This window comes from Pantoea sp. NPDC088449 (assembly GCF_044753225.1).
Lineage (GTDB): Bacteria > Pseudomonadota > Gammaproteobacteria > Enterobacterales > Enterobacteriaceae > Pantoea > Pantoea floridensis.
In genome coordinates, this window is sequence record NZ_JBIVMT010000001.1 from 631,237 (window position 1) to 745,196 (window position 113,960).

Consider the following 113,960-nt stretch of genomic DNA (forward strand, 5'->3'; position numbering starts at 1 on the left):
GGATGGTGAAGATCTCACGCTGGTATCGCTGGCAGTGGATGGCAATCCGTGGCCGCATTACCGCCAGGAAGAGGGCGCGTTGTTCATTAGCCAGCTGCCGGACAATTTTACGCTGACCATCATTAATGACATCCACCCGGATAAAAATACCGCGCTGGAAGGGTTATACCAGTCCGGCGAGGCGCTTTGCACGCAGTGTGAAGCGGAAGGTTTCCGCCATATTACCTGGTATCTTGACCGCCCGGATGTGCTGGCGCGTTTCACCACCACCATTATTGCGGATGCCGCACGCTATCCTTATTTGCTGTCAAACGGCAATAAGCTGGAGAGCGGACGCCATGAAGATGGCCGCCATTGGGTGAAGTGGCAGGATCCTTTCCCGAAACCCTGCTACCTGTTTGCGCTGGTGGCCGGAGATTTTGACGTACTACGCGACAGTTTTACCACCCGTTCGGGCCGCGATGTGGCGCTGGAAATCTTTGTCGACCGCGGCAATCTCGATCGCGCCGACTGGGCGATGACGTCACTGAAAGCCAGCATGAAGTGGGATGAAGAGCGCTTCAATCTTGAGTACGACCTCGACATCTTTATGATCGTCGCGGTGGATTTCTTCAACATGGGTGCGATGGAGAATAAAGGCCTCAACGTCTTTAACTCTAAATACGTGCTGGCAAAAGCCGAAACGGCCACCGACAAAGATTATCTCGGTATTGAAGCGGTTATCGGTCACGAATATTTCCATAACTGGACCGGTAACCGCGTGACCTGCCGCGACTGGTTCCAGCTCAGCCTGAAAGAAGGGCTAACGGTGTTCCGCGATCAGGAGTTCAGTTCAGACCTGGGTTCACGCGCGGTTAATCGTATCGATAACGTGCGTGTGATGCGCGGCGCACAGTTTGCGGAAGATGCCAGCCCGATGGCGCATCCGATCCGTCCGGATCAGGTGATCGAGATGAACAACTTCTACACCTTAACGGTGTACGAGAAAGGTTCGGAAGTGATCCGCATGATGCACACTCTGCTGGGCGAAGAGAATTTCCAGAAAGGGATGCAGCTGTACTTCGAACGCCATGATGGTAGCGCTGCAACCTGTGATGATTTCGTGCAGGCGATGGAAGATGCGTCGAATGTCGATCTGTCTCAGTTCCGTCGCTGGTACAGCCAGGCGGGTACGCCGATCCTGACGGTGCGCGATGACTACAATCCTGAGCTGGAGCAATACACGCTGCACGTCACGCAACGTACGCCAGCCACCGCCGAGCAGAAAGAGAAGCTGCCGCTGCACATTCCGCTGGATATCGAGCTGTATGATAATGAAGGCAAGGTGATCCCGCTGCAGCACAACGGTCATCCGGTGCATCATGTGCTGAATGTTACCGAAGAGTTCCAGACTTTCATCTTCGACAAAGTCTATTTCCAGCCGGTGCCCTCACTGCTGCGCGAATTCTCCGCGCCGGTGAAACTTGACTATAAATGGAGCGACGCGCAGCTCACCTTCCTGATGCGTCACGCACGCAACGATTTTGCCCGCTGGGATGCGGCGCAAAGCCTGCTGGCAACCTACATTCGCCTGAACGTCGCGCGTCATCAGCAGGGCCAGCCGCTGTCGCTGCCGCTGCATGTCGCCGATGCATTCCGTGCGGTGCTGCTGGATGAGCAGGGCGATCCGGCGCTGAAAGCGTTGATTCTTTCGCTGCCGTCTGAGAATGAAATTGCGGAACTGTTTGATGTCATCGATCCCCTGGCCATTGCTGCGGTGCGCGATGCGCTGGTGCGTACGCTCGCCACTGAGTTAAATGACGAGTTCTTTGCGCTCTATCTGGCCAACCAAAGCAGCGAATATAAAATTGAGCATGCAGAAATTGGCAAGCGCACGTTGAAAAATGTCTGCCTCGGTTATCTGGCCTTTGCCGATGCTGCCCAAGCGGACAAATTGGTGCAGGCGCAATATCAGCAGGCGAACAACATGACCGACGCGTTAGCAGCGCTGGCCGCGGCAGTTGCAGCAAATCTGCCATGCCGCGATACGCTGCTGGCCGCTTACGACGAGCGCTGGCATCAGGATGGTTTGGTGATGGACAAATGGTTTGTGCTGCAAGCCACCAGCCCGGCGGCGGACGTGCTGAGCAAGGTGCGCGAACTGCTGCATCACCGCTCGTTCACCATGGGCAACCCGAACCGTATTCGTTCGCTGATTGGTGCATTTGCTTCCGCTAATCCGGCGGCATTCCACGCCAAAGATGGCAGCGGTTATCAGTTCCTGGTGGAGATGTTGACCGATCTCAATACGCGCAATCCGCAAGTTGCTGCGCGCATGATCGAGCCATTGATTCGTCTGAAACGTTACGATGCCGATCGTCAGGCGCTGATGCGTAAGGCGCTGGAAACGTTGAAAGGGCTGGATAAACTGTCGGGGGATTTGTACGAGAAGATCACGAAGGCATTGAACGCTTAATCATAGTGGTCGCCATGAATGGCGACCCTACGCGGATTTTACCGGGTGCGCATTTATGCGCACCTTTTTCAACTCTGCTGCGCAAACTTCAGCGGCTGCTCCGATGAACCCCGTTTCATCACGCGATCCAGCACTTCGGCTTCAAGTTCCGCCAGACGCGCAGAGCCGCGACGGCGCGGACGCGGCAAGTCGACGATCAAATCCAGACCAATCTTTCCTTCTTCAATCAGCAAAACGCGATCGGCGATGGCGACGGCTTCGCTGACATCGTGCGTCACCAGCAGCACGGTAAAGTTATGCTGCTGCCACAAGGACTCAATCAAGCCCTGCATTTCAATACGCGTTAACGCATCCAGCGCCCCCAGCGGCTCATCAAGCAGCAGCAAACCGGGACGATGAATCAACGCACGCGCCAGCGCCACGCGCTGTTTCTGGCCACCGGACAATGCTGCCGGCCACTCGTTAGCACGATCGGCAAGGCCAACGGCCTCCAGCGCTTCCAGGGCGGCGGCTCGCCATTCGCGACCTTTTAGCCCGAGCCCAACGTTATCAATCACCTTTTTCCACGGCAGCAGACGTGAATCCTGGAACATCAAACGCGTATCTTCACGTGCTTGCGATAACGGCGCGTTGCCCGCCAGCAGCGCACCGCGCGTAGTCGATTCCAGGCCAGCTAATAGGCGCAGCAGGGTACTTTTACCGCAGCCGCTGCGACCCACCACCGCGACAAATTGCCCGGACGGAATATGCAGATCAATATTGTTCAGGATGGTGCGATCGCCATATTGCTTGCTGACACCATTCACACCAACCGGCGTACCGCGATTCAAACGCGCCGGATTTAGGGTTGCGTTGCTCATGCGTTCTCCTTTAATTGGTAAGCCGGATGCCAGCGCAGCCACACGCGCTCAAGCAGTTGTGCCGCGACGTCGGCCAATTTGCCGAGCAGGGCATAGAGAATGATGGCTACCACCACCACGTCGGTTTGCAGGAATTCGCGGGCATTCATCGCCAGATAACCGATGCCGGAGTTGGCTGAAATGGTTTCGGCCACAATCAGCGTCAACCACATCAGGCCAAGAGCAAAACGAACGCCAACCATAATAGAAGGTAGCGCACCCGGCAGAATGACCTGAATGAACAGGCTCCAGCCGGATAAACCATAGCTACGCGCCATCTCCACCAGGCCACGGTCAATATTACGAATACCGTGATACGTGTTCAGGTAAATTGGAAACAGGGTGCCGAGCGCCACGAGAAAAATTTTGGCGGATTCGTCGATGCCGAACCACAAAATGACCAGCGGGATCAGCGCCAGATGCGGCACGTTACGCAGCATCTGTACGGAAGTATCCAACAGGCGTTCACCCACACGTGATGTACCGGTGATTAATCCCAGAATCAAACCAATGGAACCGCCGATGGCAAAACCAATGGCGGCGCGCCAGCTGCTGATGGCCAGGTTCTGCCACAGCTCACCGCTCACCGTCAGTTTCCAGAAGGTGATGAGGATATTTTCCGGCGACGGCAGAATACGCGTCGACAGCCAACCCACCTGCGATGCCAATTGCCACAACGCGATCAGCACCACCGGTAACACCCAAGGCAGCACGGCGTTACCCAGCTGTTTTTTTACGTTTGCCATCCTCGGCTCCTTTAGCTCTGCGACACTTTTTGCGGCGTGAAATCATGGGCTACCGCTTCGCCGTGCGCCTGCATCACTCGCGGCTGTGGCACTTGCGGAATCACCAGATCGAGGTGCGGGAACAGTAACTCACCCACGCGATAAGCTTCTTCCAGATGCGGATAGCCAGAGAGAATAAAGGTTTCGATGCCGAGATCGCTGTACTCCTGCATGCGCGCCGCCACGGTTGGGCCATCGCCCACCAGCGCCGTGCCTGCGCCGCCACGAACCAGGCCAACACCGGCCCACAGATTCGGGCTGATCTCCAGCTTATCGCGCCGGCCACCGTGAAGTGCGGCCATGCGCTGCTGTCCAACCGAATCGGTACGCGCAAATGCGGCTTGCGCTTTGGCAATGGTGGCATCGTCGAGATGGGCGATGAGGCGGTCCGCTGCTTGCCAGGCTTCTTCATTGGTTTCACGCACAATCACATGCAGGCGAATGCCGAAGCGGACGGTGCGTCCCTGCGCGGCGGCTTTGGCACGCACTTGTTCAATCTTCTCCTTTACTAACGCCGGCGGCTCGCCCCAGGTGAGATAAACATCCACCTGCTCGGCGGCCAGATCCTGTGCCGCATCCGACGATCCGCCAAACCACAGCGGCGGACGCGGTTGCTGCACCGGCTTAAACATCAGGCGCGCACCGCGCACTTTGACGTGCTTGCCATCGTAATCGACGGTTTCACCTTCCGAGACGCGACGCCAGACGCGAGTAAATTCGGCAGACTCTTCATAGCGTTCACGGTGATCGAGAAACACGCCATCGCCAGCAAGCTCTTCCGGATCGCCGCCGGTCACCAGATTAAACAGCGCACGGCCATTCGACAGCCGATCGAGCGTGGCCGCCTGACGCGCCGCCTGAGTCGGCGAAATCACCCCCGGGCGCAGCGCCACCAGGAAACGCAGACGCTGGGTGACCGGGATTAATGAAGCCGCCACCAGCCAGGCATCTTCACAGGAGCGGCCGGTGGGAATCAGCACCCCGCCGAAGCCGAGACGATCTGCCGCCTGGGCAATCTGTTGCAGGTAACCATGATCAACCGGGCGCGCGCCTTCCGCGGTGCCAAGATAGTGACCATCGCCGTGAGTCGGGAGAAACCAAAATACGGATACGCTCATGATTAATTTCCTTTCGGCTGGGCAGATTGTGGCTGCCAGATGCGGTCAGCGATATTCACTTTCACCGGCATCAGATGATTGGCATAAAACAGATCGGCCGTTTGCTGTTGGGCCTGCGCGGTATGGGCGCTGACCGGCGTAATAGTGGTAGGCGGACGATGGTCGAGATAGCTGGCAATGACCGGTTTCGGCAAGCCCATCGCCTGTGCCAGTAAATCAATACTTTGGTCGCGTTGGCTGCGGGTTAATGCATCGGCATTGCTGAAGGTATTCAACACGTGCTGTACGAATGCCCCGTTCGCCTCGGTGTATTTGCGCGTCGCTAAATAGAAGGAGCCGGTTTGATTGAGTTTGCTGCCGTCAACCAGCACGCGTACGTTGCCTTGCAGCAGGGCAGCCGAGTAGTAGGGATCCCAAATCGCCCAGGCATCCACGTCACCTTGCTGGAACGCGGCGCGCGCGTCGGCGGGAGTCAGATAGGTTGGCTGAATGTCTTTAAAACTCAGCCCAGCTTGCTCAAGTGCGCGCAACAGCAGGTTGTGCGAGCTGGAGCCTTTCTGGAATGCCACTTTGCGGCCTTTGAGGTCGGCTACGCTGTGAATCGGGCTGTCCTTTGGCACCAGAATCACTTCTGCCTGCGGTTTAGGCGGCTCGGAACCGACGTAAAGTAGATCCGCACCGGCGGCCTGCGCAAACAGCGGTGGAATATCGCCGGTACTGCCTAAATCAATACTGTCGACGTTGAGCGCTTCCAGCATCTGCGGGCCAGCCGGGAATTCCACCCATTTAATTTGCGTGTGTGGAAAACGCTGCTCCAGTAGCTTATGGCTTTTCGCTAATACCATGCTCACTGAACCTTTCTGATAACCGATGCGCAGTTGCTCGGGAGCATCAGCGGCGTGTGCAGTAATGCTTAAAGAGAGCAGAGCGACCATCGCTGGCATCAGCCAGCCCGTTACTATCCGTTTCATAACGCTTCCTTTATACCGCTTGTGCATAGGGTTGGTGGCGACGATGCAGCGCGTGCCAGAACGTATCTAACGCTTCATCTATACGTTGTGACAGCAGCGGATCTAACTGTGGTTGACGATCGTAATGGGTAATCTGCACATCCGTTGCAAATACGCCGTGCAGAACTTCCTGCGCCTTGAGCGCGTTGAGCACCGGCTTAAGCGCGTAATCAACCGCGAGCAAATGGGAAGCGCTGCCGCCGCTGGCCAGTGGCAGCACCACTTTATGCTCCAGCGCGCGCTCAGGTAGCAAGTCGAGCAGCGTTTTCAGCGCCCCTGAAAATGATGCTTTATAAATAGGTGTGGCGACGATTAAGCCGTCCGCCAGCGCTAAATCGGCTTTTAGAGCAGCTAATGCTGGAGAATCAAAACGCGCGTAGAGCAAATCTTCAGGCTGAAAGTTGTGAATATTCCACGGGATCACCTCAACACCGCGTGCTTCCAGCGCGTGCTGGCAGAGGCTTAGCAGCGCAGTAGAGCGTGAAGGGAAGCGAGGGCTGCCCGCCAGCGTAATAACCCGCATGGTCACTCCTTATAACTGAAAGTTATTGATTATCTGATATTCAGAACTGATAGGTTCAATACTGTCAGAGCAGGGGGGATGGCTTAAATGATTTATCCGGCAATCAAAAGGTGGAAAATGCAAAAAGAATAAGAGGGGATAAAACAATTCAGTTTTCAGCGCATACGCATTTACGATTAGTCTTAAAAACCGCCGTTGAGTCCATTAGCATTGATTACAAACCATGATTTAAAAACCGTTTTACCGTTACGCTTAACCCTGAACTGCACGTCGGATGTAATTGTAACTGCGGTTACGTTTGGTCAAATTTGTCCTGTATTGGACAGCGAAATAGATTCAATAGCAAATGTGGCTGAGCAACGTTAAAAAACAGTGTTAAATCAATTGAAGAACGCGTTTTTAAACGATGCTTTTATCTTCCAGGCAAAAAAGTGTCGCAAAGGCTATCTCTTTATTTTTTATTGAGTAAACCTTCGTAAGATTTTCCGTGAAAAAATGTGTGTCATTATTCGCTGAGATGACACAAAGCTTAAGGGTGGTAATGTTTTTTTACGAAATCAAAGCGAAGTGTTTAGAGGGGGTAATGTATCTGCATTGATTTATTTTTCTTAATTATGATTGGTCCTGTGATTTAAAATAACAATCTGCTTAACTGAGAGCGAAATCAAAACTCTTGCCGTTTATATTGCGTTTAAATAATTGGCGTAATGTTTTATGCCGTGATGTTGGCAGCTTAAGACTTGCTTTTTTCTATCTACTCCAGGAAAGGTTTATGGCTAAAATCCTATTATCCATCATTATCCCTACCTACAACGTAGAGAATTATATTGTCGAGTGTGTGGATTCGTTATTGAAGCAAAAGGGTGCGTCCAGTGAGATCATTATTGTTAATGATGGTTCTACCGATGGCACGCTGGCTTTGGTGGAGCAGCACTATGGGCATCTACCGCAGGTAAAAATTATTACCACATGTAATGGCGGAGCCGGTAAAGCGCGTGATATCGGGTTAGATGCAGCACTCGGAGAATTTGTATTCTTCTGTGATCCCGATGATATCGTCGCCGACGGTTTCCTGGCTGAACTGCAGCAGGTTTATCAGGCACATCCGGAAATTGACCTGTTCTGCTTTAGCTCACAGATGTTTGAAGATGGACACCGTGAGCGCATCCGGCCCAAAGTGCGCCACGAGGTTTTTGGTCTGCAGCCGCCGCAAAAAGTCCTCTCAAGCCTGCTGCGTAATGGCTCGTACACTTCCGCAGCGTGGAACTATGCGCTGAAAAAGAGTGTGGCAACCCAGTATGATTTACGCTTTGTCGACCGCGTCCACGAAGATCACAAATACACGCTGTCTGCATTTGTCCGCGCTCGTCATGCATGGGTGAGTAAGCATGTTTATTACTACCAGCGGGTGCGAAACGGCTCATTAACTAACAGCCGCAAGAGTGAAGAGTACTTCCTGCAGCGCTATAACGCCTTTATGCACGCTTTTAGTACGCTCAAGCATGCACTTGATACATCGCCGGCCAGCAAAGCGCTGGAGAAAGACTATCTCATGCACTCTTTCCGGTTGATGATTTATCTCTCGCTTTATAACGGTACGCCTGTACCTGAATATGTTATTAATGCCATTCGCTTTATGGGTGGGCAGCATGAGCCAGCAAATATTAAAGAGTGGTTGTTAATCAATCGGCCGCAAATATTTATCATGCTGCAAAATTTAAAAGTGACGAAAGAGTTGAAACGCGCCGCCTGATTCGTGATTATTCCATCAGTAACAAATAATGGTAGAAGCAGAAAGTGAATAGCGTTAATTGCATCTGTATGTAAAAAAGATCGTCACTTCTGCAAACTCTGTTACAGATGATGTTTGCCTCATATGCAGGCCACTTTTTATAATAAAAAGGTGGCCTGTTTTTTAGGATAACCGAAATAAGCGATTTACGGCTTGTAAACTAAGATTAGTTACTCGCCTCAGCACCACTGATAAATTTAAGATTAAGTCTGGTAGGCAGCTATGTTGTTCTGTGTCAGTCTTGGTTTTTCAGCTAATTTTTAGACGCCGCCATACTTATGTCAATAAAACGTAACGCGATTGCCAACTATGTTGGTCAGATTTACCTGACGCTATCGGGTATTCTGGTTGTACCGCTCTATATTCAACATTTGGGCATGGAGGCTTACGGTTTAGTCGGATTTTTTTCGATTTTATTAACCTGGCTTCAGCTATTAGACGCCGGTGTTTCAACCACCTTAATGCGGGAAGCGGCGCGTTATCGCGCTAATCAAGCCGAATTCATTTGGTTCCCTCCGCTGTTTGCCGCGCTGTCAAAATTCTTCCTGCTCTCAACGCTTGTACTGGTGGTCATTGGCTGGCTAGCAACACCGTGGATTGCACACAACTGGCTGGACGCACAGCACCTGCCTTCAGGTGATGTGGTTACTGCGGTTGCAATTATGGTGATTACTGCCGCGATACGCTGGCGGACCAGTCCTTATCGCAGCGTCATTGTCGGCTTTGAACATCAGGTGTGGCTGAATGGTGTCAACCTGATCATCGTGACATTGCGTACCTTTGGCGCAGTGCTGGTGATTCAATTATTCTCCAACCCGGTGTTGAGCTTCTTTATATGGCAGCTGCTGGTCTCGATTGCCGAGGCGGCATGTCTTATCTACAAGTGCCTCCAATTGGTGCCGGCATCCGCGCGTAAAGAGAAACGTTCAGACCTTAAAGAGGTGTTAAAACCTTTTATTCGTTTTGCACTGAGCGCCGCTTATGCCAGCGCAGTGTGGACGTTTATTTCGCAGATAGATCGCCTGGTTTTATCGAAAACCCTGCCGTTGAGTGAATACGGATCCTTTACCGTGGTCGCTACCGCGGCAACCGGCATTATTCTGTTGAGCAGCCCGATCATGCAGGCCATTGTGCCGCGTATGACGGGCATGAAAACCAAAAAAGAGGGCGATTCACAATCGCTAATCCTCTATCGCTACACCACGCAGGCGGTGTCCATCTTTATGGCGCCGCTTAGCATTACGATTGCCTGCTTCTCCGCCCCTCTGCTTTGGGCCTGGACGCAGAATACTCAGGTTGTCACTGAGATGTCGTTTGTTCTCAGCTTGTATGCGATAGGGAGCGGCGTGCAGGCGATTTGCGGTCTGCTTTATCATCTGCAATACGTTAATGGCAACCTTAAGCTGCATATCAAAGGTTTCTCCTGTTTTGCCATTGTGCTGGTGCCGCTGAATATCTGGGCGGCCATTCACTATGGGGCGCACGGCACGGGTTGGCTCTGGCTGGGTCAGAACGTCTTTTATCTGTTTGGCTGGGCGTGGCTGGTACATCGTCGCTTTGCACCGGGTATCCATTTCACCTGGTTGACGCGCGATGTGTTGCTGATTTGGCTGGTGGCGGGCGTTATCGCCGGCCTGGCAACCCTGCTACCGATTGCCTGGGACCAAAACCGCTGGCTCAATTTGCTGTGGCTGGGACTGATTGGCATGGTCAACCTTGCCGTATGCTGTCTGCTTCATAGTTTGGTCATCAAGCGTTTGCCGCGACCGTTTAATAAAGGCTTTAACGTTGAGGAAAGAGAATGATCGCACGGAATCACGCTGCATCCGCTGCAACCATCACGGTTATTGTCCCTAACTGGAACTGCGCACCCTGGCTGACGGAAGCGATGGCGTCACTGCTTGGACAATCCTCGCCACCCGAGCAGATCATCGTCATCGATGACGGTTCAACCGATAACAGTGTTGAACTGCTGCGCGCTATGGCCGCCAAACATCCTGAAATCGTTCTGCTGCAAGCAGAGCGCGGGGGAGTAAGCGCCGCACGTAATCGCGGGCTGGAGATCGCTAGCGGTGACTTCATCTACTTTATGGATGCGGATGATTTCGTTGGCAACACGCTGTTCGCCGATTTCCGTAACGCCCTCGTGCAACATCCAGAGATGGAGATGTTCTGCTTTGGTGCCAAAATGTTCACTGATCTACCCGTTGAGCAGCGCGATTATCAGCTGTTTCATCAGCGCCGTATTAGCGGCGCCTTCGCGGGTGGCAGCGCAACGCTGCGCAAAATGATTGCCAACCAGTCGGCACATCGCGTGCTGTGGAGCAGCATCGTTTCACGCGCTCTGATTAAGCGTGTGGGCGTGCAGTTTCTGCCAATTCAGAACCATGAAGATGCGCCTTATATGTTTGCACTCTATATGCAGGCGAACACGGTGGTGCTCTCCAGTGAAAGCTATTACTTCAAACGCTTTATGGTCACGTCTTTGTCGCAGCGCAAAGCGACCTTTTCCTGGGTGGAGAATTACTTCATTGCGCGCGGCAACAGCGAGAGCTTTATGCAGCAGTGGGGCTTGCCCGCAGATGAGTCACTCCTTGATCGTTACTACGAACCGGTGATGTATGGCTGTCTGATTGAAATGCGCAAAAATAACATTGAGGTTCCGCAGGCGTGGCGCGTCACGATTGATCAGCTGATCCGCAAGGTGACGGGTGAAAGCAGGCGCATGAAATTGCAGTGGTATTACCCAACGTTGTACAACGGTTTGAAAGCCAGCCGCAGTTTGCTGGCGCGCTATACCGGCAAGCGCTGATTTCGATCAACTCTCCGTCTCTCAATAGAATTTACTTTTGCGCCAGAGCACCTTACCATTCTGGCGCACAAATTCCCGTGCACCCCGACTTCCCTGGTTCCCGTCATTGAGGAGAGTGCATGTTATATCCTATCGTCCGGCCGGCGCTGTTTAAGCTTGATCCTGAGCGAGCGCACGAACTCACCTTTCAGCAGCTGCGGTTTATCAGCGGTACGCCGCTTGAAGGGCTGATTCGCCAGTCGCTGCCATCACGTCCGGTTACCTGCATGGGATTGACGTTCCCGAATGCGCTCGGCTTAGCCGCCGGTCTCGACAAGAATGCCGAATGCATTGATGCCTTCGGCGCCATGGGCTTTGGTTTTGTCGAAGTCGGTACGGTGACACCCCTGGCGCAGCCAGGTAACGATAAGCCACGCATGTTCCGCCTGGTTGCCGCCGAGGGGATTATTAATCGCATGGGCTTTAATAATCACGGTGTTGATCATCTGATTGAGAACGTTAAAAAGTCGCGCTTTAAAGGCGTTCTTGGGATTAATATTGGCAAGAATAAAGACACGCCGGTAGAGAAGGGCAAAGACGATTATCTCATCTGCATGGAAAAGGTGTATGCCCATGCTGGTTATATCGCCATCAATATTTCCTCGCCAAACACCCCAGGATTACGCACGTTGCAATATGGCGAAGCGCTGGACGATCTTCTTTCTGCTATCAAATTAAAACAAAAAGAGCTGCAAGAACGCCATCTTAAATATGTGCCGGTGGCAGTAAAGATCGCGCCGGATCTTTCAGAAGAAGAATTGATTCAGGTTGCCGACAGTTTAGTGCGCCATGAAATTGATGGCGTGATTGCCACCAATACGACGCTCGATCGCTCGCTGGTGACTGGTCTGAAATATGCTGAGGAGATGGGAGGATTAAGTGGTCGTCCGGTCCAGTCGCGCAGCACTGAAGTGATTCGCCGCTTGTCGCAAGAGCTTCAGGGCCGCTTACCTATTATTGGCGTCGGCGGTATTGATTCCCTGGTTGCAGCACGCGAGAAAATCGCCGCAGGTGCAACGTTGGTGCAGATATACTCCGGATTCATTTATAAAGGCCCGGGTTTAATTAAAGATATCGTGACTCACCTCTAAGACATTTCCCACTTTACTGCGCCGAGGGGTTTATTTATCCCTTCGGCTCGTTTATATTTTGTCCTGCTGGTGTATTTTTCAGCCTTTTCTCAGATTTACTTTTTCTAATTTAGCGCTATTTAGCGCAGCGAAAAACTACAGGGCAGATCATGAAAATCAAACCTGATGACAACTGGCGTTGGTATTTTGACGCAGAGCATGACCGTATGATGCTGGATTTAGCCGATGGCATGTTATTTCGCTCGCGCTTCTCACGCAAAATGCTTACGCCCGATGCGTTTAATGTCAGCGGTTTCTGCGTTGATGACGCCGCGCTCTATTTTACCTTTGAAGAGCGTTGCCGTCAGAGTGGATTAAAAGGCGATCAGCGTGCTGAATTAGTATTAAATGCGCTGGTGGCGAGCCGTTTTCTTAAACCCTTAATGCCGAAAAGCTGGCATTTTACCAATCATGCGCACAGCTGGCAGCCTGCTGCGGGCGAAATGGTTGCTGTAACCCTGGCGGATAGCGGTGAACAGGCGCAGTTATTTGTGGTTGAAAGCGGTGAGAATGCGGCGCTGTGCTTATTAGCGCAAAACGCGTTAACCGTGGCAGGGAAGGGCATGCAGCTAGGTGATGCGATTAAGATCATGAACGATCGTTTGCGTCCGCAGCAGCATGAACAAACCGCCCACTTTGCGCGGGCGGTTTAATTACTTCAGGCCAGTTCGATATCGCCAGCGGGAATACAGCTGCAGCTTAGAATGGTGCCATCGGCACGCACCGCGCTTTTCTTTAACGCCTTCACTTCACCTGCAACCAGTGTGACTTTGCAGCTGCCGCAAATACCGGCGCGGCAAGAGTAGGGAATACGAAATCCCTGCATCTCCAATTGTTCCAGCAACACCTGCTGATTATCACCGTTAAAGGCAGTGCCCTGATAATCAATAGTGACTGCGCGGTGGCTAGTGGTGGTTGGCGCCAGCGTCTCAACCACGGCGCCTGAGCCGTAAGCACGTGGCGACTGTTGCTGCAGAATCGTGACCGTATCGCCCACGCGAATAATGCCGCTATTCATCGCAATCAAATTCAGGCCGAAATCAATATCCCCGCTGCCATCCTGCGCGCTACGAAAACCTTGCAACGTGGTGAGCGGTTCGCCATCAGGATGTTTGCGTCCGCTTTCGGTACCCACGGTGGTGAACACGCAGCGACTGCACGGCTTGGGCATCTCAAAGACGATCTCGCCAATTTGCAGGCGTTTCCAGCTGTCCTCTTCCCATGCCGCCGCGCCACTGACCACCAAATTGGGGCGGAACTGCTCAACGCGCACGCTGGCCGGGCAGCGCTGTTGCAGATCCTGCAGCGACGCCATATTCACCAATAGGAAGGGAAAACCGTCGGCAAAACTCAGCGGCACATGATCAAATCGCTTCACTCGACGCGTGGGTTCTACACCGGTCCAGCGCAGCTGCACCGGACGCGGGAAGAACGCACTTAACCAGCTATTTATCTCGTCGGGCGCGATACGCGCGGTGAAATGGTTGCCCCACACTTCGGTTGGCGCCTGCTCAGGAGTGAAGTCGGCAAAGCGGATCAGCGCTTGTGTTCCATCGGGTGCCTGAAGAAACAGGCCGTCCGGCAGCAGCGCAGGCGTGAAGCGCACCATTTCTGGATATTGACGCGCGGTCACAAAGGTTCCATCCGGTTCAGTCACCATGAAGATGCGATCAAAGGCCAGACCGCTCTCCAGCACCTGCGCATGCGACAACTGCAGGCCGCGCATTGATTTAACGGGATGAATAAAAAGGCGAGATAACGTGATCATAGCGTTCCCGGTAAAGGTATTCGGCAAAAAGAAGCTAACTTTATGACATAGCACGCTGATTCGCTATAATGCGCAGCAATTTAAGCAAGAGTAAAAAGTGACGATATGAATTCTCTGTTTGCCAGTACGGCGCGTGGGCTCGAAGAGCTGTTGAAAAGTGAGCTGGACGCGCTGGGTGCGCAGGATTTGCAGGTGGTGCAGGGCGGCGTCCACTTTCAGGCCGACGACCGCGTAATGTACCAAAGCCTGCTGTGGAGCCGTTTGGCTTCGCGCATTTTGCTGCCGCTGGGAGAATTTGGCGTCTGGAGCGATCTCGATCTCTACGTGGGTGCGCAAAGTATTCCGTGGACCGACATGTTCGATAGCAACACCAGTTTTGCCATCCATTTTAGCGGTACCAACGAGGTGATCCGCAATAGCCAGTTTGGCGCGCTGCGCATTAAAGATGCCATCGTCGATAGCTTTACGCGTCAGGGGCTGGAACGTCCAAGCGTCGACCGTGAACAGCCGGGCATTCGTATCAATGCGTGGCTGAATAAAGATCGCGTCAGTATCGCCCTAGATCTAAGCGGTGATTCACTGCATCAGCGTGGCTACCGCCAGCAAACGGGCGCCGCCCCGCTGAAAGAAACGTTAGCCGCGGCAATCGTAATGCGTTCCGGCTGGCAGAGCAGCACGCCACTGGTCGATCCGATGTGTGGCTCCGGCACGCTGCTGCTGGAAGCAGCGCTGATCGCCTGCGATCGTGCGCCAGGCTTACTGCGTACCCATTGGGGCTTTCATCGCTGGAAAAAACACAATCAGGTGATATGGCAAGACGTTCACGCTGCAGCAAAAGAGCGTGCTCGCGTGGGAACCGCTGCCGCGACGGCCCGTTTCTTTGGTTATGACAACGACAGCCGCGTGCTGGAGTCCGCACGTGCCAATGCCCGTCGTGCAGGCGTGTTCGAGCTGTTCACCTTCACGCAGCAGGACGTGATCAAGCTGAAAAATCCGCTGGCCGGGCAGGACATTACCGGTACGGTATTGAGCAACCCGCCATACGGTGAGCGTCTGGAAAGTGAACCGGCGCTGATCGCGCTGCATAGCCAGCTTGGCCGCATCATGAAGCAGAATTTTGGCGGCTGGAATCTGTCCTTATTCAGCGCATCGCCCGAGCTATTAAGCTGCCTGCAACTGCGCGCCGATCGCCAGTTCAAAGCCAAAAATGGTCCGCTGGAGTGTGTGCAGAAAAATTATCAGCTGGCCGCAACCAGTGGCGAAGGCAGCGCGCAGATTGCCGAAGATTTTGCTAATCGTCTGCGTAAGAACCTGAAGAAGCTGGAAAAGTGGGCGCGTCAGTCGAATATCGACTGCTACCGTCTGTATGATGCCGATCTGCCCGAGTACAACGTGGCGGTCGATCGCTACGCCGATTGGGTGGTGATTCAGGAATACGCGCCGCCGAAAACCGTAGATGCGAACAAAGCGCGTCAGCGTTTATTCGATGTCATCAGCGCCACGCTGAGCGTGCTGGAGATTCCGGCCAATCGTCTGGTGATGAAAACGCGCGAGCGTCAGAAAGGCAAAAGTCAGTATCAAAAGCTGGGCGAGAAGGGCGATTTCTTCGAAGTGCAGGAATTTGATGCGCGCCTGCTGGTTAATCTCACCGATTATCTGGATACTGGCCTGTTCCTCGATCACCGTATTGCGCGCCAGATGCTGGGTAAAATGAGCGCAGGCAAAGATTTCCTTAACCTGTTTGCTTATACCGGCACCGCCAGCGTACACGCCGGCCTGGGCGGGGCGAAAACCACCACCACGGTGGATATGTCGCGCACCTATCTGGAGTGGGCTGAGCGCAACCTGCGTCTGAACGGGTTGACCGGACGTCAGCACCGGCTGATGCACGCAGATTGTCTAAGCTGGCTGCGTGAGAGTGATGAGCAGTTCGATTTAATATTTATCGATCCGCCGACGTTTTCTAACTCTAAGCGCATGGAAGATGATTTCGACGTGCAGCGCGACCATATGATGCTGATGCAGAATCTGAAACGTCTGCTGCGTCGCGGTGGCACCATTATGTTCTCTAACAATAAACGCGGCTTCAAAATGGATCTCGACGGTTTATCTCGTCTGGGTCTGCAGGCGCAGGAAATTACCCAAAAAACGCTGTCGCAGGATTTCGCGCGCAACCGTCAAATTCACAACTGCTGGCTGGTTAGCCACGCCGGTAAGGAATAAGTTTTATGTCACTGATCAGTATCCATGGCGCTTACCTCTCATTCAGCGATGCGCCGCTGTTGGATAACACCGAGCTGCATATCGAAGAAGGCGAACGCGTCTGTCTGGTAGGTCGTAACGGCGCCGGTAAATCGACGCTGATGAAAATTATCAACGGCGAACAGCCGCTGGATGACGGCCGCATCATTTATGAGCAGGATTTGGTGGTGGCGCGTCTGCAACAGGATCCGCCGCGTAATATTACCGGTTCTGTTTACGACTTCGTCGCCGAAGGCGTGGCCGAGCAGGCTGAACATCTCAAGGCTTATCACGCTATTTCGCATCTGGTGATGGAAGATCCAAGCGAGAAGAATCTTAACGAAATGGGCCGCCTGCAAACCATTCTCGATCATCAGAACCTGTGGCAGCTGGATAGCCGCATCAATGATGTGTTACAGCAGATTGGTCTTGATGCCGATACCGAGTTGTCTTCGCTCTCAGGCGGCTGGCTTCGTAAAGCAGCACTCGGTCGTGCGTTGGTGAGCAACCCGCGCGTACTGATGCTTGACGAACCGACTAACCACCTTGATATCGAAACCATCGACTGGCTGGAGACTTTTTTAAAGACTTTCACCGGTAGCATTGTCTTTATCTCGCATGACCGTTCGTTTATCCGCAACATGGCGACGCGTATTGTCGATCTCGATCGCGGCAAGCTGGTTTCATGGCCGGGCAATTACGATCTGTTCCTGACCGGCAAAGAAGAAGCGCTGCGCGTGGAAGAGATGCAGAACGCCGAGTTTGATCGCAAATTGGCGCAGGAAGAAGTATGGATCCGCCAGGGCATCAAAGCGCGTCGTACGCGTAACGAAGGCCGCGTGCGCGCCCTGAAAGCGCTGCGTAACGAGCGTTCGGCGCGCCGTGAAGTGATGGGCAAAGCCAACATGCAAGTCGGCGAAGCAGCCCGTTCAGGCAAAATCGTATTCGAGATGGAAGATGTCAATTACAGCGTGGGTGGCAAAATCCTGGTAAAAGACTTCTCTACTCAGGTACAGCGCGGCGACAAAATCGCCCTGATTGGCCCGAACGGCTGCGGTAAAACCACCTTGCTGCGCCTGATGCTGGATCAGTTGAAGGCCGATAGCGGCCGCGTGCACTGTGGCACCAAGTTGGAAATTGCTTACTTCGACCAGCACCGTGCTGAGCTGGATCCGGATCGTACCGTCATGGATAACCTCGCTGAAGGTAAGCAGGAAGTGATGGTTAACGGTAAACCGCGTCACGTGCTTGGCTATCTGCAAGACTTCCTGTTCCATCCGAAACGCGCCATGACGCCGGTGCGTGCGTTGTCCGGTGGTGAGCGTAACCGTCTGCTGCTGGCGCGTCTGTTCCTGAAGCCAAGCAACCTGCTGATCCTCGATGAACCGACCAACGACCTCGACGTCGAAACGCTGGAACTGCTGGAAGAGCTGGTGGATGGTTATCAGGGCACCGTGATGCTGGTGAGCCACGATCGTCAATTCGTTGACAACACCGTAACTGAGTGCTGGATTTTTGAGGGCAACGGCGAGATCGGCACCTTTGTAGGTGGCTATCACGATGCGCAACAGCAGCGCGCTGCCTACAAACAGCTAAAATCCGCGCCAGCAAAATCAGCCCCGGCGGCCAAATCGGTAGAGAAAAATGATGCCGCCAAACGTCCCGCCAGCAAGCTAAGCTATAACCTGGCACGGGAACTGGAACAGCTGCCGCAAAAGCTGGAACAGCTGGAAACACGCATCGGTGAGCTGCAAGCCAAAATGAGTCACCCGGACTTCTTCAGCCAGCCACATGATAAAACCCAACCGGTGCTGGATGCGTTAGCGCAGACAGAACAGGAACTGGAAGTGGCGTTTGAGCGTTGGGAAGAGCTGGAAGCGCTGAAGAACGGCGCATAATTGGAAGGAGTCAGCATGTGTGCAGCGGATCAGGCGCATCAGTGGAGTCTCTGTCCACAGTGTGATTTAACAGTAAAGCTGCCCGCAGTACCGGTAGGCAGCCGTGCGCGTTGCCCGCGTTGCCATACAACGCTGTTGGCCAACTGGCAGGAGCCGCGCAGACGACCTACCGGTTACGCCATCTCAGCGTTATTTATGCTGGTGCTGGCCAATCTGTTTCCTTTCATCAATATGCACGTGGCGGGATTAAGCAGCCAGATATCGCTGCTTGAAATCCCGCAGGTGATGGAACGCGAAGATTATCGCAGCCTGGCAACGCTGTTTCTGCTGTTTGTACAGGGAATTCCTGCCTTCTGCATGATCACCATTATCCTGCTGGTGAATAACGTACGCATGCCGCATAACCTGCGACTTGGCCTTGCGCGTATTTTGTTCCAGCTGCGTAGCTGGGGCATGGCTGAAATTTTTATGGCAGGCGTGCTGGTCAGCTTCGTTAAGCTGATGGCGTATGGCGAGATCGGCCTTGGCAGCAGTTTCTGGCCATGGTGTTTGTTCTGCGTGCTGCATTTGCGTGCGTTTCAATGTGTCGATCGCCGTTGGGTTTGGCAGCGCATCGATCCTATGCCGCCGTTGTCAACGTTGCCGCAGGCCGGTATTAGCGGCCTGAAGCAAGGTTTGCGCAGCTGTCCATGCTGTACTGCCATTTTGCCTGCTGACCAACTTGCTTGCCCACGTTGTGGGGTTAAAGCGCATGCGCGCCGCAAGCACAGTTTGCAATGGACGTTGGCGCTGCTCATCACCTCGGTGATGCTTTACATTCCCTCCAATATTATGCCGATCATGGTGACCGAAACGCTCGGCTCGCAATATCCCTCGAACATTATGGCCGGGGTAATTTTGTTGTGGAGCGATGGATCCTGGCCGGTAGCGCTGGTGATCTTTATCGCCAGTATTATGGTGCCGTCGCTGAAAATGCTAGCGATTGCCTGGCTGTGCTGGCATGGCAGCGGACGAGGCGGGCGTGACGATGAAAAAATGCACCTGGTTTATGAGGTGGTTGAATTTGTTGGCCGCTGGTCAATGATTGATGTGTTTGTAATCGCCGTTCTCTCTGCGCTGGTGCGCATGGGAAGGCTGATGAGTGTGTATCCTGCGCCGGGCGCGCTGCTGTTTGCTATGGTGGTGATTCTCACCATGTTTGCAGCAATGACCTTTGATCCGCGCCTGCTTTGGGATCGACAACGGGAAACTGAACGTAAGGAGCCGCGTCTTGACGGACAACCATCACGAGACTGCTAAAGTCGACCAGATTAAACGCTGGTCACCAGTCTGGATTGTACCCATCGTTACGCTGTTAATCGGCGGATGGATTCTATTTTATCACTTCAGTCATCAAGGCCCGGAAGTGACGCTGATTACCGAGAATGCTGAAGGTATTGAGGCCGGCAAAACCACGATTAAAAGCCGCAGCGTTAATGTTGGCGTGGTGGAGAGCGCGGTGCTCACCGACGATCTGCATCACGTAGAAATCAAAGCGCGACTTAACTCCGGCATGGAAAAACTGCTGCAAGGTGACAGCGCATTTTGGGTGGTGAAGCCGCAGATTGGACGTGAAGGCGTTACCGGTCTCGGCACGCTACTCTCTGGCGCCTATATTGAGCTGCAGCCGGGTTCCAAAGGTGATAAACCTGAACGCTACCAGCTGCTGGATGCGCCACCTTTAGCACCGCCGGATGCCAAAGGCATTCGCGTGACGCTTGACAGTAAAAAAGCCGGTCAGCTTAATGCGGGCGATCCGGTGCTGTTCCGCGGCTATCGCGTCGGCTCGGTAGAGACCAGTAACTTTGATACCGATAAACGCATGATGACCTATCAGCTGTTTATTGCTGCGCCATACGATCGACTGATCACCACCAATGTCCGTTTCTGGAAAGATAGTGGTATTGCGGTGGATATGTCCGCGTCCGGTATGCGAGTGGAAATGGGATCGCTCACCACGCTGTTTAGCGGGGGCGTTAGCTTTGACGTGCCGGACGGCGCTGAATTGGGTCGAGCTGCGGAGAACAAAGCGGAATATCATCTGTTCGACGATCAACGCAGTATTCAGGATTCGCTGTATACCAGTCATACCGATTTCCTGCTGTTCTTCACCGATTCGATTCGCGGTTTGCAGGTGGGAGCACCGGTTGAGTTCCGCGGTATTCGCCTGGGTACGGTGTCGCAGGTACCGTATATGATTCCTGGCGTTAACCAGGCGCTGAATAATGACTACCGTGTGCCGGTGCTGATTCGTATTGAGCCGGATCGCTTTGTTAATCGTCTGGGTGGCGATTTCAATCTCGAGCAGCATCTGCAGGAAGGCAAAAAACGCGGCCTGCGTGCCACGCTGAAAACCGGCAATCTTTTGTCAGGTGCACTGTTCGTCGATCTTGATTTCTACGACAATGCCCCAGCCTATAAAGGGCCAAATGCTGTCGCAGGTTTAGAAGTGATCCCAACCGTTAGCGGTGGTCTGGCGCAGATTCAGCAGAAACTGATGGCGGCACTGGATAAGATTAACGGCTTGCCACTCAATCCTCTGCTTAACGAAGCGACCGGGACGTTGAAAGAGAGCCAGCGCACACTGCAGCAGTTGCAGAAAACGTTGGATAACCTCAATCAAATCACGGCCAATCCAGCGATGAAGACGCTGCCGGCAGATATGCAGCAAACCTTGCGTGAACTCAACCGCAGCATGAAGGGGCTGCAGCCGGGATCGCCAGCCTATAGCAAGCTGGTGGGCGATATGCAGCGACTCGATCAGGTACTGCGTGAGTTGCAGCCGGTATTGAAAACGCTGAACACTAAAAGCAACGCGCTAGTGTTTGAAGCCAAACCGGGCCAGGATCCACAGCCAAAGAGGGCGAAACAGTGAAAAAAGGGCTGATTATCGGTGCGCTGCTGCTGCTGGCAGGCTGCAGCAGCACCATTGAAAATACCTATTATCAGCTGCCTGCGGGCAGCGATGTGGCGCGCGTTGACAGTGCATCGTCTGGCAATCAACCGATGATTTGGGTTGAGCAGGTGACAGTGCCGGATTACATGGCGGGCAACGGTCTGGTTTACCAGACGAGCGATGTAAAGTACGTGATCGCGGCCAATAACCTGTGGGCTAGCCCGCTCGATCAGCAGCTCCAGCAAACGTTGATTAGCAATCTCAGCAAAGCGCTGCCTGGCCGCCTGGTTGCCGGTTCGCCTTTGGGCGAAACGCACGATACGCTCTCAGTTAACGTTACTGGATTTCAGGGGCGTTATGATGGACAAGTCGTCGTCAGTGGTGAGTGGCTGCTGCAGCATCAAGGACGTCTAATCAAACATGGCTTTAATCTGGCACTGCCACAAGCTGAAGATGGCTATGACGCATTGGTGCGTACTCTGGCTATGGGTTGGCAGCAAACGGCGCAACAAATCGCCAATAGTATCGTTTCGCTAAATTAAGATTTGTTCGATACTTATGATAAGTCCTTGATTTGCTGCAGTGTGATCGCAGTCAAATCAGGGGCTTTTTTTATTGCTGAATCAGCCAGATATACAATTAACTGACAATTTTACATGTCGATTTGACGTCAAAAACATGACATTGGCGTGAATTTTGCGCATTGACCTTTCTTCTGCGTCGGGTTAGAACATTACTGTGGTTGAACATTATATCGCCACTCTTTCTTTCCACCCAGATTCCACCAGACCTAAAATGAGGGAAACGAGGCATGAAGAGACAGAAGAGAGACCGCCTGGAACGAGCACATTCTCGCGGCTATCAAGCGGGTATTACGGGCCGCTCAAAAGAGCTATGCCCCCATCAAACGATCGATGCGCGGTCTCACTGGTTGGGAGGTTGGCGTCAAGCCATGGAGGACAGGTCGGCAGTGACCTAACATTGTCGAATGTCTATCGTTAAAGAAGAAACCTCCGCTACGCGCGGAGGTTTTCGTTTGGAGGATTAGAAAGCGGAGGTATCTTTGAACAGACCCACTTTCAAATCTGTCGCGGAATAGATCAAATTTCCGTCGACGAAGACTTCCCCATCTGCCACACCCATTACCAGCTTGCGATTGATAACGCGCTTGAAGTGAATTTTGTAAGTCACTTTTTTGGCGGTTGGCAGGACTTGTCCGGTGAATTTTACTTCACCCACGCCTAATGCGCGTCCTTTACCTTCTGCACCCAGCCAGCCAAGGTAAAAGCCTACCAGCTGCCACATGGCATCAAGGCCCAGGCAGCCTGGCATTACCGGATCACCGATGAAGTGGCAATCAAAGAACCACAGGTCAGGGCGGATATCCAGTTCGGCTTCGACAAAACCTTTGTCGAATTTGCCGCCGTCCTCGGTCATTTTAACCACGCGGTCCATCATCAACATGTTGTTAGATGGAAGCGGCGGTCCATTTTCGCCAAACAGTTCGCCGCGACCCGAGGCAACCAGGTCTTCTTTACTATAGGATTCGCGTTTATCTACCATGTTCTCAATATGCCTTCTTTTAGTGAAGCCCGAATATTAGCGAACAGTTGTACGCTGAGCAATGTAATCAGCTGTGGTTAAACCAGTTGAGCCAACGTAATGGCCACGGACGCAGGCGTGCTTCCTGCTGATTCAGCTGTGTAATGCGCTCCTGAATCGCGCTAAGCAGCGACTCTCCACTTTCACTCTGCCAGGCAATGCCAGTCAGCAGTGGCAGTGCTTCATCCACGCTTTCAATCGCCCAGAGATGGAATTGGCCCGCCTTAACTGCCTCTACCACTTCCTGGTTTAGACTAAGGTGGCGAGCGTTACTGGCTGGGAAAATCACGCCTTGTTTGCCCGTCAGCTCACGTGAGTGACAGATGTGGAAGAAGCCTTCAATTTTTTCGTTGAGGCCACCAACCGGTTGTACATTACCAAACTGATCGACTGAGCCGGTCACCGCAATTTGCTGATTGACCGGCTGATTGGCCAGCGCACTGATTAATGCGCACAGCTCGGCAAGCGATGCGCTATCGCCATCTACTTCTGAATAAGATTGCTCAAACACCAGCGATGCGGAGAAGGGCAGTTGCTGCTCAAGTTCCAGTTCAGCGATCAGATAGGCTTGCATAATCATCATGCCTTTCGCATGGATGTTGCCGCCCAGTTCAGCTTTGCGTTCCACATCAGTGAATTCACCATCGCCAGGATGAACCACACAGGTAATGCGTGACGGTTCGCCCCATGGACGTGGATGGCCAGGAAACTCAACAACCGAAAGACCATTAATTTGCCCAACGACTTCGCCTTCGGTTTCAATCATGATCTGATTGAGCAGAATCTCATCGCGCATGCGATCGGCAAGGAAGCTCTCACGCCACTGGCGTGCTTCAAGCGCGTCTTTTAACGCTTCGCCGTTCAGGCTCTCGCCGTGCAGTGCGGCTTCCTGCAGCTGGCGACGCAGCCAGCGCGGGCACAACGGCAAGGTGTCTTGATCGCCTGTCATACGGGCTGCTTCCGTAATTAACACCGGCCAGAAATCGGCTTCAGGCGATGCTAAATTCGCTTGTTCGGCTTGAGTTAACGTCCATTGGCACCACGACGTCATGTCCTCTTCGTCCAGCACCTGCAGGCTCTCTTCAAACTCGCTATAAAGTGCCATCTCATGCACTTCAACATCCAGTTCCTGGAAAGCGGCCAGCGCATCACGATCGCCGCACAAGATCAGGCGCAGCTGCAACGGGAGTGGCGGGATCGCCACCGGTAACGGTTGCCGCTCATCCTGCGAATACCAATCGAAGCGGCCTTGTTCAATACACTTACGCAGGCGCAACCACAGCAGCGGCTGGGCCAGCAAGGTGTTGACGGCAAGGATTAACGTGCCGCCATTCGCGCGGTGCAACAAGCCGGGTTCAGGTTGAACACGATCTTTATACTGACGCACACAGCCAAACAGCTGCTCAGATTCAATCCAGTCGGCGAAATGTACGCCGCCCTGGCTGGTGAACGGACGATTGATATCGCTGGGAGCAAGTAAGCTGACGGTATCGCCCATAACATGGTAGTCACCACCGTACAGCGAGAGCTCTTCAGGCTGAAAACGTTGTGCCGCATCCGCGATGCAAGCAAGATAGTCGCTGTTTTCCTGACTGCGCAGCAACAGCAGTGGAAAACCCAGCGTTTGATGATGCAAATGCGCCAGCGCATTCAGCAGACGCGGCTGAACCGCGGCAAGACTATCGCAATCTTCCAGTGAGACGTTTGAGAAAATGGATTGGTAGCGGTCGCTATCCGGCTGCAGGGCTTGCCACGTAATTTGAGTGCTGGTCAAAATATTCGCATTAGTCTGATTTAGGAAAAGCGCGATTATACAGGAATCGACCTGGTTAATCACGGCGGAGTTCCGGGCCGGATTGTGACGGATACAACATGTTTTTCCTTGCTGCATCCAGGAAAAAAGCTGTTATTCTTAGTTTGTTACGTGATCACGATGAGATTCCGATGAAATACCAGCAACTCGAAAATCTTGAAAGTGGATGGAAGTGGAAATACCTGGTGAAAAAGCATCGGGAGGGTGAATTGATCACTCGTCATCTTGAATTAAGTGCTGCGCAAGCCGCGGTCGATATGCTGCTGGGAATGGAGAATAGCCCGGTTGAGGTTAATGAGTGGATCGCCCAGCATATTCACCCCGATTTGGAGAATCGTCTCAAGCAGACGATCCGTGCACGCCGCAAACGTCACTTTAATGCCGAGCATCAGCACACGCGTAAAAAATCGATCGACCTGGAATATTTGGTATGGCAACGTCTGGCGGGATTAGCGCAGCGTCGCAGTAGTACGCTTTCAGAAACGATTGTGCAATTAATTGAAGATGCTGAACGCAAAGAAGAGTATGCCAGCCAGATGTCGACGTTGAAGCAGGATTTGCAGGCGATTCTGGGAAAAGGCGGATCGGACAGCGAATAAAAAAGCTTTCGATATCGCAAAATTGCAGCATAAAAAAACCCCGCCGAAGCGGGGTTTTTATTGCGCGATAACTTAAGCCTGTGGCTGAGTTACAACGTCTTTGATACCTTTCACGTCGATTTCAACGCGACGGTCTGGCGCCAGGCAGTCGATCAGGGCATTGCGGCCTTTCACGCTGTCACAGGTGTTGCCAGTAACTGGGTTAGATTTGCCCATACCACGTGCAGAGATCTTGTTAGACGGGATACCTTTTGATACCAGGTAATCGACTACAGACTGAGCGCGTTTCTCAGACAGTTTCTGGTTGTACTGCTCTGAACCGATGCGATCGGTGAAGCCCAGTACGACAACAGAACCGTCTTTCGGATCCATTGAGCTCAGCTGGCTGTACAGCTGATCCAGAGCCTGCTGGCCTTCTGGCTTCAGGGTTGCTTTGTTGAAGGTGAACAGCACGTCAGACTTCAGGGTGAAACGCTTGGTTTCAACAACTGGAGCTGGAGCTGGAGCCGGAGCTACAACTGGTGCTGCATCTTCATCCTGACCGAAGCGGTAAGAAACGCCGACGCTCAGCATGCTGTTGTCAGGACGCGCACCAACGGTACCTGCGTCACCGATGTTGTTAACCCACTGGTAGTCCAGGCGAGTCGCCCAGTTTTTGGTCAGTGCGTATTCAACACCAACAGCAGCCAGCGGAGAAACGCCGGTGTCGTGATCGCTGTGACGAACGCCATCGGTGCTCTGAGTAGAGTCTGCACGCCATACCATGCCACCCAGACGGGTGTACACGTCGAAATCTTCAGTGATTGGGTAGCTCAATTTAGCAGCCAGCTGAACGCCTTGTGCTTTGAACGCGCCATTGGTCACGTTACCTTTGTTAGGCATACGGCCCAACCAGTCGTAACCCAGCTCGAAGCCCAGGTACGGGTTAGCTTGGTAACCTGCGAATGCACCAGCTCCCAGCTGAGATTCGTGGGTTGGACCGTCGTTGTTCTCGTAACCGTTACCGTAGTAACCAGTATCGTGATACTGAGACCAGCCCAGTTTAGCACCGGTGTACCAGGTGTTATCTTTAGGAGCGGCCTGCGCTACGGTAGCGAAGCCAGCCAGTGCCACTGCAATTGCGATAGCTGTCTTTTTCATTTTTGCGCCTCGTTATCATCCAAATAGGCAATGAGCAAAAAGGTTGCTCTTTGTGTTAATCCTTCGCCGGGTCTAAACGCTCGCTTTTGACTCTACCGAAAAAACGGAGGTTATTGAGCACCCTGGCGAGCTAAAGTCTACAACGAGATTGGAAAGTTACAAGTATGATGTGAGGTCGAGCAGTAAAAAAACAGGGATTTATACACACATTTTAACAAATGACGTGGCAAAATCTTCGGTACTGAAATGAAAAAAAGCAGCTAAGCCATTGTCATAGCTGGCGGGAAAAGAATCAGTGGCTTAGCTTCAACTTCTGCAAAAAAAATGCTGAGAAAATTCCTGGATTTACTTAATGAAACAAATCTGACGGAATTTTTGCTGCTTTAGGTTGTCTGGAATGAGCATATTGATGCCCCTGCGGACGCAAAATGAGCCCAAGAGCATCACCTTCTGCAGCTGCTTTTTCCAATTCTACACGCTCTTCATCACTTAATTCGTACGGAATCCAGGCTAATACCACGCTATAATTGCCCGTGCGCAGCGCTTTAACCATACTTTCTACCGTATTGAATCGCTCAGATTCAGTAATATGCATACTCTTTTCTAACGGTAATCCTGACTGTTGCATCCAGCTACGATTCGGCTTTTGCGCAGGAGTTAGCCATAGCTGCCAACGTGATTGCTCACTCAACTGTTTTAGTACCGGTAGAAGCATGAGTTGCATCATTCCAGGTTGTTCGCTGGATCGCAGTTCAGTGATTCCACCCAGCGAAGGCTGCGCTAAGCTTGAAGAAGCAAAACGATGAGAACGATCAGCAGGGCCAGAGAAATGAGTACGCATATTTTAATCACTCAGTAATGAACTGTATGAATATACAGTAATGGCTTCCTGGATAAAGATCAACCTCATTTTCTGATAATGCCTCGCAATTTCTGCACAAGATCCCTCGCTTCTGCTTTTATTCATTGAACAGCTAAATCGTTTTTTTTATCTTCTAAGCAAATGAATCTGAGAGCTTTTCTAGGAAATTTCCCGTGCATGGACTGAAATGAGGGGGCGTTATGAAAAGAAATAATCCGGTTGTTGAGCAATCTAAAGCGCAGTTAGCAGCATTAGGTAAAATTGAGTCCCGTACGCAATTTGGTGGTTATGCGCTGACCGTTGAGAAGGTGGTTTTCGCCTATATCAATGAGGATGCACTCTATTTACGTGCCAGTGAGGCACTCCATCACTATAACGCGAAGCGTTCTCTGGAACCGCTGGTCTATCGTAAGCGCGGGATGCCGGTAACACTGAGCTATTTCAAAGTCGATAAGCTGCTTTGGCAAGACCCAGAACAATTACTGCAATTGTCGGCAAGCTCTCTACGTGCCGCTCAGGATGAAGCCGCGAGCAAATTAGTCTCATTGCGCTTGAAAGATTTGCCCAATCTTAGCCTGCGGTTGGAGTTGATGCTGCATAAAGTCGGTATCAGTTCGGTAAGGCTTCTGTGTGAAATAGGGTCACGCCAAAGCTGGCTGAAGTTAAGGGCGGTGAATAAGCATATTGGCTTGAAAACGCTACTGGCATTAGAGGGCGCGATTTCAGGACACCATGAAGCGGCATTGCCAAGCGCAATCAGGGAGGAACTTTATGCTTGGTATCTAAAAACGCTCCGCCAACATGCGGCGGCGGAGCATCTGCAACCTTAGTGGTTGATAAGTGAACGGCGCAGACGTGCAATCTCTGGCAGCAGTGCGATCAACAAACCTAATTGTTGGACGACTAATGGTGCACGTCCATCTGAGCTGGTCTTCAACTCGCCTAAGCGCTGCATCAGGGCCTGCTGCATGTCTGTGGCCTGTGAATCTGTGACGCGTTCTACCTGCAGCACATCTTCAATAAAGCAGACCGCGTCATCCAGTAAGGTAAGCAATGTTCTATCCGCCAAACGATCTCGATGTGCTCCAAGCGCCGAAATATAACTCAGGAAGGAGTGATTCAGGCACAGCAGTCGAAATGCGTTTTCACGGAGCGGTTGCTGAAGCTTAAGTTCGCTACTGATGTTTGATACCACCGATGCAAGTTCTGCATCAGCATTGTGGGCATCACGGCGCGCCACGCGATAAGCCAGACGATTGTCCTTACCCTGGTGATATTGCTCCATTATCGCATCAAGATAACGGCAGTTCGCATCCAATGTCCGATCGGCCACCGCAGTAATTTTGCGGAAACGCCAATCCGGCCATACAAAGGCCACGGCTAGCCAGGCTAAACCACAGCCGAGTAAAGTATCCACCACGCGTGGCAATGCCACTTCAAATCCTTCACCCAGCAAATTAAAACAGAGCAGGACCAGCAAGGTTATAAATAGAGTGGCTTGCGCGTATTGAATCTGTCGAAAGGCGAAGAAGAGAACACCACTCAACACAATCAATACCAGCTGACCCTCAATGGAGGGGACCAGCCACAACACGGGAAGGCCGATGGCAATACCTGCTAGCGTGCCGCCAATACGTAGGGCAAGCCGTCTGCGAGTGGCATGGTAATTGGGCTGGCAGACGAACAGGCTGGTAAGCAAAATCCAGTAACCACGCTCTACGCCGGTGATTTGAATAAATGCATAACCAACACAAAGTACCAGTGACATTCGCACCGCGTGGCGAAACAGCGCGGAGTGGGGGCTGAGATGACGGCTTAAACGTAAGCGAATATCCGCCCAGCCGCTAAGACCTTCGCGTGAGAGATGGTTATCGCTCTGAATTGCGGGCTCAGTAAGCAGTTGTTCCGATTCAATGGATGCCAGCTGCGCATCAATGGCGCGCAAATTACGCAGCAGCCAAAACAACGCGCGAATATGGGGATCCAGTGGCTCATTTTGCTGCAGACGCTGCAGAGCGGTTTCCAGTCGCTGGAAGGCCCGTTCAAAGTGGCTGTCATGATGCCAGGATTGACGCAGTAAAATCGTCTCCGCCAGTTTTCGGCACGCCTGCGCCTGCATATTCATCAGTCGCTGGAAGCGGAACAGCACTTCGTTATAGCGCCAGTTATCACGCAGCAGGTGATATTGCAGATGTGAAGAGCTGGCCCGTTCATGGATATCCTGAGCGACAAAATAGTAGTGCAGGCTTCGACGTGTACTACGCGACCCACGATCGCCTCGTAGCCGGCTTTGAATAGTCGTTTTCGTGAGATTGAGCTGCGCGACTAATTGGCTGTTCACCATTGCCGTAGCGACAAGCGTGGCATCATCCTGTTCGCCGCCGTCGGGATCGAACAAGTTTGCTTTGGCTTCGAGATAGCGTGCCAGTTGGGAAAAGCTTCCCGCCAGTTGTTCCTGTACTGGACGCACCGGAAACATCAAATGACCGATAAACGTCAGTAAGTTATACCAGAGGGCGCCAATCAGTAGCAGCGAAGGTTGCAGCCACCACTGCGGAAACAGTCCTATACCGAGCATGGTATAGACTGCAATCAGCAGTGCGCCGAAGGCGATAGTGGCGTAGCGTTGCCCCAGTGCGCCGAGCAAAATAAAGCCCCAGCTGGAAAGCGCCAGGCCTAACCCAAATGCCCACGGATGCGGGAACAGAAGTTCGACCGAGACCGACGCGATGCAGAAACAGATAAGCGTAATCAAAAGATTGCGAACGCGCCCAATCCAGCGGTCGTCAAGGTCGGCCAGAGCCGCCGCTACCACGCCGAGCGTCAGCGGAATCGTCCACTCAATTTGGTGCAGCCACCACGGCACCGCCGCACATCCGGTCAAGGCAAAAAAGATGCGTAGCAGATAGCGTAAGCTGCTATTGAAAAAATAGCGGCGCCAGCCCGGCAAGGCGTTATGCATCATTGAACGGCCTCAGTAGCGACGACGCGCATTGGCTTCACGCGCTGCCTGCGCTTCTTCTACCGATACCACGCGACGGCCCACTGGCCACAGCGCAATTGCAGCAATTTTAAAATTGGCGATGCCAACAGGAATGCCAATGATAGTCAGGCATTGCACAATACCGGCTGAGATGTGGGCCAGACATAGCCACCAGCCAAACAGTATTAACCAGAAAATATTCAGGAAAGTGCCGCCGGTGTTCATCACATGGCTTTTGCTGTCAGGACGCAGTACATCAACATGTACCGCTTCGTTGCCGAATGGCAGCAGCGATAATTTGGTAATTTCCCAGCAGGAGCGCGTCAGCGGCAGCGTAAAAATCAACACAATGCTGATTAAGGTGGCAAATAGCCAACTCAATGTGGTGAAAAAACCACCGAGAATAAAATTCAGTATATTTAAAACAGTACGCATAACGCGATTTTCCTTTTGCAATCCGCAATATGTGGCGCCAAGTTTAGCGCTTTTTAAGGCTGGAGCGTCAAGTGTCTGACAGGTAAACTGCGCGATAATCGAATTCCATATGACGGTGCGGGAATGGAACTGAAAGCAACATCAATGGGTAAGCGCCTGGCACAGCATCCCTATAATCGGGTTCGACTGCTGGCTGCTGGCGTGGAAGTCAGTGGCGATCGCCATGAATATTTGATCCCGTTTAACCAGTTAATCAGTATTGCCTGCAAGCGTGGCATGGTGTGGGGCGAGCTGGAATTTCAGTTGCCAGATGAGAAAGTTGTTCGCCTGCACGGCACCGAGTGGCAGGAAACGCAGCGCTTTTTCCACTATTTACAGCACGCATGGCAGCAGTGGAGCCTGGAGATGAGCGACGTGAGCGCTGAGGTGCTTGTCGCGCTGGAACAGGAAATCCTTGCTTTCATCCAGCAGGACCGTTGGTTGAAACGCAGTGAGCTGAATACGGTAAAAGAGAGCATCATGCGGCAGTTCTCCGCGTTACCGCTACCTCTTGCGCGCATTGCAGAATTCGATAATTGCCGTGACCGCTGGCACTTCTGCCAGCAATGGCTGGATCAAGGTGAAACGGCCATTCGCCAGCGCAATCGCGAATGGACCGCCAGGATCCTCAAGGATTATCACGAATTTTTCTCCACGGTAGAAACCACGCCGCTGAATTCCTCGCAGTGTGAAGCCGTGGTAAATGGCGAAGATGCACTGCTGGTGCTGGCGGGTGCGGGTAGCGGTAAAACATCTGTGCTGGTGGCGCGAGCGGGTTGGCTGCTGCAACGAAAGCTAGCGCAACCGGATCAAATTTTATTGCTGGCGTTTGGGCGTCAGGCGGCTGAAGAGATGAATGACCGCATTCAGACGCGTCTGGGTGAGAGCGCGATTCAGGCGCGTACCTTCCATGCGTTGGCGCTACATATCATCCGCGAAGGCAGTAATAAACAGCCGGTAATCAGTAAGCTGGAAAGCGACAGCAAGGCGCGGCGGCATCTGCTGATAGCAACCTGGCGTGAGCAGTGCAATAGCAAAAAAGCGCAGGCCAGCGGTTGGCGCCAGTGGTTGCAGGATGAGCTTGAGTGGGAGATCCCCGAAGGACCGTTTTGGCAGGACGACAAACTGGCGCAGCGTGTAGCCTCACGCATGGAGCGCTGGCTCGGGTTAATGCGTATGCATGGCGGCGCGCAGGCAGCGATGATTGCGGATGTGGCAGAAGAACAGCGCGACAACTTTAGTAAGCGCGTTAAGCTGATGGCACCTCTGCTTAAAGCCTGGAAAAGCGCCCTGAAAGAGGAAGGCGCAGTCGATTTTTCCGGGCTGATCCATCAGGCAATCGCCATTCTGGAAAAAGGCCGTTTCATCAGCCCGTGGAAGCATATTCTGGTGGATGAATTCCAGGACATCTCACCGCAGCGTGCTGCATTACTGACGGCTTTACGCCAGCAAAACAAACGAACCAGCTTGTTTGCCGTGGGCGATGACTGGCAGGCCATATATCGCTTCAGCGGCGCAGAGATGAGCCTGACGACAGCGTTTCATCACTATTTTGGTGAAGGGGATCGCTGCATACTCGATACCACATATCGTTTTAACGATCGCATTGGTGAAATTGCTAATCGTTTCGTCCAGCAAAACCCGCACCAGCTGCGCAAGCCGCTTAACAGTCTGAGTAAAGGCAATAAGAAATCGGTGACGCTATTACCGCAGGATCAACTTGAGCCGCTGTTCGATAAGCTTAGTGGTTATGCAAAACCTCATGAGCGGGTGCTGCTGCTGGCGCGCTATCATCATCTGCGACCGGCTATCCTGGATAAAGCCAAAACACGCTGGCCGAAACTGCAGATCGATTTTATGACGATGCATGCCAGTAAAGGACAGCAGGCGGATTTCGTGATTGTGCTTGGTTTGCAGCAGGGACGTGACGGTTTTCCGGCCGAAGCGCGGGAATCGATCATGGAACAGGGGTTACTACCGCAGCCGGAAGATTTCCCGGATGCGGAGGAGCGGCGTCTGGCGTATGTGGCGATGACGCGCGCACGCCAACAGGTGTGGTTGATGTTCGATAAAGATCGTCCCTCAGTCTTTGTTGAACACTTCCGCGAATTGGGCGTGCCGCAAAGTCGTAAGGCCTGATGATTATGATTTCAGGCGATCGGCGAGGTAACGCTGATAGTCTGGAATTTGGATCTCAACCTGCTCCGCAAACATTGGCGACTGGATAATAAAATTGGCGGTGGTGCGATTAGTAGCGACAGGGATGTTCCAGACGGTCGCCAGGCGAAGCAGCGCTTTTACATCCGGATCGTGCGGTACCGCATTGAGCGGATCCCAGAAGAAAATCAGCACATCAATTTTCCCTTCCGAGATCAACGCGCCTACCTGCTGATCGCCGCCCATCGGGCCGCTCAGCATGGCGTTGACGTCCAATCCCGTATGACGATTAATCAGATTTCCCGTGGTGCCGGTAGCGTACAGGACATGGGTTTGCAGCGTATTTTGGTTGAATTGCACCCATTCCAGCAGCGAGGCTTTACAGTGATCGTGCGCAACGAGGGCGATATGTTTTTGAACGTTAAGGGTACGAACGGTTTGCTCCATAGGGCTTCCTGATTCTTCTCATGCATTATTTGTTAATGCAGGAGTTTACCCCTGGCGTTTCATTACTATCAACTTGTGCGTAAGGTTTTCATCCAGCTAATAAAACGCAGACGTGTGGCAGCATCAAAACGCTTAAACCAGCCCTGCAATGCGGGCAAATCGCTGGCGTCCTGCCAGGCATAGTCAAGATCCGACTGCTCTGCGGTGATAGTTAACGAATGAACGGCAAAACGCGGCACGGAGGCGGTATGTGCATCGCGGTTATAGTTCAGCATCGCCTTTTCGAAATCGTTATCACTTTCCCGCGGTAAACGATCGCGCAGACTTGTAATTTCATTGCCACTTTCATCAATTAGCTGGAAGTTGAGTGTTTTATCAAAGACGTTGCGTTCGTGACGATTATTCAGTGCCGGTAAGCGAATCGCAACGGAATGAGCATTGGCGGTAAAAGTGACAATCATTGGCACTGACTGAAAGTGAGTGGTATCTGCCGCTGGTTTTTCAACCCGAAAGAGAAATTGATGCTGTCCTCGTTCTAGCTCAAGACTTCCTGCACCTTTTAACAGCGAACCCGAAATTTTACGTCCATCCAGCACCAGCAGTTCAATCTCAGGATTGAGCTTAAGGGTGATGGCATGGCAAGACGCCGATACGAGCAACACGAGTAAACTCGTAACAGTCCAAGACAGCTTCATTTCAACTCCCGGCAGCAGGGGGGATAAATCGATTATGTGTAGCAAATTATTACATTATGGCAGTTAATTTACATTTTAACATATTTATTCGTGCTGCTGCGCAAACTTCTCATGCAAGGCGCTTGCAGTGAAGATCGCATTGCCATCTACACTTAAGCGAATGAACCAGGAGAAAAAAGATGAATGATCAAACAATCCGCGATGTGCTAACCAAAACTAAACGTATCGCATTGGTAGGCGCCAGCGATCGCCCCGACCGACCAAGCTATGGCGTAATGAAATATCTGCTCGATCAAGGCTATGAGGTGATTCCAGTGAGTCCTAAACTGGCTGGGAAGCAGCTGCTTGGCCAAACGGCGTATGCCACGCTGGCAGAGGTTCCAGGAAAAGTGGATATGGTTGATGTGTTTCGCAATGCCGAAGCAGCATGGGGCGTGGCGCAGGAAGCGATCGCTATTGGTGCGGATACCTTATGGCTGCAGCTGGGCGTAATAAATGAACAGGCCGCGGTTTTAGCGCAGGATGCCGGAATGACGGTAGTGATGGACCGCTGTCCTAAGATTGAAATACCGCGACTGGGGATAACGCATTAAGTAGAAACGGCGACCTGAGTCGCCGCTTTCGTTAATGTCGCAGGCTTGGTGCCTGCAGCTGCTGCCGAATAGAAGCGGCTAACTCATCCATTGAGGGTTGTTCAGGATGCTCGAACGAGGTTTCACCCGCGAGCTGCACCTCAGCGACGTAAGTATGCACCTGATCGCCTTCTTCATCTTCCATCACCACGTGATACCAGGGCGCGGCGCGTAATGCTTCGCTAGAAGCAACATCATCGACTTCTGGCTCATCAAGCGAAAACTCCGGATCGACATCCACGATAACGCCGAGCACCCCGGAGAGACGATGCCGGACTTGCTGTCCAATTCCAAATTTAGTCGTAATCATTGTGACCTCCCAAAAGACTGCCCTGCTACCGATATGGAGGCAGGAACAGCGTTTTCAAGTCACAGCACGCGGCAGGCAAAACCTTTCAGATAAAGCCCTTCAGGATAGCTGGCGATCACTGGATGGTCGGCTGCCTGACGGAACTGCTCTATAAATTGTACATCACGACCAGCATCTACGGCGGCATCGGCGATGATTTTCTGGAATAAATCGGTCGGCATCAGGCCAGAGCAAGAGAACGTCAGCAGCACGCCACCGGGATTCAACAGCTGAATTGCCAGCATGTTGATATCTTTATAACCGCGACATGCCCCCATCAGCTGGTTCTTGTTTTCGACAAATTTCGGCGGATCCATGACGATTACGTCAAACTTCTCCCCGCTGTCGCGATAGCGGCGCAGCAGTTTAAATACATCGTCACGCACGAACTGCGCGCGCGACACATCGAGGCCATTCAGCTCAACGTTTTGTTTCGCCACGTCGAGCGCATCCTGCGACGTATCAACGCTGATCACCTCGCGGCAGCCGCCCATCAACGCAGAAACCGCAAAACCGCCGGTGTAGGAGAAGCAATTCAGCACGCGGGCGTTTTCAGAGTAGCCACGCGTGGCATAACGGCTATCACGTTGGTCGAGGTAATAACCGGTTTTATGACCGCCCTGTATATCTACCAGCAACTTCATACCGTGCTCGGTGATAGGCAGCAGCGGTGGCGGCAGTTCACCTGAAACCGGCCCTTGCGCCAGTTCCAGTCCCTCTTTTTTACGTACCGCGACATCCGAACGATCGTATATAGCACAATCCGGGAAGCACTGTTGCAACGCTGAGACAATGGCCGGACGCTGATACTCGGCGCCGGCTGACAACAGCTGCAACACGAGGAAGTTGCCGAAACGATCGATGGTAACGCCTGGCATACCATCAGACTCACCGGCGATCAGGCGATAGCTATCCAGCCCATCGCGTTTTGCCAGCCAGTCACGCCACAGCTGCGCTTGCTCAAAGCGGCGCACGAAGAAGGTGATGTCGATTGACTCATCCTGCTGCCAGCTCCAGACGCGTGCGCGAATTTGTGATTGCGGAGAATACGCGGCGCGAGCCAGCCACTTGCCATTGCTATCGCAGACATCAATGGTTTCACCAGACTGGGCTTTACCTTCCATACGTGCAACGGCACCCGAGAACACCCATGGATGGCGGCGGAGCAGGGATTTTTCACGTCCCTTTGCGAGAATCAATCGAACGGTCATAGTTTGCTATGCTTACCTGAAAAAATGAGGCGCCATTTTCCGGCGGATGGCGGCAAATTGCAACGCAAGGTGAGGGGAGAACGTAATGGCAACCACATGCTGTAAAATTTGGGTGCATGGCATCGTGCAGGGCGTGGGATTTCGCTATCACACACAAACCCAGGCCAGGGCATTGAATGTTAACGGTTATGCACGCAATCTGGCGGATGGCAGCGTTGAGGTTTTGGCTGCCGGTGAAGCGCAGCAGGTCGATGCATTAATCAGCTGGTTAAAAGCAGGTGGGCCGCGCAGCGCGCGCGTGGATAAAGTGCTGGTGGAGCCGCATCAGCCGACAGAGCACCCCACCCGTTTTACTACCGGTTGATTACAGGCACTTAGCCGGTTTTGGCAATCCCGCGATTTTGGTGGCTTGTTTTGCTGGACCTTCCGGAAACAGGCGGAACAGGTAGCGGCTGTTACCTTTCTCCTCGCCATATTTTTGCGCCATAGCCTTTACCAGCATGCGCACTGCGGGTGAGGTATTAAATTCCTGATAAAACGCCCTGACAAAGTGCACAACTTCCCAATGCGCTTCACTCATCACGATCGCTTCCTGCTCCGCAATAGCGGCGGCGAGCGGCTCGCTCCAGTCCGCGCTATTTTTCAAATAGCCTTCCGCGTCGGTGGCAATCTCTTTACCGGCAAAAATCACAGTTGTTCCTCATTACGTTAATCGGCACATTGTAAGTTCGGCCGGCCATAAAAAGCAAAAACCCCGCCGAAGCGGGGTTTAACAACGGTTGCGCTAATTTAATCGCGGTTAGCGAAGCCCAACAGGCTCAACAGGCTAACAAAGATATTGTACAGCGATACATACAGGCTCACGGTCGCGCGAATATAGTTGGTTTCGCCACCCTGAATAATGTTGCTGGTTTCCCATAGGATGGCGCCAGCAGAGAACAGGATGAACAGGGCGCTAATGGCCAGATGCAGCGCAGGCAGCTGCAGGAAAATGTTGGCAACCACGGCTACCAGCAGTACCACAAAGCCCGCCATCATCATGCCGCCGAGGAAAGACATATCGCGGCGGGTCGTCAGCACATAGGCCGAGCAACCGAAGAACACCAGCGCGGTCCCCCCCAGCGCCATGGCAATCACATCACCCATGCCTGCGGTAAGAAACGAGCTGAGGATCGGGCCAAGGCAGTAACCGAGAAAACCGGTGAAGGCGAAGGCCGCGAGAATACCTGCAGGGCTGTTGGCCAGGCGATGCGTCAGGAACATCAAGCCATAAAAACCAACCAGCATCAGAATCAAGCCCGGTGAAGGCAGGGCAAACACCGTGCTGAGCGTGGCGGTCACTGCAGAGAATGCCAGCGTAAAGCCGAGCAGGAGATAAGTATTGCGCAGCACTTTGTGGGTGCTGATTAACGACTGCTGCGACGAGCTAATAACTCTTTCCATCACGCGCTCCTTAAAGAGAGAAACACCAAATATGGCAAGAGGATACGCAGCGTCTCAAAGAGAGAAAAGGCGTTTTACCCATCTTTACGCGATAAATTGCTGTTTCACTGAGCAGAATGGCGAATTTGACGCCGAAAAAATAGAATTTGGCTGTTTTTCAGCCGAACGATTCAATACGGGCTTTACATCTATCGGGGGGGTGTTTATAGTGCGCCTCGTTGCGGAGAGATGGCCGAGTGGCTTAAGGCAACGGTCTTGAAAACCGTCGATGGGAAACCATCCCAGAGTTCGAATCTCTGTCTCTCCGCCACTCACTCTTGCAGAGTGACGCAACAAAAAAACAATCCGGAGGGATGGCCGAGTGGCTTAAGGCAACGGTCTTGAAAACCGTCGATGGGAAACCATCCCAGAGTTCGAATCTCTGTTCCTCCGCCATATTAAAGAAGCCCGCAGCAATGCGGGCTTTTTGCTTTTCTGCGTTCATAGATTCCGAAAAACATCGCGTTGCTTTTCAATCTGCTGCCGTTGCCCGACGGCACGCGCGTTTACTGCTATATTCCATTCACGGTTTTTGCAAACATCTGGCGATTTTCCGATGCAAGCTGGGTTACACTGTGCGGTAATTCGCTCTTTGGCGAGCTAATCGTTTGAAAGCCAGAGTGTTTCACTGATGAATTATGGAATAGGCACAATGATCAATAAACTGAGTCTTTGCGCGTTGTCAGTCATCGCTGCGCTCCCGATGGGCATGTCCGCCTACGCGGCGGATGGAGATATGCAACTCCAGCAGGTGCTGATGTTAAGCCGTCATAATCTGCGTGCACCGTTAGCGAATAACGGTAGCGTGCTGGAGCAATCCACTAAAAAAAGCTGGCCGCAGTGGGATGTTGCGGGTGGTGAGTTAACCACCAAAGGTGGCGTGCTGGAAGTTTACATGGGTAATTACACCCGTCAGTGGCTGGCGCAGCAGGGCCTGGTACAGAATGGCACGTGCCCAGATAGCAGCAATGTCTTTGTGTACGCTAACAGCCTGCAGCGCACTGTTGCTACCGCGCAGTACTTTATCACGGGCGCTTTCCCTGGATGTGACATCGCGGTTACGCATCAGGATGCGATGGGCACCATGGATCCTATCTTCAATCCCGTGGTTACCGACGGCAGCGATGAGTTCAATAAGAAAGCGCTGGCGGCGATGACAGCCGCGAATGAAAAACTGGCGCTTAAGCCGGCTTTCCAGCGCCTGGAAAAAATCGTTGATTACAAATCTGCACCGGCCTGTAATGGCAAAAAGCAGTGTGATTTGAGCAGCGGTGATAACACTTTCAGCGCGGATAACGGTAAAGAGCCCAACGTGAATGGACCGCTGAAGATCGGCAATTCGCTGGTGGATGCGTTCACGCTGCAATATTACGAAGGCTTCCCGGCCGATCAGGTGGCGTGGGGACAGATTAAAACACCTGAGCAGTGGAAAGAGCTGGCGGCGATCAAAAACGGTTATCAGGATGCGCTGTTTGCCTCTCCTGAAGTGGCGCGCGAAGTGGCCGCACCGCTGGTGGATTATATCCGCAGCCAGTTAGTCGATCAGGACAAAGCCAATGCGCCCAAAGTGACGCTGATGGTTGGGCATGATTCCAACATTGCCTCTTTACTCAGCGCGCTGCAGGTGAAGCCCTATGAGCTGCCGGGCAACGATGAGAAAACGCCAATTGGCGGTCAGGTTGTGTTTGAGCGTTGGCACGATGCGAAAAACAATAAAGATCTGCTGAAAATTGAGTACGTGTATCAAACCGCCGATCAGCTGCGCGATGCCGATGTGTTGAGCCTGAAGAATCCACCAAAGCGTGTCACGCTACAACTGGCAGGTTGTGAAACGGATGCCAACGGCTATTGCAGCTGGGATCAATTCTCTGGCGCATTGAATGGTGCACTGGAAGGTACACCGCTGCAACCCGCTGCGGCCCCAGCGCCGGCGGAACAGCCTGCACCAGCAGCTGCTAATGATGACGCGAAGCAGAAAGATCAGGCCGCGGCTGATAAAGCAGCAGCAGACAAAGCAGCAGCGGATAAAGCGGCGGCGGATAAAGAAGCGGCACAAAAAGCAGCTGAGGCCAAAGCGGCAGAAGAAAAAGTGAAAGCCGATAAAGCAGCCGACGATAAGGCTAAAGCAGAGAAAGCCACTGCACAAAAAGCGGCAGATGACAAAGCTAAAGCCGATCCCGCCGCAGCGCAGAAAGCACAAGCGGATGCGACGCCAGCCAAGCCGGCAGAACCAGCCAAACCGGCACCGACAACCAGTAACTAAAGTTGATACCAAAAGAAAACCCCGCCTCGGCGGGGTTTTTTATGCTGATTAATTTAGCCAGCCACGACCACCAGCTTTTGGTTGGCAAACTCTTTGATGCCTAGATCTGACAGTTCGCGTCCATAGCCTGAACGTTTTACCCCGCCAAATGGTAGCTCGGCAGAGGTATCACTCTGTGAATTGATGAATACCATGCCGGTTTCAATTTGTGAGGCCATTTTACGGCCGCGGGCGATGTCCTTCGTCCACACTGAACCACCAAGGCCATAATTAGAGTCATTAGCCAGCGCTACCGCGGCGCGATCGTCTGCCACAACATACACTTGTGCCACCGGACCAAAGAACTCTTGATAGTAAGCTGGATTTTCCGGTGTTAACCCAGTAAGGACCGTGGGCTGGTAATAACAGCCAACACCTTCAATCGCACGGCCGCCAAACTCTACGCGCGCGCCATGTTTCACCGCGTCATCCACCTGTTTTACCAGGCGATCGCGCGCATCTTTCGAGGAAAGTGGACCCAGCGTGGTTTTCTCATCCAGCGGGTCACCCGGCGTGGCGGACTGCAGGGCGGCGCTGAATTTCGCCATAAAGGTGTCCGCAATTTTCTCATGCAGAATAAAGCGTTTGGCCGCAGTACACACCTGGCCGCAGTTGCTGAGGCGGCCCTGTGCGCCCTGGCGAACCGCTTCATCAATATCGGCATCGTCCAGCACCACGAACACATCGTTACCGCCCAGTTCCAGCGTTGATTTTTTCAGGTGTTTACCCGCTTGCTCAGCTACCGCGCTGCCAGCACGTTCGGAGCCGGTTAGCGCCACGCCTTGTACGCGATGGTCGGCAATCAAATCCGCCACCTGATCGGTAGAGATAAACAGGTTAGTCCAGGCACCTTGAGGTGCTCCGGCTTCGGCTACCAGTTTCTCAAACACATCAGCGCAGTGCGGCACAATGTTGGCATGTTTCGCCAGCACCGGGTTACCCAGCGCCAGATTCGGTGCCAGTACACGCATCAGCTGGTAATAAGGAAAATTCCACGGTTCGACGGCAACAATCACACCAATCGGATGATATTCAAGCCAGGCGTCACCGACATCACTTTGATAGGGCTGCGGCTGTAAAAACGTGGCGGCATGTTCGGCGTAGTAGCGGGCGATCTGTGAACAGATTTTCACTTCCCCGCGGCTCTGCCCAATAAGTTTGCCCATCTCTTTACTGGCAATCGTGGCGAGTTCTTCAGCGCGTTGATCGATCAAATCGGCTAAACGATGCAATACCTGCAGCCGGGGCTGAATATCGCCTTTGCTCCACGCGGAATGAAAAAGCTCATCAGCGGTTTTCAGTGCCTGCTGTGCATAGGCATCATCGTGCTCGTTCCACGCTTTTAACAGTTGGTTGTTGGCCGGATTGATACTTTGATAGGCTGACATACAGGACTCCCTGGAGATATAAAGATAACGAAGGCGGGACATTGCCCGCCCAGAATTCAAACGTTTTTGCGCTCAACGGTTTTGTCGTCCCAGGTCAGAACATCCTGGTCGGTCTTTTTGAAAGCGCGAATCAGCACGTCAGTATTGCCTTGCTGACTCCAGATCTGCTCTGCCAAACGTTCGTCGTAGTTGGCTACCTCAAAAATGGCTTCAGCAATTTCGCGCGATGTATGGCGCAGCGAAGCCCATTCGCCCACGTGATGATCTTTCGACTGTTCTGTTGTCATAAAAGTCTCCTGTTGTGGATTTTATCCTTGCAGCTTTACCGCCAGTTCGGCGACGTGTTGGCCCTGGTAACGGGCTATATCCAATTCTTCCGCCGAGGGTTGACGTGATCCATCTCCGCCGGCAAGCGTGGTTGCGCCATAAGGCGTGCCACCACGCACGTGCGAGATGTCAAAAAGTTCTTTGGTGCCATAGCCGATGGGAACAATAACCATGCCGTGGTGGGCAAGGGTGGTCCACACCGAGGTGATGGTTTGTTCCTGTCCGCCGCCAGTGCCTGTTGAGGCGAAGACGCTGGCGATTTTGCCGTACAGTGCGCCCGAGGCCCACAGCCCACCGGTGCGGTCCCAGAAATTGCGCATCTGACCCGCCATATTGCCGAAGCGAGTAGGGGTGCCAACGATAATGGCATCGTACTGCGTTAGATCTTCCGGCACAGCTTCACGTGCCGCCTGATTGACTTTGCCGCCAACCTGGGCAAAACGCTCCGCGTCCATACTTTCCGGCACGCGTAGAATGGTAACGTCTGCACCGCTTACGCGCTTTGCGCCTTCCGCCACGGCCTGCGCCATGGTTTCAATGTGTCCGTACATCGAATAGTAGAGCACTAAAATTTTTGCCATTGTTTTCATCCTGCTGGGGTGATGAGTACTCAGAAGTATAGAAGAGCCTGCGTAGGCTGCTGTACAGAGGATGACCAGACGCCAATAATGCGCGTCTAACTGCTTGTAACGCGGCGGTAAATTTGGCTTTTAGCAGATAAATGAGTGAATTATGTGTTTCAAAGTATGAATACGGGGCGGGATTTATCATGCTATTGGCTATTCTTTAAACAGGTGAGCGGTATATCCTCACCCTGCTTTTCGCAGCGGCATTGTGAAAAGTCCTCAACCTGAATGCTCAATCCTGGAGGAAATGATGGCGCAACATCGTGGAGGATCAGGCAATTTCGCAGAAGATCGTGAAAGAGCCGCAGAGGCAGGTCGTAAAGGCGGCAAAAACAGCGGGGGTAATTTTAGAAACGACCCGCAACGCGCCTCTGAAGCAGGTGAAAAGGGGGGACGCAGTCGCAGCAAAAAATAGCGCGTCTGTTCACCATTCCCCCAACCGCCGGGTTAGCCCGGCGGTAACAATCATTGCAATTTCCATTCTCTCTAAGCAAACTGACCGCCAATTCACTCTTTTGGTGCGTTATGTCCGTTTCATCCTCTCGTTTCAGCTTACGCATTTCGCGTCAGGAGCTGGTGCTCATTTTTATTACCATGGTTTGGGGTGGCACCTTTTTGGTGGTGCATCGAGCGATGGCGCATTCCGGTCCGTTTTTCTTCGTAGGGCTGCGTTTTGCCACGGCTTCGCTACTGCTGGCGTTTTTCTTCCGTCGCTATCTTAAGCAGGTCACCTGGCTGGAAATTAAAGCTGGCGCGCTGATCGGTGTGGCGATTGCCGGCGGCTATGGGCTGCAAACCTGGGGCATGCAGACCATCTCCAGTAGTCAATCGGCGTTTCTCACCGCGCTGTATGTGCCGGTGGTGCCGCTGTTGCAGTGGGTGTTCCTGCGTCGTCCACCGGGGTTGATGGCGTGGCTGGGGATTTTACTGGCATTTACCGGTCTGGTGCTGGTAGCCGGTCCGCAGGATGGTAGCCTGACGTTAAATGCAGGCGAAATCGCTACCTTACTCAGCACGCTGGCTATCGCAGCCGAGATCATCCTGATTAGCCGCTATGCCGGACAAGTCGATGTACGTCGGGTGACGCTGATCCAGCTGATGGTCGCATCCGCTTGTGCCTTCGTCTTGATGATCCCGAATGGTGAATCGGTTCCTGCCATGTCAATGCCACTGCTGCTCAGCGCGCTGGGCTTAGGTGCGGCCAGCGCATTAATCCAGGTGACGATGAACTGGGCGCAGCGTAGCGTATCGCCAACGCGTGCTACGGTGATTTATGCCGGGGAGCCGGTTTGGGCGGGCGTAGTAGGGCGTATCGCAGGGGAGCGTTTGCCTGCCGCTGCGCTGCTGGGCGCGGCACTGATTGTGTGCGGGGTCATCGTCAGCGAGCTGCGTATCCGTCGGAAGAAAGCGGTGCCCGATGAGGCACCGCTCGAACCTTAAGGATGTTGCCGTGCCGCCTGGTTCGCCAATGCGGCGCCGCGTCGTTGCAAAATCGCGTTAAGAATGATGGCACCAAAGGTCGCGGTGCCAATACCGCCAATAGTGAAGCTACCAATCTTCAGCGCAAAATCACCGGCACCCAACACCAGCGTGGTCGCCACCATGATCAAATTGCCGTTCTGATTGAAGTCGACGTGGTTCTGCACCCAAATACGCGCGCCTGCTACCGCAATCAAACCAAACACCACAATCGATGCGCCACCAATCACCGGACCGGGAATGGTGTGAATCAACGCGCCAAATTTTGGTGAGAAGCCGAGCACCAGCGCAATCACCGCCGCCGCGACGAAAGCTAAGGTCGAATAGACTTTGGTCACCGCCATCACGCCGATATTTTCGGCATACGTCGTCACGCCACTGCCGCCCATCGAGCCGGATAACATGGTTGCTAATCCATCGCCGACGAATGCGCGGCCCATCCACGGATCGAGGTTGCGTCCGGTCATGCCTGCCACAGCCTTAATGTGTCCAAGATTTTCCGCCACCAGAATAATCGCTATGGGCGCAATCATCACGATGGCCTGCATATCAAAGATCGGCGCGGTGGTATGCGGCAGACCAAACCACGCCGCATTGGCGAGACCGCTAAAATCCATCGGTTTGCCGAAACCCAGCACGTTGGTCAGCAGCGTGTAGATCGCCCACGCTACAATCAGTCCTACCAGAATTAGCAGGCGCTGGATCATGCCGCGCGTAAACACCGCCACTAGCCCAATGCACAGCACCGTCATCACCGCCATCCAGCTGTCGAACATCGAGCCGGATACGCCGTGTACCGCAATCGGTGCCAGATTGAGGCCAATTGCCATTACCACCGCACCGGTCACCACCGGCGGCATCAGGCGTTCTATCCAGCCGGTGCCGACTTTCATCACCACCAGACCAATCAGCGTATAGAGCGCGCCGCAGGCGATTACGCCACCGAGCGCCAGCGCCAGATTGGGATTGAGTCCCTGGCCGTTAAAGCCGGTTACCGCAATAATCACGCCCACAAACGCCGCGCTGGAGCCGAGATAGCTGGGTACGCGACCGCCGGTGACGACAAAAAACAGCAGCGTACCGATACCGGAAACCAGAATCGCCAGATTGGGGTCAAGTCCCATTAGCAACGGCATCAATACCGTTGCGCCAAACATTGCCACAGCATGCTGCAGGCCAAGGACGACCGTCTGCGCCAACGGCAGCGTTTCATCCGGCGCGATCAGCCCATCATCGGTTAAGGCTGACTTTTTCTGCCAGCGGGGGAACCAGGAACTCGCCATCGTCATCTCCAGGGTGTCAGTGAAAGCGGGCCGCACAGTGCGGCGTTAGCGGGCATCCTGCCGTAAAAGGTGATGATATCCACGGTCAAACCATGCCAGGCCGTGCGTCTCATCGTTGCACACCAGCGCCTGCACTTCGCAAAACAGAATGTCGTGTGTGCCAACGCTCACCACCTGCGCGACCTTGCAGTCAAACGACACCAGCGCGCCCTCTAACAGTGGGGAACCGCTGGCGAGCGTTTGCCACTCGGCTGCCGCGAAGCGTTCTCCCATCGGCGTTTTGCCACCAAACAGCGTCGAGAGTGCTTCATGCCCGGCGGCCAGCGTGTTGACGCACAGATAGCCGTTATCACGAAAAATCGGCCAAATCGATGCCGAACGATTCAGGCATACCAGCAACGTTGGCGGTGTATCGGTTACGCTGCACACCGCTGAAGCGGTAAAACCGGCGCGTCCGGCGGGGCCATCGGTGGTGATGATATTCACCGCTGCGCCTAAGCACGCCATGGCGTTACGAAACGCATCGCGCTCCACAAGGGGTAAAATAGGTAGTTCGTGCACGCTCATCAGCGGCTCCTGTGATTAGCTGGCCGCACGTTGGGCAGGCGTAGCCGTATCGGCCAGCCAGCGCAACAGCAGCGCGTTAAAGTTGTCGGCATCCGTCACGCTCATGGCGTGACCGCCCCAGGCCATCTCAATCAGGCTGCCGTTGGGCAAGGCTTGCGCCAGCTGTGGCGAGCAGCTCCACGGCACCAGCAGGTCGTCCTGACTGCAAATCGCCAATACCGGCTGCGCGATCCGCGCCGCCTGCGCACGGAAATCGGCGCTTTTAAGCGCGTGTAAACGGCGCAGCAGATTTTCCATGCCCTGAAAATGGGCCACATGGTGCGCATCTTCCGCCGCAATACGCGCCTGATTACGCGCCAGCCATTCAGCGGGATACAGGAACAGCGGCTGCGCGCGTACAAAGGCTTCAACACCGACGTTCATCAACAGATCCTGACGCACCTGGAAGCAGCGCTGCGTATGCGCATCCAGCGACAGCCAGCCGTTGATCACCACCACGCGGCCCACGCGCGAGGGGAAATTCAGTGCCAGCTGCAGGCCAATCAAACCGCCAAGCGCATGACCGATAATGTCGTAATATTCAATGCCCCGTTGTTCCAGCGCGTCGGCCAGTTCCGCCGCCATCATCGCCATGCTGTAGCCATCCGGTAACGTAGCCGCGCTGCGGCCGGTGCCGCGCTGATCGTAGGTGACTACGCGATAATGCGGCGTCAGTGCTGCCAGCTGCGGCTGCCAAAAACCGGCTACGCCGCCTAAGCCCGAAGAGAGCACGAGCGTCGGCGCATCTTTATCGGTTAAACCCTGGATCTCCAGATGCATCAGGCCTCCTGCTTGCCGATGTGGGCAACCGTGGCGATTTCGATCAAGGCATCTGGCTTCACCAGTCCGCATTGGATACAGAAGCGCGCCGGTTTATCGCCGGGAAAGTATTCGGCATAAATCTGGTTTATCGCCGCGTAGTTGCTCCAGTCGGTGAGAAATATCGAGTTGAACGTCACGTCGTCCATGGTGCCGCCAGCGGTTTCAATCACCTTTTTGATGGTTTCCAGCACGTGGCGCGTTTGCGCCGCTGCATCACCCACGTGCACCACATTGTTGCTGGCATCGAACGGCAAGGTGCCGGAAACATACACCACGCCATCGGCTAAGGTGCCGGGCACGAACGGGGCAATCGGCGTACCGCTGCCGGGCGGAATAATCACACTCTTAGGCATGGCGAAATCCTCTTTTTATCGGTTTGCAGGTGCAACGGCGCATTAGCTTTTTAGCGCTTCACAGAACGTATCGGTATCGCTTACCCAGCCAAAAAACGTTTCGATATTAAAAATTGCGGCCTGCTGGGCGAACGCCGGACCCGCTTGATAAGTCGCGTCTTCCAGCACCACGCCGAAATACTCAAGGAAGAAGCCGTCGCGCAGCGTCGATTCCACGCAGACATTGGTGGCGATGCCGGTAAACACCAAATGGCGAATGCCGCGGCTGCGCAGCATGCTGTCGAGCGGCGTGTTGAAAAAGCCGCTGTAGCGCGGTTTCGGCAGCACGATGTCGCCGGCCTGCGGCACCAGTTCATCCACCAGCGCATAATCCCAGCCGCCTTTCGACAGCAGCGTGCCCTGCAGTTCCGGACGTTTGCGCATGGTCTTCAGCGCGTTGGATTTGTGGAAATTGGGGGAACCGGCATCGCCAGCCTCCACGTATTGATCGTCCCAGCCATTCTGGAACCAGATGATCTGTATACCGGCGGCGCGCGCGGCGGTCACTGCCTGGTGAATTTTGGCAATTACCGGTTTAGTGGCAGAGACATCAAAGCCCGCCAGGTCGAGATAGCCTCCTTCGGTGGCGTAGGCGTTCTGCATATCCACCACAATCAGCGCACTTTGCGCCGGCGGCAACGCGATAGCTTCCGGGCGCGCGGGCAAAGTGATGTTCGGTAAACTCTCGGTATGGGCGCAAACAACGGTACTCATCAGGCAACCTCCTGCTGGGATGCAATCAAATTGTGGCGGCACTGCATTAATGGTTGGATACGTTCACCGAAATCTTCGATGCCTTGCAGGAAGTCGTCGAAGGTCAACAGCACGCCTTGCGTGCCATCGACTAATGCAACTTCATCCAACATTCGTGCCACATTGGCGTAAGAGCCGACTAATGTGCCCATATTGATGTTGACGGCGGAGGTGGGATCGGCCATCTGGCGCACGTTGGTGTCGCTGCCGGATTTAGTGTCCTGCTGGCTTTGGGTGGTGAGCCAGGCGAGCGCCTCTTCATCGGCACCGGCTTTGTAGTGCTCCCATTTGGCGCGTGCGGCGTCGTCGCTTTCGGCGGCGATAATCATAAACAGCACATAGGAACCGACATCACGACCGGCTTTATCGGCGGCCTGTTTCATGCGCGCGGCGGTAGGTGCGAAGGCGGTTGGTGTGTTGACGCCTTTGCCGAAGCAGAAGTTGTAATCGGCATGCTGCGCCGAGAACGCCATGCCAGCATCGCTCTGCCCGGCGCAGATTACCTTCATCGGTTTTTGCGGCTGCGGGCTGACGCGGCAATCGTTCATGGTAAAGAATTCGCCTTTGAAATCGCTCTGGCCGGTGCCCCATAAATCGCGCAGCACGGTGACGTATTCGGTCAGATATTGGTAGCGGCTGGAGAAGTAGGCATCGCCCGGCCACAGGCCCATCTGCTCGTATTCCGGCTTCTGCCAGCCGGTGACAAGGTTGACGCCAAAGCGGCCATTCGAGATGGAATCAATGGTGGATGCCATACGCGCGACAATCGCTGGCGGTAACGTCAGCGTGGCGGCGGTTGCGTAGATCTCAATACGTGAGGTCACTGCCGCGAGGCCCGCCATCAGCGTGAAGGATTCGAGGTTGTGATCCCAAAACTCGGTTTTACCGCCAAAGCCGCGTAGCTTGATCATCGAAAGCGCAAAGTCGAAATGATAATGCTCTGCTTTCAGCACAATCGCTTTGTTCAGCTCAAAGGTTGGCTTGTATTGCGGCGCATGGGTGGAGATCAGCCAGCCGTTATTACCAATCGGGATAAAGACGCCAATTTTCATGTGAAACCTCTCTGCATTAGACGGGGATTGCTTCACGCGCTGCGCTGCTTCCTGCACGCATCCTACGGGCGGCGCTCGATCACAATTCTGCAAAGGCTGTGCCACATTTTTAAAAGGCTTATACAACAATGTGTTAAAAATATTGGCGGTTTTAAACTGGAGTGATTGGTCCAAAACAGACCGTTTGGTCAAAAACTTCTGCACGTTTTTCATGCGCCGCATGGTCAAAAAAGGTGCAGATGGGCGATTAGGCAGGAAAGGAGGCCTTTGTTATGATGCATTTACGCAGGACGGATGAGGTAACAGTGTGAAAAGCGATGAAAAAAAACCGGGACGCCGCTCGCGTGCGGTCGCCGCAAAACGGGCGGCCATACTCGAAGCGGCCTTAGCCTTCTTCTCGCAATTCGGCATTCACGGCACCAGCCTGGATAAAGTGGCCGAGCGCGCCGATGTCTCCAAAACCAATCTGCTGTATTACTTTCCGTCGAAAGAAGTGCTGTATGTGGCGGTTCTGAAAGAGATCCTCGATGTGTGGCTGGCACCGCTGCGTGCGCTGCAGCACGATCACGATCCGCTGACGGCGATTCGCCAATATATCCGTCTGAAACTGGAAGTCTCGCGCGATCACCCGCAGGCCTCGCGCCTGTTCTGTCTGGAAATGTTGCAGGGTGCGCCGTTGCTGAAAGGTGAACTGGCCGGTGATTTAAAGGCGCTGGTGGATGAGAAGGCGGCAATTATCGAGCAGTGGATCGCCGAAGGTCGCCTGGCGGGCGTGCAGCCACAGCACCTGTTTTTCCTACTGTGGGCCACCACGCAGCACTACGCGGATTTCGCCTCGCAGGTGGAAGCGATTACTGGCCAAACGTTGCACGATGCGGCGTTCTTTGAACAGACGCTGGAGAACGTACAGCGCATGATTATTGAAGGGATCCGCGTGCGCTGATCCCGCTTTTTCAAGGAGAGAGCATGGATTCCTTATCGCAGCTGACGTTAGGTGCGGCAGTTACCGTCGCCGTGATGGGCAAACGCGTGCCGGTTTGGCAGGCGGCGCTGGTGGGCGCGATCGCCGGCACGTTGCCGGACCTCGATGTATTTATCGATCATGGCGATGCCATCCGCAATATGACGCTGCATCGCACCGAAAGTCATGCGCTGATATTTCTCACCTTAATCGCGCCGCTGCTCGGCTGGCTGGTGGCGGGCGCGATGCGCAGTCGAACTCACTGGCGCGGCTGGACGCTGGCAATCTGGCTGGCGCTGGTGACGCATCCACTGCTGGATCTTACTACCGTTTACGGCACCCAGCTGGGTCTGCCGCTTACCGACTTCCCCTATGCCATTGGCAGCATGTATATCGTCGATCCGCTGTATACCTTGCCATTGTTAATTGCACTGCTGATCGCCTTGTGGCGACGTGATGCCGTGGGCTTGCGCTGGAATCGGATGGGATTATTAGTGAGTACGCTGTATCTCGGCTGGAGCATGGTGGCACAACACATCGCCACGCAGCACATTGAGCAGGATTTGGCGCAGCAAGCGGTGCAGCCTGAGCAGGTTCTGGTGACGCCGACGGCGTTTAATACGCTGGTGTGGCGCACGGTGATTATGACGCCGGATCGTTATGGCGAAGCGTATTGGTCGCTGTTATCACCGGGTCGCCCGCTGCACATAAGCTGGCACGATCGTCAACCTGAATTGTTTGTCCCGTTTAAAGGCCAATGGCACGCCGAACGCGTGGCGTGGTTTAGCCATGGTTTCTACGCGATGCAGCAGCAGGGCGAGCGAACGTTGATTAGCGATTTGCGCATGGGGGAAGAGCCGAATTACACCTTCACCTTCAATCTGGGATCGCCGCAGTCGCCTGAGGTGGCGCCACAGCGTGAACCTTCGCTGCGTCCCGCTTTAGGCGAAGCGTGGCGAAAATTGCTAGAGAGGTTATAACGAGAAAGGCCCGGTGAAATCACCGGGCCTTTGGCTGTGAAAATCAAGCCTTACGACGACGCAACAACCATCCCATCGTCAGAATCACAAACCACAGCGGCGTCACCATCAGCGCCTGACGGGTATCTTCCTGCAACGTGAGCAGCACCAGTACAAAGGCAAAGAACGCCATGCAGACCCAGCACATAAATTTACCCAGCGGCATTTTGAATTTCGATTCCGCATGACGCTGCGGATGCTGCTTACGGTATGCCAGATAGCTGCACAGGATGATGGTCCAGACAAACATAAACAGAATGGCCGACACCGTGGTGACCATGGTAAATACGGTCATCACATCCGGAATCAGATAAATCAGCGCCACGCCCGCCAGCAGGCACAGGCAGGAGAAGAACAGACCGGTCGTCGGCACCGCACGCGCCGAGAGGCGTCCAAAGGCTTTATGCGCCACGCCCTGTTCTGCCAGGCCATACAGCATGCGGCTGGTAGAGAAGATGCCGCTGTTCGCGGACGAGGCCGCTGATGTCAGCACCACGAAGTTAACGATGCTGGCCGCGGCAGGCAGGCCAATCAGCACAAACATCTCAACGAACGGGCTGCGATTCGGCAACACCTGATTCCACGGTGTTACCGCCATGATTACCATCAGCGCCAGCACGTAAAACATAATGATACGCAGCGGAATAGCGTTGATGGCACGCGGTAAGACTTTATGCGGATCTTTAGTTTCAGCCGCGGCGGTACCTACGAGTTCAATACCAACAAAAGCAAAAACCGCAATCTGAAAACCGGCAAAGAAACCGCTCAGCCCTTTCGGGAACATGCCGCCGTGATCCCAGATATTGCTCAATGAGGCGGTGCCGCCGTTCGGGGAGGGATAATGCATGCTCACCAGCACAACACCGGTAATGATCAACGCGACAATGGCGACGATTTTGATAATCGCGAACCAGAACTCCATCTCACCGAATAACTTCACCGTGGCGATATTCAACGCCAGGAAGACAAAGACGCACAGCAGGGCGCTCATCCAGATGGAGAAATCCGGGAACCATAGCTGGAAATAGGCGCTGATCGCCACCACGTCGGCGATGCCGGTCACCACCCAACAGAACCAGTAGGTCCAGCCGGTAAAATATCCCGCCCACGGTCCGAGTAAATCGGCGGCAAAATCGCTGAAGGATTTGTACTCGAGGTTGGAGAGCAGCAGTTCGCCCATGGCGCGCATGACGAAGAACAACATAAAACCGATGATCATATAGACAAAAATGATCGAAGGGCCGGCCAGGCTGATAGTTTTACCCGACCCCATAAATAGCCCGGTGCCGATGGCACCACCGATAGCGATTAACTGGATGTGACGATTATGCAGGTTACGCTGGAGCTTATCCGGCTGTTCGGCCTCAACTAGCGCCTCTTTCGATTGATCAACCATAAGTTTTTCTTTCCTGTCGGGATGTTGTGTCAGCTCTTTTGGCTGATAAGGTATGTGCCTTTGTAAGGGCAAGGGGCATAAGATAGTGGAAAGCCAGGCTGTTTCGGTAATGGTTTTTTACCTTTTGTGACCTTTTACGAGCTTTGCTCTGTCAGCAAATATTTACAGGGTATAAAGCAGCGTCATTTTGCGTAAATCTTCAACAAGTAAGACATTTACGCCGCTCTCCTGCCACGCGACCTCTACACTTGTTTATTCATTTCGTCAGGAAAAGTGAGGCACTGTGCGCGCTCTGTTCGCCGTGGCATTGCTGGCTGTTTGCGGCTGGCTCAGTTTACCGTGGTTGAAGATCCATCTGCCGCCGCAGTGGAATCCCTTTACGCCGCTTAACGTAACCGATCCGCCAGGTTGGATGACGCGCTACAAGCTAAAGAGGTTAAGTAACGATCCGGCTGCCTGTATGGCGGTGATGCGGCAGGCCAGCGAACAGCGGCTGGTGCAATTCCGCGCGGTGCCGCCAATGCAAGGTGATTGCCCCATTGAACAGCCGCTGCGTATTAGCGGTTACGGTGACGTCACCCTTAGCAGTAGCTTTCTTGCTAGCTGCCCGATGGCGGTGACCAGCACGCTGTTCGTGATTAATAGCCAGAACGCTTTGCGCCAGGCAGGTATCACCAGTCCGCTGAAACGGATTTCCCACGTAGGGAGTTATGCCTGCCGTAATATTTATCATCGACAGGAAGGAAGATTAAGTGAGCACGCCAGCGCCGATGCCTGGGATGTTACCGGCTTTCAATTGGCGAATGGTCGCTGGTTACAGGTAGGTAAGAACTGGCAGCAGCCAGAGGATGCTGCTGCAGGTTTGCATGCGCTGTGGCGCAATGGTTGCGCGACATTCGGCAATGCGCTGGGGCCTGATTACAACGCCGCGCATGCCAGTCACTTCCATCTTGGCATGCGCGGGACCGGTTATTGCCGTTAGTTACACAACGGGATTAAGTCCACGTTTTATCAGAAAATGATTAGCTGGCCATGAGAAAAGAAAGCCAATCATTATCGCCAGTTGCAGCATAAACCAGAATACGATCAGCAGCGGGTTAATCTGCTGCGCAAGAACGAATTTCAGAGCCAATGCCATAAAGAAAAAAATCCCTAACTGGTATATCAGCACAGGGAAAACTTCGGTTTTCAGAGCGATCAATAAGGCGCTATAAAATGAATGTTTTTCACGTTGGCGAATGGCGAGAAACTGGAAAAGTAATCCAATAAACAATGAAACTATCACGCAAATAATTGCTTGCATCCAAAGGGCAGGTGTAATTGCAAAGTGTTTCAGCAGCGTGACTATCGGGATTGTCATCATATCGCCGAATATACAAGCCGCTGCGGTTAACGAGGTGGAAATAAAAATGGTTTGCCAGTTCGTCGTTTTTTGCATTTTACGTGGGATCAGCAGCGCAATTTTCAGCTGATGAGAAGGTTTGCGGCCCAGATACCACCAGGCAAGCCATCCAATAAAAGGCATATACAAACCGGTTAAGGGCCAAATGATATTCATAACCGCAACCGGATGGGGATGGCGAAAAAGGTCTTTAAGAATCATTAGGGCAGTGCAACCGCCCAACACAAGGAAAGGTAATGCCAACTGGTTCAACATAGTCTGTTCCGCTGATTTTCCCAACTACCTGTGACAAAGCGCCTTTCGTACCGAGCGGCATTGTCTCCCCTTGCAACGGGTGATACACAACACTGTTCTCAAGTAATAAGCGTAGCCGCAAATTAGATTGAGATAAATCACACCGTGCGATGCTGCCTTACCTCATCCGCAGAAATAAGTGGAATTAAGATTAAGTTGAAACTCATTCTCTGTATAACCCCCTTTCTCAGCAAAAGAATCTGCTCCGACCTTTGATAATTTTAGTTAATGACGATGCTGAAATTTATCGGTTGGATGTTCATTTTCGATGAATAGGGTGATTGAAACTACTTCAGAAAAATCCTATTCTAATCTGATAAGGAATTAAAGTTGTGAGCTCGCTTACAAATAGCGTGAGCTGATTCCTTTTTCTGATGTTAACGCGTTGACAATAATAGGGTTTTACTCATTGCTTACAGGTTTGCTCTCTTTTCAATCAATATTTTTACTCTAGTTAATTTATTTTTTGCGTTAACCCGAACAAATTACAAGGCGTGAAAGCGTGAAACAGCGCTAAGGCAATAATGACGACCGATAATTATTTCGCCTGGCGAGGCGAAATGGAAAATGAATTTCAGGCAGTGACAGAAGTGATGCAATTGAAATCACTTTTACAAACCCAGATTGAAATGCTGGGTTTTGATTACTTTGCTTTTTTGGTCCAGCATCCGGTGCCTTTTACCCGACCACGACTCTTTTTGTTTAGTACGTATCCCGAAAGCTGGGTGAAACGCTACGAAACTGAGAACTATTATGCGGTCGATCCGGTGTTATTACTCTGCCAGAGACCGGGCAGAGGAGTGGAGTGGACGCACGATTTATTTACCAATGCGGGTAATTTATGGGCTGAAGCCAACGCTGCAGGTTTGCTAAGTGGCTTTTCCTGCTCAGCAATGGCACCAAATCGAACCATTGGTATATTATCTATTGCATCACAGTTTCACAGTAAGACTCAGCATTTGCGCCTACAGCTAGAAGTAAAACTGCATCTTCTGGCGGAACTGAGTTTGCGCGTGTTAGAGCGTCTTAACGACAATTCAATGGTCGTTTTATCGAGTGATTTTAGTCAGCGTGAGCTGGAAATCCTGAAATGGACGGCAGAAGGAAAAACCTCTGCGGAAATTTCACTTATTTTAGCAATATCTGAACATACGGTGAATTTTCACCAAAAGAATATGCAAAAGCGTTTTAATGTTTCCAATAAAACGCAGATTGCCTGTTATGCGGCAGCGATTGGCCTGATTTAGCGAAAAGGCAACTACCAATTTTAGTAGTTCCTTCTCCACAGTCAGTTGTCTACCCTGCGCGCAATGTTGCCAGGCTGGCTCAAATAAATCATTGCATACATGGGGATGTCAGAGGCGCATGATGAAAGTAATTCAAACACAGCTTAAGGATATGCCGTCCTCACTATTGGCAGAACTTGGAACGTATCGGTATAGCGTTTTTGCGCGCGGCGAAGGGTGGTCGATTCCACCAAGATTAAGTACGCCTGGGCAGGAATACGATCGTTTTGATCGTTCGGATGTGACCTGGCTGATCGCCTGGAACGCGCGTCAGGGGATATGCGGCTGTGCACGCCTGCTGCCATGGCATGAGCCTGAAGTGCCAGAAGGGTTTGTTCTACCCTTTGATCAGGAGAAAGTGTGGGAAATGTCGCGCTTTTCGGCGCGCCTTGAAGTGGATGCGGAGCTGCCGTTAAGCATTTTGTGGCACTCGGTACAGTTAGCCGAGTTGAGCGGGATGGAGTATTTAATCAGCTCGGCAACGCCGATGCTGGAGAAGATGTTTGAACAGCATCAAGTGGTGTACGAGCCGCTGTCTCCGGGCTTGATCCAATCAGAAGATAATCTTTTTGCTATTCGCATTCCGGTTGACCAACCGGCACTGGCGGAGAAATACCGCGGTACAAGACGCTTTAGCCCGGAAGAAGTGTTGCCGTCGCTGGGCGTATCGGTGAACTGGCAATCACACAGTTAAACACCCCGCGCATCGCGCGCGGGGCATACTGCTTATTGGCGGTAAGCGGTTTTGATCTGACGAATGGTGTTGTTAAACACTTCCGCCTGAGGCTTATCGCCTAAATAGGCCTGTACATAACGCTCCATGTTGATGATCACCTTACCGGCATCGGCTTGACCCATTCCCTTCAGAATTAATGTCACCATCATCTTCAGACAGGCGACTTCGTCTGCCAGCGCTTGTGTGTCACGTGAAGTTGCAAAATCTTCATCACTCATAATTGGCTCCTTGGTGGTGTTACTCAATGGGGACACATTCTTCCTGTGCGTAAAGAAGAGAGTATATCATAGGGTTGTTCAACGAATTTAATGCAGACGAAACGGTAAAACTACGCGTGGGGTTTAATTGGACCTGGTGCTATTTTGCCGCTATTGAAAAGGGGGAGAAGCCGTTATTTATTCGGCAAACAGAAGAAAGCAATAAAATCGAGCTATAAATTATAACATAATGATATTAGTCACAATTTTACTTCATAATTTGCGCATGCTAATGCATTTTTCCTTAAATGCCTTTAACAGACCAATGTAATTGATTTGCATCATTTCATTTGAGATTTATCTGGTGTGATAGATGTTTTTTCCACCTGAAACCCGGTAAGATGTTTCACCAATAATATATTTCCCTTCACTAACCTGCGGAGTACGTCCCGTTGATCAGCCTGCTTCTTGTTGATGACCATGAACTGGTACGCGCCGGTATTCGCCGCATTCTGGAAGATATGAAGGGACTTGTCATTGCAGGTGAGGTGGCCTGTGGCGAAGACGCCGTGAAATGGTGCCGCAACAATCCGGTTGACGTCGTGTTAATGGATATGAACATGCCCGGTATCGGCGGACTTGAAGCAACGCGTAAAATCGTGCGCTACAACCCTGATATCCGCATCATCATGCTGACCATTCATACCGAAAATCCTCTACCCGCTAAAGTCATGCAGGCGGGTGCTGCAGGTTACCTGAGTAAAGGCGCTGCGCCGCAGGAAGTGGTGAGTGCAATTCGCTCAGTACATGCGGGGCAGCGTTACATCGCCTCAGATATTGCTCAACAGATGGCGCTGAGCCAGATTGAGCCACAAAAAGCCGAATCACCGTTTAGCTGTTTGTCGGAAAGGGAATTGCAGATTATGCTGATGATTACCCGCGGGCAGAAAGTGACGGAGATTTCCGAACAGCTTAATCTCAGCCCGAAAACCGTTAACAGTTACCGTTATCGTATGTTCAGCAAGTTAAACATCAGCGGTGACGTAGAGTTAACGCATTTGGCCATTCGACATGGCCTGTTCAATGCGGAGCCATTAATCAGTAGTGAGTGACGTTTTCAATCCCAAAGCCTTTCTCAGCACCGTGACCAGTCAACCCGGCGTCTATCGCATGTACGATGCGGCCGGCACGGTGATCTATGTTGGTAAAGCCAAAGACCTCAAAAAGCGCCTGACCAGCTACTTCCGGGCGCAGGTGGGCAGTCGCAAAACGGAAGTGCTGGTCAGTAACATCCAGAATATTGACGTCACCGTAACGCACACTGAAACGGAAGCACTGCTGCTCGAGCATAATTACATTAAGCTCTATCAGCCGCGCTATAACGTATTGCTGCGCGATGACAAGTCTTACCCCTATATTTTTCTCAGCGGCGATAGCCATCCACGTCTGGCGATGCATCGCGGTGCGAAGCATGCCAAAGGTGAATACTTTGGGCCATTCCCCAACGGCTACGCGGTGCGGGAAACACTGGCGCTGCTGCAAAAAGTTTTCCCTATTCGCCAATGCGAAAACAGTGTTTATCGCAACCGTTCGCGGCCCTGTCTGCAATATCAGATTGGGCGTTGCCTGGGGCCTTGTGTTGCGGGCCTGGTGAGCGAAGAGGAGTATGCGCAGCAAACCGATTATGTGCGGCTGTTCCTTGCGGGCAAAGATGATCAGGTGATTAATCAGCTGGTTAAACGTATGGAAGACGCCAGCCAGGCGTTGCGTTTTGAAGATGCGGGCCGTTTGCGCGATCAAATTCAGGCCGTGCGGCGTGTTACCGAGCGGCAGTTTGTTTCCAATCAAGGTGATGACCTTGACGTGATGGGCGTGTCATTTGATGCCGGCATGGCCTGCCTGCACGTGCTGTTTATTCGCCAGGGCAAAGTGCTCGGCAGCCGCAGCTATTTTCCTAAAGTGCCAGCGGATACTGAACTCACGGAAGTGGTGCAAACTTTTGTCGGCCAATTCTATTTGCAAGGCAGCGAAGCGCGCACCTTACCGGCTGAAATCCTGCTGGACTTTAACCTGCCCGAGCGCGAATTGCTGGCCGAGTCGCTCAGCGCCCTGGCGGGACGCAAAGTCAATATTCAGAGTAAACCGCGTGGTGACCGCGCGCGCTATCTTAAGCTGGCGCGCACCAACGCGGCAACAGCGTTGACCACCAAACTGTCACAACACTCTACTATTCAGCAGCGTCTGGCGGCGCTGGCGACATTCCTTGAGCTCGACAGCATCAATCGGATGGAGTGCTTCGACATCAGCCATACCATGGGCGAGCAGACTATCGCTTCATGCGTGGTATTCAACCGCGATGGCCCGCTGCGCTCGGATTATCGTCGTTATAACATTGAAGGCATTACGCCGGGCGATGATTATGCGGCGATGAATCAGGTGCTACGGCGTCGTTACGGTAAAGCGCTGGAAGAGGATAAAATCCCCGACGTCATTATCATCGACGGCGGTAAAGGTCAGCTGGCCCAAGCGAAACAGGTGTTTGCCGAGCTCAATGTACCCTGGGATAAAGATCGTCCCATTTTACTCGGTGTTGCCAAAGGCAGCGATCGTAAGGCGGGATTAGAAACCCTGTTCTTTGAAGCGGAAGGTGAGGGCGTTTCTTTACCTCCAGACTCGCCAGCGCTGCATGTGATCCAGCATATTCGTGACGACTCTCACAATCATGCGATTTCAGGTCATCGGAATAAACGCGCCAAAGTGAAGAACACCAGTGCGCTGGAAAGCATTGAAGGAGTGGGACCAAAACGGCGCCAACAGCTGCTTAAGTATATGGGTGGGCTGCAACCGCTAATGAATGCCAGCGTGGAAGAGATAGCCAAAGTACCGGGCATTTCTGTCGCTCTGGCAGAAAAAATATACTACTCACTGAAACACTAACATTGAAACAGGGTGGGCAATGTAGGAACATACATGAAATCCTACTCACACCAGACAGTTACTGGCATATGCAATTTAACATTCCGACGTGTCTTACCCTGTTTCGAGTCGTACTTATTCCCTTCTTTGTCCTGGCGTTCTATTTGCCATTTCAATGGGCTCCCTTTGCCACTGCACTGATCTTCGTCATCGCTGCGGTAACTGACTGGTTTGATGGTTTTTTAGCTCGCCGCTGGAAGCAAACAACACGGTTTGGTGCATTCCTCGATCCGGTGGCGGATAAAGTGCTGGTGGCAATTGCCCTGGTGCTGGTGGCTGAGCATTTCCACGCATGGTGGATCACTTTGCCAGCGGCAACCATGATTGCCCGTGAAATTATTATCTCTGCGCTGCGTGAGTGGATGGCTGAGATTGGCAAACGCAGCAGTGTGGCGGTTTCCTGGATCGGTAAGGTAAAAACCACCGCGCAAATGTTCTCACTGTTTGCCTTACTGTGGCGTCCGGAGGCGACGGTAGTCGGCGTGGGTGTGGTTGCGCTGTATATCGCAGCGGTGCTGACTTTCTGGTCAATGTTCCAGTATTTAAGCGCGGCACGTGGCGATTTGCTCGATAGCTGATCGATGCGATTTAAAAAGCAGCAAACGGACGCAGTGTGTGGATAATTCTATTGACTCATTGCGTCAGATAAGTAGAATGCATCGCATCGAACGGCAGCTGGCCTGCAAGAAGCTGAATGAAATCAGCAGGTTTGATGAAGAAAGAACAGGATCGAGTAGTTGAGTTAGCAATGCAGTCGCAAACTCAAATACAGAGATTATGCGGGAATAGCTCAGTTGGTAGAGCACGACCTTGCCAAGGTCGGGGTCGCGAGTTCGAGTCTCGTTTCCCGCTCCAAATTTAGTAGTTCGTATCCAACGGATTACATATCAGATTAAAGGCGCGTTGGCAGAGTGGCCATGCAACGGATTGCAAATCCGTCTACCTCGGTTCGACTCCGGGACGCGCCTCCAATTTACACCCTGCCCGGGTGGTGAAATCGGTAGACACAAGGGATTTAAAATCCCTCGGCTTATGGCTGTGCGGGTTCAAGTCCCGCCCCGGGCACCATATTCGAAGTAGTAAAAAACCTAATAAAAGCAATACAATAAGCAGTAATGTCGTAACCGCCCAAGGGCGGTTTTTTTGTGCCTGCTGCTTTCTTCCTAATATCGCTTCCTAATATCAGACGCTCTTTTTCTGCCCACCGACAACCGGAACTACAACGATCTTACGGTCATATGCTGCTGTTTGTTCGACGTTCTTATGCCCGGTGATGGCTCTCTTCTCATAAATATCACCCTCAAGGTCAGACACACCTTTTGCTTTCAGATCGTGGAAGGTGAAATCGAAAAGCAGTTCTGGGAATTTAATACGGGCCTCTTCACGCGCTGCACTCCATCGGTTGTTGAAACCATCACGCGTATATCCTGAACCGTTTGGCTGGTGGATTATAAAAATGCTGCTCATTCCAGGCTTAAGTGGAAGTTGTGAAGCCATTCCGATGACCGCTGTAAGGCGAGGGGACCAGCCTTTTATTTGTGCAACACTAGTTTTACTCTGCTTGATCAGAATACCTTCTTCCATAATCTGGCTCTTTTTCATAGACAAAACATCTGCCTGTCTGGCGCAGCATAGATACGCTAACCCCATCGCAATTTTAACGATGTCTGGAGCACATGAATAAAGAGCTTTATATTCAGCGTCGGTAACGTACCGATCTCGGGATTCTTCCTTGAACTTTTTAACGCCTTTAGTCGGATTCCCTTTAACCATGCCGCACTCATATCCCCAGCGGTACATGCGTGACATAAAAGCTTTCTCGCGGTTAGCTTGTACACGGCTTTTTAAGCCGCGCTTATCCATATATTTCCTTATGTGCTCAGGCTTGATTGCATCTGATGGCATTGCGCCGAAAACGGCAAGAACGTGTTTAGAATATTTCAGATAGTCTTTTTGTGTTTCCCTAGCCAGTTCGAAGAAATCAGCAGACTTGAAGAAGCGCTCAGCCAATGACGTTAAAAGCTTGTCATCTGGTATCTCATTAATGAGCGCTTCATATGCCGCCCAAACTTTTGACTGAGGTGCATCGAAGCCGCACAAGCGAATAGCCCCCATTTTTGGGATGAAACTCGAATGCTGACCTGCCGCGATACACGCGGGGTGGCATCCAAGCATCTGCTGTGTTTTTACGTGTTCTTGCCATTAATCGAGAGCACCGAACTTTGGTTCATAGGTCTCCTGATCAGCAATCTTCCGATGTGTAATCGGATAGTTGAAATGCTGCCAGGTGGTTCTTGGTCTTCCATCACGTCTTACAACAAAGAAAATACCCGCCTGCTTAAGGCAATGGCATTGCTTTGACGGAATCTTGTAGCCGGTTATTTTTTCGATATCAGCATCAGAAATAATGTCGTTCTGCATAATCACATTCCCTCCACGCGTACCTGCTGCAACAGGTGTAATAGCTGTGACATGTCACAGAGTTAATTTGGTTTCATGCCAGTCGCGATTAGCCCAGCACGCTGCCTCGCCTTCACATGGGCAATCCTGCACAGGAAGTTGATCGCCACACTTTCCACTCAGCCGCTTACTGATTACCCGAATACGGGCACGCACACGTGCATCATCCTGGCGAATCAGAAAAGGAAAGCCGGAGTAATAGCTGAGGCTAATCCTGAGTAAAACGGTGGATCAATATTGGACCGTTAGTGTTGGTGAAAAGTGAATCACTTATAAACCGTTATTGACACTTGCGGATGTTCGCCCCGCCTTGCGAGGCGAGCAGAATAAACTCAGTACGTAATGACATGGTATCTCTCGCATCCTAGGGCATAAGCGACTCCATAAACGGGTTCTTATGCCTTAGTTGTAAGTGCCTACCATGTCCCCGAACAAGTGTTCACGATCTCCCCGGACTGTACACAAGACGGGGGGCCGGGAACTCTGCCGCAAGCATGCTATTTCAGATGCTACCTTTATATACTAGGCGCAAGGAGTTAGGCGGCATGGAAGTCCCTAAAGTGAAGCGGCTCAAGTCACTTGAAGAGTAGAACGCCCGCCTCAGGAAGCTGCTCGCTAAAGCCATACTGTATAAGGAGGCGCTTCAGGTGGCTTTGGGCCGAAAGTTCTGACGACAGACCAGAAGCGGGAAACCGTGAAAATCATGTGTGAGACAACGGGTCTGTCGCAACGCCGTGCCTGCAGACTGGCTGATCTGTCCCTTTCAACCTGCCGTTATTCGGCTCAGAGTCCGGCTGCTGACGCACAGCTATCTCTGCGTATCACAGAGCTGGCACTTGAACGTCGCCGATTTGGTTACCGGCGTATCTGGCAGTTATTGCGCCGGGAGGGCCTTCACGTCAACCACAAGCGGGTTTTAACGGTCTCGGTGTAAAACGCAGGCGACGCCGTAAGGGTCTGGCGACTGAGTGGCTTCCGCTTCTTCGCCCGGATGCGCCGAACCTGACATGGTCGATGGATTTTGTCCTGGATGCACTTGCCAGCGGCCGCCGGATTAAGTGCTTTACCTGCGTGGATGATTTCACGAAGGAGTGTCTGACGATAACCGCCGCTTTCGGTATTTCAGGCGTTCAGGTCGTGCGTATTCTGGACGGCATTGCGCTGTTTCGTGGCTATCCGGCAATGATAAGAACCGATCAGGTCCTGGAATTTACCTGCCGTGCGCTCGAACAGTGGGCTTTTGAGCATGGCGTAGAACTGCGACTTATCCAGCCGAGTAAGCCAACACAGAACGGATTTATTGAGAGTTCTAACGGACTCTATCGGGATGAATGCCTGAATGAGCACTGGTTCAGCAATATTCTTCATGCCCGGAATATCATTAATGACTGACGGCAGGACTATAACGAGTCCAGACCTCATTCATCGCTGAATTACCAGACACCGTTTGAATTTGCAGCATGCTGGCGAAACGGGAAATATTAAGAAAAACCAACCGACATTACTAACTGAAAGTTGTATCTAATACTGGGGGCAGGCCAATTGCGATCGATATTTAATGATGAAATATTTTTCTTCCTCTAAATTAGGATTCTAATCAGATGATAACAAGCCAAAATACGGTGTTGGAACATCTGATGAAAAATGGTTGGCGCTCTTGAATGATGCGGTAGCAGAAAGATAATGGATGCTACTCACTCGAATGGTAATTCGATAATAACAGTTCCTTCAGAGCCTAACAGAGAGGAAGTCATTTCAATTTCTCAAAATATAAAGAGCAATCTTATGACCGAGGCCTTAAAGCTATTGCACTATTTCAGTTTTCGGTTGGTTTTGAAGAGGATGCAGAAAGCTAAGAACCATATCTGGCAGCGTAAAAAAACGAATTTTTTAATGAAAACACATGCGTCCAAAGTTGCTGGTATTTAATGGCCTAATTTACCGTAAGCTTAATCAAATTAATTGCAAGACATTTGAGGCCCGGGATGACCGGGCCTGAACTTCTAATAACTAATCATTGCGGCACATATTACAAGACCTAACCGGTATAAAACAGCAAAATTCAAAGCCTCAATCGTTTTTCATCTTAAATCAAGATTGTTAACAACTAAATTTCTCAACCCTATACCCAAAACTCTGGCATCTCCACTCTCACCGTTTGAAAGAGGAGATGAGGGGTGCACAGGCGTAATTTCTATCTCATTAGAGTGCTGATTATTAGCAAACGATAATCCTTGTATGTTTCCGATTGTTTTGAAATCTACTCGTTTTGTTTCACTCCCCACCTTGATATCGACCAATCCTCTTTCACCATCTTTATAGGCGCTTGCTTCTAACTCTATGCTCACGTTCTCTGGGAGAGGGCGTTTTGTCTGGATGATAACGGACTTACCTTTAGAAGCATCACTCCATCTTCCCCAATCTTCTCGATGAGATAAGCCAGTCATATTTTTTACATACTCGGGCATACCGGGGTAACTAAAGTCAATTTTTTTGCCCGGATACCGCAGTTCGCTTAATGGGGTTTGCAGTTGAGACATTCGATCTTTAAAGCTAGTTTCAGAATTTGTAGCCTTTGATAAATCATAGGTGAATTGATTATTATCATTATCGATTTTGCTCAGGAAGATTCCGCCGTCATTTTTGCCATAAGCGACGCACAATCCAGGCTCTATTTTATCAGTGAATACATGTGTTATCTTGAAGCAATCATCAACCCATAAAAACTGGGTTCCCTTATCAAACTCAGAGAGTTGCGTAGTCAATGGTACGCTTACATCTCTGTCAAAGTAAGGTTCTATTGAATCCTTGGTGATTTTCAGAAGAACCGGAAGTTTAAAAGAAGTCTCAGGAAGTTCAATCTGCATTGCATTCTTATTAATCACGAAATTTTTTATTGATTTCGGGAAACCCCACAAGGCAATTACTGAGTTTTTCCATGAGTTGACCTTTTCAGTCATATCTGGGAACTTCTCATAAAGAGTTTCAGTTTTAAAGGAGCTTCTTCCAAGGCCGATCAGTGAATCCCCCCCCATAGCATCAAGAACCGTTGCACCGTTATCGAGACTGCTTCTCTCTTTGCTTAAATCAACTTTCCGCGCAATGCCATCGCTGTCAATAAGCATGAACAGGTTTCTGCGAGGATGAGAAATCAACGCGTCATGGGCTGTATTGTTCATGGCCAGATGGTCGGAGGTCACAACAATAATAGTGTTTTTAAACTCTGGAGACGATCTGACTTTGTTAATGAATTTGGCTATTTGTTCCTGTGAGCAGAAAACTGCTGACATAGATGAATTGAGTTTCGCATTGTACATGTACTCATCTTTGCTGCATGATTTGTTAACAAATCCGTCAGGATGGTGAGTATCTACAGTCAACAAGAAAAGACCAAATGGCTTGTTTGATTTTGAAAGTTCCTGATACTGCTTGAAAGCTAGTTCCAAAATAGTATCGTCATACCAGCCCCAATCATTCACATAAGAACGGTCAGCCACACTGGCGGCTAATTCTTGGCGGCCAAAAACATGGTTAAACCCATGATTATCAAAGAATAATCTTTTTCCTCCAAAATCAAGATCTGCACCTTGATAAAAGTAGAGTTCATAACCTGACTTTTTAAGTATATCTCCAAGGCAGGTTGTTCCGGGGAAGAACGAAGCCAGAGAGTCAGACGAGTTTCCAGAGAAAGGAGCGAATAATGGGATGCCACATTGTGATGAGACAATCCCTGCGATAGTATAATCTGTACCTGGTAATTGAATAGTGTTATTAAAATCGTATGACTGTTCTTTTATAGATGAAAGATCATCGGTCAAGTTAGGAAACCATGATTTATCAAAGTAAGTTCTTTCCAGACTTTCGCCATAGATATAAATTACATTTTTAGTTGGTTTCTTTGTCTGGTTTGAAGGATCAACATAATACTCTGAAAAATCTTTTGATTCGTGAAGTCTTGAGTTGATAATTTTATATAGCCCAACGACTCCCGGGTTGATAATTATCGATGCCAAAATTAAGATGAATATCTTAAGTAAATCTTTTCTATTTGCTTTTTCTGGAATGATTTTTTTTACATTCACCGACTTCCACATCATGAAAACCATGCACAGGAACGTGATCAATATAATTGAGAATGGTAAGATGTATTTTTGAACGCCAGCCCCTTTCAGGTCACTAAGAAGAGTGTAAACAACAGATTCGTTTATCCCCGCCCCTGTAAAGTAGTTGGCTCCAACATAAAAAAAGCTAATGAATAATATTATCGTATACAACGCAATGATAAAGATTTTTTCTGTCAATTTTTGTGATAAAAGCTTCCTTGCCAAAAGTAGTGAAATGGCCAGAAAAATTAGTGAAATAAACAGGCTAAGCATTTTGAAATCTCATCTTGATATTATTAAAAATAATCACGGTTTAATTTTAACGGGCTATAAGCATGTTTTTAGCAGAACTAAGATAATCATACATTGAATATATCGTTAAAGCAGTTGAAGCATACAAGGCAATTATCCCGATTGATGTTATGGTTAACCCACTTCGCCACAGTAGCGCAGTCAGGCATATCATTTGCAATGATGTTTTAACCTTACCTGCCCTTGAAACCTTAACCGAGCTTCGCTCTCCAAGTTCAGCCATCCACTCCCTGAGTGCTGAGATAATAATCTCACGGGCGATTATGATTGCTGCAGGGATGGTGACCCACCATGAGTGAAAATGTTCGGCTATGAGAACTAAGGCGATGGTGATAAGAACCTTATCAGCTACTGGGTCGAGAAACGCACCAAACTTTGTAGTCTGATTGAGCTTCCGAGCTAGGAAACCATCAAGCCAGTCTGTGGCTGAAGCGACAAGAAAAATTATGGCTGTCATAGCCGTTGACCATGCTGAATCCATGTAATTTGTAATTACAAAAAATGGAATCAAAAAAAACCTAAGCAAAGTCAATGAGATGGGAATGTTAAGTTTCATTGTTAATTTGGTCAAAGTGGGGATAGACTATGTTGCTACACATTACTTTTTATGACAAGGATGTGATTTAAAAATATTTGAATTTTCACCTCTCACATCACTCTGGCATCAATTCAGCCCGTCATGTTGATCTGATATAGCAGTATGGTTACATATGTAAATTATATAAATAGCGAGCTAACACAGTAGAGATGGGGCCACAAAACCGCCACTAGAAGCTGGGAAACGCATATTTTGTTTCTACCCATATTGTTTATTGTGAAGCTACCAAACTTTTCGTAGTGAATCGCCACGGGTTTAACAGACACCTCAGGGTCATTTAAAATGACTTAAAGAGAGGTGCCCATGAGCGGTAAGCGTTATCCCGAAGTCTTTAAAATTGAAGCAGTGAAACAGGTTGTTGATCGTGGCCATTCTGTTTCCAGGGCTGAATCACGTCTCGATATCAACACCCACAGTCTTTACGCCCGGATAAAGAAGTACGGTCAGAATTCTTCCGCTAATAATGAGCAGTCAGATGTTCAGAACGAGATTCGTCGGCTTCAGAAGGAGCTGAAACGGGTAACCGACAAACGGGACAAATTAAAAAAAGCCGCGGCCTACTCCGCAAAGCTGTACGACTGGGGTATGCCTTTATCCGTGAAAATGTCCTTTGCTGGCCTGTTCGTCTGCTCTGCAGGGTGCTGGGTGCTCATCCCAGTGGCTTCAACAGCCGTACTCACAGCGCCATCAGCTGGACCTGAGACAGACAGGACAGATAAAACAGTTTTGGCTGGAATCGGGATGCGTTTATGGCTATAGCGAAATCCATCATGATCTGCGAGATAGCGGGCAGCAGTGTGGAGTGAACGGAGTGGTGCGGCTGATGAAGTTTGCCGGGATAAAGGCTCAGGTCGGGTACCTAAGCCCACGGGTACGCAGAGGCGAGACCAGTGTCATGTCACCTACAGGATACAGCGACAGTTCAATCCATATGCTCCGGATGAGCGTTGAGTGACGGACATAACATACATCAGGACTCACGAGGGCTGGCTGTATCTGGCCGTGGTTGTTAACCTTTTCTCGCGCAAAATTATCGGCTGGTCAATGCAATCCCGGATGACGAAGAACATTGTCTTGAAAGCACGGATTATGACCGTATGGCGACGTAATCCCCAAAAAGAGGTACTTGTTCACTCAGATCAGGGCAGTCATTACATATGTCACGAGTGGCAGTCATTCCTTGAGTCGCATTTTATTGTAGGTAGGATGAGTCGCCGCGTTAACTGTCACTATAATGCGATAGCAGAAAGCTTTTTCCAGCTACTGAAACGCGAAAGAATAAAGAAAAAGATGCAAGGAACGCGTGAAGAAGCCCGCAGCGAGCTTTTGGATTACATTAATATGTTTTATAACAGTAAGAGTCGGCGTGGTTCGAGCAATCAGATGTCACCCACAGGATATGCAAATCAATATTATCAACGGCTCGGAGTGTCTAGGTTATCTGTGGTGATTCTGGGAGATTCTGGCACCGGTTAAGGTATGACTAAGATACTAAGGGGAAAATGCTAAGATTATGACCAGGTAATCAAATCAGCCGTCTAGGCGGCAGACATGTGCCGCAACCATTTTTAGTAGACCGGAGAGTGGCTCACCAAAGGTTAGCCGTTCACTTCGTTCCTGCCAGAAAAATTCATATACTCACTAAAAGCTCTAGGAAATTCCCTAGCGAGACATTAAAACGACTAATTCTGATCAAATTCTATTGAAGCGGCAAGACACCCACGAAAAGCTTCATATTATCTATGTTGTAGTGCATATAGACCCTTGATAGACTTTGTGCAATTTTTAATCTTATTTCATGAAAAGAATCTTTATGCTTTGATAACAAAAACACCTGATTTAAAATCCCTCGGCTTATGGCTGTGCGGGTTCAAGTCCCGCCCCGGGCACCATATTTGAAGTTGAATAAAACGAATAAAAAAGCAATATGCAGTAATGTCGTAACCGTCCAAGGGCGGTTTTTTTGTTTTTGTTGTCTGCCTTTTACCCATAAAAAACCCGGCTAAGCCGGGCGCCTTGTTACGATTGCGGTTGTCCCACCGGTCCTGCGCCTTCGCTGGCCCCCGGAACAGGCTGATTACTTGGTGCATGTGGACGTCCATCACCACCGACCGCGTCACTTTTATGCATACAGCCCGCAAGCGATACCAATGTTAGTGTTACCAATACTGCTTTGGTTAAAACCTGCATCTGTAGCTCCTTATTAATAAGCGCTTAGCTAACCAATCTTAAAGAGATCAACGTATTGACCCTAAAGATAAGCAAAGCAGCAGTGGGGAATTACGCAAGTTAAATGCTGATGAAATACTAAAAAACGCCGAATTTTCGGCGTTTTTCATCTCAATCCTAATTTTACCCAAGATTACCGGTTAATCGTTCATGAAAATCACTGCTGCGATTATCCAGACCCACAAACGTCACGGTCGCCCCGTGGCGCTGATAGCGGTACTCGATGGCATCGAGAGCCGCCACGCTGGATGCATCCCAAATCTGCGCGTGGGTGAGGTCAATGGTGACGGTTTTAGGATCGTGACCGTAATTAAAGTGTTCGAACAGGTCATTACTGCTGCCGAAGAACAGTGGGCCACGCACGATGTAACTGACCTGCTTTCCGTCGTCGCTCAGCTGACGTTCAGCATGGATAACGTGGGCAATGCGACGCGCGAATAGCATCATTGCCAGAATCACGCCAACCAGCACGCCAATGGCCAGGTTGCCGGTCCACACGGTGACGGCAACGGTGAGCAGCATCACAAAGGTTTCTGACCACGGCATGCGTTTCAGCGTCGCGGGTTGCAGGCTGTGCCAGTTAACGGTTTTCACCGCAACTACCATCATAATACCTGCCAGTACCACCATTGGAATCTGCGCCATAATCTGGCTAAGTCCGGTAACCAGCAGCAGCAAAACAATACCTGCCGCCAGCGTGGAAACGCGCGTCCGCGCTCTGCCTAGCTCAACATTGACGATGGTCTGGCCGATCATCGCACACCCGGCAATGCCACCATAAAAGCCCGCAAGAATATTGCCGACGCCCAGCGCCCAGGATTCACGGCGCTTGCCGGATGGCGTATCGGTAATGTCATCCACCAGTTTGGCGGTCAGCAGCGACTCCATCAGACCAACAAAAGCGATGCTCAGCGCGGTGGGCCAGATAATTTGCAACGTTTGAAGATTGATCGGCACCAATAGCGTGGTAAAGCCCGGCAAACCGGCGGTCATAGGGCCTTCATCGCCAACATTAGGCACGCGATAGCCAAGCAGCAGTGCGACGGCGGTGACCACCACAATTGCTACCAGCGGTGACGGCACGCTTTTCAATACTTTAGGCAGCAGGACGACGATCGCCAGCGTGACGGCAAACAGCCCCCACACCAGCGTGGATTGTCCCCAAACGTGCGGGACTTGCGCAAAGAAAATCAAAATGCCAAGCGCGTTAACGAAGCCAATCATCACTGAACGTGGGATATAGCGCATCATGCGCGATAAGCCGGCGAAACCAAAAATGATCTGGATGAGCCCGCCCATAATCACCGCCGGCAGAATGTACTCCACACCGTGCGTATGCACCATCGGGCCAATGACCAGCGCCACTGAACCAGCCGCAGCGGTCACCATCGCCGGACGACCGCCCAGAATCGAGAGCGTCAGACACAGCACGACCGACGCTACCAAGCTCACTTTAGGATCAACGCCCGCAATCACCGAAAATGAGATCACTTCAGGAATCAGCGCCAGTGCGGTAATGATCCCCGCCAGACATTCACGGGTTAAGAGGGCAGGCGAACGTAATACGTGCCCCACGGTGATATCGCTCTCCACCGCAGGGGGGCGCTCAGTTGGTTGGCTCATAGATTATGCAGGCTCTTTTGTTATGTTGCGCATACCGTCGCGGTACGGCAGTAACCAGTTGGAATATTCAGGGAAGGATGTTACCGGGCAATGATATCTGATGCTAGCAAGATGGGAGAGGAGAAGGTGATTCCATCCCTGGAATCCGGTTTCAGACCGCGAGATCGTCAGGTGTTTTATTGACAACTAATTCGAGCAGAAGGCGATAAATATCCAGCTGAATCACATCACTTTCCATTTCAAGGCGATTGATCAGGGATGAAATGATCGCTTTATTTGAAACCGGCGTACCGGCTTGCAGGATTTCGGCAATGATTTGCCCGAAAACTTCCATTTCAGTGCTATCGCTGTTACCGGCGAGGGTAAAGTAATCAGCGATGGCGTTGCTGCTGGCTGCGGCGTTTTGCATATGTGAGGCCCTTTAAATCGGTCTGATGGCAAATTTGCCTTCAGCTTCATGATGGAAAAACTTACACGCGGACAGGCGCGCAAGACCCAACTCATCAACCAACGCAAAAAGACACCTCTGAAGGTGGAAATCCACAACACCTTCAGAGGCGACGCAAAGTGCATCATTCGTTACGGAGCCATCAGCTGGCTCTCGGGACGTAAAGTTATACAATATGGCTCAACTTGTACAATGTTGATATTAAGCTATTTGTGCTAATCGTTATTTATCAGTAAATTATATTTAAATTTATTCTGTAAAATCTATACAAGCAGCCAGCCGTAACTAAAATCATGCCAACGTTGTACAACTGAATGTGAGACATGGAACGCTATTTGGTGCGTCGAGGAGCGCTGCTGATGCCAGCACACTTTCCATTGCAGTTCACCTTCGCATATAATAACGCACTTATTTAGTTAGATATCTAATCATTAGGTCACTACGTTTTGAGCGACTATCCGCAACCTTTTTCTCGTTTACTGCATCTTACCGCTCACGCATGGCGGCTGGCAGTTGACCGTCGCTTAAAAGAGAGTGGGCTCAGCATGAGCAGCTGGATGGCAATAGCCAGCGTCGCTACCGCCACAGAGCCACCCACGCAAAAGGCATTGGCACAACTACTCGGCCTGGAGGAAGCCAGCGTCGTTCCGCTGGTTGATCGGTTGGTGAAGCAGGCGCTGCTGGCGCGCGTCCAGCCACCTGAAGATCGACGCAAGCGCCTGCTGATCCTGACGAAGCAAGGCCACGTGGCATTTGCCGAAGTGAAAACGCAAGCCGATGCACTGCGGGCGCAGCTACTGGCGGATATCGAACCCGAATCTTTGGCGGTGACCGAAAAGGTTTTGCAGCAGCTGCTTGAACGTCTGGGAAGTGTGTGACCGTGGCGAAGCGCAATCCTTATGCCCAGCGCGAATGGCTGCCGCACGAGAAACCCATGTTGCCTGGCTCGCCTTCCACGCCGCTACATTCCCCTGCGAAGCGAATCGCCTTCGGTATTATTGGGCTATTGATCTCGATAACCGGCGCCCTGAGTAACGCGCTGGTTTCTGCCAATCTAACCAATCTGCAGGGCACTTTTGGGGCCTACAGCAATGAGATCGCCTGGCTGCCCGCCGTTTATGTGATGGGCAATATCTCCATTAATCTGCTGTTGGTGAAGTTTCGCCAGCAGTTTGGCCTACGACTGTTTACCGAAGCGTTTTTAGTGCTGTACGTCATTGTGGCGTTCTTCCATATTCTCGCCAACGATCTCAGCTCAGCCATCATTGTCCGCACCGCACACGGTATGGTGGGGGCCGCGCTTAGCTCGCTCGGCATCTATTATCAGATTCAGGCGTGGCCAGCAAAGCATCGGCTTAAAGCGCTGGTGATTGGTATCACCGCGTCGCAGTTGGCGATTCCGCTGGCACGTTTATTTTCAACCGAGCTGCTGCAGCTGCAAGAGTGGCGCGGATTGTATCTGTTTGAGCTCGGGCTGGCGCTGATTGCGCTGGGTTGCGTGCTGGTGGTTAAATTACCGCCCGGCGACCGGATCAAAGCCTTTGAGAAGATGGATTTTGTCACTTTCATGCTACTGGCACCCGGCATGGCTTTACTGTGCGCCGTGCTGTCACTGGGACGTATCGAGTGGTGGTTCAGTACGCCGTGGTTGGGCGTGGCATTGGCTTTGGCGCTGGTGTTGATCGTGGCGGCAATCGTCGTGGAGCACAATCGCGCCAATCCGTTAATTAACACGCGCTGGCTCAGCAACGGCATGATTGTAAGGCTGGGAATTGTGATGATCATGATGCGCATCCTGCTGGCCGAACAGAACACCGGCGCGGTTGGCTTTCTGCAGCAGCTGGGTTTGCTCAACGATCAAATGCGCGGGCTGGCATTTGCCATCATCGCCGGCGTGATTTGCGGCATGGTTGCCAGCGCCTTAACCATCAAACCGACGCATCTCAGTTGGCCGATCGTTGCCTCGCTGGTGGTGATGATCGTTGCCTCGCTGATGGATGCGCAATCCAGCCCGCTGACGCGCGGCAACAATCTTTATGTTAGTCAGTTTTTGCTGGGCTTCGGCAGCGCGTTCTTCCTCGCGCCCGCCATGCTGCTGGGGATTGGCGGCGTGGTTACGCAGCCCAAAAACCTGGTGAGCTTCGTGGTGCTGTTCGGGATGAGCCAAAATCTCGGCGGGCTCATTGGTGCGGCGATACTTGGCACCTTCCAGACGTGGCGCGAAAAATATCACTCCAGTCTGCTGGGCGATCAGCTGTCACAGCTTGATCCGAACGTCACTGAGCGACTGAGCCAATACAGCGCGCTGTTCAGCAGCCAGCTAGCGGATAACGTACTGCTCAGCGCGCAAAGCAGCAGTCAACTGCAAACGGTGGCCACGCTGCAAGCCAACGTGCTGGCCTATAACGACACCTATTATCTTACCGCTGCGTTGGCGTTCATCACGCTGATATGGGTGTTGTACCGCCTGTCGCGGTTACGCTATATCAACTGGCGTCAGACAAAAATGGATGCGGCAAAATCATCAGTAAACCCGACGGAGAATTCATGAGCCAACAGGACGATATTCAGGCTGCGGAGCGCGAGCGTACCAACCGCCGACGCATTCTTTCCATTGCTGCCGGCAGCGGCATTGTGATTGTTGGCGTGCTGGTGATTTTGTATGCCTGGCAGTTATGGCCGTTCACAAGCACCCTGCAGGCCACGGAAAACGCCTATGTACGCGGTCAGGTCACCTTTATCAGCCCGCAGGTGAGCGGCTATCTCACCGAGGTTGACGTGGTGGATTTACAGCCGGTGACCAAAGGGCAGCTACTGATGACCATCGACGATCGTATTTATCGTCAGCGGGTGCATCAGGCGCAGGCGCAGTTAGAGATGAAAATCGCGGCGCAAAACAATAACCAGCAGCAGCGCAAAAGTGCTGAAGCCACCATTGTTAGCAACAAAGCGGCACTGGAGAATGCCAAGGCCCAGGCACTGAAAAGCAGCCTCGATCTCAAGCGCGTGGAGAATCTGGCAGCCGACGGCTCGCTGTCGGTACGCGAGCGCGATGCGGCACGCGCCGCCAACGCGCAGGCCGAAGCGCAGCTGCGTCAGGCGGAGGCGCAGGTAGCCGTGTCACAGCAAAATCTGCAAACCGTGGTGGTCAATCGCGGCTCACTGCAAGCGGATGTTGCCAGCGCTCAGGCGGCGTTAGAACTGGCGAATATCGATTTGGCCAACACGCGCATTATCGCGCCGGATAGCGGGCAGCTTGGCCAACTCTCGGTGCGCAAAGGGACCTACGTCACCGCCGGAACACGATTAACCTCCGTGGTGCCTGAAAACAAATGGGTGATCGCTAACCTGAAAGAGACCCAGCTGGCGCGTGTTCGTCCCGGCTTGCCGGTCAGCATTCGCGTCGATGCGCTCGACGGCAAGCATTATGACGGCCGCGTTGAGTTTATTTCACCCGCTGCCGGTTCCGAGTTCAGCGCCATTTCGCCAGATAACGCCACCGGAAATTTTGTGAAAATTGCCCAGCGCATTCCGGTGCGCATCAAGATTCTCAACGACGATCTGCACGCGCTGCGCCCGGGCATGTCGGTGGAAGTGGAGATTGATACTGCCGCAGAGCCGTATAAGGAAGCGCCATGAAGCGCCTACTGTTAGCCACCTGCGTGGCGCTGATGGTGGCAGGCTGCGCCACCGAGGTCGAAAAAGCGCCTTCATCCTTACCCATTCCGGATAACTGGCGTCAGCAGGTGGGGCCGCACGCGGCACCTGAAGCGCGCTGGTGGCAACATTTCGGCGATGATCACCTCAATCGCCTCGTTAGCCAGGCGTTGCAGCATAATAGCGATATCCTGATGGCGCGGTCGCGCGTCGATCAATACCGCGCCGAGTTGCGTGCTGCGCAGGGCGATAATTTCCCCACGCTGTCAGCGGGTGTTGCCGCTACTCACCAGCGCGCACTGTCGGCGGCAACCGGCCAGCCGTATGAAAGCGCAGTGTTTCAGGGATTGCTGCAGGCTAATTATGAGGTTGATCTGTGGGGCAGTCGCAGCAGCAGCATCCGTGCCGCCGCAGCGTCGTTGGATGCGCAGCGTGCCGCCGCCTCAGCGGCCGAATTAACCGTCGCCAGTTCGGTGGCATCGGGCTATCTCAGCCTGTGCGCGCTGGATGAACAGCTGCGGGTCACGCAAGCCACGCTGGCGACGCGGGAAAATTCGCTTAATCTGGCGCAGCGTCAGTTTGAAACTGGCTATACCTCACGCCTTGAATGGATGCAGGCAGCATCGGAATACCAAACGGCCAAAGCACAGGTTCCGCAGCTACAGCATCAAATTGAGCAGCAGGAGAACGCGCTCAGCGTGCTGGTGGGTATGAACCCACGTGAGATTGCGCGCAGCAGCCAGTTTGATCATATCAAGCCGCAAATCTTGCCGTCTCTGCTCCCTTCGCAGTTGCTTAATCGTCGGCCAGATATTGTGCAAGCGCAGCGCCAACTGCTGGCTACGGATGCTTCGCTGGCGTCAACGCAGGCGAAGCTTCTCCCGTCGCTCAACCTCACCGCCAGCGGCACGTTACAAAGCAGCGAGCTGCATCAGCTATTGGATAATCCGTTCCGCTTGTGGAGTATTGGTGGCAGCATTCTGGCTCCGCTGCTCAATCGCGAAGCGCTTACTGCGCAGGTCGACGTGGCAATGGCAACGCGTAACCAGGCGCTTTATGGCTATGAGAAGGTGGTTCGCAACGCTTTCTCCGAGGTGGATAATGCGCTGGATGCGATTCGCCGCAGTCAGGAGCAGCTGGCAGAATTGCAGAAGCAGGAGAGTTATGTCGCGGAGGCGTATCGCATTGCGCATAACCGTTATCAGAATGGTTATGCTTCCTACCTTGATGAGCTGGATGCCCAGCGCACGCTGTTCAGCACCCAGCTGAATATCGTGTCGGTGAAAAATACGTTGTTATTGGCACAGATCGATCTTTATCGCGCGCTGGGCGGAGGTTGGCAGGGGTAACGCCGTTGAACGTGTACTTAAGCCCCGCCATTCAGCTGCCTGAGTCGACCCAGGCAGCATAACAGCCTACTCAACGATCCCTTTCTAACGTTTTATGTCGACCGCCTTATTTTCTCATGGACCTTTTTTTAACTGGAAAGTTCAGGAAACTTCTTGCTTTCGCCGTTCGACTGCGCATAATCGCAAACCGCAATAATAATGATTATCAATACGTTTGCATTAGGGGATCTCCATGCGCAACACGCCTTTCAATCCCGGACTGAAACCGACGCTGTTGGCCGTAATGGTCAGCGCCGGTTGTTTGCCAGTGATGGCTGCTACTACCAACACCACAACTCAAACTGACGCGAAGAACGAACAGCAGACGCTGACCGTGACCGCAGCACCGCAAACCGATTTCAAACCAGGCGGCGACGATCTGGTACCTGCTTACCTTGATGGGCAGGTGGCTCACGGCGGCCGCCTTGGCATGCTGGGCGAACAGAATGCGATGGACGTGCCGTTCAACGTGATTGGCTTCACTTCGAAGATGATTCAGGACCAGCAGGCGCAAACCATCGGTGACGTGGTGCGCAACGATGCTGGCGTGCAAAATCTGAAAGGCTACGGCAACTTCGCGGAAAGCTATCGCATTCGTGGCTTCAAGCTGGATGGCGATGCCATGACCTATGGCGGGCTGGCCGGCATTGTGCCACGTCAGGTAATGGATGCTTCGCTGATTGACCGCGTGGAAATTTTCAAAGGTGCCAACGCATTGTTGAACGGCTCGGCCGAGAGCGGCGTTGGCGGCATGATTAACCTTGAACCAAAGCATGCGGATGATGCGCCACTGACGCGTATCGGCGTGGATTATACCTCGGGTTCGCAGGTCGGCGGCAGCGCCGATATTGGCCGTCGTTTTGGCGACAACAACCAGTTTGGCGTGCGTCTGAATGCGGTGAATCGTGAAGGCGGCACCGAGATAGACGGCGAGAAAAAACGGACTACGGCGGCATCACTTGGTCTGGATTATCGTGGCGATCGTCTGCGCACGTCGCTGGACGTGGGTTATCAGAAGAAAACTTTCCACGATGCGCGTAATGGCATCAATATCAGCAATATTGATTTCATTCCTGATGTGCCGTCTAACTCGAAAAACTACAGCCAGAACTGGGTGTTCAGCGATATTCAATCAGAATTCGGATTGGCGAAAGCCGAGTACGATCTGACCGATCAGTGGACCGCCTATGCGGGACTTGGCGCGCAGCACACGCATGAGGTGGGCAACTACGGTATTCCAAAGGTGTTGGATAGCGCAGGCAACGCCACTATTGGCCGTTTCAGAACCAACCGTGTGCAAGACAACATGAGCGGCATGGTGGGGCTGCGTGGCGATTTCACTACCGGTCCGGTGACGCATAAAGTTAACGTTGGTTACTCGGCGATGACCGCGAATGCCAAAAACAGTTACCGCATGTCGTCGGGTAATGATGCCGATGTGAATATTTACCAGCCGCAGGATGTGACCGAGCCGGACAATGTTTTCTCCGGCGGCACCAAATTTAGCGATCCTTTGACCACTTACCGCTCGCGTTCACAAGGTTATCTGCTGAGCGATACGCTGGGCTTCTTTGATGACACCTTGCTGGCAACGCTGGGGGCTCGCCATCAGAAGGTGGTGGTGCGTAACTATGGTTACGACGGGGCGGAAGATGCCGGCACCCGCTTTGACAGCAGTCGCTGGTTGCCAGCTTATGGGCTGCTGTATAAAGCCACCGAAAACATCTCGCTGTATGCCAACCATACCGAATCATTGACGCCGGGCACTGCTGCACCGTTTGGTACCAGCAACTACGGCAGCGTAACCGGGATTGTGCATGCCAAACAGAATGAAGTGGGCGTAAAAGCGGACTTTGGTCGCGTAGGCGGATCGTTGGCGCTATTTGAAATCAAACAGCCGGTTGGCGTGAAAAATAACAACGTATACCAGCTGAATGGTGAACAGCGTAATCGCGGCGTGGAACTGAACGTCTTCGGTGAACCGGTGCTGGGCCTGCGCCTCAACAGTAGCGCGACCTGGATTGATCCAGACATGACAAAAACGGGCGACAGCGATCAAAATGGCAAGAATGCCATTGGCGTGCCGCGCTTCACTGCGGCGCTGGGCGCGGAGTACGACATCAAACCGGTCGATGGACTCACCGCAACCGCTTTGCTGAATTACACCGGCTCTCAGTACGCTGACCTGGCGAATAACATGAAACTGGACGATTACACTACGCTGGACATAGGGCTGCGTTATCGCATGAAAGTTAATCAGAACGATATGGTGTGGCGCGTGGGCGTTGATAACGTGACCAATGAGAAATATTGGGCAAACGTGGATGACAGCGGCACCTATTTGTCACAGGGCGAACCACGCACCGTAAAAGTCTCATTGAGCTACGATTTCTAATCTGTACCCAACGGGGCGTCTTCACGCCCCGTTATCATCCTGTTGAGAAATAATCCTGTACCTTACGGCACTTTGCATTACACTCTCCTCGGCAATCCTGCTCGAAAACTCGCCCTATGTTTGAGTCACCATGAGTTCACCTGCACCACCTGACGATCACGACGAACCTTATCGCCAACCGCTGGATGATGCGCTCTTCGCCATAGTGGTGCTTGCAGTGACGTCGGTTACCCTTATAATCTTCGTCCTGATGATTACGCTGTGGATGAGTTAACGTCAGCAACGGGAAAGGGAGGTTTGTGAGGAGATGTCGATGGAATCCAGAGATGACAAACTGATCGCTATAATTGGCCTGTTATCCGCCTGTTTGATTGGCGTGGTGTTTCTCTTCACCATGACCTGGCTCACCGACGTGCGTCACCCGGTGGATCCAACCTTGGATGTCCAAACCTGTCCTCAGAACAGGGTAAACACCCAGCAGTCTTAATCCCTTTTCTGCCAGCTTTGCCACTTAATCTGTTGACTGCGTAACTCCAGCGCCAGCGCTTCATGCAGAGTGCGATTGCCGTTAGGATCGCCCAGGCCAAACAGCGCGCCTGGTGAACGTCTATCGTCGGCCCATGCCGGATACTCCACCACCGGATAGAGTGAAATACCTTCCAGCGCCACACCGTGCTCTAACGCCAGCCGCGCTTCTTCGCTCACCTGACGCAGCCAGGGCGCACGCGCATCACCTTCGGCCCCGGTTTCTGCCAGCAGCATGGGACGCTGATAGCGTTGCCAGCACTGCATCAGCAAACGGTGCAGCGGTTGACGCGTTGGGTGATCGAGCGGAATGGTTTCACCTGAAAAGAACCAGTGATTATCGGGGTAATAATTGAGGCCAAGAATATCGAGAAAATCCTCGCGGCCTCCCAGTTCCGGTGCATCGCGTCCGGCCAGCCAATCCCAGGCTTCAAATTGCGCCTGATGCTGCGCGTCGGCGTAAGGTTTACTGTCTGGATTATCGGGATGCGTTGCTACCTGTACCAGCGGATCGGTCAACACAAAGCGTGCATCCGGATAAACGTCTCGAATGGCGTGCATCGCCGCCAGCGAGGCGCGGACTAACTGGCGTTTTAATTCTCTGCCACGATCGCTGGCATAAGGATCGAGCCAGGATACGTCGGCGCCCGCCCACGACCAGAATGAAATTTGATTAATCGGTGTAAAAAACGGTTTTTCAACGCCTTCGTCATGCATCAGCTGCGCCATCGCGCGCGCGAAGCGCTCAAAGTGATCGACAAAGCTGGCTTTCCAGATATCAAGATGATCGGGGTAGCCGAAATGCGCCAGCTCCCAGATAATCTGCACATCATGACGCGCTGCAGCGTGCACCATGGGCAGAAACGAGCGCCAGTCATATTCATTGGGTGTGGCTTCAATCAGATGCCAGCGCGCACCATCGCGCGCCGTGCGTAATCCTTCTTGTGCTAGCGCGGCATAATCTTTTTCCAGCAGCATGTCATGCCCGCTGCTGATCACCATATCCAGTCTGCGTCCGCCTGCCCGACAGGCAGTGGAACAGGGAAAACTGCCTTGAAAGAAGCTTTGGAACAGCTGAGGGTGATGGCGCAGGGTTTGCTGAGTCATAATCCTCTCCTCACGATGAAGGCTGGATGCAGAACGCTTGGCTAAGTCTAGACTAAATAAACGTTGTGCTAGTGGGCAGAAGTGGAAGGCTCTGATTGCTTCTCTGCGCGGCGATACTAACAATTATAGGTCCACAGCTTTCAGGGATTCACTATGAGTGAAGCAGCAACATCTTTGCCGCCCGAAGAACCAGCGGGCAGGGGGCTAAAGCCAGGTGTCGACGCGCGCTGCGCCTTACATCCTGGCAAGAGCGGCATTCATCCGCTTAACGACGGGTTGGATGCCTTTGCAGCGCGCTATCAACTGATGAGCATGGCGCAGCACACCATTGATGTGCAGTACTACATTTGGCACAACGACATGTCTGGGCGCTTATTGTTTAGCGCGCTGCTGGATGCCGCCGAGCGCGGTGTGAAGGTGCGTTTGTTGCTGGATGACAACAACACGCCGGGTTTGGATGAAACGCTGGCCGAACTCGATCGGCATGCCAATATCGCCGTGCGCCTGTTCAACCCGTTCTCATTCCGTACGCTACGTGCGCTTGGCTATCTCACCGATTTTTCCCGCCTTAATCGGCGTATGCACAATAAAAGTTTAACGGTGGATGGCGCTGCCACGCTGGTGGGCGGTCGTAATATCGGCGATGAGTATTTTGGTACCGGCAATGAACCGCTGTTTACCGATTTGGATGTGCTGGCGATTGGTCCAGTCGTCGATGAAGTGACGCAGGATTTTGAACGCTATTGGCGCAGCAAAGCGGTGTCACCGCTGCGCAAGGTGGTTGATGTTAGCGGCGATGCGCATCAGGCGGTGCGATTGCCGGTTGAATGGCAGCAGAGTGAAGCCGTTGAGCGCTATCTGGCGCGACTCAAGCACTCTTCGTTTATTAGCCAGATGGAGCAGGGCGAGCTGGATATGACGTGGGCGGCGTCACGACTGCTGAGCGACGATCCACGTAAAGGCCTTGGAAAGGCGAAACGCCGCAATTTACTGCCCCAGCGTATGCTGGAGGTCATCGGCACGCCGCAGCAGCAGTTTGATATTATCTCCGCCTACTTTGTTCCTACGCGTTCCGGTGTGGCACAGCTGCTGGCGCTGAAGCGGCGCGGCGTCAAAATTGCGGTACTGACCAATTCACTGGCGGCTAATGACGTTACGGTGGTGCACGCCGGTTATGCGCGCTGGCGTAAAAAGCTGCTGCGCCACGGCATCGCTTTGTATGAACTAAAACCGCAGGATAACCCGCAAAGCGCACCGCATGACCGCGGGTTAACCGGTAACTCGGGTTCAAGTCTGCATGCCAAAACGTTTACCGTAGATAAACGTAAGGTGTTTATTGGATCGTTTAATTTTGATCCACGATCGGCGGTGCTAAATACCGAAATGGGACTGGTCATTGAGAGTGAAGCCCTGGCGCAGCAAACCCATCAGCGTTTTATCGCTGGGATGCGCGATCGTGCCTGGACGCTACGTCTGGATAAATGGGGACGCGTTAACTGGGTAGAGTTTGCCGGAGAGCAGGGCGAAGTGGTGCATAAACATGAGCCGCAGTGCACGCTAATGCAGCGTTTGCTGGTGCGTTTGGTGTGGCGATTACCCGTGGAGTGGTTGCTCTAAAGCAATCGGGCCAGCTTAGCTGGCCCGACGTCTATTTGCGCTGCGGCTTACCTGAGAACAGGAAGCGCAGCAGCGGAATACGCAGATGAATTTCGTACAGCGTAAAGGCCACGCCAAATACCATCAACAAGCCAAGGAAGAAGCCAAGCGTGTTGCTGCCAATGTGCGGCGTAATGTAGATGCCGTACAGAATGGTCAACGGATGGTGTACCAGATAGATAAACAGCGAAGCATTAACCAGATACATGATGCGCGGAGAGTGACTGTTTAGCAGATTGTGGCCGAAGCTAAAACAGACATTCAGCATGCACAATCCCATCAACGTCGAAACAAGCATATCAATTTCGTAAAGCCAGCCCTCACCGCTGCTGTATCGCTGATTCAGGCTGTAAGCAATGAATACCGCAATGGCGCCAAAGCACACAACGGGATTGAAGCGGACAAACAGCGCTTTCAATGCCTGATGTTTCCAACTGAGCGCGCCTAACATGAAGAACGGCAAGAACATCAACGTTTGCATCACGGCAATGCTAAACAGGCCATCGGCGAATACGGCTGGAGCCAAAATAAATAATACGCGCCGGAAAATACACCAAACCAGCGCGTAAGCCAGCAGCGCCAGCGTGAGTTTCCCCCAGCCAATCTGCTGATAATCAATGCGACGCTGCTGTGTGCTCAGCCAGCGAAACGCCAACATCCCGAACGTGGTCAGGATCACCAGGACCAATAAGAACCACAGGTGCGAGATCAGCTCCCACATCAGCGTGTTGTATTTGTCGTAGAGCGAAAATTGGTTCCAGTCACCTATCTTATCGGTGAGGTTTTTGGTGATGAAAAACTGCGGCAGGGTGATGAGCGGAACCGCCGTTAACAGCGGAATGCCGACGCGCTCCAGACGCACCTTCAGCCAGCGCTGCGGCTGATAGCGCAAGTAAAGCATGTAGGAAAAATAGCCTGAAATTACAAAGAACACCTGCATGCGGAAGGCGTGAATAAAATCATTCAATACCGTCAACCACATTGAGGCGTCATGGCTGTTGACGGCCCATCGTTGCGTGGAGTAAATCAGGGAGACGTGAAATGGCACGCCTAATAACATTAAATACGCTCGAATCGAGTCGAGGAAATATTCACGTTGGGGTTTAGCTGAACTCATAATCTTCCAATAGTCAGTTTACTTGCCGGTTTCGCCCTGAAACCGGATTATGCCGAATGAAAATTCTACCGGCTGTAAACAGGGTATACTATCAGGTGAATCTGTAGGTGATTTTGCAGGGTTTAATTATCCGAAAAGCACACTTTCAGCTTACAAATCAGCGGAACAATCTTTTACATACGCTGTCGGAAAACCGAATAATCCTTTAAGATAAGCGGGTTTGATCTAAGCACACGAAAGGGGGGGATGTGCTGAATAATGTGAATAATAAAGTGGGACTGGTAAAGATGCGCTGGGTAGGCGCGGCAGTTCTGCTGGCTATGTATGCCAACAATAGTTGGGCGTTTAACATCGATGATGTAGCAAAACAAGCCAAGGCGTTGGCAGGGAAAAGTTTCGAAGCGCCAAAGAGCAATTTACCCTCTCAGTTTCGTGAAATGAAGTTTGCTGATTATCAGCAGATCCAGTTTAACCACGACAAAGCTTATTGGGGCAAACTGCGCACGCCGTTTAAGCTTGAGTTCTATCATCAGGGCATGTATTTCGATACGCCGGTGAAAATTAATGAAGTCACCGCGTCTTCCGTGCGTGAAATTAAATATAACCCTGACTACTTCAATTTCGGCAACGTAAAGCACGATGCTGATTCAGTCAAAAACCTCGGCTTTGCTGGGTTTAAGGTGTTGTATCCTTTAAATAAAAAAGGAAAAGACGACGAAATTTCCAGCTTCCTTGGCGCCAGCTATTTCCGTGTGATTGGCGAAGGGCAAGTGTATGGTCTTTCCGCGCGTGGTCTGGCGATTGACACCGCGCTGCCTTCCGGCGAAGAGTTCCCGCGCTTTAAAGAGTTCTGGATTGAGCGTCCAAAACCGCAGGATAAACAGCTGGTGATTTATGCGCTGCTGGATTCGCCACGTGCGTCCGGTGCCTATCGCTTCACCATCCGTCCGGGCAAAGAATCAACCGTTGATGTGCAATCTAAAGTTTACCTGCGTGATAACGTTGGCAAGCTTGGCGTTGCGCCGCTGACCAGTATGTTCCTATTTGGTGCGAACCAGCCATCGCCGGTGACCAACTTCCGTTCAGAGCTGCACGATTCGAACGGTCTTTCCATTCACGCGGGTAACGGGGAGTGGATTTGGCGTCCGCTGAATAACCCGAAACATCTGGCGGTGAGCACCTTTACCGTTGAGAACCCGAAAGGCTTTGGTCTGCTGCAGCGCACGCGTGACTTCAGCCGTTTCCAGGATCTCGACGATCGCTACGACCTGCGCCCAAGTGGCTGGGTTGAGCCGCAGGGTGATTGGGGTAAAGGCCGCGTTGAGCTGGTAGAGATTCCGACCGCCGATGAAACCAACGATAATATCGTTGCTTTCTGGACGCCGGAAAAACTGCCAGAGCCGGGCAAAGAGATGAACTTCCAGTATCGTCTGCACTTTACCCGTGACGAGAACCAGCTGCACTCAGACGACATTGCCTGGGTGAAAGACACGCTGCGTTCCGCTGGCGATGTTAAACAGTCGAATCTGGTGCGTCAGCCAGACGGTTCGATCGCCTTCACCGTGGATTTCGTTGGCAAAGCGATGAGCAAGCTGCCGGAAGATACGCAAGTGGCTCCGCAGGTTAGCGTGGGTAATAACGCTGATGTGGTTGAGCAAAGCGTTCGCTACAATCCGGTGACCAAAGGCTGGCGTTTAGTGTTGCGTCTGCGTGTGAAAGATAACAAGCAGCCAACCGAGATGCGCGCAGCGCTGGTGAGCGGCGACAAGACATTGACGGAAACCTGGAGCTATCAGCTACCTGCCAATGAATAAATCGATATTTCTACCTCAATCCTACGTGGAGGCCCTGCCGCTTGATGCGGCAGGGCGTGCCCGTCTGAGCGATTCACTCCAGAATGCGCAGGCGTTCCACGCTATTCATTCGACGCTGGGGCAGGATATCGCCGCCAGCGAGCGTCCGGACGATGCGCCGCTGAAATCGGTCTCGTCCCGTGTGCAAATGGCCTGGCCTGACTCGTTGGCGGAGGGTCAACAGCTGAGCAAGGATTATCTCGATCGCACCACGCTAAAGGCCATGCCAAAGGTGAAGCGTTCGCTGATGTTCCCTGAGGTGTGGCGTACTAATCCCATTGCGCGCGCCTGGGATTCGGTACGTGGTAAGAAATCCACGCCGCGCTATGCTTCGGTGGAAGAGCAGAAAACCGAAGATAAGTGGCGTCACGTGGGTTCCATGCGCCGTTATGTGCTGCTGATTCTGACGATTCTGCAAACCGTCGTGGCTACCTGGTACATGAAAACCATTCTGCCCTATCAGGGCTGGACGCTGATCGATCCCATCGAGATGTTTAACCAGAACTGGTTGCAGTCAGTTGAGCTGATCCTGCCTTACATTTTGCAGACCGGGATTCTGTTCCTGTTTGCCATTTTGTTCTGCTGGGTTTCTGCCGGTTTCTGGACCGCGCTGATGGGCTTCCTGCAGTTGCTGATTGGGCGTGATAAATACAGTATTTCGTATTCAACCACCGGTGATGAACCGCTGAATCCGGAACACCGTACGGCGCTGATCATGCCAATCTGTAATGAAGACGTTGAGCGTGTGTTTGCCGGCCTGCGTGCGACCTGGGAATCGGTCAAACGTACCGGCAATGCCGAGCACTTTGACGTTTACATTCTGAGCGACAGCTACGATGCGGATATCGCTATTGCCGAGCAAAAAGCCTGGATGGAGCTGGTGCGTGATGTCGGCGGTGCAGGTAAGATTTTCTATCGCCGTCGTCGTCGTCGTGTGAAGCGTAAAAGCGGCAATATCGATGACTTCTGCCGCCGCTGGGGCAGCAACTACAGCTACATGGTGGTGCTGGATGCCGACAGCGTGATGAGCGGTGAGTGTCTTACCGGTCTGGTACGCATGATGGAAGCCAACCCGAACGCCGGTATTATCCAGTCGTCGCCAAAAGCGTCAGGCATGGATACGCTGTATGCGCGCTGTCAGCAGTTTGCCACGCGTGTGTATGGCCCGCTGTTTACCGCCGGCTTGCACTTCTGGCAACTGGGTGAATCACATTACTGGGGCCACAACGCCATTATTCGTGTGAAGCCCTTCATCGAACACTGTGCGTTAGCACCGCTGCCAGGAGAAGGTTCTTTCGCCGGTTCCATCCTTTCACATGACTTCGTCGAGGCGGCGCTGATGCGTCGTGCAGGCTGGGGTGTATGGATCGCCTACGACCTGCCGGGTTCCTATGAAGAATTGCCGCCGAACCTGCTGGATGAGCTCAAGCGCGACCGTCGCTGGTGTCACGGCAACCTCATGAACTTCCGCTTGTTCCTGGTGAAAGGTATGCATCCGGTTCACCGCGCGGTATTCCTGACGGGCGTGATGTCCTATCTGTCTGCGCCGCTATGGTTTATGTTCCTCGCGCTTTCCACCGCCTTACAGGTGGTGCATACGCTGATGGAACCGACCTACTTCCTGCAGCCGCGCCAATTGTTCCCGGTGTGGCCGCAGTGGCGACCGGACCTGGCGATTGCGCTGTTCTCAACTACGCTGGTTCTGCTGTTCCTGCCGAAGTTGCTGAGCGTGGTGCTGATCTGGTTCAAAGGCGCAAAACCTTACGGTGGTGCCATCCGCTTGTTCTGCTCGCTGATTCTGGAGATGCTGTTCTCGGTGCTGTTAGCACCGGTGCGCATGCTGTTCCACACCGTGTTCGTGGTCAGCGCGTTCCTCGGTTGGGAAGTGGTGTGGAATTCGCCGCAGCGTGACGACGATGCCACGCCGTGGGGTGAAGCCTTCCGTCGCCATGGTTCGCAGATGCTATTAGGTCTGGTGTGGGCGGGCGGCATGGGCTTGCTCGATCTCAACTTCCTGTGGTGGCTGTCGCCGATTGTCTTCTCACTTATTCTGTCGCCGTTTGTTTCGGTGATGTCGAGCCGTGCCACGGTAGGGCAGAAGAGTAAGAACGCCAAACTGTTCCTGATTCCGGAAGAGTACGAGCCGCCGAAAGAGTTGGTCGATACCGATCATTATCTGCAGATTAACCGTCAACGTGCGCTGAAAAATGGCTTTATGCACGCGCTGTTCAATCCCGCGTTTAACGCTCTGGCGACGGCAATGGCCACCTCACGTCACAAGCAGAGCGATTTGCTGGACCATGCACGCGATCGTCGTGTTGATCAGGCACTGAGTGACGCACCAGAAAAACTGAACCGCGAGCAGCGTTTGCAGCTGATCAGCGATCCGGTGGTTCTGGCACGCGTACACTCACGCCTGTGGGAAAGTGCGGACAAATATCATCAGTGGGTAGAAAGCTATCAAAAGCTGAAGCTCAATCCTGAAGCGCTGCCACAGCGTTAAGGATAGAAAAGTAAAAAGCGGCAGAAATGCCGCTTTTTTTTCGTCTTTAATCTGGCTGAATTAACGTAATCTTTACGTCTGAAGGTGTGGTTATTTCACCTCACAGGCGTTTAAACTGGCACCCGTTCATTGTGAGTAAACGTTGTGAATTATTTCCTGAAAGTCGCCGCGCTTAGCGCCGCTATCCTATTACTTACCGGCTGTGGCAGCATTATTAGCCGTACTATTCCCGGGCAGGGGCACGGCAATCAATATTATCCCGGCGTGCAATGGGATGTTCGTGACGGACCCTGGCGCGTGCTAACCATTCTCGATCTTCCGCTCTCATTAGTAATGGACACACTTTTGCTGCCCGTTGATGCTAGCCATGGCCCGTACGAATAACCTTTAAGACAGGTTGTCCGAGGGGCTGTTATCGTCCTCCCACTCTTGCGCCGCCGCTTCGCCTTCTTCCAGGTCACGCGGTGGTTCAAGCTGGAATTCGCCTTCATCCCACTCATGCAGGGTGTTTTCTGCTTGCCACTCCTGACGCAGTTCGACTTCATCGTAATCGCCGTCAAACACCGCCTGTGCGGCTTCTCCGCTGGAGATCGGCAGGCATTCACCTTGCCCATCCTCTTCTGCGAAAAATTCTGCCTGCCACATAATGTCGCCGTCCTGCATCACATACTTCTGTAGTGCAAACTGGCTGACGCTGGCATCGTCTTCGGCGATGTCAGGTTGGCTGGCGAGAAACTCTTCACGTGCGGCTTCAATGGCTTCTTCCAGGGTGCTATACAGGCTCATCATCAACTCCATGTCTGTTAAAAAGGGATTTCACAGAAGGATAGACGAAAAATCACGAAGTGAAGGGCAAAGAGGAAATATTGATTGGGCGGTTGATTGAAATTCAACCGCCCAACCGATCAGGCTATTTTCTGCGGAAAATGTAATACAGGACGGACTGATTCATGAATAATTGGAGCCGAGTAGCGGATACAACATTTAATACAGGGTTTGACTTTTTTGAAATTAATGCGTGCTGTCGAAAGCGCCTGATTTAAATTATAGAGGGTGCCAATAAAAACCATATCCTCTTTAACCGGCAGGCGTTTACACTCTTTGCGATGTAGAAGATGATAGCCTTCATGATCGGTACTGATCGTGACATAGTAATAGATGCCTTTATTCATTTTATAGTTTCCTGAGATATATTTGCTGTGTGTAATCTTTTTATATTTTTTTTCAAAATTGAACTTATTAAAATAGCTGACACTGTCGAAACTAACTGGATTTATTATAGGGAACAAATTCCATAATGATATAAGGGTCTATGATAATTGAATAAAATGGAATATAGATGATTTTAATCAGACAATGCCTTGTTTATTAAGTTAATTTTATTACATTGATTAGAGTGGTAGAAGAGTTTGCAAATATTAAATAGGATTAGCCCTGGAAATGATAGTAATCAGATCCGATGAGATACATTCTTACCCATAAATGTTAATGAGGATTAAAATCGGGAATCAAGCACTAGCGAACCGTTTTGTTCACGCCTCGCCTGTAAAGGTTAATATTTAACCTAAAACGCGTGGCCGCAATGAAAAAAACTCGCTTAAAAGTGGTACTAACCAAACTATCAGGCTAAGTTCAGGCTGGTCTGGAAGGAAGCTAAAATAGCCAAATGATGTCTCAAGATAAGCCAAATCACAGCGGGAATTGATGAGGCACCCCGTGTGCCTCATCACAATTAATAAATGGATGGCTGCCCTTCAGGGCGGGTTTTAAAGCGGCGATGTAGCCACATATATTGCTCTGGTGCGAGCAGAACGGTCTCTTCCACCACTTTATTCATTACCGTTGCAGTGTCGAGTTCTGATTCCAGCGAGAATTTATCGCGGATATCCGGCATCATTTTCAGCTCATAGCCACGGCCATTGGGCAGACGTCGTGCCAGAAACGGTACAACACTCGGATTAGCCAGGCGAATCAGCATGTGCGTACCGCTGGTGGTGGCGGCATCCGGCACGGCAAAGAACGGCGCAAATACGCTGCTGCGTGGGCCGTAATCATGATCCGGTGCATACCAGATAATGTCGTTATTCTTCATCGCGCGGATCATGCCCTTCAGATCTTTACGGTCTAGCATACTTTTGTTGGAACGCATACGGCCCCAGGTTTGCAGCCAGTCGAGCAATTTGTTGTCGTTAGGACGATACACGCCAATGCCTGGATTGTGCATACCGAACACGCGCGCGCCCAGTTCAAGCGTCAGAAAGTGCATACCAATCAGAAGAATGCCGCGTTTCTCTGCCAGCGCATGACTAACATGCTCTAAGCCGCTGGTGGCAACCCATTTACGGATGCGCCAGTCCGGCCAGAACCAAGCCATGCCGGTTTCAATGAGGCCCATGCCCACCGATTCAAAATTGTGTTTCACCATGGCCTGGCGTTCATTTGTTGGCATCGCGGGAAAACAGACTTCCAGATTGCGCTGCGCCACTTCTACGCGGCGCTTCATGAAGCGCATCGCAATACGCCCAAGTCCGCAGCCGATAGCATGCAGCACGGGATAGGGCAGCAGCACCAGCACATAGAGAAAACCAATGCCAATCCATGTCGGCCAATAGCGAGGATGAAGGAGTTCACGGGTGAGTTGGGGAAGTTGAGTCATGGAAATGTCAGTATCCTGCGTCTGATGCCAGAGAGTCCGGTTTCTGTAATTGGGTGTGATTATGCCATTTTTTCCTCCTAGCTGAAATCAAGCATAGATGGCGGATCAACATCCGACAGCAGGTATACGCACGAAAATGCAATTGCAGCGCAGAAAAGCGTGCATTTTGCACGCCGTCAGGCTTTTCTCGCCAACGTTTCGAATCATGCTGAATTCGGGTATGATACGCGCGCTAAATTTCTCTGATTGCTAACAGGACGAACACCATGCCAGTGTTACATAACCTTGTTTCCAATAAAGAGCTGAAGGAACGTATGTTGGCGGAAACCGAACCACGTACCACAGTCTCTTTTTATAAATATTTCCAGATAGCCGACCCCAAAGCGTTCCGTGATGCTCTTTACGTTGAGTTAACCAAACTCAAGGTGTTTGGTCGCGTCTACGTGGCGCACGAAGGCATCAACGCACAGATTAGCGTGCCCGCCAGCCGTTATGAACAAATGAAGGCGACGTTGTATGCTTTCGACGCAGCGCTGAATAATCTGCGCATGAATATTGCGTTGGATGATGACGGCAAATCCTTTTGGGTACTGCGTTTGAAAGTACGTGAGCGCATCGTTGCGGACGGCATTGAAGACGCCAGTTTTGATGCCAGCGATGTCGGTGCTTACCTGAAAGCGGCTGACGTCAATGCGATGCTTGATGATCCAGATGCGCTATTTGTGGATATGCGTAACCACTACGAATATGAAGTGGGCCGCTTCGATAACGCTATGGAAGTGCCGGCGGATACCTTCCGCGATCAGCTGCCGATGGCGGTGGATATGTTGCAGGATCGCAAAGATAAGAAGATCGTCATGTATTGCACCGGCGGCATTCGTTGCGAAAAGGCCAGCGCCTGGATGAAACATAACGGTTTCAATGATGTTTATCATATTGAAGGCGGCATTATTGAGTACACGCGCCGCGCGCGTGAGCAGGGTTTACCGGTGCGCTTCAAGGGCAAAAATTTTGTCTTCGATGAGCGCATGGGCGAAAGGATCTCTGACGATATTCTTTCCAGCTGCCACCAGTGCGGTGCGCCTTGCGACAGCCACACCAACTGCGTGAATGATGGCTGCCATCTGCTGTTTATCCAGTGCCCAAGCTGCGCGGAAAAGTATAAAAACTGCTGCAGTCCAATCTGCATGGAAGAGGCAATGCTTTCGCCTGAAGAGCAGCGCGCACGCCGTGCGGGTCGCGAGAACGGTAACAAAGTGTTCAACAAATCGCGTGGTTTGCTGAACATGACAATGGCGATTCCGGCACCCGATAAAAAGTAATCTGACTGCAGCCTGAAGGATTCAGGCTGCATTTCTTACTGGCGCACGCCTTCTACTGAAATAATCAATTCCGCTTTCTGCGCTGCCGGGCCAAGATCTTTGCTGATGTTAAACTCTTTCAGCACAATCTCCCCGCTGGCTTCAAATCCTGCGCGATAGCCGCCCCACGGATCTTTGCCTTCACCAATCAGTTTTGCCTCCAAAGTCACCGGTTTAGTGACGCCATTAAGCGTCAGGTCGCCGGTAACTTTGTATTCTTTGCCCTCTTTCTTCACGCTGGTGGAAGTAAAGGTGGCCTGCGGGAACTTGCCGGTATTGAGGAAATCCGCGCTGCGCAGGTGCTTATCGCGTTCCGCATGATTGGTATCGAGACTATTGGTGTTAATCGTAACGTTGACCTTGTCCGCCGACGGATCGGCTTCATCAAAGGTGAAGCTGCCGTCAAAGTCTTTGAAAGTGCCGTATAACCAGCTGTAACCCAAATGCTGAATACGGAACTGGACAAATGCATGCTGGCCTTCCTTATCAAACTTGTAGTCCGCAGCGCTGGCCGTCAGGCTGACGCTCAGTAATCCCGCCGCCGCTACTGCCAATAATGTCTTTTTTAACATGCTACTTTTCCTTTTCAGAGGTTAACGGGATGCGGTAACTCAACATCCTTTTCAATGTCACATCACGGTCGATGAAATGGTGTTTTAGGGCTGCCAACGCATGTAGTGCTGAAAGTAAAATCAGGCTCCAGGCCATCCAAAGATGAATATCGCCGGCAAGGTCGGCCTGCTGAGCGGCACCGCTGAAGAGGGCGGGCACATTGAACCAACCGAATACGGAGATGGGTTTACCCTCTGCGGTAGAGATGAGGTAACCACTCAACAGCAGCACCAGCAGCAATCCGTACAACAAGCCATGTGCAACGCGTGCGGCGCGACGAACTGAGAGGGAGTCACTCTGCAGCGGCTTAGGAGGTGGCGAAAGAAAACGCCAGCCGATGCGCGCGAGTAGCGCAGCAAACAGCAGAAGGCCGATGCCCTTGTGTATTTCTGGTGCATCGTGATACCAGCTGTCGTAATAACCTAATCCGACCATCCACAGGCCCAGCGCAAACATGCCGAAGATAGCCAGCGCCATTAGCCAGTGCAATAAAATCGAAACCATACCGAAATGCTGTGTGGAATTGCGCCACATAATAATTATCCAGCAGGATGAAATAAGTGGTAATGAGCATCTACATTTTGAAATGTAAAATCAATTATCCTTACTTTTCTATAATATTGAAAATAATATTCGGATTATATGAGGGAATATTGAGAAGTTAATCAGGATAATTGAAGGGCTAAACCATAATGTTAGAGTAGCGGTTAAGTCATGCACGAATACGTGTTCTTATGCGGCACAAAAGGTCAATGAGCGTAAGGTAATGTCAGTTTCATTCAAGAGAGCCAACGCAATGTCCGTGTTGGCTCGATGGCATTAATTAAAACGGTCAAGCGAGAAGGGCTTGATATCGAAAGAGAAGGGTTTTTCCTGGGCAAACTCACTGGCGAGTTCACCGAGCACGCTGGCAAATTTGAAACCATGTCCACTTAAGCCGGTGATGATAAGACGATTTGGTTCACCCGGCAGTGTATCAATAATGAAATCTTCATCCGGCGTATTGTCATAGCTACACGCCTCGCCATGCAAACAGACGCCCACGCCCGGTAAAAACTTGCGCAGGAAGGTAAAGGATTCATTACCATCCACCGCGATGCTGCCAAAGGGCTTACGATCTTCAGGCGTTTGCATCAACTGGCCGCCGTCGTGACGTCCCACTTTTAGTGCATTGTTATCGGCGGGGAAGCCATAGAAATGGCTGCCATCACTCATCTCAACCGTAAAACCCGGGAACTGGTTGTTCTCGCTGTAGCGACCATCGGCCTGATACCAGGCAAATACTTTGCGTACCGGCGCCACGGGTAAGTCGGCCACTAAATGACTCACCCAAGTACCCGCACTGATCAGTAATTTGCGTGCACGGAAAATCCCATCGCTGGTGGTGACCTGCTGCAGATCGCCATCGCGATCGATATGAGTGACCGGACAGTTAAACAGTTGCGCACAGCCCGCCTGTTCTGCCAGCTGCACCCAACTGCGTACCGCTTGCTCGCATTTGAGAAAACCGGAGTGAGGCTCGAATACGCCGAGGTAGCCGTCGGGCACCGTAAATTGTGGCCAACGCGCGCGCACTTCCTCTGCCTGCAGGATCTCGACAGTCAGCTGCCAGGTTTTCGCGCTTTGTATCACATTTTGAATAAAGGAGGAGGTGTGGGGTGCTAAATTCAGAATGCCGCTACGATGCATAATGCGTTCACCGCTCTGTCGTTCCAGCTCATCCCATAATGTTTGGGCGCGCAGTACCAGCGGCACGTAACGCTCACCTTCGCCGTAAGCATGACGAATTAGACGTGTTTCGCCGTGGTGTGTGCCCTGATTATGCGGTGGGTGGGCGCTATCAATCATTAGCACGGATAAGCCCGCTTGAGTCGCGTAAAAACCGGCGGCAGCACCGACCGAACCGCTTCCCACTACAATCAGATCATAAACCATAACGACATCACTCCAGGCAAAGGGCGAAATTTTTCAACAGCATATCAAAAGATAATGGCCATGAAAAAGGCACCCTGTTGGGTGCCCTTTCACGCGATAGTATAAATTAGTGCTTCTGATTGTCGCGTAGGTATTGCTCTGTGGATTCTATCTTTGCAATGCCAGCTTCGAGTATGGAGATAAACTGTCTGGCCACATCGGTTGTCAGCCAGTAGGTCGGGCCCACGTCAGCTTCTTCTTCTTTCTGACCCTGCGAGGAGAGCGAGTGCAGGCGAATCATCATGGCGTCATAGCTGTCTACGGTGCTGATGTCCCATCCTACCAACGGATGAGTCTGAATGACGTCTTTATTTCTGTCCATTATAACCTCCGTATTACTCGTTAAACGAAGTGCTTCTTGAGGTTCAATGCGGCTTGTATCGTGCACTAGCGAAACAATTATAACATGAATTAGCGTCTTCAATAGTTAAAAGATATGGCGAACTTAAACACAGCAAAAATAAACGCATTTAAAAAGCGAATTTTAACGAATAATAAAATGCCCGCAGAAGAGGGCATTTTATGGGAAATCTACGGGTGGGGCGTCAAAGATGTTATCGACGTTTATGCGCTAAAACTTTAGCCCGAAAAGCACGGCAACTCTATTCAGCAGGCGCTGCAGGAATCAGGCCATGGCGTTTCTGAATCTCTTCGGCCAGCCGGGTAAAATGCTGCTGTAACTGTGCGTCATGGTTCTGGTTTTGCGCTTCAAGCGTCAGATTATGTACCAGCAGCTGATTAGCGCGATCGTCAAGACAAAACGTTAAGCTGGCAAAGGCATTTTCTAATACCGTTAAACGGCGCTGTTGCTCGGCAATGAATGCCAGCAATTCACCAAAGGTCATTGCCTCTTCTGGTTTTTCAGTAGTCATGTAAAACACCTCCTGTAAGCATGACGAGGCAAGAATAGGGGATTGCTTAGCATGAGTCTAGATGCAGGAAGTTTTTCTGGCGAGGGGGAAATAAAAACAAAAAAGCCGGATAGCGAAACCCGGCAAAAACGGCACAGTGGCTGTTAATCGTTATTAAACCAGTCGTCAGCGCTTTCCCAGGTTTCTTGTAGAATATCGGTGATGCGATCGCGTGACGCTTTGCAGCCACCAAAAACGGTGAGCTGATTGCCGCCCGCGTAGCGGACTTTGACGTGGTGATCGTCATCAGGAAAGTCTTGAGTAATGCGGCGTACAAGCTCGATGCTGAGTGCATCCAGGGCACCCGCAGGAAGGGGCTGAGTTTTTGCTACGGTAATTTCAACACGCATAGAAGCCTCCGGAATAATATACTGTTTGTTTGTACAGTATATTTATTCCAAAGGCAAGTACCGGTTACTTATTGTTTGATGCGCCAGTGCAGTGTCTCGCCCGCAAGGAAGGGCACTAGCGTGTCATCCGCCAGCGCGATACTTTCCTCAACTTGCCACGATTCGCGTACCAGCGTTATTGTCCCTTCGTTCAGGGGCAGACCATAGAAATTCGCACCGTTTTCAGAACAGAAGGCTTCGAAATGCTCCAGCGCGTTCAGCTCCTCAAATACCGTTGCGTACGCAGGCAGTGAGGTCGGCGCATTAAATACGCCGGCACAACCACAGCTCGCCTCTTTCAGGTGACGCAGATGGGGCGCGGTATCGGTACCGAGGAATACGCGGCGATTGCCGCTCGCAACCAGCTTGCGTAGCGCCTCCTGATGAATATTGCGCTTAAGAATCGGCAGGCAATAAAGATGCGGGCGGACGCCGCCTACCAGCATGTGATTACGGTTAAACATCAGATGCTGTGGAGTAATGGTGGCGCCCAGCAAATCGTTGCCTGCGGCCAGATACTCTGCCGCTTCTTGCGTGGTGATATGTTCCATCACGACTTTCAGGGCAGGAAACTGTTGACGCAGCGGCTCAAGCACGCTTTCGATAAAGCGGGCTTCGCGGTCAAAAATATCGATATGCGCATCGGTCACTTCCCCGTGTACCAACATCGGCATGCCAATTTTCTGCATGCGATCCAGCACGTTGGCAATGGAGGCGATGTTCGTCACACCATGACTCGAGTTGGTGGTGGCGTGCGCAGGATAGAGTTTGGCGGCGGTAAATGTGCCGTCATGGAAACCGCGTTCAATCTCATCAGGATCGAGCGAATCTGTAAGATAGCAGGTCATTAGCGGAGTAAATGCGTGCTCAGCAGGTAGCGCCGCCAAAATACGTTCGCGATAGGCAACGGCCGCCGCCACGCTAATGACCGGTGGAACCAGATTTGGCATAACGATAGCTCGACCATTCACCGCGCTGGTATAAGGCAGCACGGCGTTAAGCATCGCGCCATCGCGCAGATGGATGTGCCAATCGTCAGGACGGCGAAGGGTAATTTGCTGAGGTTGGGCTGTCATTCAAAGACTCCGGCAGAGAAGAAAACGAAGAGGCGCGTTTAGGCCGGGGAGTAATCATAAGGATGTAGGCAACCGTTTGCACGGGATTTTATTGTGACAAACAAAAACCGCACCCTAAGGTGCGGTTGTGCGACTCAATGGGTAAACGGAATCACCAATTCGCCGGGTTTGACTTCAATACCTTTCGCCAGTTTTTTCGCCAGCGCTTCCGTTTTGCTGCGGTCTTCGCTCAGCACATAGGCCGGCTTCTCGTTAAAGTAGCGCTTTAGAGACTCATTGAGGTAGGGCGTGAGCGTTTTCATAATCGACGCCATTTTCTCTGGCTGCACCTGCGCATCAACAATCTCCATGTCATGCAGATAAATTGCGCCTTCTTGTGCGTTATACACCGGCTGCGCCTTCATCTTCAGCTGCATTTCTGCCTGTTGCGGACCAAACAGCGAGCTGACATTGATATTGGCTTTGCCGGAGAGTGTAATTTTACCGGGCTCTTCACGGCCAATCTGACTGCTCAGATCGCTTAGCACGATGTGTGCGTTTACCAATCCGGAAACGCCAATGTCTTTTTCGAAGTTATTACGCTTTTGCAGCGCCTGATTCACTTCCTGTTCGCTGATGGTGTATTGCGTCAATTGATTACAGCCACTGAGAAGCACGGCCAAAAAGAGGGCCAGCAGCCCGGAAAACGCCTTTTTCATATTGTCCTCATCCTGATCGATACGGCAAAACAGGCGTTAGCCTGCCTGATTCAGCGAGCCGTGTCACCAGGAGAGAGATGAGAAGCGCCGTAGCGCTTCTCTTGCAGCGATAGAGGAGATCGGTTACGGGGGCAAACTAACTGCTGAAAATTGCCGGTGCCACCTGGCGGGGCTGAAATTGCCACCAAAGTGCAAACAGGGTGATCATGCCGATACTGCTGAGCAACATCCACGGCAGCTCTGGCAATCCCCATTGTTGTCCCATGTCGAACAACCAGCCGCCGCCGGAGTAGCCAATCAGACCACCAATGGCGAGGCCAAGGCGGCTAAAGCCCATATAGCTACCGCGCGCGCGCGCGCTGGCCAGCGAAGCGCTGAGCGTTTCACGTGCCGGTTCGGCAATGATCGAGCCGAGATAAAAGAGGGCAATCAGCATAAACAATGACGGCAATGAATCGGTCAAGCCCACCGGTAGCAGGCTGAAGGTCATCAGGCATAAACCCGCCATTAGTCGGGTTTCCAGGCGGAAGCGCTTCTCGCTCCAGCGCGCCAGCGGATAGAGTAAGCTCAATGACAACAGCGCCTCAATGGCATACATCCACTTCACCGCCGCCGGCGCACCCGCGACCTGATTCACCATCACCGGCAGCATCAGCATCACCTGCACGGCAAGGATGTAATAGCCTGTCAGCGTAAGAACATACAGGCGGAAACGTTTGTCCTGCCAGACGCGCTGCATGCCCGCCCGCATTGCGATGCGTTCGGTCGAAATACGCCAGGCCGGCAGCCAAATCGCGTTAAACAGGGCAGCACAGACAAACACGCCCGCGCCAACCCAGCAGACTAAACGGAAATCCCACGCTAGCAACCAGCTCCCGATTAACGCGCCAAGTACCGCGCCGGCGCTGTCCTGCATCATCAGCAATGAGAAGAAACGACCGCGTTCACGCGCACGCACCAGCTTCATTACCAGCGCACTGCGCGGTGGATCGAAGAGCGTTCCCCCCAGACCGGAAAGTAAACAGGCCAGCCACAACAGCCAGGGCTCATGAGCCAGCGCCATGCAGGCAAAGCCTGCCGCACGCATCAACATGCCCGTGACGATCAGCGGACGCGCGCCAAACCGATCAGCAATGGCTCCGCCGAATATGCCGAACCCCTGCTGAACAAACTGACGTAAGCCGAGCGCAATACCCACCATCAGCGCTGCCCAGCCAAGCTGTTCGACAAAATGTATGGAGATGAGGGGAAATACCACAAAAAAACCCATCACGACCAACATGTTATCCACTAAAAGAAATGTTTTACCGAGGCGTCGTGCCCGCGCAACCCGAGACATGCTAATTCCTAAGCAAATAGAAGCAGAGAAGAGACCAATTGGTCTATATTCCGCCTGCTGAAGGGTTAAAAACAGGTTTCTGAGGATGATATTTTTTCATCGAATCCGCAGAAATATTAATCCTAAATCAGGATGAATCTCCTGGAACGCGTTGCGGGGTTTTACCGCAGGCGGGGCGACGGTTATAGTGAGAAGTATCGCCGCTGGCGTACATCTTTCTTAAGTTATGGATTTCAGGAGTCATGATGTTTGGCTATCGTTCTGCTGGCCCACGCGTGAGCCTCACTACCGATCGCTTAGTGGTCCGTTTAGTACACGAACGCGATGCCTGGCGATTGGCGGATTATTACGCTGAAAATCGCGCGTTTCTTAAGCCCTGGGAGCCGGTGCGCGACGAGAGCCATTGCTATCCTTCGGGTTGGCAGGCCCGCCTTGGGCTTATCGCCGACATGCATAAACAGGGCTCAGCCTACTATTTTGTGCTGATGGACCCAGAAGAGCGCGAAGTGCGTGGCGTGGCTAACTACAGCAATGTGCTGCGCGGTTCGTTCCACGCTTGCTACCTTGGCTATTCGCTAGGAGAGAAATGGCAGGGCCAGGGCCTGATGTATGAAGCGCTCAGCACCACCATTCGTTATATGCAGCGGCAGCAACGCATCCATCGCATCATGGCCAATTATATGCCGCATAATCAACGCAGCGGCGATCTGCTGGCGCGGCTGGGATTTGAAAAAGAGGGCTATGCCAAAGATTACCTGCTAATTGATGGGCGCTGGCAGGATCACGTGTTGACCGCACTGACCTACCGGGAGTGGACCCCGGATCGCCGTGGACAATAAACAAGGATTAACCCAATGAAAATGGCCTTATCCGCGCAGGCGTTGCGCGTGATTGGATGCCTGCTGGAGAAGCAGGTCACTACACCGGATCAATATCCGCTCTCGCTGAATGGCGTCGTGACCGCCTGCAATCAAAAATCTAACCGTGAACCGGTGCTTAACCTCAGTGAAATGGAAGTGCAGGCACAGCTTGATGAGCTGGTGAAAAAGCATCTGGTGACGGCTAATAATGGCTTTGGGCAGCGCGTGAGTAAGTATGAGCAGCGCTTCTGCAACTCGGCCTTCGGTAATCTGCAACTGAGTCGTGCGGAAGTGGCGGTGTTGACGCTGCTGTTTCTGCGCGGCGCCCAGACGCCAGGTGAGCTGCGCACACGCAGCGGCCGTCTGCATGAGTTCAGCGATATGAACGAAGTAGAGCAGACGCTGAATCAGTTGAGCACGCGGGAAGACGGCCCGATGGTGGTGCGTTTAGCGCGTGAGCCTGGCAAACGCGAAAGCCGTTATATGCACCTGTTCGGCGGCGAGGTGGTGGATGAGCGCGCTACCGCCGACAGCGCTTTGGACAATGACGATCTTGTGGCGCGCGTGGCGCAGCTGGAAGAAACAGTTGCTGAGTTGCAGTTGCAGCTGGAACAGCTGCTGCAAAAGGAGAACTAATATGACGCTGCGCATTGGCATTGTTGGGTTAGGCGGCATCGCACAAAAAGCGTGGCTGCCGGTGCTGTCACAGGCGAGTAGCTGGCAGCTGGCCGGGGCTTTTTCTCCCAATCAGGCGAAGGCACAACCGATCTGCGACAGCTATCGTATGCCTTACTTTGGCCAACTCGATGCCCTCGCCGCGGCCAGCGATGCGGTGTTTGTACACAGCAGCACCGCGAGCCATTACGATGTCGTCAAAGCACTCTTGCTGGCTGGCAAGGACGTGTGCGTCGATAAACCGTTAGCGGAAACGCTGCAGCAGGCGGAAGCGCTGGTGGCGCTGGCGGACAAACATAAACGCAAGCTGATGGTGGCGTTCAATCGCCGCTTTGCACCGCGCTATCAGCAGCTAAAAGATGAGATGGCGCGCGCTGCTTCACTGCGCATTGAGAAGCATCGGGCAGACAGCGTTGGCCCACACGATCTGCGTTTTACTCTGCTCGACGACTATCTGCACGTGGTCGATACCGCATTGTGGCTGGCTGGCGGTAACCTGAAGCAAGAGTTGGGACATATTGAGACCAACGAGGACGGCGCTATGCTGTATGCCGAGCACCACTTCGCCGCCGGATCGCTACAAATCACCACCAGCATGCATCGTCGTGCCGGCACGCAGCGCGAGGTAGTCAGTGCTATTTGCGATGGCGATTACATTGAAATTAATGAGATGCGTGACTGGCAGCAGGAGAACCGCAGCGGAATCGTGCGTGATGTGCCGCCCGCCTGGCAAAGCCATCTTACCCAGCGCGGTTTCAGCGGCGCGGCACACCATTTCATTCAGTGTGTAGAAAATCAGACGATGCCTGAAACCAGCGGTGAACAAGCACTGGCGGCGCAGCGTCTGGTGGAAAAACTGTGGCGTGATGCCGAACAGGAATAATCCCTTGTAACACTCAATGCTGGTCATTTCCCGCCGCGGCAGTAGACTATCGCCGGACATCACGGGATGTCCGCGCTAAGTCGCTCATTTATCCGACACTTTTCAGGATGCGCCACTCAAAATGAATTTGTTGAAATCGCTGGCTGCGGTCAGTTCGATGACCCTGTTTTCACGCGTGCTGGGCTTTGCCCGCGATGCCATTGTGGCGCGTGTGTTCGGTGCGGGGATGGCAACCGATGCCTTCTTCGTTGCCTTCAAGCTGCCTAACCTATTACGCCGCATTTTTGCCGAAGGCGCGTTTTCCCAGGCCTTTGTGCCAATCCTTGCAGAATATAAAAGTAAGCAGGGCGAAGATGCTACGCGCGTGTTTGTTGCCTATGTCTCCGGCTTATTAACGCTGGTGCTGGCGGTGGTCACCGTGCTAGGCATGATCGCCGCGCCTTGGGTGATTGTGGTAACCGCACCGGGCTTTGCCGATACGCCGGATAAATTCGCCTTAACCAGCGCGCTGTTGCGTGTGACCTTTCCTTATATTCTGCTGATCTCGCTGGCGTCGCTGGCGGGTGCGATTCTTAATACCTGGAACCGTTTTTCAGTGCCCGCATTTGCACCGACGCTGCTGAACATCAGCATGATCGGATTTGCGGTTTTCGCGGCACCGCACTTTCATCCACCGGTGATGGCGCTGGCCTGGGCGGTAGTGGCGGGTGGGGTGCTGCAGCTGTTCTATCAGCTGCCGCACCTGAAGAAGATTGGCATGCTGGTATTGCCGCGCCTTAATTTGCGCGATGCCGGCGTCTGGCGCGTGATGCGCCAAATGGGCCCGGCGATTCTTGGCGTGTCGGTCAGCCAGATTTCACTGATCATCAACACCATTTTTGCCTCCTTTTTGGTATCGGGATCGGTTTCATGGATGTATTACGCCGATCGCCTGATGGAGTTTCCGTCTGGCGTTTTAGGCGTGGCGCTGGGCACTATTCTGTTGCCCTCGCTGGCGAAGAGTTTTGCCAGCGGCAATCAGGAAGAGTATTCACGCCTGATGGATTGGGGCTTACGTCTTTGTTTCCTGCTGGCTCTGCCGAGCGCGGTGGCCTTGGGGATTTTGTCCGGTCCGCTCACCGTGGCGCTGTTCCAGTACGGGAAATTTACCGCCTTTGATGCCTTGATGACGCAGCGCGCGTTAATTGCTTATTCGGTGGGGTTGATGGGGCTAATTGTGGTGAAAGTGCTGGCGCCGGGATTCTACTCACGTCAGGACATCAAAACGCCGGTGAAAATTGCTATTGTGACGCTGATTATCACACAGTTGATGAACCTGGCGTTTATCGGACCGCTGAAACACGCCGGTTTATCCTTGTCGATCGGTCTGGCCGCTTGCCTGAATGCCGCGCTGCTTTACTGGCAGCTGCGAAAGCAGGATATCTTCCAGCCGCAGCCTGGCTGGTTCAGTTTCCTGACGCGTTTGCTGATTGCGGTGGTGGTAATGGCCGCAGCGCTGCTGGGCATTTTGCAGGTGATGCCGTCATGGGAAGAGGGGCAAATGTGGTGGCGGCTGCTTCGCCTGGCGGCAGTGTGCGGCATCGGCGGCGGGGCCTATTTCGTCATGCTCGGGCTGCTTGGCTTCCGTCCTCGCGATTTCGCCCGCCGTACGATGGCATAAAAAAATCCCGCCGCGGCGGGATTTTTTATTGATTACCCTTTACGACTCAACGTCGCTTGACCCTTGCCTAAGCCATCGGGGCCGTAAAATGCCTGGGTTTGATGCGGGCGTAACACGGCCAATGCTTCATTTGTGAAGCCAATCTGATGCTGCAGCAGAATCCCATTATGCATATTGGTATCGCGCAGGCGGCGTGTATGCTGCTGAATGCGCATCCAGCGACTTTCGCGATCGCTGTGATCACCATAGGGCGCCTGCGTGCCGAGACTTTTCTCGGTAGTGCGGCGCATTTCGTCCAGATAATTCAACGTGGTCAGCAGCGCACTTTTGTCTTCAGAGATGCGCTGTAGCATGTTGCCATTAACCTGACCGGCAGAAAGTTGCTGTTGTTCTTCATCCATTACTACGGCGAGTGACGCCAGCACATCCTGCATTTTGTCTAAGGTGATCAGCAGATTGTCCATTGGGATCAGTTACCCTCTAAATACGCCTTGGTATCGGCGATCAGCGCGTCGGCGATCTTACCGGTATCCATTTTCAGTTCGCCATTACGAATGGCCGTTTTCAGCTGCTCAACGCGCGCTGTATTAATGTCCTGGCTGCCGGGCTGCATCAGCTGCGCCTGCGCAGTACTCAACTTCACTGCCGCGCCGCTTTCGCTGGTGGTGCTGGCGGTTGGCGTGGCGCTTTGGCGCACTTTCGCGCTGTTATCGTTGGTATCGCGTGTCTGTACAGTGCTAACCGGGTTCAAAGGTTGCGTTCTGTCGATGCTCATTGTGTGGCTCCTGTAAGGTCAGTTGGGGGTCAGTCAACTGAGTCAGCATAGGGTAATGTCTTTGTTGATATCTCTATCGGCAGAACAGCAGGGTTCTTTAACGCTTTATAGCGATATCAGAATATTCCCATCCGCGTCGACGCGACCACTGACAACCTGACCATTTCCCATACGCACACGCACCATTTGCGCTGCGCTAGCGTTGTTCAGCGCACGTCCTTCGCTACTGGCATTAAACCCATTTCCACTGGCGACTACCATCACATTTTGACCTGCTTTCACGCGCCATGCCTGGCGCAGCATGGAGGCCGTCACGGCCTGTCCCGGCGGAATATCACGCAAGGCAATGGCATCCGTTACGCCGCTACTGTCGATCAGCGCGCGCGCCGGCAGCTCATCGAGGCGACCGGTTTCCAATCTGAAGTCATCTGGGCTGAGTGTGCTGCCACGCGCCACCTGACGACTAGCGACTAAATATTGTCCAGTGACCTGCACCTGCACCTGCAAGAAACGACGATTTTGATCGCAGTTGGCCGCAATGCTGATGTTGCCCCACTGGCGGCTATTGCCCGGGAGCTGTAATTCGGGGGTATCGCAGGTGGGCCACTGTGACGGCGGCGTGCGCACCACCACGCTCATTCCCGCGGCATGTTGCGGATCGCGGGCTTTAAAAAATTGTGTCAACTGAGCATTAAGATCCGCCGCGTGACTGGGTAGCGCCAGTGCCAGCCAAAGTGTGGTGAGCAAGGTGGAATATCTGCGCATAACGCCTCCTGACGAGAAGATGGCACTGAGTCTACGCCTCGCGCAAAAAAATCAATGTCAAAAATAGCCGTCATTTTTGCTGCTATTCAGACGATCACCCTTGCTTTTGTCCACTTAAGCTGTCAGCTCGAAATTCTCATTCGCGGAGGAAGCATGCTCGACAAACTCGATGCCGCGCTGCGATTTGGTACAGAAGCGTTAAACCTACGTGCTCAGCGTCAGGAGATCCTGGCGTCAAACATTGCCAACGCCGATACCCCGGGTTACCAGGCGCGGGATATCGACTTTGCCAGCCAGCTGAGCAAGGTGATGCAAAACGGTCGCGCGGAAGGCAGCAGTCTGGCGCTGAAGGTGACGTCCTCACGCCACATTGAAGCGCAAACCAATTCTCAGCCATCGCTGGATCTGATGTACCGCATTCCCGATCAACCCGCCGCGGATGGCAACACCGTGGATATGGATCGCGAGCGTACGCAGTTTGCTGATAACAGCCTGAAATACCAAACCGATCTCACCCTCATCAGTAGCCAGATCAAAGGCATGATGAACGTTCTGCAGGGGCAATAAGCATGGCATTGCTGAATATTTTTGATATCGCCGGCTCGGCGATGACAGCGCAATCGCAGCGCCTCAACGTCAGCGCCAGTAACCTGGCCAACGCCGATAGCGTAACCGGTCCTGATGGCCAGCCTTATATCGCAAAGCAGGTGATTTTCCAGACCGATGCCGCACAGGGCGCAGCCACTGGCGGCGTCAAAGTGGCTGGCGTGGTTAACGATCCCACCCCGGCCAAACTGGTGTATGACCCAGGCAATCCGATGGCCGATCAGAAGGGCTACGTCAAAATGCCTAACGTTGATGTGGTCGCCGAAACCGTTAACACCATGTCTGCGTCGCGCAGCTATCAGGCCAACGTCGAAGTGCTGAACACGGTGAAGTCAATGATGATGAAAACCCTCACCATGGGTCAGTAACGGAGAACGATTATGAGCGTAGCAGTAGGGATTAAAGACAATCTGGACCCCACGGTACTGACGTCCAGCAGCGCGTCGAGTGGTAACACCTCGGCGGACTTGCAGAATCAGTTTCTGAATATGCTGGTGGCGCAGCTGAAAAATCAGGATCCCACCAATCCAATGGATAACAGCCAGCTCACAACGCAGCTGGCGCAGATCAACACCCTAAGCGGAATTGAGAAACTGAACACCACGTTAGGGTCGATTTCCGGTCAAATCACCACCAGCCAGTCGCTGCAGAGTTCCACACTGATTGGGCATGGCGTGATGATCAACGGTTCGCAGGTGTTGGTGGGCAGCGGTACGACCACGCCATTTGGCGTTGAGCTGGCAACAGCTTCCACCGCCACCAGCGTCACGATTAAAGACAGCAATGGCACCACCGTGCGTACCATCGATCTCGGCAAGCTGAGTGCAGGCGTTCACACCTTCTCGTGGGACGGCAAACTGGATGATGGCTCGACCGCCGCAGATGGCAAATATTCTGTATCACTCGCCGCCAGCAATGGCAGCACCCAACTGGTGGCGCAGCCGCTGAACTATGCCTATGTCAATGGCGTCAGCACCACCGATAACACCACGAAACTGGATCTCGGCACCATGGGCTCCGCGACCCTCGATGAAATTCGTCAGATTCTCTGATTAACCTTTTAGCAGGAGAGATTAAATGTCTTTTTCACAAGCGGTGAGCGGCCTGAATGCTGCTTCCAGCAACCTGGATGTGATTGGTAACAACATTGCCAACTCCGCCACAGCCGGATTCAAATCCAGCACCATCGCCTTTGCCGATATGTTTGCCGGTTCAAACGTTGGTCTCGGTACCAAAGTGGCAGCGGTAATCCAGAACTTTGGTGATGGCAGCACCACCTCGACCAGCCGTGGGCTGGACGTGGCACTGAGCGGCAACGGCTTCTTCCGTATGACCGACGCCAGCGGCGGCGTGTTCTATTCACGTAACGGCCAGTTCACGCTGGATGCAAACCGTAATCTGGTGAATACCCAGGGCCTGAACGTAACCGGCTATCCAGCCAGCGGTACGCCACCAACCATTCAGAGCGGCGCTAACCCGGTTGCCCTGAGCATCCCCACCACGCAGATGGGCGCACGCGCGACCACCACGGCGACCCAGGTGGCGAACCTTAACTCCACCAGCACCGTGCCGACCGTCACTACGTTTGATGCCTCCAATGTTGATAGCTACAACGCGAAAACCACCATGACGGTGTATGACACGCAGGGTAACGATCACCAGCTGGATATGTATTACATCAAAACGGCGGATAACACCTGGACCGTGCATATCATGGATTCCACCACCGGCAAGCAGATTGGCAACGCCGATCCTGATGATGGTTTGGGTTTCCAGATGAAATTTAATGCCAGCGGTACGCTGACTAGCGTATCCAAAATGGTTGATGATCCCCTTAACCCTGGCACCGCGATCCCATCTACCACGGCAACCAGTCCATCACTGGCCAATCTGGTTGTAGGTGGCACCAACGGTGCGGATGGCATGAATATCAGCCTAAGCATGTTGGGTAGCCTGCAGCAGAACACCGGCACCAGCACTTTCGGTAACCCAACGCAGGATGGTTACCAGCCAGGCGACCTGACCAGCTACACCATCAACGATGATGGCACCATCACCGGCACCTACTCCAACCAGAAAACCCAGCTGCTGGGGCAGATCGTGCTGGCGAGCTTCTCTAACCCGGAAGGTCTGAAATCTGAAGGTGACAACGTTTGGTCCGCAACCAGCTCGTCAGGTCAGGCGGCCGTTGGTCTGGCAGGTACCGGTACCTACGGCAACCTGACCTCAGGTGCGCTGGAAGCATCGAACGTCGACATGAGTAAAGAACTGGTGAACATGATCGTTGCGCAGCGTAACTATCAGGCTAACAGCCAAACCATCAAAACTCAGGACCAGATTCTCAACACCCTGGTTAACTTACGTTAATTCGCTAACGGGATTGCTTTATGGATCACGCAATATATACCGCGATGGGCGCGGCGAGTCAGACGATGGACCAGCAATCGGTGACCGCCAGCAACCTCGCCAACGCTTCAACGCCGGGCTTTCGTGCTCAGCTCAACGCGTTGCGCGCGGTGCCGGTCAACGGTTGGTCGCTGCCAACGCGTACCCTGGTTGCCGCTTCAACGCCGGGCGCTGATATGACGCCAGGTACCATGGACAACACTGGCCGTACGCTGGATGTCGCGGTACAGCAAGATGGCTGGCTGGCGGTGCGTACCGCTGACGGTGCCGAAGCCTATACCCGCAACGGCAACATGCAGATAAGCGCTACCGGTATTTTGACCATTCAGGGCAATCCCGTCATGGGCGATGGCGGTCCAATCGCCATTCCGCAAGGGGCGGAGCTGACCATCGCGGCCGACGGCACCATTACTTCGCGTAATGCGGGGGATGCGCCCAACGCCACGGTGCAAATTGGCAAGCTGAAACTGGTTCGTGCCACAGGTAAAGAGTTACAGCGCGGTGACGACGGTATGTTCCGTCCAACCCAGCAAGCACAGGCTACGCGCGGCGCCGCACTGGCGAACGATGCCTCGGTGACCGTCATGCCCGGCGTGCTGGAAGGCAGTAACGTCAAACCAGTGGAAACCATGGTCGATATGATCGCCAACGCCCGACGTTTTGAGATGCAGATGAAAGTGATCTCTAACGTTGATGAAAACGAACAAAAAGCCAACCAGCTGCTCAACATGAGCAGCTAAGGCGTAAGGAAAACACCATGATTCGTTCTTTATGGATCGCGAAAACCGGTCTTGACGCTCAGCAAACCAATATGGACGTCATCTCCAACAACCTCGCAAACGTTAGCACCAACGGCTTTAAACGTTCGCGCGCGGTATTCGAAGATTTGATGTACCAAACGCTGCGCCAGCCGGGTACGCAGTCGTCGGAGCAAACCACGCTGCCGTCGGGCCTGCAGATCGGTACCGGTGTGCGTCCAGTCACCACCGAGCGTCTGCATCAGCAGGGTAACCTGTCGCAGACCAGCAACTCGAAAGACGTGGCCATCAACGGCCAGGGTTATTTTGAAGTGCAGATGCCGGACGGCACCTCGGCGTATACCCGCGATGGTTCTTTCCAGGTTGACCAAAACGGACAGCTGGTGACGAATGCCGGTTACCCGGTGCAGCCAGGCATCACCATCCCGGCTAACGCCACCAGCATCACCATCTCGCGTGACGGTGTCGTGAGCGTGACACAACAGGGCCAAACCAACCCGGCGCAGGTGGGACAGCTGACGCTGAGCACCTTCATGAATGATGCGGGCTTAAATAGCCAGGGCGAAAACCTTTATCAGGAAACGCAGGCATCGGGTGCGGCCACGCAGAGTACGCCGGGCCAAAACGGTGCCGGTCTGCTGTATCAGGGTTATGTCGAAACCTCAAACGTCAACGTGGCGGAAGAGTTGGTGACCATGATTCAGACGCAGCGCGCTTACGAAATTAACAGCAAAGCGATCAGTACCTCCGATCAGATGCTGGCGAAGTTAACCCAGATTTAATCCTGGTGTCGTTGGGTCGGCTTTGCTGGCCCGATTAAGAACATGAAAAAGGTCATAACTCCGTGGCGAAGCAAGTGATTCTCAAGCCTGGTCATTGGTTAGTAGCCACATTGCTACTGACGCTTAACGGTTGTGCGCTGGTTCCGCGCACGCCGCTGGTACAAGGATCGACAACGGCAGAGCCGACGCCATCCGCCCCGCCAGTGGTAAACGGTTCTATTTTCCAGGGCGTCGCACCGCTGAACTACGGCTATCAGCCTCTGTTTGAAGATCGCCGTCCACGCAACATTGGCGACACATTGACGATCACCTTGCAGGAAAACGTCAGCGCCAGCAAAAGTTCCTCCGCCAACGCCAGCCGCGATGGCAGCAACAGTTTCGGCGTCACGGGCGTGCCAACCGGCCTGAGTGGTTTGGTGGGTGCGGGCGGCGAAAAAGCCACGCTTGATGCGAATGGCAAAAATGACTTCGCAGGTAAAGGTGGCGCCACGGCGAATAACACCTTTACCGGCACCATCACCGTCACCGTGAATCAGGTGCTGTCAAACGGCAACCTGCGCGTGGTGGGTGAGAAACAGATCGAAATTAACCAGGGCACGGAATTTATCCGCTTCTCTGGCGTGGTTAACCCGCGCACCATCAGCGCCAGCAACGCCGTGTTGTCAACGCAGGTGGCCGATGCACGTATTGAGTACGTCGGAAATGGTTATATCAATGAAGCGCAGACGATGGGCTGGTTCCAACGCTTCTTCCTGAACGTCTCGCCGATGTAAGAGGTAATGAGAATGAATATGACGACTCTGCTCCGCCTGAGCCTGGGCTTACTGCTCGGCTTCAGCGCTATGGCGCATGCTGACCGCATCCGCGATCTGACTTCCGTGCAGGGTGTGCGCGACAACCAGCTCATTGGCTACGGCCTGGTCGTCGGCCTGGATGGCACCGGCGACCAGACCACGCAAACCCCGTTTACTACGCAAACGGTCAGCAACATGCTCTCTCAGCTGGGTATTACCGTGCCAACCGGCACCAACATGCAGCTGAAAAACGTGGCGGCGGTGATGGTGACAGCCAAGCTGCCGTCATTTGCACGTCAGGGACAAAACATCGACGTAGTGGTTTCTTCACTCGGTAATGCGAAAAGTCTGCGCGGCGGTACGCTGCTCATGACGCCGATGAAAGGGGTGGATAACCAGGTTTATGCGCTGGCACAGGGCAATATTCTGGTTGGTGGCGCCGGTGCATCTGCCGGCGGCAGCAGCGTTCAGGTTAACCAGCTTAACGGTGGCCGCATTACCGGTGGTGCAACGGTAGAGCGTGAGCTGCAGAGCAACTTTGGTAGCCAGAACACCATTAACCTGCAGCTGAACAGTGAAGATTTCACCATGGCGCAGCGCATTGCCGACACCATTAATGCACGCGGCATTGGTTCTGCTCAGCCGCTGGACGCGCGTACCGTGCAAATCCGTGTATCACCGAACAACAGTTCACAGGTGCGTTTGCTGGCGGAGATTCAGAACCTTGATGTTTCCGTGCCGCTGGAAGATGCCAAAGTGATCATCAACTCACGTACCGGTTCAGTGGTAATGAACCGCGAAGTGACGCTGAATACCTGTGCGGTGGCGCAAGGTAATTTGTCGGTGACGGTTAATCAACAGCAAAACGTTAGTCAGCCCGATACGCCATTGGCGGGTGGGCAGACAGTGACAACCAACAACACGCAGATTGATTTACGCCAGAGCGGCGGCGCGCTGCAGCGCGTGAACTCCAGCGCCAACCTGAACAATGTGGTACGTGCGCTTAATGCACTGGGTGCGTCACCGATTGAGCTGATGTCGATTTTGCAATCGATGGAAAGCGCGGGTTGCTTGCGCGCCAAACTGGAAATTATCTGATGACCGATACGCAATCGCTGATGAATGCGGCTTACGACAGCCGCTCTCTGAACGACCTGAAACGTGAAGCCAGCGCCGACCCGAAAGGGAAGGCGATGCAGGTGGCAAAACAGGTGGAAGGCATGTTTGTGCAGATGATGATGAAAAGCATGCGCGCAGCGCTACCGCAGGATGGTTTGCTGAGTAACGACCAGACGCGGCTTTTCACCTCAATGTACGATCAGCAGATTGCGCAGGAGATCGGTAAGCGCGGCTTGGGCATGGCCGATCTGATTGTTAAACAGATGCAGCCGGCGCAAGAACCGGATGAAACCGCCGGCACGGTGCCTATGAAACTGGATAACAGCTTCATTTATAGCAACCTGCCGTCCAATCAGCTGGAGCAGATGGTGCGAAAAGCGGTGCCGCGTCTACCGGTTTCTCCGGGCAGTTTACCCAGTGATAGCAGCGATTTTATCGCGCAGCTCGCCCAACCGGCGCAGGTGGCAAGCCAACAGAGTGGTATTCCACATCATTTGATTCTGGCGCAGGCCGCGCTGGAGTCTGGCTGGGGCCAGCGGCAAATCCTCACGCGCGACGGCAAGCCGAGCTACAACGTATTTGGTATCAAGGCGAGCAGCGACTGGAAAGGCGCCACCACCGATATCATGACCACCGAATACGAAGGTGGCGAAGCGAAAAAAGTACGTGCCAGCTTCCGCGTCTACGGCTCCTATATGGAAGCACTCAGCGACTACGTCAAATTGCTTTCCAGCAATCCGCGTTATGCCGCCGTAGCGAACGCGCCAAGTGCCGAGCAGGGCGCGCGCGCCTTGCAGGCGGCCGGTTACGCCACCGATCCGAAATATGCGCAGAAGCTGGTAGGAATGATCCAACAATTCAAAAACATGGGTGAAAAAGTGATGAAGGCGTACAGCAACGATATCACTGATTTGTTCTGATTTTTTGCCTCAAGTTTCACTTAAGCAAGCCGATAACTATCACATGCCGCGGGCGCTCATCGTTCGCGCAATCGCACTGATGACTGCCAGCCCGGTTAACGGGAAATTAAGGAACCGAGATGTCCAGCATAATTAACTCAGCGATGAGTGGGCTGAGCGCCGCACAGGCTGCATTAAGCACCACCAGTAACAACATCAGCAATTATACGGTAGCGGGCTATTCGCGTCAGACGGCGATTTTGTCGCAGTCGAATAGCACGTTGCAGGGCAATAGCTATTACGGCAACGGCGTCACGCTTTCGGGTGTACAGCGTGAATACGATGAGTTCATCACCGCTCAGCTGCGTGGCTCCAGCGCCAACTACAGCGCCGTTAATACCCAATATAATCAGATTTCCAACATTGATGACCTGCTGTCGACGTCGACAACCAGCTTGTCGACGTCGATCCAGAGCTTCTTCACTAACGTACAAAACGTGGTGAGTAACGCCAACGATCCGTCGGCACGTCAGTCAATGCTGAGCTATGCGCAAGGCCTGGTAAACCAGTTCCAGACCACCGCGCAATATCTCAATAACATGCAAACCAGCGTAAACACCGATATCGCTTCGAATGTTGATCAAATCAACACCTTTACCAGCCAGATTGCCGATCTGAATACACAGATTGCCAAGCTGACCACTGGCGGTGGCGCGGCACCTAACAATCTGCTGGACCAGCGCGATCAGTTGGTGAATAGCCTGAATAATGTGGTTGGCGTAAACGTCTCCCAGCAGGACGGCAGTTACATCGTTTCCATGGGCAGCGTGACGTTGGTCAATGGTAAAAACGCCACCAGTCTGGTGGCTATGCCTTCCAGCAGCGATCCTTCACGCACCACCGTTGGCTACGTGGATAAGCAGGCTGGCAACGTGGAGATCCCAGAGAAAACCTTAACTACCGGTTCACTGGGCGGTTTACTGGCATTCCGTACTCAGGATCTGGATACGGCGCAGAACCAGCTTGGCCAGTTAGCGGCAGCGTTCACCACCAGCTTCAACACCGTGCATAGCCAGGGTTTTGATAGCACTGGCGCTGCTGGCGGCAACTTCTTTAACATCGGCTCGCCCACAGTAGCGAGTAACAGCAAAAACACCTCATCGGCCACGGTAACCGCGGCGTGGTCAGACACCAGCGCGATGAAGGCCTCCAACTATACCGTGAGTTATGACGGCAGTAATTGGTCGGTTACCCGCATGTCAGATAACGTGAAGTTTAACGTTACGCCGGATGCGACCGATGGCACGCTCAACTTTGACGGGCTGAAACTGACGGTGAGCACGACGCCAGCACCGAATGCCAAAGACAGCTTCCTGGTTAAGCCAGTGCAGAATGTGATTGCTGGCATGTCGGTGGCGATCACCGATGAATCGCAGATTGCCGCGGCTTCCAGCGCGACCAGCGGTGAAAGTGATAACCGTAACGCGCAGAAATTGTTAGATCTTCAGGATAGTAAGCTGGTGAATGGCAACGCCACTATTGCGCAGGCCTACGCCAGTATTGTCAGCACCGTGGGTAACAAAACCAGCACGCTGGAAACCGCCAGTACGACGCAGCAGAACGTAGTAACCCAGCTGAGCGATCGTCAGCAATCCGTTTCTGGCGTTAACCTCGATGAGGAGTACTCCAACCTGACGAAATATCAGCAGTTCTACATGGCAAATGCGCAAGTGCTGCAAACGGCGAGTACCATTTTTAATGCGCTGATGGACATCCGCGGCTAAGCATAGAGGATAAAAACCATGCGTCTTAGTACCAATATGATTTTCGACCAGCAGGTGCGCGGTATTACCGATTCGCAATCCTCCTGGCTAAAAGTGGGGCAGCAGCTCTCAACCGGATTGCGCGTTAACAATCCTTCTGACGATCCTATCGCGGCCTCGCGTGCGGTGGTGCTGTCGCAGTCACAGGCGAAAAGTAGTCAATATGCGACGGCGCGCAGCTTTGCCGATCAAAGCTTGTCGATGGAAGAGAATGCACTTTCTAGCGTTACCAGCAGCATTCAGGATGCGCAAACCATGATCGTTTATGGTTCTACCGGCACCCTGAGTGACGACGACCGCGCGTCGATCGCCACCAAACTGGAAGGTATTCGCTCCCAGCTATTGAACCAGGCGAACAGCCGTGACGGTAATGGTCGCTACATCTTTGCGGGCTATCAAACGGATGTCGCACCTTTTAGTGATGCCGGCGCCCCGGCGGGCGTGACCTATGTAGGTGGCGCCGATCCCATCACGCAAAAAGTTGATGATGGACGTACCATGGCCGTCAGCAGCACGGGATCTTCCGTATTTATGTCGCTCACCAGCAACTCAAAGGCGGAGCCGGACGGCAGCGCCAGCGAAAAAAACCTGTTTAATATGCTCGATAGCGCGATTGCCGCGTTAAAGACGCCGCAGGATGATGCCGATGATGCGACTAAACAGGTTTTCCAGGACGCGATGGATAAGTCCAACCGTGGTCTGAGCAACTCACTGAATAACGTGCTGGCGGTCCGTTCTGCCGTGGGTTCACAGTTAGCTGAACTGGATACGCTGGATGCGCAGGGCGACGATCGCGACACCATCATGGCTTCGCAAATGACCGATCTGGTGCAGGTGGATTACACTCAGGCCATCTCCAGCTATACCATGCAACAAACGGCTCTGCAGGCGTCGTATAAGACGTTTACCGATATGTCGAAGATGTCGCTATTCCAACTGAATTCCTGATTGACCTGAATCTTTGAGCGTACTTTAACCGGGTGCGCTTAGTTTCTCCCACCGCCTTTGAGGCTGTGG

General features: G+C 52.5%; 108 protein-coding genes, 5 tRNA genes and 4 pseudogenes (1 of these 117 running past the window's edge). 62 read left to right on the forward strand and 55 right to left on the reverse strand.

Going from position 1 to position 113,960, the window contains the following annotated elements:
- Positions 1–2,455 carry the 3' portion of an aminopeptidase N gene (gene pepN / locus ACIP6T_RS02960; RefSeq protein WP_400455286.1) on the forward strand. The gene continues 161 nt to the left of window position 1, outside the view, so only the last 2,455 of its 2,616 coding nucleotides appear in the window; its start codon lies beyond the left edge, outside the window; the stop codon is at positions 2,453–2,455.
- Between the two features lie 68 nt (positions 2,456–2,523).
- Here the strand turns inward: pepN and ssuB are convergent, their stop codons facing one another.
- The 5 genes from ssuB to ssuE are packed head-to-tail and all read right to left on the reverse strand — an operon-like array spanning position 2,524 to position 6,790.
- Positions 2,524–3,315, reverse strand: a complete 792-nt coding sequence (ssuB, locus tag ACIP6T_RS02965; RefSeq protein ID WP_097094349.1) for an aliphatic sulfonates ABC transporter ATP-binding protein — start codon at positions 3,313–3,315, stop codon at positions 2,524–2,526.
- Positions 3,312–4,100, reverse strand: coding sequence for an aliphatic sulfonate ABC transporter permease SsuC (gene ssuC / locus ACIP6T_RS02970; RefSeq protein ID WP_097094348.1), 789 nt, complete (start codon positions 4,098–4,100; stop codon positions 3,312–3,314). The genes ssuB and ssuC overlap by 4 nt, the downstream gene beginning before the upstream one ends.
- An 11-nt stretch (positions 4,101–4,111) precedes the next feature.
- A complete protein-coding gene (gene ssuD, locus ACIP6T_RS02975) occupies positions 4,112–5,257 on the reverse strand; it encodes an FMNH2-dependent alkanesulfonate monooxygenase (protein WP_400455290.1) in 1,146 nt (381 codons plus the stop codon).
- A gap of 2 nt (positions 5,258–5,259) precedes the next feature.
- Entirely contained in the window at positions 5,260–6,228 is a 969-nt protein-coding gene (locus ACIP6T_RS02980; RefSeq protein ID WP_400455292.1) for a sulfonate ABC transporter substrate-binding protein, read from the reverse strand.
- Positions 6,229–6,238: 10 nt separating this feature from the next.
- Positions 6,239–6,790, reverse strand: a complete 552-nt coding sequence (gene ssuE, locus ACIP6T_RS02985; RefSeq protein ID WP_097094346.1) for an NADPH-dependent FMN reductase — start codon at positions 6,788–6,790, stop codon at positions 6,239–6,241.
- A gap of 772 nt (positions 6,791–7,562) precedes the next feature.
- Here ssuE and ACIP6T_RS02990 point away from each other — a divergent pair.
- The 5 genes from ACIP6T_RS02990 (at position 7,563) to ACIP6T_RS03010 (ending at position 13,216) form a co-directional block, all read left to right on the forward strand.
- The gene (locus ACIP6T_RS02990; protein WP_400455294.1) at positions 7,563–8,543 is read left to right on the forward strand and encodes a glycosyltransferase family 2 protein; all 981 of its coding nucleotides are present in this window, start codon (positions 7,563–7,565) and stop codon (positions 8,541–8,543) included.
- Between the two features lie 317 nt (positions 8,544–8,860).
- Positions 8,861–10,387 carry a lipopolysaccharide biosynthesis protein gene (locus ACIP6T_RS02995; protein WP_400455296.1) on the forward strand — a complete coding sequence of 509 codons (1,527 nt, stop codon included), beginning with the start codon at positions 8,861–8,863 and terminating at the stop codon, positions 10,385–10,387.
- Positions 10,384–11,394 (forward strand): glycosyltransferase, encoded by a 1,011-nt coding sequence (locus ACIP6T_RS03000; protein WP_097094343.1) that lies wholly within the window; start codon positions 10,384–10,386, stop codon positions 11,392–11,394. Before ACIP6T_RS02995 ends, ACIP6T_RS03000 begins: the two co-directional genes overlap by 4 nt.
- A gap of 119 nt (positions 11,395–11,513) precedes the next feature.
- Positions 11,514–12,524, forward strand: a complete 1,011-nt coding sequence (gene pyrD / locus ACIP6T_RS03005) for a quinone-dependent dihydroorotate dehydrogenase (protein WP_097094342.1) — start codon at positions 11,514–11,516, stop codon at positions 12,522–12,524.
- Between the two features lie 149 nt (positions 12,525–12,673).
- Positions 12,674–13,216: a cell division protein ZapC gene (locus tag ACIP6T_RS03010; protein ID WP_400455299.1), complete on the forward strand. Its 543-nt coding sequence runs from the start codon at positions 12,674–12,676 to the stop codon at positions 13,214–13,216.
- 5 nt (positions 13,217–13,221) lie between these two features.
- On the opposite strand, the gene ACIP6T_RS03015 is transcribed toward ACIP6T_RS03010, so the two are convergent.
- Complete coding sequence (locus tag ACIP6T_RS03015; RefSeq protein ID WP_400455302.1) at positions 13,222–14,331, reverse strand: YcbX family protein; 1,110 nt, start codon at positions 14,329–14,331, stop codon at positions 13,222–13,224.
- A gap of 105 nt (positions 14,332–14,436) precedes the next feature.
- Between ACIP6T_RS03015 and rlmKL the strand changes: the two genes are divergently transcribed.
- The 6 genes from rlmKL to rmf all read left to right on the forward strand — a co-directional run bounded on the left by rlmKL (position 14,437) and on the right by rmf (position 22,384).
- Complete coding sequence (gene rlmKL / locus ACIP6T_RS03020; protein WP_400455305.1) at positions 14,437–16,554, forward strand: bifunctional 23S rRNA (guanine(2069)-N(7))-methyltransferase RlmK/23S rRNA (guanine(2445)-N(2))-methyltransferase RlmL; 2,118 nt, start codon at positions 14,437–14,439, stop codon at positions 16,552–16,554.
- Positions 16,555–16,559: 5 nt separating this feature from the next.
- Positions 16,560–18,470, forward strand: coding sequence for an ABC transporter ATP-binding protein (locus ACIP6T_RS03025; protein ID WP_345826944.1), 1,911 nt, complete (start codon positions 16,560–16,562; stop codon positions 18,468–18,470).
- 15 nt (positions 18,471–18,485) lie between these two features.
- On the forward strand, positions 18,486–19,769 hold the full coding sequence (pqiA, locus tag ACIP6T_RS03030; RefSeq protein WP_097094337.1) for a membrane integrity-associated transporter subunit PqiA: 1,284 nt from the start codon (positions 18,486–18,488) through the stop codon (positions 19,767–19,769).
- The gene (pqiB, locus tag ACIP6T_RS03035; protein ID WP_097094336.1) at positions 19,741–21,384 is read left to right on the forward strand and encodes an intermembrane transport protein PqiB; all 1,644 of its coding nucleotides are present in this window, start codon (positions 19,741–19,743) and stop codon (positions 21,382–21,384) included. The genes pqiA and pqiB overlap by 29 nt, the downstream gene beginning before the upstream one ends.
- Complete coding sequence (gene pqiC, locus ACIP6T_RS03040) at positions 21,381–21,947, forward strand: membrane integrity-associated transporter subunit PqiC (RefSeq protein ID WP_400455308.1); 567 nt, start codon at positions 21,381–21,383, stop codon at positions 21,945–21,947. Before pqiB ends, pqiC begins: the two co-directional genes overlap by 4 nt.
- Positions 21,948–22,216: 269 nt before the next feature.
- A complete protein-coding gene (gene rmf / locus ACIP6T_RS03045) occupies positions 22,217–22,384 on the forward strand; it encodes a ribosome modulation factor (RefSeq protein WP_097094334.1) in 168 nt (55 codons plus the stop codon).
- Between the two features lie 65 nt (positions 22,385–22,449).
- Here the strand turns inward: rmf and fabA are convergent, their stop codons facing one another.
- Positions 22,450–22,968, reverse strand: coding sequence for a bifunctional 3-hydroxydecanoyl-ACP dehydratase/trans-2-decenoyl-ACP isomerase (gene fabA / locus ACIP6T_RS03050; RefSeq protein ID WP_007887361.1), 519 nt, complete (start codon positions 22,966–22,968; stop codon positions 22,450–22,452).
- A gap of 67 nt (positions 22,969–23,035) precedes the next feature.
- Positions 23,036–24,898 (reverse strand): Lon protease family protein, encoded by a 1,863-nt coding sequence (locus tag ACIP6T_RS03055; protein ID WP_097094333.1) that lies wholly within the window; start codon positions 24,896–24,898, stop codon positions 23,036–23,038.
- A gap of 53 nt (positions 24,899–24,951) precedes the next feature.
- Here ACIP6T_RS03055 and matP point away from each other — a divergent pair, with 53 nt between their 5' ends.
- Positions 24,952–25,419, forward strand: coding sequence for a macrodomain Ter protein MatP (gene matP, locus ACIP6T_RS03060; protein WP_400455312.1), 468 nt, complete (start codon positions 24,952–24,954; stop codon positions 25,417–25,419).
- Between the two features lie 72 nt (positions 25,420–25,491).
- Here matP and ompA read toward each other — a convergent pair whose 3' ends face one another.
- Complete coding sequence (ompA, locus tag ACIP6T_RS03065) at positions 25,492–26,559, reverse strand: porin OmpA (protein ID WP_097094331.1); 1,068 nt, start codon at positions 26,557–26,559, stop codon at positions 25,492–25,494.
- Positions 26,560–26,908: 349 nt separating this feature from the next.
- A complete protein-coding gene (gene sulA, locus ACIP6T_RS03070) occupies positions 26,909–27,400 on the reverse strand; it encodes an SOS-induced cell division inhibitor SulA (protein WP_400455315.1) in 492 nt (163 codons plus the stop codon).
- 221 nt (positions 27,401–27,621) lie between these two features.
- On the opposite strand from sulA, the gene ACIP6T_RS03075 reads away from it, so the two are divergent.
- Positions 27,622–28,251, forward strand: coding sequence for a TfoX/Sxy family DNA transformation protein (locus ACIP6T_RS03075; RefSeq protein WP_345826937.1), 630 nt, complete (start codon positions 27,622–27,624; stop codon positions 28,249–28,251).
- Here ACIP6T_RS03075 and yccS read toward each other — a convergent pair.
- The gene (gene yccS / locus ACIP6T_RS03080) at positions 28,248–30,386 is read right to left on the reverse strand and encodes a YccS family putative transporter (RefSeq protein WP_400455317.1); all 2,139 of its coding nucleotides are present in this window, start codon (positions 30,384–30,386) and stop codon (positions 28,248–28,250) included. The two genes, ACIP6T_RS03075 and yccS, sit on opposite strands and share 4 nt — an antisense overlap.
- A 9-nt stretch (positions 30,387–30,395) precedes the next feature.
- Positions 30,396–30,839, reverse strand: coding sequence for a YccF domain-containing protein (locus ACIP6T_RS03085; protein ID WP_097094327.1), 444 nt, complete (start codon positions 30,837–30,839; stop codon positions 30,396–30,398).
- 123 nt (positions 30,840–30,962) lie between these two features.
- Here ACIP6T_RS03085 and helD point away from each other — a divergent pair, with 123 nt between their 5' ends.
- Positions 30,963–33,017 (forward strand): DNA helicase IV, encoded by a 2,055-nt coding sequence (gene helD / locus ACIP6T_RS03090; RefSeq protein ID WP_400455319.1) that lies wholly within the window; start codon positions 30,963–30,965, stop codon positions 33,015–33,017.
- Positions 33,018–33,020: 3 nt separating this feature from the next.
- On the opposite strand, the gene ACIP6T_RS03095 is transcribed toward helD, so the two are convergent.
- Complete coding sequence (locus ACIP6T_RS03095; protein WP_097094325.1) at positions 33,021–33,482, reverse strand: methylglyoxal synthase; 462 nt, start codon at positions 33,480–33,482, stop codon at positions 33,021–33,023.
- A 68-nt stretch (positions 33,483–33,550) separates the two neighbouring features.
- A complete protein-coding gene (locus tag ACIP6T_RS03100) occupies positions 33,551–34,177 on the reverse strand; it encodes a DUF2057 family protein (protein ID WP_345826934.1) in 627 nt (208 codons plus the stop codon).
- 179 nt (positions 34,178–34,356) lie between these two features.
- Here ACIP6T_RS03100 and ACIP6T_RS03105 point away from each other — a divergent pair, with 179 nt between their 5' ends.
- Entirely contained in the window at positions 34,357–34,770 is a 414-nt protein-coding gene (locus ACIP6T_RS03105) for a CoA-binding protein (protein WP_097094323.1), read from the forward strand.
- Positions 34,771–34,801: 31 nt separating this feature from the next.
- Here the strand turns inward: ACIP6T_RS03105 and hspQ are convergent, their stop codons facing one another.
- Positions 34,802–35,119 (reverse strand): heat shock protein HspQ, encoded by a 318-nt coding sequence (gene hspQ, locus ACIP6T_RS03110; RefSeq protein WP_097094322.1) that lies wholly within the window; start codon positions 35,117–35,119, stop codon positions 34,802–34,804.
- A gap of 59 nt (positions 35,120–35,178) precedes the next feature.
- Positions 35,179–36,369 carry a 23S rRNA (cytosine(1962)-C(5))-methyltransferase RlmI gene (gene rlmI / locus ACIP6T_RS03115; protein WP_345826933.1) on the reverse strand — a complete coding sequence of 397 codons (1,191 nt, stop codon included), beginning with the start codon at positions 36,367–36,369 and terminating at the stop codon, positions 35,179–35,181.
- An 85-nt stretch (positions 36,370–36,454) separates the two neighbouring features.
- On the opposite strand from rlmI, the gene yccX reads away from it, so the two are divergent.
- Positions 36,455–36,733 (forward strand): acylphosphatase, encoded by a 279-nt coding sequence (gene yccX / locus ACIP6T_RS03120; RefSeq protein WP_097094320.1) that lies wholly within the window; start codon positions 36,455–36,457, stop codon positions 36,731–36,733.
- Here yccX and tusE read toward each other — a convergent pair whose 3' ends face one another.
- Together tusE and yccA are read right to left on the reverse strand one after the other, a co-directional pair.
- Positions 36,734–37,060 carry a sulfurtransferase TusE gene (gene tusE / locus ACIP6T_RS03125; RefSeq protein ID WP_097094319.1) on the reverse strand — a complete coding sequence of 109 codons (327 nt, stop codon included), beginning with the start codon at positions 37,058–37,060 and terminating at the stop codon, positions 36,734–36,736.
- A gap of 98 nt (positions 37,061–37,158) precedes the next feature.
- Positions 37,159–37,812: an FtsH protease modulator YccA gene (yccA, locus tag ACIP6T_RS03130; protein ID WP_097094318.1), complete on the reverse strand. Its 654-nt coding sequence runs from the start codon at positions 37,810–37,812 to the stop codon at positions 37,159–37,161.
- 222 nt (positions 37,813–38,034) lie between these two features.
- On the opposite strand from yccA, the gene ACIP6T_RS03135 reads away from it, so the two are divergent.
- From ACIP6T_RS03135 to agp, 3 genes are all read left to right on the forward strand, one after another.
- Positions 38,035–38,122: transfer RNA gene (locus ACIP6T_RS03135), tRNA-Ser, on the forward strand.
- A 37-nt stretch (positions 38,123–38,159) separates the two neighbouring features.
- Positions 38,160–38,247 (forward strand) — tRNA-Ser (locus ACIP6T_RS03140).
- A 256-nt stretch (positions 38,248–38,503) separates the two neighbouring features.
- Positions 38,504–40,114, forward strand: coding sequence for a bifunctional glucose-1-phosphatase/inositol phosphatase (gene agp, locus ACIP6T_RS03145; protein WP_400455326.1), 1,611 nt, complete (start codon positions 38,504–38,506; stop codon positions 40,112–40,114).
- A 53-nt stretch (positions 40,115–40,167) separates the two neighbouring features.
- Here the strand turns inward: agp and ACIP6T_RS03150 are convergent, their stop codons facing one another.
- The 3 genes from ACIP6T_RS03150 to wrbA are packed head-to-tail and all read right to left on the reverse strand — an operon-like array spanning position 40,168 to position 42,449.
- A complete protein-coding gene (locus tag ACIP6T_RS03150; protein ID WP_400455328.1) occupies positions 40,168–41,541 on the reverse strand; it encodes an NAD-dependent succinate-semialdehyde dehydrogenase in 1,374 nt (457 codons plus the stop codon).
- A 56-nt stretch (positions 41,542–41,597) separates the two neighbouring features.
- On the reverse strand, positions 41,598–41,828 hold the full coding sequence (locus tag ACIP6T_RS03155; RefSeq protein WP_400455331.1) for a YccJ family protein: 231 nt from the start codon (positions 41,826–41,828) through the stop codon (positions 41,598–41,600).
- A 21-nt stretch (positions 41,829–41,849) separates the two neighbouring features.
- Positions 41,850–42,449 carry an NAD(P)H:quinone oxidoreductase gene (gene wrbA / locus ACIP6T_RS03160; protein ID WP_097094314.1) on the reverse strand — a complete coding sequence of 200 codons (600 nt, stop codon included), beginning with the start codon at positions 42,447–42,449 and terminating at the stop codon, positions 41,850–41,852.
- Positions 42,450–42,744: 295 nt separating this feature from the next.
- Between wrbA and ACIP6T_RS03165 the strand changes: the two genes are divergently transcribed.
- Both ACIP6T_RS03165 and ACIP6T_RS03170 read left to right on the forward strand, forming a co-directional pair.
- On the forward strand, positions 42,745–42,909 hold the full coding sequence (locus ACIP6T_RS03165) for a general stress protein (protein WP_071845623.1): 165 nt from the start codon (positions 42,745–42,747) through the stop codon (positions 42,907–42,909).
- Between the two features lie 110 nt (positions 42,910–43,019).
- Positions 43,020–43,934 (forward strand): DMT family transporter, encoded by a 915-nt coding sequence (locus tag ACIP6T_RS03170; protein ID WP_345826929.1) that lies wholly within the window; start codon positions 43,020–43,022, stop codon positions 43,932–43,934.
- On the opposite strand, the gene rutG is transcribed toward ACIP6T_RS03170, so the two are convergent.
- Genes rutG through rutA form a run of 6 tightly spaced genes read right to left on the reverse strand, consistent with a single transcriptional unit; the run spans position 43,931 to position 48,881 of the window.
- Positions 43,931–45,256 carry a pyrimidine utilization transport protein G gene (gene rutG, locus ACIP6T_RS03175; RefSeq protein WP_400455336.1) on the reverse strand — a complete coding sequence of 442 codons (1,326 nt, stop codon included), beginning with the start codon at positions 45,254–45,256 and terminating at the stop codon, positions 43,931–43,933. The genes ACIP6T_RS03170 and rutG overlap by 4 nt on opposite strands.
- A gap of 45 nt (positions 45,257–45,301) precedes the next feature.
- A complete protein-coding gene (rutF, locus tag ACIP6T_RS03180) occupies positions 45,302–45,823 on the reverse strand; it encodes an NADH-dependent FMN reductase RutF (RefSeq protein WP_400455338.1) in 522 nt (173 codons plus the stop codon).
- A 15-nt stretch (positions 45,824–45,838) separates the two neighbouring features.
- Positions 45,839–46,642: a pyrimidine utilization protein D gene (gene rutD, locus ACIP6T_RS03185; RefSeq protein ID WP_345826927.1), complete on the reverse strand. Its 804-nt coding sequence runs from the start codon at positions 46,640–46,642 to the stop codon at positions 45,839–45,841.
- Positions 46,642–47,037 carry a pyrimidine utilization protein C gene (rutC, locus tag ACIP6T_RS03190; protein ID WP_097094309.1) on the reverse strand — a complete coding sequence of 132 codons (396 nt, stop codon included), beginning with the start codon at positions 47,035–47,037 and terminating at the stop codon, positions 46,642–46,644. The genes rutD and rutC overlap by 1 nt, the downstream gene beginning before the upstream one ends.
- Before the next feature lie 42 nt (positions 47,038–47,079).
- Positions 47,080–47,790 carry a pyrimidine utilization protein B gene (gene rutB, locus ACIP6T_RS03195; protein WP_097094308.1) on the reverse strand — a complete coding sequence of 237 codons (711 nt, stop codon included), beginning with the start codon at positions 47,788–47,790 and terminating at the stop codon, positions 47,080–47,082.
- Positions 47,790–48,881 carry a pyrimidine utilization protein A gene (gene rutA, locus ACIP6T_RS03200; protein ID WP_097097557.1) on the reverse strand — a complete coding sequence of 364 codons (1,092 nt, stop codon included), beginning with the start codon at positions 48,879–48,881 and terminating at the stop codon, positions 47,790–47,792. Before rutA ends, rutB begins: the two co-directional genes overlap by 1 nt.
- Positions 48,882–49,188: 307 nt before the next feature.
- On the opposite strand from rutA, the gene rutR reads away from it, so the two are divergent.
- Together rutR and ACIP6T_RS03210 are read left to right on the forward strand one after the other, a co-directional pair.
- Positions 49,189–49,824 carry an HTH-type transcriptional regulator RutR gene (rutR, locus tag ACIP6T_RS03205; RefSeq protein WP_345826926.1) on the forward strand — a complete coding sequence of 212 codons (636 nt, stop codon included), beginning with the start codon at positions 49,189–49,191 and terminating at the stop codon, positions 49,822–49,824.
- Positions 49,825–49,847: 23 nt separating this feature from the next.
- Positions 49,848–50,822 (forward strand): metal-dependent hydrolase, encoded by a 975-nt coding sequence (locus ACIP6T_RS03210; RefSeq protein WP_345826925.1) that lies wholly within the window; start codon positions 49,848–49,850, stop codon positions 50,820–50,822.
- Positions 50,823–50,865: 43 nt separating this feature from the next.
- On the opposite strand, the gene cycA is transcribed toward ACIP6T_RS03210, so the two are convergent.
- Positions 50,866–52,257, reverse strand: a complete 1,392-nt coding sequence (cycA, locus tag ACIP6T_RS03215) for a D-serine/D-alanine/glycine transporter (protein ID WP_097094305.1) — start codon at positions 52,255–52,257, stop codon at positions 50,866–50,868.
- A 283-nt stretch (positions 52,258–52,540) separates the two neighbouring features.
- On the opposite strand from cycA, the gene ACIP6T_RS03220 reads away from it, so the two are divergent.
- Positions 52,541–53,239: an extensin family protein gene (locus ACIP6T_RS03220; protein WP_345826924.1), complete on the forward strand. Its 699-nt coding sequence runs from the start codon at positions 52,541–52,543 to the stop codon at positions 53,237–53,239.
- Here the strand turns inward: ACIP6T_RS03220 and ACIP6T_RS03225 are convergent, their stop codons facing one another.
- Positions 53,240–53,914 (reverse strand): DUF4396 domain-containing protein, encoded by a 675-nt coding sequence (locus ACIP6T_RS03225; protein WP_400455344.1) that lies wholly within the window; start codon positions 53,912–53,914, stop codon positions 53,240–53,242.
- Between the two features lie 563 nt (positions 53,915–54,477).
- Between ACIP6T_RS03225 and sdiA the strand changes: the two genes are divergently transcribed.
- On the forward strand, positions 54,478–55,200 hold the full coding sequence (sdiA, locus tag ACIP6T_RS03230) for a transcriptional regulator SdiA (protein ID WP_345826922.1): 723 nt from the start codon (positions 54,478–54,480) through the stop codon (positions 55,198–55,200).
- 121 nt (positions 55,201–55,321) lie between these two features.
- Entirely contained in the window at positions 55,322–55,933 is a 612-nt protein-coding gene (locus tag ACIP6T_RS03235) for an acyl-homoserine-lactone synthase (protein ID WP_008102322.1), read from the forward strand.
- 32 nt (positions 55,934–55,965) lie between these two features.
- Here ACIP6T_RS03235 and ACIP6T_RS03240 read toward each other — a convergent pair whose 3' ends face one another.
- The gene (locus ACIP6T_RS03240; protein WP_400455346.1) at positions 55,966–56,193 is read right to left on the reverse strand and encodes a DUF2594 family protein; all 228 of its coding nucleotides are present in this window, start codon (positions 56,191–56,193) and stop codon (positions 55,966–55,968) included.
- A gap of 431 nt (positions 56,194–56,624) precedes the next feature.
- On the opposite strand from ACIP6T_RS03240, the gene uvrY reads away from it, so the two are divergent.
- From uvrY to ACIP6T_RS03270, 6 genes are all read left to right on the forward strand, one after another.
- Entirely contained in the window at positions 56,625–57,284 is a 660-nt protein-coding gene (gene uvrY, locus ACIP6T_RS03245) for a UvrY/SirA/GacA family response regulator transcription factor (RefSeq protein ID WP_097094301.1), read from the forward strand.
- On the forward strand, positions 57,277–59,109 hold the full coding sequence (gene uvrC / locus ACIP6T_RS03250; protein WP_400455348.1) for an excinuclease ABC subunit UvrC: 1,833 nt from the start codon (positions 57,277–57,279) through the stop codon (positions 59,107–59,109). Before uvrY ends, uvrC begins: the two co-directional genes overlap by 8 nt.
- A gap of 68 nt (positions 59,110–59,177) precedes the next feature.
- A complete protein-coding gene (gene pgsA / locus ACIP6T_RS03255) occupies positions 59,178–59,726 on the forward strand; it encodes a CDP-diacylglycerol--glycerol-3-phosphate 3-phosphatidyltransferase (RefSeq protein ID WP_008102316.1) in 549 nt (182 codons plus the stop codon).
- 201 nt (positions 59,727–59,927) lie between these two features.
- Positions 59,928–60,003 (forward strand) — tRNA-Gly (locus ACIP6T_RS03260).
- A 42-nt stretch (positions 60,004–60,045) separates the two neighbouring features.
- Positions 60,046–60,119 (forward strand) — tRNA-Cys (locus ACIP6T_RS03265).
- An 11-nt stretch (positions 60,120–60,130) separates the two neighbouring features.
- Positions 60,131–60,216: transfer RNA gene (locus ACIP6T_RS03270), tRNA-Leu, on the forward strand.
- Between the two features lie 114 nt (positions 60,217–60,330).
- Here ACIP6T_RS03270 and ACIP6T_RS03275 read toward each other — a convergent pair.
- From ACIP6T_RS03275 to ACIP6T_RS03285, 3 genes and pseudogenes are all read right to left on the reverse strand, one after another.
- A pseudogene (locus ACIP6T_RS03275) lies at positions 60,331–61,351 on the reverse strand (integrase).
- The gene (locus tag ACIP6T_RS03280; protein WP_345826907.1) at positions 61,351–61,569 is read right to left on the reverse strand and encodes a DUF4224 domain-containing protein; all 219 of its coding nucleotides are present in this window, start codon (positions 61,567–61,569) and stop codon (positions 61,351–61,353) included. The pseudogene ACIP6T_RS03275 and the gene ACIP6T_RS03280 overlap by 1 nt, the downstream one beginning before the upstream one ends.
- A 331-nt stretch (positions 61,570–61,900) precedes the next feature.
- Positions 61,901–61,993: pseudogene (locus tag ACIP6T_RS03285) on the reverse strand (hypothetical protein); the annotation flags it as partial.
- Between the two features lie 90 nt (positions 61,994–62,083).
- Here ACIP6T_RS03285 and ACIP6T_RS03290 point away from each other — a divergent pair.
- A pseudogene (locus tag ACIP6T_RS03290) lies at positions 62,084–63,093 on the forward strand (IS3 family transposase); the annotation flags it as partial.
- Between the two features lie 596 nt (positions 63,094–63,689).
- Here the strand turns inward: ACIP6T_RS03290 and opgB are convergent.
- Both opgB and pgsA (ACIP6T_RS03300) read right to left on the reverse strand, forming a co-directional pair.
- A complete protein-coding gene (gene opgB, locus ACIP6T_RS03295; protein ID WP_345826906.1) occupies positions 63,690–65,984 on the reverse strand; it encodes a phosphatidylglycerol--membrane-oligosaccharide glycerophosphotransferase in 2,295 nt (764 codons plus the stop codon).
- 46 nt (positions 65,985–66,030) lie between these two features.
- Positions 66,031–66,579, reverse strand: a complete 549-nt coding sequence (gene pgsA, locus ACIP6T_RS03300) for a CDP-diacylglycerol--glycerol-3-phosphate 3-phosphatidyltransferase (protein WP_345826905.1) — start codon at positions 66,577–66,579, stop codon at positions 66,031–66,033.
- A 345-nt stretch (positions 66,580–66,924) separates the two neighbouring features.
- Between pgsA (ACIP6T_RS03300) and ACIP6T_RS03305 the strand changes: the two are divergent.
- Positions 66,925–68,097: pseudogene (locus ACIP6T_RS03305) on the forward strand (IS3 family transposase).
- A gap of 335 nt (positions 68,098–68,432) precedes the next feature.
- Here ACIP6T_RS03305 and ACIP6T_RS03310 read toward each other — a convergent pair.
- From ACIP6T_RS03310 to ACIP6T_RS03320, 3 genes are all read right to left on the reverse strand, one after another.
- On the reverse strand, positions 68,433–68,711 hold the full coding sequence (locus ACIP6T_RS03310) for a hypothetical protein (protein ID WP_400455351.1): 279 nt from the start codon (positions 68,709–68,711) through the stop codon (positions 68,433–68,435).
- Between the two features lie 262 nt (positions 68,712–68,973).
- Positions 68,974–70,473, reverse strand: coding sequence for a SulP family inorganic anion transporter (locus tag ACIP6T_RS03315; protein ID WP_400455354.1), 1,500 nt, complete (start codon positions 70,471–70,473; stop codon positions 68,974–68,976).
- A 151-nt stretch (positions 70,474–70,624) separates the two neighbouring features.
- Positions 70,625–70,882 carry a biofilm/acid-resistance regulator YmgB/AriR gene (locus tag ACIP6T_RS03320; RefSeq protein ID WP_400455357.1) on the reverse strand — a complete coding sequence of 86 codons (258 nt, stop codon included), beginning with the start codon at positions 70,880–70,882 and terminating at the stop codon, positions 70,625–70,627.
- A 485-nt stretch (positions 70,883–71,367) separates the two neighbouring features.
- Between ACIP6T_RS03320 and ACIP6T_RS03325 the strand changes: the two genes are divergently transcribed.
- From ACIP6T_RS03325 to ACIP6T_RS03355, 7 genes are all read left to right on the forward strand, one after another.
- Entirely contained in the window at positions 71,368–71,799 is a 432-nt protein-coding gene (locus tag ACIP6T_RS03325; protein ID WP_400455359.1) for a MarR family winged helix-turn-helix transcriptional regulator, read from the forward strand.
- A gap of 2 nt (positions 71,800–71,801) precedes the next feature.
- Entirely contained in the window at positions 71,802–73,472 is a 1,671-nt protein-coding gene (locus ACIP6T_RS03330; protein WP_097097556.1) for an MFS transporter, read from the forward strand.
- On the forward strand, positions 73,469–74,560 hold the full coding sequence (locus tag ACIP6T_RS03335; RefSeq protein WP_345826902.1) for an HlyD family secretion protein: 1,092 nt from the start codon (positions 73,469–73,471) through the stop codon (positions 74,558–74,560). The genes ACIP6T_RS03330 and ACIP6T_RS03335 overlap by 4 nt, the downstream gene beginning before the upstream one ends.
- The gene (locus tag ACIP6T_RS03340; RefSeq protein ID WP_400455363.1) at positions 74,557–75,927 is read left to right on the forward strand and encodes an efflux transporter outer membrane subunit; all 1,371 of its coding nucleotides are present in this window, start codon (positions 74,557–74,559) and stop codon (positions 75,925–75,927) included. The genes ACIP6T_RS03335 and ACIP6T_RS03340 overlap by 4 nt, the downstream gene beginning before the upstream one ends.
- A gap of 232 nt (positions 75,928–76,159) precedes the next feature.
- The gene (locus tag ACIP6T_RS03345; protein ID WP_097094294.1) at positions 76,160–78,361 is read left to right on the forward strand and encodes a TonB-dependent siderophore receptor; all 2,202 of its coding nucleotides are present in this window, start codon (positions 76,160–76,162) and stop codon (positions 78,359–78,361) included.
- Between the two features lie 130 nt (positions 78,362–78,491).
- The gene (locus ACIP6T_RS03350; RefSeq protein WP_007893692.1) at positions 78,492–78,635 is read left to right on the forward strand and encodes a hypothetical protein; all 144 of its coding nucleotides are present in this window, start codon (positions 78,492–78,494) and stop codon (positions 78,633–78,635) included.
- 39 nt (positions 78,636–78,674) lie between these two features.
- Positions 78,675–78,848, forward strand: a complete 174-nt coding sequence (locus tag ACIP6T_RS03355; RefSeq protein WP_176519118.1) for a hypothetical protein — start codon at positions 78,675–78,677, stop codon at positions 78,846–78,848.
- Here ACIP6T_RS03355 and ACIP6T_RS03360 read toward each other — a convergent pair.
- Entirely contained in the window at positions 78,845–79,993 is a 1,149-nt protein-coding gene (locus tag ACIP6T_RS03360) for a beta-glucosidase (RefSeq protein ID WP_097094293.1), read from the reverse strand. The two genes, ACIP6T_RS03355 and ACIP6T_RS03360, sit on opposite strands and share 4 nt — an antisense overlap.
- A gap of 153 nt (positions 79,994–80,146) precedes the next feature.
- Here ACIP6T_RS03360 and ACIP6T_RS03365 point away from each other — a divergent pair, with 153 nt between their 5' ends.
- Positions 80,147–81,610 (forward strand): phosphatidylserine/phosphatidylglycerophosphate/cardiolipin synthase family protein, encoded by a 1,464-nt coding sequence (locus ACIP6T_RS03365; protein ID WP_400455366.1) that lies wholly within the window; start codon positions 80,147–80,149, stop codon positions 81,608–81,610.
- A 31-nt stretch (positions 81,611–81,641) separates the two neighbouring features.
- Here the strand turns inward: ACIP6T_RS03365 and mdoC are convergent, their stop codons facing one another.
- A complete protein-coding gene (gene mdoC, locus ACIP6T_RS03370; protein ID WP_097094291.1) occupies positions 81,642–82,766 on the reverse strand; it encodes a glucans biosynthesis protein MdoC in 1,125 nt (374 codons plus the stop codon).
- A 278-nt stretch (positions 82,767–83,044) separates the two neighbouring features.
- Here mdoC and ACIP6T_RS03375 point away from each other — a divergent pair, with 278 nt between their 5' ends.
- From ACIP6T_RS03375 to ACIP6T_RS03385, 3 genes are all read left to right on the forward strand, one after another.
- Positions 83,045–84,580 (forward strand): glucan biosynthesis protein, encoded by a 1,536-nt coding sequence (locus ACIP6T_RS03375; protein ID WP_176519187.1) that lies wholly within the window; start codon positions 83,045–83,047, stop codon positions 84,578–84,580.
- Complete coding sequence (mdoH, locus tag ACIP6T_RS03380) at positions 84,573–87,122, forward strand: glucans biosynthesis glucosyltransferase MdoH (protein WP_097094289.1); 2,550 nt, start codon at positions 84,573–84,575, stop codon at positions 87,120–87,122. The genes ACIP6T_RS03375 and mdoH overlap by 8 nt, the downstream gene beginning before the upstream one ends.
- Before the next feature lie 144 nt (positions 87,123–87,266).
- Positions 87,267–87,506 (forward strand): YceK/YidQ family lipoprotein, encoded by a 240-nt coding sequence (locus ACIP6T_RS03385; protein WP_097094288.1) that lies wholly within the window; start codon positions 87,267–87,269, stop codon positions 87,504–87,506.
- Positions 87,507–87,509: 3 nt separating this feature from the next.
- Here ACIP6T_RS03385 and ACIP6T_RS03390 read toward each other — a convergent pair whose 3' ends face one another.
- From ACIP6T_RS03390 to ACIP6T_RS03400, 3 genes are all read right to left on the reverse strand, one after another.
- Positions 87,510–87,908: a MysB family protein gene (locus ACIP6T_RS03390; RefSeq protein ID WP_097094287.1), complete on the reverse strand. Its 399-nt coding sequence runs from the start codon at positions 87,906–87,908 to the stop codon at positions 87,510–87,512.
- A 119-nt stretch (positions 87,909–88,027) separates the two neighbouring features.
- Entirely contained in the window at positions 88,028–88,294 is a 267-nt protein-coding gene (locus ACIP6T_RS03395; RefSeq protein ID WP_097094286.1) for a hypothetical protein, read from the reverse strand.
- 560 nt (positions 88,295–88,854) lie between these two features.
- Positions 88,855–89,778: a Kdo(2)-lipid IV(A) acyltransferase gene (locus tag ACIP6T_RS03400; protein ID WP_097094285.1), complete on the reverse strand. Its 924-nt coding sequence runs from the start codon at positions 89,776–89,778 to the stop codon at positions 88,855–88,857.
- A 266-nt stretch (positions 89,779–90,044) separates the two neighbouring features.
- On the opposite strand from ACIP6T_RS03400, the gene ACIP6T_RS03405 reads away from it, so the two are divergent.
- Positions 90,045–91,100 (forward strand): rhodanese-related sulfurtransferase, encoded by a 1,056-nt coding sequence (locus ACIP6T_RS03405; RefSeq protein WP_400455369.1) that lies wholly within the window; start codon positions 90,045–90,047, stop codon positions 91,098–91,100.
- Between the two features lie 35 nt (positions 91,101–91,135).
- On the opposite strand, the gene ACIP6T_RS03410 is transcribed toward ACIP6T_RS03405, so the two are convergent.
- The 9 genes from ACIP6T_RS03410 to mdtH all read right to left on the reverse strand — a co-directional run bounded on the left by ACIP6T_RS03410 (position 91,136) and on the right by mdtH (position 98,138).
- Positions 91,136–91,711 (reverse strand): YceI family protein, encoded by a 576-nt coding sequence (locus tag ACIP6T_RS03410; protein WP_400455370.1) that lies wholly within the window; start codon positions 91,709–91,711, stop codon positions 91,136–91,138.
- A 1-nt stretch (position 91,712) separates the two neighbouring features.
- Entirely contained in the window at positions 91,713–92,288 is a 576-nt protein-coding gene (locus ACIP6T_RS03415; protein WP_400457006.1) for a cytochrome b, read from the reverse strand.
- 282 nt (positions 92,289–92,570) lie between these two features.
- Positions 92,571–93,686, reverse strand: coding sequence for an N-methyl-L-tryptophan oxidase (gene solA / locus ACIP6T_RS03420; RefSeq protein WP_097094280.1), 1,116 nt, complete (start codon positions 93,684–93,686; stop codon positions 92,571–92,573).
- Positions 93,687–93,792: 106 nt separating this feature from the next.
- Positions 93,793–94,047, reverse strand: a complete 255-nt coding sequence (bssS, locus tag ACIP6T_RS03425; protein ID WP_097094279.1) for a biofilm formation regulator BssS — start codon at positions 94,045–94,047, stop codon at positions 93,793–93,795.
- Positions 94,048–94,327: 280 nt separating this feature from the next.
- Complete coding sequence (locus ACIP6T_RS03430) at positions 94,328–94,597, reverse strand: hypothetical protein (protein WP_097094278.1); 270 nt, start codon at positions 94,595–94,597, stop codon at positions 94,328–94,330.
- Positions 94,598–94,740: 143 nt separating this feature from the next.
- Positions 94,741–94,986 (reverse strand): DNA damage-inducible protein I, encoded by a 246-nt coding sequence (gene dinI, locus ACIP6T_RS03435; protein WP_097094277.1) that lies wholly within the window; start codon positions 94,984–94,986, stop codon positions 94,741–94,743.
- 68 nt (positions 94,987–95,054) lie between these two features.
- Complete coding sequence (gene pyrC, locus ACIP6T_RS03440) at positions 95,055–96,101, reverse strand: dihydroorotase (protein WP_400455372.1); 1,047 nt, start codon at positions 96,099–96,101, stop codon at positions 95,055–95,057.
- 134 nt (positions 96,102–96,235) lie between these two features.
- Positions 96,236–96,799, reverse strand: coding sequence for a lipoprotein (locus tag ACIP6T_RS03445; RefSeq protein WP_097094275.1), 564 nt, complete (start codon positions 96,797–96,799; stop codon positions 96,236–96,238).
- Positions 96,800–96,935: 136 nt separating this feature from the next.
- On the reverse strand, positions 96,936–98,138 hold the full coding sequence (gene mdtH / locus ACIP6T_RS03450) for a multidrug efflux MFS transporter MdtH (protein WP_400455375.1): 1,203 nt from the start codon (positions 98,136–98,138) through the stop codon (positions 96,936–96,938).
- A 245-nt stretch (positions 98,139–98,383) separates the two neighbouring features.
- Between mdtH and rimJ the strand changes: the two genes are divergently transcribed.
- The 4 genes from rimJ (at position 98,384) to murJ (ending at position 102,216) form a co-directional block, all read left to right on the forward strand.
- The gene (rimJ, locus tag ACIP6T_RS03455) at positions 98,384–98,977 is read left to right on the forward strand and encodes a ribosomal protein S5-alanine N-acetyltransferase (protein WP_097094273.1); all 594 of its coding nucleotides are present in this window, start codon (positions 98,384–98,386) and stop codon (positions 98,975–98,977) included.
- A 15-nt stretch (positions 98,978–98,992) separates the two neighbouring features.
- A complete protein-coding gene (locus ACIP6T_RS03460; RefSeq protein WP_345826892.1) occupies positions 98,993–99,634 on the forward strand; it encodes a DUF480 domain-containing protein in 642 nt (213 codons plus the stop codon).
- A gap of 1 nt (position 99,635) precedes the next feature.
- On the forward strand, positions 99,636–100,556 hold the full coding sequence (locus ACIP6T_RS03465; protein WP_400455378.1) for a Gfo/Idh/MocA family protein: 921 nt from the start codon (positions 99,636–99,638) through the stop codon (positions 100,554–100,556).
- A 121-nt stretch (positions 100,557–100,677) separates the two neighbouring features.
- Positions 100,678–102,216 carry a murein biosynthesis integral membrane protein MurJ gene (gene murJ / locus ACIP6T_RS03470; protein ID WP_097094270.1) on the forward strand — a complete coding sequence of 513 codons (1,539 nt, stop codon included), beginning with the start codon at positions 100,678–100,680 and terminating at the stop codon, positions 102,214–102,216.
- Positions 102,217–102,248: 32 nt separating this feature from the next.
- On the opposite strand, the gene flgN is transcribed toward murJ, so the two are convergent.
- From flgN to flgA, 3 genes are all read right to left on the reverse strand, one after another.
- On the reverse strand, positions 102,249–102,680 hold the full coding sequence (gene flgN / locus ACIP6T_RS03475; RefSeq protein ID WP_097094269.1) for a flagellar export chaperone FlgN: 432 nt from the start codon (positions 102,678–102,680) through the stop codon (positions 102,249–102,251).
- A gap of 5 nt (positions 102,681–102,685) precedes the next feature.
- Complete coding sequence (gene flgM / locus ACIP6T_RS03480; protein WP_345826888.1) at positions 102,686–102,991, reverse strand: flagellar biosynthesis anti-sigma factor FlgM; 306 nt, start codon at positions 102,989–102,991, stop codon at positions 102,686–102,688.
- Between the two features lie 105 nt (positions 102,992–103,096).
- Positions 103,097–103,756: a flagellar basal body P-ring formation chaperone FlgA gene (flgA, locus tag ACIP6T_RS03485; RefSeq protein ID WP_097094267.1), complete on the reverse strand. Its 660-nt coding sequence runs from the start codon at positions 103,754–103,756 to the stop codon at positions 103,097–103,099.
- Between the two features lie 153 nt (positions 103,757–103,909).
- Between flgA and flgB the strand changes: the two genes are divergently transcribed.
- The 11 genes from flgB (at position 103,910) to flgL (ending at position 113,891) form a co-directional block, all read left to right on the forward strand.
- Positions 103,910–104,323: a flagellar basal body rod protein FlgB gene (gene flgB / locus ACIP6T_RS03490; protein WP_097094266.1), complete on the forward strand. Its 414-nt coding sequence runs from the start codon at positions 103,910–103,912 to the stop codon at positions 104,321–104,323.
- Positions 104,324–104,325: 2 nt separating this feature from the next.
- Positions 104,326–104,730 (forward strand): flagellar basal body rod protein FlgC, encoded by a 405-nt coding sequence (gene flgC / locus ACIP6T_RS03495; RefSeq protein WP_097094265.1) that lies wholly within the window; start codon positions 104,326–104,328, stop codon positions 104,728–104,730.
- A 12-nt stretch (positions 104,731–104,742) separates the two neighbouring features.
- Complete coding sequence (flgD, locus tag ACIP6T_RS03500) at positions 104,743–105,414, forward strand: flagellar hook assembly protein FlgD (RefSeq protein ID WP_097094264.1); 672 nt, start codon at positions 104,743–104,745, stop codon at positions 105,412–105,414.
- A 25-nt stretch (positions 105,415–105,439) separates the two neighbouring features.
- Positions 105,440–106,729: a flagellar hook protein FlgE gene (gene flgE / locus ACIP6T_RS03505; RefSeq protein ID WP_097094263.1), complete on the forward strand. Its 1,290-nt coding sequence runs from the start codon at positions 105,440–105,442 to the stop codon at positions 106,727–106,729.
- A gap of 20 nt (positions 106,730–106,749) precedes the next feature.
- Positions 106,750–107,508, forward strand: a complete 759-nt coding sequence (locus tag ACIP6T_RS03510) for a flagellar basal body rod protein FlgF (protein ID WP_097094262.1) — start codon at positions 106,750–106,752, stop codon at positions 107,506–107,508.
- Positions 107,509–107,525: 17 nt separating this feature from the next.
- Entirely contained in the window at positions 107,526–108,308 is a 783-nt protein-coding gene (flgG, locus tag ACIP6T_RS03515; RefSeq protein WP_097094261.1) for a flagellar basal-body rod protein FlgG, read from the forward strand.
- Between the two features lie 62 nt (positions 108,309–108,370).
- On the forward strand, positions 108,371–109,081 hold the full coding sequence (locus ACIP6T_RS03520; RefSeq protein WP_097094260.1) for a flagellar basal body L-ring protein FlgH: 711 nt from the start codon (positions 108,371–108,373) through the stop codon (positions 109,079–109,081).
- A 12-nt stretch (positions 109,082–109,093) separates the two neighbouring features.
- On the forward strand, positions 109,094–110,200 hold the full coding sequence (locus ACIP6T_RS03525; protein ID WP_097094259.1) for a flagellar basal body P-ring protein FlgI: 1,107 nt from the start codon (positions 109,094–109,096) through the stop codon (positions 110,198–110,200).
- The gene (flgJ, locus tag ACIP6T_RS03530) at positions 110,200–111,141 is read left to right on the forward strand and encodes a flagellar assembly peptidoglycan hydrolase FlgJ (RefSeq protein WP_400455386.1); all 942 of its coding nucleotides are present in this window, start codon (positions 110,200–110,202) and stop codon (positions 111,139–111,141) included. Before ACIP6T_RS03525 ends, flgJ begins: the two co-directional genes overlap by 1 nt.
- A gap of 119 nt (positions 111,142–111,260) precedes the next feature.
- Complete coding sequence (gene flgK, locus ACIP6T_RS03535; protein WP_097094257.1) at positions 111,261–112,904, forward strand: flagellar hook-associated protein FlgK; 1,644 nt, start codon at positions 111,261–111,263, stop codon at positions 112,902–112,904.
- A gap of 18 nt (positions 112,905–112,922) precedes the next feature.
- Positions 112,923–113,891: a flagellar hook-associated protein FlgL gene (gene flgL, locus ACIP6T_RS03540; RefSeq protein ID WP_097094256.1), complete on the forward strand. Its 969-nt coding sequence runs from the start codon at positions 112,923–112,925 to the stop codon at positions 113,889–113,891.
- Positions 113,892–113,960 lie beyond the last annotated feature (69 nt).

What these genes read in the sequence shown, in the direction of transcription:
- ACIP6T_RS03340 (WP_400455363.1), top strand. Translation starts at nt 74,557, where the DNA reads ATGAAGCGCCTACTGTTAGCCACCTGCGTGGCGCTGATGGTGGCAGGC.
- ACIP6T_RS03445 (WP_097094275.1), bottom strand. Translation starts at nt 96,799, where the DNA reads ATGAAAAAGGCGTTTTCCGGGCTGCTGGCCCTCTTTTTGGCCGTGCTT.
- ssuB (WP_097094349.1), bottom strand. Translation starts at nt 3,315, where the DNA reads ATGAGCAACGCAACCCTAAATCCGGCGCGTTTGAATCGCGGTACGCCG.
- ACIP6T_RS02980 (WP_400455292.1), bottom strand. Translation starts at nt 6,228, where the DNA reads ATGAAACGGATAGTAACGGGCTGGCTGATGCCAGCGATGGTCGCTCTG.
- ACIP6T_RS03525 (WP_097094259.1), top strand. Translation starts at nt 109,094, where the DNA reads ATGAATATGACGACTCTGCTCCGCCTGAGCCTGGGCTTACTGCTCGGC.
- sulA (WP_400455315.1), bottom strand. Translation starts at nt 27,400, where the DNA reads ATGCGTACTCATTTCTCTGGCCCTGCTGATCGTTCTCATCGTTTTGCT.
- flgA (WP_097094267.1), bottom strand. Translation starts at nt 103,756, where the DNA reads ATGCGCAGATATTCCACCTTGCTCACCACACTTTGGCTGGCACTGGCG.
- yccX (WP_097094320.1), top strand. Translation starts at nt 36,455, where the DNA reads ATGGCAACCACATGCTGTAAAATTTGGGTGCATGGCATCGTGCAGGGC.
- ACIP6T_RS03010 (WP_400455299.1), top strand. Translation starts at nt 12,674, where the DNA reads ATGAAAATCAAACCTGATGACAACTGGCGTTGGTATTTTGACGCAGAG.
- ACIP6T_RS03345 (WP_097094294.1), top strand. Translation starts at nt 76,160, where the DNA reads ATGCGCAACACGCCTTTCAATCCCGGACTGAAACCGACGCTGTTGGCC.
- ompA (WP_097094331.1), bottom strand. Translation starts at nt 26,559, where the DNA reads ATGAAAAAGACAGCTATCGCAATTGCAGTGGCACTGGCTGGCTTCGCT.
- ACIP6T_RS03095 (WP_097094325.1), bottom strand. Translation starts at nt 33,482, where the DNA reads ATGGAGCAAACCGTTCGTACCCTTAACGTTCAAAAACATATCGCCCTC.
- flgB (WP_097094266.1), top strand. Translation starts at nt 103,910, where the DNA reads ATGCTCGACAAACTCGATGCCGCGCTGCGATTTGGTACAGAAGCGTTA.
- murJ (WP_097094270.1), top strand. Translation starts at nt 100,678, where the DNA reads ATGAATTTGTTGAAATCGCTGGCTGCGGTCAGTTCGATGACCCTGTTT.
- mdtH (WP_400455375.1), bottom strand. Translation starts at nt 98,138, where the DNA reads ATGTCTCGGGTTGCGCGGGCACGACGCCTCGGTAAAACATTTCTTTTA.
- flgD (WP_097094264.1), top strand. Translation starts at nt 104,743, where the DNA reads ATGAGCGTAGCAGTAGGGATTAAAGACAATCTGGACCCCACGGTACTG.
- ACIP6T_RS03150 (WP_400455328.1), bottom strand. Translation starts at nt 41,541, where the DNA reads ATGTCAGCCTATCAAAGTATCAATCCGGCCAACAACCAACTGTTAAAA.
- ACIP6T_RS03170 (WP_345826929.1), top strand. Translation starts at nt 43,020, where the DNA reads ATGTCCGTTTCATCCTCTCGTTTCAGCTTACGCATTTCGCGTCAGGAG.
- ACIP6T_RS03410 (WP_400455370.1), bottom strand. Translation starts at nt 91,711, where the DNA reads ATGTTAAAAAAGACATTATTGGCAGTAGCGGCGGCGGGATTACTGAGC.
- sdiA (WP_345826922.1), top strand. Translation starts at nt 54,478, where the DNA reads ATGACGACCGATAATTATTTCGCCTGGCGAGGCGAAATGGAAAATGAA.
- bssS (WP_097094279.1), bottom strand. Translation starts at nt 94,047, where the DNA reads ATGGACAGAAATAAAGACGTCATTCAGACTCATCCGTTGGTAGGATGG.
- flgC (WP_097094265.1), top strand. Translation starts at nt 104,326, where the DNA reads ATGGCATTGCTGAATATTTTTGATATCGCCGGCTCGGCGATGACAGCG.
- rutD (WP_345826927.1), bottom strand. Translation starts at nt 46,642, where the DNA reads ATGCATCTGGAGATCCAGGGTTTAACCGATAAAGATGCGCCGACGCTC.
- agp (WP_400455326.1), top strand. Translation starts at nt 38,504, where the DNA reads ATGATCAATAAACTGAGTCTTTGCGCGTTGTCAGTCATCGCTGCGCTC.
- ACIP6T_RS03395 (WP_097094286.1), bottom strand. Translation starts at nt 88,294, where the DNA reads ATGAATAAAGGCATCTATTACTATGTCACGATCAGTACCGATCATGAA.
- flgE (WP_097094263.1), top strand. Translation starts at nt 105,440, where the DNA reads ATGTCTTTTTCACAAGCGGTGAGCGGCCTGAATGCTGCTTCCAGCAAC.
- ACIP6T_RS03365 (WP_400455366.1), top strand. Translation starts at nt 80,147, where the DNA reads ATGAGTGAAGCAGCAACATCTTTGCCGCCCGAAGAACCAGCGGGCAGG.
- yccA (WP_097094318.1), bottom strand. Translation starts at nt 37,812, where the DNA reads ATGGAAAGAGTTATTAGCTCGTCGCAGCAGTCGTTAATCAGCACCCAC.
- ACIP6T_RS03225 (WP_400455344.1), bottom strand. Translation starts at nt 53,914, where the DNA reads ATGTTGAACCAGTTGGCATTACCTTTCCTTGTGTTGGGCGGTTGCACT.
- ACIP6T_RS03430 (WP_097094278.1), bottom strand. Translation starts at nt 94,597, where the DNA reads ATGACTACTGAAAAACCAGAAGAGGCAATGACCTTTGGTGAATTGCTG.
- ACIP6T_RS03015 (WP_400455302.1), bottom strand. Translation starts at nt 14,331, where the DNA reads ATGATCACGTTATCTCGCCTTTTTATTCATCCCGTTAAATCAATGCGC.
- cycA (WP_097094305.1), bottom strand. Translation starts at nt 52,257, where the DNA reads ATGGTTGATCAATCGAAAGAGGCGCTAGTTGAGGCCGAACAGCCGGAT.
- ACIP6T_RS03085 (WP_097094327.1), bottom strand. Translation starts at nt 30,839, where the DNA reads ATGCGTACTGTTTTAAATATACTGAATTTTATTCTCGGTGGTTTTTTC.
- ACIP6T_RS03210 (WP_345826925.1), top strand. Translation starts at nt 49,848, where the DNA reads ATGGATTCCTTATCGCAGCTGACGTTAGGTGCGGCAGTTACCGTCGCC.
- opgB (WP_345826906.1), bottom strand. Translation starts at nt 65,984, where the DNA reads ATGCTTAGCCTGTTTATTTCACTAATTTTTCTGGCCATTTCACTACTT.
- ACIP6T_RS03075 (WP_345826937.1), top strand. Translation starts at nt 27,622, where the DNA reads ATGAAAAGAAATAATCCGGTTGTTGAGCAATCTAAAGCGCAGTTAGCA.
- wrbA (WP_097094314.1), bottom strand. Translation starts at nt 42,449, where the DNA reads ATGGCAAAAATTTTAGTGCTCTACTATTCGATGTACGGACACATTGAA.
- rlmKL (WP_400455305.1), top strand. Translation starts at nt 14,437, where the DNA reads ATGAATTCTCTGTTTGCCAGTACGGCGCGTGGGCTCGAAGAGCTGTTG.
- ACIP6T_RS03235 (WP_008102322.1), top strand. Translation starts at nt 55,322, where the DNA reads ATGAAAGTAATTCAAACACAGCTTAAGGATATGCCGTCCTCACTATTG.
- rimJ (WP_097094273.1), top strand. Translation starts at nt 98,384, where the DNA reads ATGTTTGGCTATCGTTCTGCTGGCCCACGCGTGAGCCTCACTACCGAT.
- ACIP6T_RS02990 (WP_400455294.1), top strand. Translation starts at nt 7,563, where the DNA reads ATGGCTAAAATCCTATTATCCATCATTATCCCTACCTACAACGTAGAG.
- pqiA (WP_097094337.1), top strand. Translation starts at nt 18,486, where the DNA reads ATGTGTGCAGCGGATCAGGCGCATCAGTGGAGTCTCTGTCCACAGTGT.
- ACIP6T_RS03400 (WP_097094285.1), bottom strand. Translation starts at nt 89,778, where the DNA reads ATGACTCAACTTCCCCAACTCACCCGTGAACTCCTTCATCCTCGCTAT.
- rutG (WP_400455336.1), bottom strand. Translation starts at nt 45,256, where the DNA reads ATGGCGAGTTCCTGGTTCCCCCGCTGGCAGAAAAAGTCAGCCTTAACC.
- pyrD (WP_097094342.1), top strand. Translation starts at nt 11,514, where the DNA reads ATGTTATATCCTATCGTCCGGCCGGCGCTGTTTAAGCTTGATCCTGAG.
- ssuC (WP_097094348.1), bottom strand. Translation starts at nt 4,100, where the DNA reads ATGGCAAACGTAAAAAAACAGCTGGGTAACGCCGTGCTGCCTTGGGTG.
- flgM (WP_345826888.1), bottom strand. Translation starts at nt 102,991, where the DNA reads ATGAGCATCGACAGAACGCAACCTTTGAACCCGGTTAGCACTGTACAG.
- ACIP6T_RS03315 (WP_400455354.1), bottom strand. Translation starts at nt 70,473, where the DNA reads ATGAGCCAACCAACTGAGCGCCCCCCTGCGGTGGAGAGCGATATCACC.
- pgsA (WP_345826905.1), bottom strand. Translation starts at nt 66,579, where the DNA reads ATGAAACTTAACATTCCCATCTCATTGACTTTGCTTAGGTTTTTTTTG.
- pyrC (WP_400455372.1), bottom strand. Translation starts at nt 96,101, where the DNA reads ATGACAGCCCAACCTCAGCAAATTACCCTTCGCCGTCCTGACGATTGG.
- ACIP6T_RS03025 (WP_345826944.1), top strand. Translation starts at nt 16,560, where the DNA reads ATGTCACTGATCAGTATCCATGGCGCTTACCTCTCATTCAGCGATGCG.
- solA (WP_097094280.1), bottom strand. Translation starts at nt 93,686, where the DNA reads ATGGTTTATGATCTGATTGTAGTGGGAAGCGGTTCGGTCGGTGCTGCC.
- ACIP6T_RS03510 (WP_097094262.1), top strand. Translation starts at nt 106,750, where the DNA reads ATGGATCACGCAATATATACCGCGATGGGCGCGGCGAGTCAGACGATG.
- rutC (WP_097094309.1), bottom strand. Translation starts at nt 47,037, where the DNA reads ATGCCTAAGAGTGTGATTATTCCGCCCGGCAGCGGTACGCCGATTGCC.
- ACIP6T_RS03405 (WP_400455369.1), top strand. Translation starts at nt 90,045, where the DNA reads ATGCCAGTGTTACATAACCTTGTTTCCAATAAAGAGCTGAAGGAACGT.
- ACIP6T_RS02995 (WP_400455296.1), top strand. Translation starts at nt 8,861, where the DNA reads ATGTCAATAAAACGTAACGCGATTGCCAACTATGTTGGTCAGATTTAC.
- rmf (WP_097094334.1), top strand. Translation starts at nt 22,217, where the DNA reads ATGAAGAGACAGAAGAGAGACCGCCTGGAACGAGCACATTCTCGCGGC.
- ACIP6T_RS03460 (WP_345826892.1), top strand. Translation starts at nt 98,993, where the DNA reads ATGAAAATGGCCTTATCCGCGCAGGCGTTGCGCGTGATTGGATGCCTG.
- dinI (WP_097094277.1), bottom strand. Translation starts at nt 94,986, where the DNA reads ATGCGTGTTGAAATTACCGTAGCAAAAACTCAGCCCCTTCCTGCGGGT.
- ACIP6T_RS03355 (WP_176519118.1), top strand. Translation starts at nt 78,675, where the DNA reads ATGGAATCCAGAGATGACAAACTGATCGCTATAATTGGCCTGTTATCC.
- rutF (WP_400455338.1), bottom strand. Translation starts at nt 45,823, where the DNA reads ATGAGCGTGCACGAACTACCTATTTTACCCCTTGTGGAGCGCGATGCG.
- ACIP6T_RS03335 (WP_345826902.1), top strand. Translation starts at nt 73,469, where the DNA reads ATGAGCCAACAGGACGATATTCAGGCTGCGGAGCGCGAGCGTACCAAC.
- ACIP6T_RS03165 (WP_071845623.1), top strand. Translation starts at nt 42,745, where the DNA reads ATGGCGCAACATCGTGGAGGATCAGGCAATTTCGCAGAAGATCGTGAA.
- fabA (WP_007887361.1), bottom strand. Translation starts at nt 22,968, where the DNA reads ATGGTAGATAAACGCGAATCCTATAGTAAAGAAGACCTGGTTGCCTCG.
- ACIP6T_RS03000 (WP_097094343.1), top strand. Translation starts at nt 10,384, where the DNA reads ATGATCGCACGGAATCACGCTGCATCCGCTGCAACCATCACGGTTATT.
- ssuE (WP_097094346.1), bottom strand. Translation starts at nt 6,790, where the DNA reads ATGCGGGTTATTACGCTGGCGGGCAGCCCTCGCTTCCCTTCACGCTCT.
- pgsA (WP_008102316.1), top strand. Translation starts at nt 59,178, where the DNA reads ATGCAATTTAACATTCCGACGTGTCTTACCCTGTTTCGAGTCGTACTT.
- hspQ (WP_097094322.1), bottom strand. Translation starts at nt 35,119, where the DNA reads ATGATTACGACTAAATTTGGAATTGGACAGCAAGTCCGGCATCGTCTC.
- ACIP6T_RS03320 (WP_400455357.1), bottom strand. Translation starts at nt 70,882, where the DNA reads ATGCAAAACGCCGCAGCCAGCAGCAACGCCATCGCTGATTACTTTACC.
- yccS (WP_400455317.1), bottom strand. Translation starts at nt 30,386, where the DNA reads ATGATGCATAACGCCTTGCCGGGCTGGCGCCGCTATTTTTTCAATAGC.
- rutA (WP_097097557.1), bottom strand. Translation starts at nt 48,881, where the DNA reads ATGAAAATTGGCGTCTTTATCCCGATTGGTAATAACGGCTGGCTGATC.
- ACIP6T_RS03240 (WP_400455346.1), bottom strand. Translation starts at nt 56,193, where the DNA reads ATGAGTGATGAAGATTTTGCAACTTCACGTGACACACAAGCGCTGGCA.
- mdoH (WP_097094289.1), top strand. Translation starts at nt 84,573, where the DNA reads ATGAATAAATCGATATTTCTACCTCAATCCTACGTGGAGGCCCTGCCG.
- flgJ (WP_400455386.1), top strand. Translation starts at nt 110,200, where the DNA reads ATGACCGATACGCAATCGCTGATGAATGCGGCTTACGACAGCCGCTCT.
- rutB (WP_097094308.1), bottom strand. Translation starts at nt 47,790, where the DNA reads ATGAGTACCGTTGTTTGCGCCCATACCGAGAGTTTACCGAACATCACT.
- helD (WP_400455319.1), top strand. Translation starts at nt 30,963, where the DNA reads ATGGAACTGAAAGCAACATCAATGGGTAAGCGCCTGGCACAGCATCCC.
- ACIP6T_RS03360 (WP_097094293.1), bottom strand. Translation starts at nt 79,993, where the DNA reads ATGACTCAGCAAACCCTGCGCCATCACCCTCAGCTGTTCCAAAGCTTC.
- ACIP6T_RS03105 (WP_097094323.1), top strand. Translation starts at nt 34,357, where the DNA reads ATGAATGATCAAACAATCCGCGATGTGCTAACCAAAACTAAACGTATC.
- flgN (WP_097094269.1), bottom strand. Translation starts at nt 102,680, where the DNA reads ATGGACAATCTGCTGATCACCTTAGACAAAATGCAGGATGTGCTGGCG.
- flgL (WP_097094256.1), top strand. Translation starts at nt 112,923, where the DNA reads ATGCGTCTTAGTACCAATATGATTTTCGACCAGCAGGTGCGCGGTATT.
- ACIP6T_RS03100 (WP_345826934.1), bottom strand. Translation starts at nt 34,177, where the DNA reads ATGAAGCTGTCTTGGACTGTTACGAGTTTACTCGTGTTGCTCGTATCG.
- mdoC (WP_097094291.1), bottom strand. Translation starts at nt 82,766, where the DNA reads ATGAGTTCAGCTAAACCCCAACGTGAATATTTCCTCGACTCGATTCGA.
- ACIP6T_RS03390 (WP_097094287.1), bottom strand. Translation starts at nt 87,908, where the DNA reads ATGAGCCTGTATAGCACCCTGGAAGAAGCCATTGAAGCCGCACGTGAA.
- ACIP6T_RS03310 (WP_400455351.1), bottom strand. Translation starts at nt 68,711, where the DNA reads ATGCACCAAGTAATCAGCCTGTTCCGGGGGCCAGCGAAGGCGCAGGAC.
- matP (WP_400455312.1), top strand. Translation starts at nt 24,952, where the DNA reads ATGAAATACCAGCAACTCGAAAATCTTGAAAGTGGATGGAAGTGGAAA.
- ACIP6T_RS03465 (WP_400455378.1), top strand. Translation starts at nt 99,636, where the DNA reads ATGACGCTGCGCATTGGCATTGTTGGGTTAGGCGGCATCGCACAAAAA.
- ACIP6T_RS03155 (WP_400455331.1), bottom strand. Translation starts at nt 41,828, where the DNA reads ATGACAACAGAACAGTCGAAAGATCATCACGTGGGCGAATGGGCTTCG.
- ACIP6T_RS03350 (WP_007893692.1), top strand. Translation starts at nt 78,492, where the DNA reads ATGAGTTCACCTGCACCACCTGACGATCACGACGAACCTTATCGCCAA.
- flgG (WP_097094261.1), top strand. Translation starts at nt 107,526, where the DNA reads ATGATTCGTTCTTTATGGATCGCGAAAACCGGTCTTGACGCTCAGCAA.
- ACIP6T_RS03055 (WP_097094333.1), bottom strand. Translation starts at nt 24,898, where the DNA reads ATGCAGCAAGGAAAAACATGTTGTATCCGTCACAATCCGGCCCGGAAC.
- ssuD (WP_400455290.1), bottom strand. Translation starts at nt 5,257, where the DNA reads ATGAGCGTATCCGTATTTTGGTTTCTCCCGACTCACGGCGATGGTCAC.
- flgK (WP_097094257.1), top strand. Translation starts at nt 111,261, where the DNA reads ATGTCCAGCATAATTAACTCAGCGATGAGTGGGCTGAGCGCCGCACAG.
- ACIP6T_RS03280 (WP_345826907.1), bottom strand. Translation starts at nt 61,569, where the DNA reads ATGCAGAACGACATTATTTCTGATGCTGATATCGAAAAAATAACCGGC.
- rlmI (WP_345826933.1), bottom strand. Translation starts at nt 36,369, where the DNA reads ATGACCGTTCGATTGATTCTCGCAAAGGGACGTGAAAAATCCCTGCTC.